Origin of the sequence: Paraburkholderia sp. BL27I4N3, from assembly GCF_003386115.1 — a bacterium.
GTDB lineage: Bacteria > Pseudomonadota > Gammaproteobacteria > Burkholderiales > Burkholderiaceae > Paraburkholderia.
Genome location: NZ_QREJ01000002.1, coordinates 285,371 through 400,713, shown reverse-complemented (window position 1 = coordinate 400,713; position 115,343 = coordinate 285,371). Strand labels below are relative to the sequence as shown.

General features: G+C 59.1%; 96 protein-coding genes and 13 pseudogenes. 36 read left to right on the top strand and 73 right to left on the bottom strand.

The window, feature by feature from the left end; genetic code table 11:
* Positions 1-42: 42 nt before the first annotated feature.
* The 6 genes from B0G71_RS41150 to B0G71_RS39090 all read right to left on the bottom strand — a co-directional run bounded on the left by B0G71_RS41150 (position 43) and on the right by B0G71_RS39090 (position 6,959).
* The gene (locus B0G71_RS41150) at positions 43-936 is read right to left on the bottom strand and encodes a hypothetical protein (RefSeq protein WP_147308757.1); all 894 of its coding nucleotides are present in this window, start codon (positions 934-936) and stop codon (positions 43-45) included.
* Between the two features lie 1,149 nt (positions 937-2,085).
* A complete protein-coding gene (locus B0G71_RS39110) occupies positions 2,086-2,916 on the bottom strand; it encodes an amidohydrolase (RefSeq protein ID WP_181916971.1) in 831 nt (276 codons plus the stop codon).
* Positions 2,917-3,186: 270 nt separating this feature from the next.
* A complete protein-coding gene (locus tag B0G71_RS39105) occupies positions 3,187-3,942 on the bottom strand; it encodes a GntR family transcriptional regulator (protein ID WP_116149769.1) in 756 nt (251 codons plus the stop codon).
* Between the two features lie 136 nt (positions 3,943-4,078).
* Positions 4,079-4,699, bottom strand: coding sequence for a carboxymuconolactone decarboxylase family protein (locus B0G71_RS39100; protein WP_116149768.1), 621 nt, complete (start codon positions 4,697-4,699; stop codon positions 4,079-4,081).
* A gap of 43 nt (positions 4,700-4,742) precedes the next feature.
* A complete protein-coding gene (locus B0G71_RS39095; RefSeq protein WP_116149767.1) occupies positions 4,743-5,924 on the bottom strand; it encodes a CaiB/BaiF CoA-transferase family protein in 1,182 nt (393 codons plus the stop codon).
* Between the two features lie 93 nt (positions 5,925-6,017).
* A complete protein-coding gene (locus B0G71_RS39090) occupies positions 6,018-6,959 on the bottom strand; it encodes a hypothetical protein (protein ID WP_116149752.1) in 942 nt (313 codons plus the stop codon).
* Between the two features lie 404 nt (positions 6,960-7,363).
* On the opposite strand from B0G71_RS39090, the gene B0G71_RS39085 reads away from it, so the two are divergent.
* Positions 7,364-7,993 carry a glutathione S-transferase family protein gene (locus tag B0G71_RS39085; RefSeq protein ID WP_116149765.1) on the top strand — a complete coding sequence of 210 codons (630 nt, stop codon included), beginning with the start codon at positions 7,364-7,366 and terminating at the stop codon, positions 7,991-7,993.
* A 191-nt stretch (positions 7,994-8,184) separates the two neighbouring features.
* Here B0G71_RS39085 and B0G71_RS39080 read toward each other — a convergent pair.
* The 10 genes and pseudogenes from B0G71_RS39080 to B0G71_RS39035 form a co-directional block, all read right to left on the bottom strand.
* A pseudogene (locus tag B0G71_RS39080) lies at positions 8,185-8,345 on the bottom strand (transposase); the annotation flags it as partial.
* A 101-nt stretch (positions 8,346-8,446) separates the two neighbouring features.
* Positions 8,447-8,581, bottom strand: coding sequence for a hypothetical protein (locus B0G71_RS42360; RefSeq protein WP_258875841.1), 135 nt, complete (start codon positions 8,579-8,581; stop codon positions 8,447-8,449).
* An 87-nt stretch (positions 8,582-8,668) separates the two neighbouring features.
* A pseudogene (locus tag B0G71_RS39070) lies at positions 8,669-8,971 on the bottom strand (ATP-binding protein); the annotation flags it as partial.
* Between the two features lie 111 nt (positions 8,972-9,082).
* Positions 9,083-10,111, bottom strand: a complete 1,029-nt coding sequence (locus tag B0G71_RS39065; protein ID WP_116149763.1) for a tyrosine-type recombinase/integrase — start codon at positions 10,109-10,111, stop codon at positions 9,083-9,085.
* Positions 10,108-11,085, bottom strand: coding sequence for a tyrosine-type recombinase/integrase (locus B0G71_RS39060; RefSeq protein WP_116149761.1), 978 nt, complete (start codon positions 11,083-11,085; stop codon positions 10,108-10,110). Before B0G71_RS39060 ends, B0G71_RS39065 begins: the two co-directional genes overlap by 4 nt.
* Complete coding sequence (locus tag B0G71_RS39055) at positions 11,082-12,308, bottom strand: tyrosine-type recombinase/integrase (RefSeq protein ID WP_116149760.1); 1,227 nt, start codon at positions 12,306-12,308, stop codon at positions 11,082-11,084. The genes B0G71_RS39060 and B0G71_RS39055 overlap by 4 nt, the downstream gene beginning before the upstream one ends.
* A 131-nt stretch (positions 12,309-12,439) precedes the next feature.
* A pseudogene (locus B0G71_RS39050) lies at positions 12,440-12,649 on the bottom strand (ATP-binding protein); the annotation flags it as partial.
* An 85-nt stretch (positions 12,650-12,734) separates the two neighbouring features.
* Positions 12,735-13,523, bottom strand: coding sequence for an IS21-like element helper ATPase IstB (gene istB, locus B0G71_RS39045; protein WP_116149758.1), 789 nt, complete (start codon positions 13,521-13,523; stop codon positions 12,735-12,737).
* 5 nt (positions 13,524-13,528) lie between these two features.
* Entirely contained in the window at positions 13,529-15,055 is a 1,527-nt protein-coding gene (gene istA / locus B0G71_RS39040) for an IS21 family transposase (RefSeq protein ID WP_220377370.1), read from the bottom strand.
* 174 nt (positions 15,056-15,229) lie between these two features.
* Complete coding sequence (locus B0G71_RS39035; protein ID WP_258875840.1) at positions 15,230-15,583, bottom strand: ATP-binding protein; 354 nt, start codon at positions 15,581-15,583, stop codon at positions 15,230-15,232.
* A 60-nt stretch (positions 15,584-15,643) separates the two neighbouring features.
* Between B0G71_RS39035 and B0G71_RS42355 the strand changes: the two genes are divergently transcribed.
* Positions 15,644-15,772 (top strand): hypothetical protein, encoded by a 129-nt coding sequence (locus B0G71_RS42355; RefSeq protein WP_258875839.1) that lies wholly within the window; start codon positions 15,644-15,646, stop codon positions 15,770-15,772.
* Between the two features lie 370 nt (positions 15,773-16,142).
* On the opposite strand, the gene B0G71_RS39030 is transcribed toward B0G71_RS42355, so the two are convergent.
* The 8 genes and pseudogenes from B0G71_RS39030 to B0G71_RS38985 all read right to left on the bottom strand — a co-directional run bounded on the left by B0G71_RS39030 (position 16,143) and on the right by B0G71_RS38985 (position 24,850).
* The gene (locus tag B0G71_RS39030; protein ID WP_116149757.1) at positions 16,143-16,919 is read right to left on the bottom strand and encodes an enoyl-CoA hydratase/isomerase family protein; all 777 of its coding nucleotides are present in this window, start codon (positions 16,917-16,919) and stop codon (positions 16,143-16,145) included.
* 114 nt (positions 16,920-17,033) lie between these two features.
* Positions 17,034-18,458 (bottom strand): MFS transporter, encoded by a 1,425-nt coding sequence (locus B0G71_RS39025; protein ID WP_116149755.1) that lies wholly within the window; start codon positions 18,456-18,458, stop codon positions 17,034-17,036.
* Between the two features lie 269 nt (positions 18,459-18,727).
* Positions 18,728-19,681, bottom strand: a complete 954-nt coding sequence (locus B0G71_RS39020; RefSeq protein ID WP_116149754.1) for an alpha/beta fold hydrolase — start codon at positions 19,679-19,681, stop codon at positions 18,728-18,730.
* Positions 19,682-19,753: 72 nt separating this feature from the next.
* On the bottom strand, positions 19,754-20,695 hold the full coding sequence (locus B0G71_RS39015; RefSeq protein WP_116149752.1) for a hypothetical protein: 942 nt from the start codon (positions 20,693-20,695) through the stop codon (positions 19,754-19,756).
* 142 nt (positions 20,696-20,837) lie between these two features.
* Positions 20,838-22,037 (bottom strand): annotated as a pseudogene (locus B0G71_RS39010) (MFS transporter); the annotation flags it as partial.
* A 134-nt stretch (positions 22,038-22,171) separates the two neighbouring features.
* The gene (locus B0G71_RS39005) at positions 22,172-22,750 is read right to left on the bottom strand and encodes a hypothetical protein (RefSeq protein WP_116149751.1); all 579 of its coding nucleotides are present in this window, start codon (positions 22,748-22,750) and stop codon (positions 22,172-22,174) included.
* A gap of 378 nt (positions 22,751-23,128) precedes the next feature.
* Positions 23,129-23,281 (bottom strand): annotated as a pseudogene (locus tag B0G71_RS38995) (transposase domain-containing protein); the annotation flags it as partial.
* Positions 23,282-23,500: 219 nt separating this feature from the next.
* A complete protein-coding gene (locus B0G71_RS38985) occupies positions 23,501-24,850 on the bottom strand; it encodes an MFS transporter (protein ID WP_116149747.1) in 1,350 nt (449 codons plus the stop codon).
* A 488-nt stretch (positions 24,851-25,338) separates the two neighbouring features.
* On the opposite strand from B0G71_RS38985, the gene B0G71_RS38980 reads away from it, so the two are divergent.
* On the top strand, positions 25,339-26,409 hold the full coding sequence (locus tag B0G71_RS38980; RefSeq protein WP_258875480.1) for a transposase: 1,071 nt from the start codon (positions 25,339-25,341) through the stop codon (positions 26,407-26,409).
* A 230-nt stretch (positions 26,410-26,639) separates the two neighbouring features.
* Complete coding sequence (locus B0G71_RS38975) at positions 26,640-26,954, top strand: helix-turn-helix domain-containing protein (protein ID WP_220377358.1); 315 nt, start codon at positions 26,640-26,642, stop codon at positions 26,952-26,954.
* Between the two features lie 368 nt (positions 26,955-27,322).
* Here B0G71_RS38975 and B0G71_RS38970 read toward each other — a convergent pair whose 3' ends face one another.
* The 7 genes from B0G71_RS38970 to hpaH form a co-directional block, all read right to left on the bottom strand.
* Positions 27,323-28,138, bottom strand: coding sequence for an enoyl-CoA hydratase-related protein (locus B0G71_RS38970; RefSeq protein ID WP_258875838.1), 816 nt, complete (start codon positions 28,136-28,138; stop codon positions 27,323-27,325).
* Between the two features lie 265 nt (positions 28,139-28,403).
* A complete protein-coding gene (gene hpaR, locus B0G71_RS38965) occupies positions 28,404-28,841 on the bottom strand; it encodes a homoprotocatechuate degradation operon regulator HpaR (RefSeq protein WP_181916970.1) in 438 nt (145 codons plus the stop codon).
* Positions 28,842-29,428: 587 nt separating this feature from the next.
* The gene (gene dapA, locus B0G71_RS38960) at positions 29,429-30,283 is read right to left on the bottom strand and encodes a 4-hydroxy-tetrahydrodipicolinate synthase (RefSeq protein WP_116149741.1); all 855 of its coding nucleotides are present in this window, start codon (positions 30,281-30,283) and stop codon (positions 29,429-29,431) included.
* A gap of 75 nt (positions 30,284-30,358) precedes the next feature.
* Positions 30,359-31,795 (bottom strand): aldehyde dehydrogenase family protein, encoded by a 1,437-nt coding sequence (locus tag B0G71_RS38955; RefSeq protein ID WP_220377368.1) that lies wholly within the window; start codon positions 31,793-31,795, stop codon positions 30,359-30,361.
* 29 nt (positions 31,796-31,824) lie between these two features.
* A complete protein-coding gene (locus B0G71_RS38950) occupies positions 31,825-33,003 on the bottom strand; it encodes a CaiB/BaiF CoA-transferase family protein (RefSeq protein ID WP_116149737.1) in 1,179 nt (392 codons plus the stop codon).
* Positions 33,004-33,351: 348 nt separating this feature from the next.
* Complete coding sequence (locus B0G71_RS38945) at positions 33,352-34,131, bottom strand: HpcH/HpaI aldolase/citrate lyase family protein (RefSeq protein WP_116149735.1); 780 nt, start codon at positions 34,129-34,131, stop codon at positions 33,352-33,354.
* 8 nt (positions 34,132-34,139) lie between these two features.
* A complete protein-coding gene (hpaH, locus tag B0G71_RS38940) occupies positions 34,140-34,955 on the bottom strand; it encodes a 2-oxo-hept-4-ene-1,7-dioate hydratase (RefSeq protein ID WP_116150009.1) in 816 nt (271 codons plus the stop codon).
* A gap of 1,054 nt (positions 34,956-36,009) precedes the next feature.
* Between hpaH and B0G71_RS38935 the strand changes: the two genes are divergently transcribed.
* The 4 genes from B0G71_RS38935 (at position 36,010) to B0G71_RS38910 (ending at position 40,939) form a co-directional block, all read left to right on the top strand.
* A complete protein-coding gene (locus B0G71_RS38935; RefSeq protein WP_181916969.1) occupies positions 36,010-37,170 on the top strand; it encodes a PQQ-dependent sugar dehydrogenase in 1,161 nt (386 codons plus the stop codon).
* A gap of 1,035 nt (positions 37,171-38,205) precedes the next feature.
* Positions 38,206-38,625, top strand: coding sequence for an IS66-like element accessory protein TnpA (gene tnpA / locus B0G71_RS38920; protein ID WP_116149729.1), 420 nt, complete (start codon positions 38,206-38,208; stop codon positions 38,623-38,625).
* A 224-nt stretch (positions 38,626-38,849) separates the two neighbouring features.
* Positions 38,850-39,728, top strand: a complete 879-nt coding sequence (locus tag B0G71_RS38915) for a site-specific integrase (protein WP_116149727.1) — start codon at positions 38,850-38,852, stop codon at positions 39,726-39,728.
* Between the two features lie 8 nt (positions 39,729-39,736).
* Positions 39,737-40,939: an IS91 family transposase gene (locus tag B0G71_RS38910; RefSeq protein WP_116149725.1), complete on the top strand. Its 1,203-nt coding sequence runs from the start codon at positions 39,737-39,739 to the stop codon at positions 40,937-40,939.
* Positions 40,940-41,356: 417 nt separating this feature from the next.
* Here the strand turns inward: B0G71_RS38910 and B0G71_RS38905 are convergent.
* A pseudogene (locus B0G71_RS38905) lies at positions 41,357-41,536 on the bottom strand (IS701 family transposase); the annotation flags it as partial.
* Between the two features lie 77 nt (positions 41,537-41,613).
* Here B0G71_RS38905 and B0G71_RS38900 point away from each other — a divergent pair.
* A pseudogene (locus tag B0G71_RS38900) lies at positions 41,614-41,997 on the top strand (DDE-type integrase/transposase/recombinase); the annotation flags it as partial.
* A 172-nt stretch (positions 41,998-42,169) separates the two neighbouring features.
* Here B0G71_RS38900 and B0G71_RS38895 read toward each other — a convergent pair.
* Positions 42,170-43,317 (bottom strand): annotated as a pseudogene (locus tag B0G71_RS38895) (IS3 family transposase); the annotation flags it as partial.
* A gap of 45 nt (positions 43,318-43,362) precedes the next feature.
* On the opposite strand from B0G71_RS38895, the pseudogene B0G71_RS38890 reads away from it, so the two are divergent.
* Positions 43,363-43,734: pseudogene (locus tag B0G71_RS38890) on the top strand (integrase core domain-containing protein); the annotation flags it as partial.
* A gap of 70 nt (positions 43,735-43,804) precedes the next feature.
* Here the strand turns inward: B0G71_RS38890 and B0G71_RS38885 are convergent.
* The 10 genes from B0G71_RS38885 to B0G71_RS38840 all read right to left on the bottom strand — a co-directional run bounded on the left by B0G71_RS38885 (position 43,805) and on the right by B0G71_RS38840 (position 55,279).
* On the bottom strand, positions 43,805-45,028 hold the full coding sequence (locus B0G71_RS38885; RefSeq protein ID WP_116149723.1) for a CoA transferase: 1,224 nt from the start codon (positions 45,026-45,028) through the stop codon (positions 43,805-43,807).
* Between the two features lie 2 nt (positions 45,029-45,030).
* Positions 45,031-46,227 carry an acetyl-CoA C-acetyltransferase gene (locus B0G71_RS38880; protein WP_116150008.1) on the bottom strand — a complete coding sequence of 399 codons (1,197 nt, stop codon included), beginning with the start codon at positions 46,225-46,227 and terminating at the stop codon, positions 45,031-45,033.
* Between the two features lie 37 nt (positions 46,228-46,264).
* Positions 46,265-47,047 (bottom strand): enoyl-CoA hydratase/isomerase family protein, encoded by a 783-nt coding sequence (locus B0G71_RS38875; RefSeq protein ID WP_116150006.1) that lies wholly within the window; start codon positions 47,045-47,047, stop codon positions 46,265-46,267.
* Positions 47,048-47,115: 68 nt separating this feature from the next.
* Entirely contained in the window at positions 47,116-47,976 is an 861-nt protein-coding gene (locus B0G71_RS38870) for a CoA ester lyase (protein ID WP_116149721.1), read from the bottom strand.
* Complete coding sequence (locus tag B0G71_RS38865; RefSeq protein WP_116149719.1) at positions 47,973-48,833, bottom strand: MaoC family dehydratase N-terminal domain-containing protein; 861 nt, start codon at positions 48,831-48,833, stop codon at positions 47,973-47,975. Before B0G71_RS38865 ends, B0G71_RS38870 begins: the two co-directional genes overlap by 4 nt.
* A 30-nt stretch (positions 48,834-48,863) precedes the next feature.
* Complete coding sequence (locus B0G71_RS38860; RefSeq protein ID WP_116149717.1) at positions 48,864-50,027, bottom strand: acyl-CoA dehydrogenase family protein; 1,164 nt, start codon at positions 50,025-50,027, stop codon at positions 48,864-48,866.
* Complete coding sequence (locus B0G71_RS38855; RefSeq protein WP_116149716.1) at positions 50,024-51,442, bottom strand: MFS transporter; 1,419 nt, start codon at positions 51,440-51,442, stop codon at positions 50,024-50,026. The genes B0G71_RS38860 and B0G71_RS38855 overlap by 4 nt, the downstream gene beginning before the upstream one ends.
* Before the next feature lie 81 nt (positions 51,443-51,523).
* Positions 51,524-52,273: an SDR family NAD(P)-dependent oxidoreductase gene (locus B0G71_RS38850; protein WP_116149714.1), complete on the bottom strand. Its 750-nt coding sequence runs from the start codon at positions 52,271-52,273 to the stop codon at positions 51,524-51,526.
* A gap of 19 nt (positions 52,274-52,292) precedes the next feature.
* Positions 52,293-53,159, bottom strand: a complete 867-nt coding sequence (locus tag B0G71_RS38845; RefSeq protein WP_116149712.1) for a MaoC/PaaZ C-terminal domain-containing protein — start codon at positions 53,157-53,159, stop codon at positions 52,293-52,295.
* Positions 53,159-55,279, bottom strand: coding sequence for an acetate--CoA ligase family protein (locus B0G71_RS38840; protein ID WP_116149710.1), 2,121 nt, complete (start codon positions 55,277-55,279; stop codon positions 53,159-53,161). Before B0G71_RS38840 ends, B0G71_RS38845 begins: the two co-directional genes overlap by 1 nt.
* A 150-nt stretch (positions 55,280-55,429) precedes the next feature.
* On the opposite strand from B0G71_RS38840, the gene B0G71_RS38835 reads away from it, so the two are divergent.
* From B0G71_RS38835 to B0G71_RS38820, 4 genes are all read left to right on the top strand, one after another.
* Positions 55,430-56,332, top strand: a complete 903-nt coding sequence (locus B0G71_RS38835; protein WP_116149708.1) for a LysR family transcriptional regulator — start codon at positions 55,430-55,432, stop codon at positions 56,330-56,332.
* A gap of 168 nt (positions 56,333-56,500) precedes the next feature.
* Positions 56,501-57,826 (top strand): MFS transporter, encoded by a 1,326-nt coding sequence (locus B0G71_RS38830; protein WP_116149706.1) that lies wholly within the window; start codon positions 56,501-56,503, stop codon positions 57,824-57,826.
* Between the two features lie 18 nt (positions 57,827-57,844).
* On the top strand, positions 57,845-58,939 hold the full coding sequence (locus tag B0G71_RS38825; RefSeq protein ID WP_116149705.1) for a mandelate racemase/muconate lactonizing enzyme family protein: 1,095 nt from the start codon (positions 57,845-57,847) through the stop codon (positions 58,937-58,939).
* 320 nt (positions 58,940-59,259) lie between these two features.
* Positions 59,260-60,429, top strand: coding sequence for a porin (locus B0G71_RS38820; protein WP_116149703.1), 1,170 nt, complete (start codon positions 59,260-59,262; stop codon positions 60,427-60,429).
* A 338-nt stretch (positions 60,430-60,767) separates the two neighbouring features.
* On the opposite strand, the pseudogene B0G71_RS38815 reads toward B0G71_RS38820, so the two are convergent.
* A pseudogene (locus B0G71_RS38815) lies at positions 60,768-61,271 on the bottom strand (transketolase-like TK C-terminal-containing protein); the annotation flags it as partial.
* Between the two features lie 123 nt (positions 61,272-61,394).
* On the opposite strand from B0G71_RS38815, the gene B0G71_RS38810 reads away from it, so the two are divergent.
* On the top strand, positions 61,395-61,511 hold the full coding sequence (locus tag B0G71_RS38810) for a transposase DNA-binding-containing protein (protein WP_116149701.1): 117 nt from the start codon (positions 61,395-61,397) through the stop codon (positions 61,509-61,511).
* A 181-nt stretch (positions 61,512-61,692) separates the two neighbouring features.
* Here B0G71_RS38810 and B0G71_RS38800 read toward each other — a convergent pair whose 3' ends face one another.
* The 4 genes from B0G71_RS38800 to B0G71_RS38785 form a co-directional block, all read right to left on the bottom strand.
* Entirely contained in the window at positions 61,693-63,579 is a 1,887-nt protein-coding gene (locus B0G71_RS38800; RefSeq protein ID WP_116149700.1) for a feruloyl-CoA synthase, read from the bottom strand.
* 96 nt (positions 63,580-63,675) lie between these two features.
* On the bottom strand, positions 63,676-65,127 hold the full coding sequence (locus B0G71_RS38795) for an aldehyde dehydrogenase (RefSeq protein WP_116149698.1): 1,452 nt from the start codon (positions 65,125-65,127) through the stop codon (positions 63,676-63,678).
* 44 nt (positions 65,128-65,171) lie between these two features.
* Complete coding sequence (locus tag B0G71_RS38790; protein WP_116149697.1) at positions 65,172-65,999, bottom strand: p-hydroxycinnamoyl CoA hydratase/lyase; 828 nt, start codon at positions 65,997-65,999, stop codon at positions 65,172-65,174.
* 92 nt (positions 66,000-66,091) lie between these two features.
* Positions 66,092-67,549: an NAD-dependent succinate-semialdehyde dehydrogenase gene (locus B0G71_RS38785; RefSeq protein ID WP_116149695.1), complete on the bottom strand. Its 1,458-nt coding sequence runs from the start codon at positions 67,547-67,549 to the stop codon at positions 66,092-66,094.
* Positions 67,550-67,906: 357 nt separating this feature from the next.
* On the opposite strand from B0G71_RS38785, the gene B0G71_RS38780 reads away from it, so the two are divergent.
* The 3 genes from B0G71_RS38780 (at position 67,907) to B0G71_RS38770 (ending at position 71,110) form a co-directional block, all read left to right on the top strand.
* Positions 67,907-68,284, top strand: coding sequence for a MarR family winged helix-turn-helix transcriptional regulator (locus B0G71_RS38780; RefSeq protein ID WP_181916968.1), 378 nt, complete (start codon positions 67,907-67,909; stop codon positions 68,282-68,284).
* 324 nt (positions 68,285-68,608) lie between these two features.
* Positions 68,609-70,072: a carotenoid oxygenase family protein gene (locus B0G71_RS38775; protein WP_116149690.1), complete on the top strand. Its 1,464-nt coding sequence runs from the start codon at positions 68,609-68,611 to the stop codon at positions 70,070-70,072.
* Between the two features lie 69 nt (positions 70,073-70,141).
* Entirely contained in the window at positions 70,142-71,110 is a 969-nt protein-coding gene (locus tag B0G71_RS38770) for an amidohydrolase family protein (protein WP_116149689.1), read from the top strand.
* A gap of 158 nt (positions 71,111-71,268) precedes the next feature.
* Here B0G71_RS38770 and B0G71_RS38765 read toward each other — a convergent pair.
* A pseudogene (locus B0G71_RS38765) lies at positions 71,269-71,992 on the bottom strand (IS6 family transposase).
* A gap of 822 nt (positions 71,993-72,814) precedes the next feature.
* On the opposite strand from B0G71_RS38765, the gene B0G71_RS38760 reads away from it, so the two are divergent.
* Positions 72,815-74,824, top strand: coding sequence for an alpha/beta hydrolase-fold protein (locus B0G71_RS38760; protein WP_116149687.1), 2,010 nt, complete (start codon positions 72,815-72,817; stop codon positions 74,822-74,824).
* Positions 74,825-75,158: 334 nt separating this feature from the next.
* On the top strand, positions 75,159-76,466 hold the full coding sequence (shiA, locus tag B0G71_RS38755; RefSeq protein WP_116149686.1) for a shikimate transporter: 1,308 nt from the start codon (positions 75,159-75,161) through the stop codon (positions 76,464-76,466).
* Positions 76,467-76,637: 171 nt separating this feature from the next.
* Here the strand turns inward: shiA and B0G71_RS38750 are convergent, their stop codons facing one another.
* Both B0G71_RS38750 and B0G71_RS38745 read right to left on the bottom strand, forming a co-directional pair.
* The gene (locus B0G71_RS38750; protein ID WP_116149684.1) at positions 76,638-77,117 is read right to left on the bottom strand and encodes a MarR family winged helix-turn-helix transcriptional regulator; all 480 of its coding nucleotides are present in this window, start codon (positions 77,115-77,117) and stop codon (positions 76,638-76,640) included.
* A 193-nt stretch (positions 77,118-77,310) separates the two neighbouring features.
* Complete coding sequence (locus B0G71_RS38745) at positions 77,311-78,660, bottom strand: MFS transporter (protein WP_116149682.1); 1,350 nt, start codon at positions 78,658-78,660, stop codon at positions 77,311-77,313.
* A 644-nt stretch (positions 78,661-79,304) separates the two neighbouring features.
* Here B0G71_RS38745 and B0G71_RS38740 point away from each other — a divergent pair.
* The 6 genes from B0G71_RS38740 to B0G71_RS38715 all read left to right on the top strand — a co-directional run bounded on the left by B0G71_RS38740 (position 79,305) and on the right by B0G71_RS38715 (position 85,374).
* Positions 79,305-79,820 (top strand): DUF3237 domain-containing protein, encoded by a 516-nt coding sequence (locus tag B0G71_RS38740; protein ID WP_181916967.1) that lies wholly within the window; start codon positions 79,305-79,307, stop codon positions 79,818-79,820.
* A 152-nt stretch (positions 79,821-79,972) separates the two neighbouring features.
* On the top strand, positions 79,973-81,403 hold the full coding sequence (locus B0G71_RS38735) for a CoA transferase (RefSeq protein WP_116149679.1): 1,431 nt from the start codon (positions 79,973-79,975) through the stop codon (positions 81,401-81,403).
* Positions 81,404-81,815: 412 nt separating this feature from the next.
* A complete protein-coding gene (locus B0G71_RS38730) occupies positions 81,816-82,925 on the top strand; it encodes a porin (protein WP_116149677.1) in 1,110 nt (369 codons plus the stop codon).
* Between the two features lie 83 nt (positions 82,926-83,008).
* Entirely contained in the window at positions 83,009-84,088 is a 1,080-nt protein-coding gene (locus B0G71_RS38725; protein WP_116149676.1) for a porin, read from the top strand.
* Between the two features lie 45 nt (positions 84,089-84,133).
* Positions 84,134-84,736, top strand: coding sequence for a DUF3237 domain-containing protein (locus B0G71_RS38720; RefSeq protein WP_116149674.1), 603 nt, complete (start codon positions 84,134-84,136; stop codon positions 84,734-84,736).
* A 377-nt stretch (positions 84,737-85,113) separates the two neighbouring features.
* On the top strand, positions 85,114-85,374 hold the full coding sequence (locus B0G71_RS38715; RefSeq protein WP_116141974.1) for a hypothetical protein: 261 nt from the start codon (positions 85,114-85,116) through the stop codon (positions 85,372-85,374).
* A gap of 9 nt (positions 85,375-85,383) precedes the next feature.
* Here the strand turns inward: B0G71_RS38715 and tnpC are convergent, their stop codons facing one another.
* The 4 genes and pseudogenes from tnpC to B0G71_RS38695 all read right to left on the bottom strand — a co-directional run.
* Positions 85,384-86,985, bottom strand: a complete 1,602-nt coding sequence (tnpC, locus tag B0G71_RS38710; RefSeq protein ID WP_116141972.1) for an IS66 family transposase — start codon at positions 86,983-86,985, stop codon at positions 85,384-85,386.
* Positions 86,986-87,112: 127 nt separating this feature from the next.
* On the bottom strand, positions 87,113-87,466 hold the full coding sequence (gene tnpB, locus B0G71_RS38705; protein ID WP_181916966.1) for an IS66 family insertion sequence element accessory protein TnpB: 354 nt from the start codon (positions 87,464-87,466) through the stop codon (positions 87,113-87,115).
* A complete protein-coding gene (gene tnpA / locus B0G71_RS38700) occupies positions 87,466-87,942 on the bottom strand; it encodes an IS66-like element accessory protein TnpA (RefSeq protein ID WP_116150004.1) in 477 nt (158 codons plus the stop codon). Before tnpA (B0G71_RS38700) ends, tnpB begins: the two co-directional genes overlap by 1 nt.
* A 726-nt stretch (positions 87,943-88,668) precedes the next feature.
* A pseudogene (locus tag B0G71_RS38695) lies at positions 88,669-88,926 on the bottom strand (IS6 family transposase); the annotation flags it as partial.
* Positions 88,927-89,152: 226 nt separating this feature from the next.
* Here B0G71_RS38695 and B0G71_RS38690 point away from each other — a divergent pair.
* The gene (locus B0G71_RS38690) at positions 89,153-89,431 is read left to right on the top strand and encodes a DUF4148 domain-containing protein (protein WP_116149671.1); all 279 of its coding nucleotides are present in this window, start codon (positions 89,153-89,155) and stop codon (positions 89,429-89,431) included.
* Between the two features lie 69 nt (positions 89,432-89,500).
* Here B0G71_RS38690 and B0G71_RS38685 read toward each other — a convergent pair whose 3' ends face one another.
* Positions 89,501-90,940, bottom strand: a complete 1,440-nt coding sequence (locus tag B0G71_RS38685; protein WP_116149670.1) for an amidohydrolase — start codon at positions 90,938-90,940, stop codon at positions 89,501-89,503.
* A 179-nt stretch (positions 90,941-91,119) separates the two neighbouring features.
* Between B0G71_RS38685 and B0G71_RS38680 the strand changes: the two genes are divergently transcribed.
* From B0G71_RS38680 to B0G71_RS38650, 7 genes are all read left to right on the top strand, one after another.
* Positions 91,120-92,079, top strand: coding sequence for a LysR family transcriptional regulator (locus B0G71_RS38680; RefSeq protein ID WP_116149668.1), 960 nt, complete (start codon positions 91,120-91,122; stop codon positions 92,077-92,079).
* Positions 92,080-92,239: 160 nt separating this feature from the next.
* Entirely contained in the window at positions 92,240-93,601 is a 1,362-nt protein-coding gene (locus B0G71_RS38675; protein WP_116149667.1) for an MFS transporter, read from the top strand.
* A gap of 175 nt (positions 93,602-93,776) precedes the next feature.
* Positions 93,777-95,192, top strand: coding sequence for an amidohydrolase (locus tag B0G71_RS38670; protein WP_116150003.1), 1,416 nt, complete (start codon positions 93,777-93,779; stop codon positions 95,190-95,192).
* 20 nt (positions 95,193-95,212) lie between these two features.
* Positions 95,213-96,628, top strand: coding sequence for an amidohydrolase (locus tag B0G71_RS38665; RefSeq protein ID WP_220377367.1), 1,416 nt, complete (start codon positions 95,213-95,215; stop codon positions 96,626-96,628).
* Positions 96,625-97,362, top strand: a complete 738-nt coding sequence (locus tag B0G71_RS38660) for an ethyl tert-butyl ether degradation protein EthD (RefSeq protein ID WP_147308755.1) — start codon at positions 96,625-96,627, stop codon at positions 97,360-97,362. Before B0G71_RS38665 ends, B0G71_RS38660 begins: the two co-directional genes overlap by 4 nt.
* A gap of 72 nt (positions 97,363-97,434) precedes the next feature.
* Entirely contained in the window at positions 97,435-98,544 is a 1,110-nt protein-coding gene (locus B0G71_RS38655; protein ID WP_116149662.1) for a porin, read from the top strand.
* A 210-nt stretch (positions 98,545-98,754) separates the two neighbouring features.
* Positions 98,755-99,321, top strand: coding sequence for a TetR/AcrR family transcriptional regulator (locus B0G71_RS38650; RefSeq protein WP_309546293.1), 567 nt, complete (start codon positions 98,755-98,757; stop codon positions 99,319-99,321).
* A gap of 23 nt (positions 99,322-99,344) precedes the next feature.
* On the opposite strand, the gene B0G71_RS38645 is transcribed toward B0G71_RS38650, so the two are convergent.
* The 11 genes from B0G71_RS38645 to B0G71_RS38595 all read right to left on the bottom strand — a co-directional run bounded on the left by B0G71_RS38645 (position 99,345) and on the right by B0G71_RS38595 (position 108,014).
* Positions 99,345-100,067, bottom strand: a complete 723-nt coding sequence (locus tag B0G71_RS38645) for a hypothetical protein (protein ID WP_116149659.1) — start codon at positions 100,065-100,067, stop codon at positions 99,345-99,347.
* 57 nt (positions 100,068-100,124) lie between these two features.
* A complete protein-coding gene (locus tag B0G71_RS38640) occupies positions 100,125-101,171 on the bottom strand; it encodes an asparaginase domain-containing protein (RefSeq protein WP_404935504.1) in 1,047 nt (348 codons plus the stop codon).
* A gap of 128 nt (positions 101,172-101,299) precedes the next feature.
* Positions 101,300-101,671 (bottom strand): non-heme iron oxygenase ferredoxin subunit, encoded by a 372-nt coding sequence (locus tag B0G71_RS38635; RefSeq protein WP_116149656.1) that lies wholly within the window; start codon positions 101,669-101,671, stop codon positions 101,300-101,302.
* On the bottom strand, positions 101,668-102,606 hold the full coding sequence (locus B0G71_RS38630) for a dihydroorotate dehydrogenase (protein WP_116149655.1): 939 nt from the start codon (positions 102,604-102,606) through the stop codon (positions 101,668-101,670). The genes B0G71_RS38635 and B0G71_RS38630 overlap by 4 nt, the downstream gene beginning before the upstream one ends.
* Entirely contained in the window at positions 102,600-103,532 is a 933-nt protein-coding gene (locus B0G71_RS38625; protein WP_116149653.1) for a dihydroorotate dehydrogenase electron transfer subunit, read from the bottom strand. Before B0G71_RS38625 ends, B0G71_RS38630 begins: the two co-directional genes overlap by 7 nt.
* A 69-nt stretch (positions 103,533-103,601) precedes the next feature.
* Positions 103,602-104,150 carry a nuclear transport factor 2 family protein gene (locus tag B0G71_RS38620; RefSeq protein ID WP_116150001.1) on the bottom strand — a complete coding sequence of 183 codons (549 nt, stop codon included), beginning with the start codon at positions 104,148-104,150 and terminating at the stop codon, positions 103,602-103,604.
* Positions 104,151-104,192: 42 nt separating this feature from the next.
* A complete protein-coding gene (locus B0G71_RS38615; RefSeq protein ID WP_116149652.1) occupies positions 104,193-105,455 on the bottom strand; it encodes an NAD(P)/FAD-dependent oxidoreductase in 1,263 nt (420 codons plus the stop codon).
* The gene (locus B0G71_RS38610; protein ID WP_116150000.1) at positions 105,452-105,850 is read right to left on the bottom strand and encodes a cupin domain-containing protein; all 399 of its coding nucleotides are present in this window, start codon (positions 105,848-105,850) and stop codon (positions 105,452-105,454) included. The genes B0G71_RS38615 and B0G71_RS38610 overlap by 4 nt, the downstream gene beginning before the upstream one ends.
* A gap of 8 nt (positions 105,851-105,858) precedes the next feature.
* Positions 105,859-106,275 (bottom strand): cupin, encoded by a 417-nt coding sequence (locus B0G71_RS38605; protein WP_116149651.1) that lies wholly within the window; start codon positions 106,273-106,275, stop codon positions 105,859-105,861.
* 36 nt (positions 106,276-106,311) lie between these two features.
* Positions 106,312-106,719 carry a hypothetical protein gene (locus tag B0G71_RS38600; RefSeq protein WP_116149649.1) on the bottom strand — a complete coding sequence of 136 codons (408 nt, stop codon included), beginning with the start codon at positions 106,717-106,719 and terminating at the stop codon, positions 106,312-106,314.
* A gap of 5 nt (positions 106,720-106,724) precedes the next feature.
* Positions 106,725-108,014 carry an aromatic ring-hydroxylating dioxygenase subunit alpha gene (locus B0G71_RS38595; protein ID WP_116149648.1) on the bottom strand — a complete coding sequence of 430 codons (1,290 nt, stop codon included), beginning with the start codon at positions 108,012-108,014 and terminating at the stop codon, positions 106,725-106,727.
* Positions 108,015-108,437: 423 nt separating this feature from the next.
* On the opposite strand from B0G71_RS38595, the gene B0G71_RS38590 reads away from it, so the two are divergent.
* Both B0G71_RS38590 and B0G71_RS38585 read left to right on the top strand, forming a co-directional pair.
* Positions 108,438-109,787 (top strand): MFS transporter, encoded by a 1,350-nt coding sequence (locus B0G71_RS38590; protein WP_116149646.1) that lies wholly within the window; start codon positions 108,438-108,440, stop codon positions 109,785-109,787.
* Positions 109,788-109,789: 2 nt separating this feature from the next.
* Positions 109,790-110,539 carry an aspartate/glutamate racemase family protein gene (locus tag B0G71_RS38585; protein ID WP_116149645.1) on the top strand — a complete coding sequence of 250 codons (750 nt, stop codon included), beginning with the start codon at positions 109,790-109,792 and terminating at the stop codon, positions 110,537-110,539.
* Here B0G71_RS38585 and B0G71_RS38580 read toward each other — a convergent pair.
* The 6 genes and pseudogenes from B0G71_RS38580 to B0G71_RS38560 all read right to left on the bottom strand — a co-directional run bounded on the left by B0G71_RS38580 (position 110,536) and on the right by B0G71_RS38560 (position 115,327).
* On the bottom strand, positions 110,536-111,657 hold the full coding sequence (locus B0G71_RS38580) for a porin (protein WP_258875835.1): 1,122 nt from the start codon (positions 111,655-111,657) through the stop codon (positions 110,536-110,538). The two genes, B0G71_RS38585 and B0G71_RS38580, sit on opposite strands and share 4 nt — an antisense overlap.
* Positions 111,658-111,794: 137 nt before the next feature.
* Complete coding sequence (locus B0G71_RS38575; RefSeq protein ID WP_116149997.1) at positions 111,795-113,033, bottom strand: dienelactone hydrolase family protein; 1,239 nt, start codon at positions 113,031-113,033, stop codon at positions 111,795-111,797.
* Between the two features lie 50 nt (positions 113,034-113,083).
* A complete protein-coding gene (locus B0G71_RS38570) occupies positions 113,084-113,800 on the bottom strand; it encodes an SDR family NAD(P)-dependent oxidoreductase (RefSeq protein WP_116149643.1) in 717 nt (238 codons plus the stop codon).
* On the bottom strand, positions 113,790-114,062 hold the full coding sequence (locus tag B0G71_RS38565) for a hypothetical protein (protein WP_258875866.1): 273 nt from the start codon (positions 114,060-114,062) through the stop codon (positions 113,790-113,792). The genes B0G71_RS38570 and B0G71_RS38565 overlap by 11 nt, the downstream gene beginning before the upstream one ends.
* A 21-nt stretch (positions 114,063-114,083) precedes the next feature.
* A pseudogene (locus B0G71_RS42340) lies at positions 114,084-114,164 on the bottom strand (zinc ribbon domain-containing protein); the annotation flags it as partial.
* A complete protein-coding gene (locus B0G71_RS38560; protein WP_116149640.1) occupies positions 114,161-115,327 on the bottom strand; it encodes a thiolase family protein in 1,167 nt (388 codons plus the stop codon). The pseudogene B0G71_RS42340 and the gene B0G71_RS38560, both read right to left, overlap by 4 nt.
* Between the last annotated feature and the right edge of the window lie 16 nt (positions 115,328-115,343).

Sequence of the window (115,343 nt, the reverse complement as noted above, 5' to 3'; positions counted from 1 at the left end):
GGTTGCTGGTTGTCAAGGTCTAGCACGAAAATTGCGCTGACGCTAGCGCTGGAAATCTTCCTTGGTAATATATGGACTTATCGGCTCCCACCACGATGCTTGGTAGCCACCCGCCTTGTCACGAGGATTCGGCACACTGCCCGCATTTTCGGCCTTATTCAATTCGTCCTCCGCAGCCTGCGCACTCTCAGCTTGAATCTCCCAAATTGTCAGATACGTTTCCGACGGAATGCTGTACTGGCGTCTGGGAGCTGCCTGGGCCTCGACAGTGAGTCGCTGCGCTGCCAGCCAGCCGGGCAACTGGAGAACCGATTGAATTCGTTTGTCGATCGATGCCTGAAACTGAGCGTCCTGATCCGGACTGTGTGGTGCGGAGAATTCCATCAGAATGTAGCGGTTTGGCCGATGCGTATGGTCGTCGCTCGCTGACGGGTTAAACGGCCCTACTCCGTCGGGTCGTGTGATTCGTGGCCCGGCAACCTTATAGGTTACGTATGGTGAAGCACCCGGCGCATAGTCAAACGCCGCTCCGCGCCGAATTTTGCCACCAGAAATTGCCGCCCTGACGGGGCTCGTCAGACTTGCGGATGTACCTCCCTCCAAATCCCAGAGTACGACATGGTTGTATTTTGCGAACCCCACCCTCGCCGATTCCGGCAAGACATCCGGAACCTGCCGAAATCGCTGGGCCCCTTTCCAGCCCTGCAATTGAACCAGATCACCCAAATGTCGGTTAAGGTACCAGTCATTGAATTCTTCTTCCCGGCCAGGAAGCGGATTAGCAAACACCATAAATGAATAGCGTTGTTCGCCTCGGGCAGGCAGGCGATCGCCTGGTGCGCCGGTTGACCATTGCGCGTGCGCTGCCGTACAGATGAACGCGAAAAAAATGGTCCCCACAATTCCTTTGCCCGCCTGTTTTACTCTCAACCGCATACCTATCACCCATAGTGTTGAAACTGCAAAGCGCCTCAGCCGAATGGCTGATGCCGGCTACTGGCCTGTCTGTCACAAAAAGTTCGTAGAGAACGAGGTTTTGTCTCCCTACGCAAGAACGAATAGCAGAGCACCACGAGCTCACCCAAATGCGGCTACTCCGAAACCGGCACCCGACTATTGGAATGTGAGCATCCTAAGTATTAATCGGTAAGGCGGCGAAGGCCCACGCAATAATCGATTCAAAGACTTCGGGCACATCCGTCGTGGCGTAAACGTCTCCCTCCATCGGCCAGACCCCCTACCATGTCGCCCGTCTCCGCGAGGGATCTGGCCGAAGTACACCAACGCGAGGACCCATCTGGAGTGCGCGCATGCGAAGGAATAGTGATCGCGACTGCTGCATCCCGCTCATTGACGCACTCACGATGCCATGACATGGCCGAAGCGGAACGAGTATTAGCGACCGCCTTAGCGCGCCCATTAAGTATGGATACCTTACGACTTAGACGAATGTTTGATCACGATCATACGGCGCGGCAGCGGGGCGATGTCGCCGCCAATCTTTCGTGACTGGCGTCGAGGACCTATCATCGCAATACTCGGAGAGGAGCAATTCGAACTGTTCAGCCTGCGTAACTCAAATTCGCCGCATCGCCTATTAAATCCATTGTCTGTCCGCAAAGACGTTGCCGCAATCGGCTAAAACCCTATAGGCCATATTATTGACTATTGCGATCCGACATTGAACACGACGTGCAACGGGCGTGGTTCGAAACAGGCTGTTTTTGCGTTACAGGGACGAGCGGAGTCTCGCCGCGTTTCTGGCAGCGCAAACGGATTTCGAGAGGAATGGCGTCGCGCGGTGGATGCCGCGAACGCTCAGGCCTGCAGAGGCTGAAGTGGCCCGAGTCCGAGCAGCGTCAGCCAGTGTTCGTGAGACTGGCGGCTCATCAGTTCCCTGGGACTCCTGCCCGTACGTTCGGCGCATCGGCTACGCACGAAACGCCGATGGTTGAAGACAAACTGCAGCATGCCGAGTCAGGCGCGTCCGAGTCATGAAAAGGCTGCAGTGAAAAATGGGGCTCCATTGTCGCCTGTCGCACCCCGCGTCACCCAATGTGTAACGCAGCTCCGAACCACGCCCGCTCATGCTTTCCAGTTCAGGACGGTAGCCGCGGTTTTTCCAAGAATCCAAATCTTGTCGTCGGCCGAAAGGAAACCAAGTCCATCTGTGACATGCCGGAGACAATCTGTGTAATTCGTCAGATTGGTACGATCCGATCCCCACATGATGCGCCTAGGGCCAACTGCGTCATACATGCGCCGAAGAAAAGGATTGATATCCGTATAAGGGAACGGACCGCGTGAAAGGTTCGGCGCCATCGAAAGCTTGAGCGATACATTGGAATTCTTTGCAAGCTCAAGAACCACGTCCATTTTCGCAAAAGCATCTCTACCTTTTGCGCCTAGGTCACAGCCCATGTGGTCGATCACGAGATTCAGCCCCGGATATCGAAGTGTGACAGGTCTAAGTTTCTCGATTGTGCGACCGGCAAAAATCATGACGGGTATGCCGAAGCGCTCGCAGGCTGCCCAAAATTCGTCCAACATGTCGTCGTCGAGCAATTTTGAATGCGGCGGCCGACTCAACGACATCCTGATCCCTAGCATATGCGGCTGCTCAAGCCATGTTCTGAGACGGCGGGTGACGTCAGGCAGCGTCGGATCGAAACGCCCCATCACCGCGAATCGACCCGGATAAGTATTAGCCGCTTCGAGCCCTGTCTCATTGCTGTTACCCACCCACACAGGAGGGACGATTACTGTTCGATCGACACCAACGGCATCCATCTCTTCGAGCATACTTTCGGCACTGTAACCATCGGGCCAGTCGACTCTCGGGGTCGTAGGTTCCGGCCAGGGACGACCTGCCCGGTGGTTTTCCCAGATGTGTACCTGTGAGTCTATAACAAGCACATACACCTCCTTCCAATTCTCGGCTCAGGGCTCCATGGAAAGAAGGGCTACCCTCGAACTGAATACGTTGAAAATGCCGTCAAAGCAGATTATTCGGAACGTTGATGAGATCAACATTCATTTTCATACGCCAAAGCCGTTAGCGCTGTCGCCATAAAATGAAAAGAACATCAACCAGGGCCGCACGATGAAGCCCTTCCGTGAGCAACCTCCATATCCCAAGAATCGATCGAAAAACTAACCGTTGTCCGCTACACTGCAGAGACTGCCTTAAAGTGCGACCTTGATGTCAAGCCGGACGACATCGCCTCGGTAGACGCCGTTTCCAACGAAAACAATCGTGCCACGATCGTCCGTCGCTGTTCGGTAGACATGCGCAACCGGCGCGTTGAGCGAAATCTGGAGCATGCGCGACAACTCTACATCGGCCGTTCCAATTGTTATTGTCTGGAGTACATCTTGTAGCTTCAGATCCGGCAGGTCCATTAATATCCGCATCGTGGTGTGCTTCTTGAATGCTGCGCCGGGAATACGCCGACTCAACCGCTCGTCAATGTAGGCATCGCCCAGATAGTATGGCTGACCGGAGCGGGAATGGCGCCGACGCCAATGCTGATAGGAAGGCGCGAGAATGCCGACATTGTGCTGAACATTCGTCGGCAATACTCCTTTTTCCGTCTTGAGCAATTCGATGCTGGCTCCATCCTGGGCAAGTAGCAGGCCAGACAGGTTCGTGGGAACTTCGCACCAGAGTTGGCTTTGAGGTCGCTGGATGACGAAAGTGCCTTTCGCGCGGAAGCGCTCGATCAATTTGTCCTCTTCGAGGATCCCCAATGCCTGACGAACCGTAGCGCGAGCAACGGCACATTCCTCCGCCAGCTCGTCCACAGTCGGTATCTGCTCGCCGACAATCCATTGTCCCGATTCAATGCGTCTTCTGAAGAGCGTCGCCAACTGGATATAACGGGCAACGCTGCTGAGACTGAAATCGACGCCTTGTGGTTTGACGCCTGCATAACCGCCCATTACAGCTCCGAATCTAGATAGTCAATGAGATCACGAGCTGTTCGGCCAGCTCATGCGAGGATACACAAGTCTAGCAAAAACACAGATAACTAGCCTACTAGCTTTTTACCCTGCAAAACTGTTCGCGGCGCAAGTCTCACTGATCCATGACCGCTATCGCACAGGGAAGCGTGGGCAACGAAGCCCCGGCGGCCGTTGAATCTCTGAGGGAACGTAGCGGCTCCTCAACACCGTCCGGTAGAGGAATGTCATGCACATTCAGCGTCATGGATACCAGCGTGTAGTATCCCACCACAGCGCCAAGCTCCACCGCCCCCACCGAGCCCCAGCGAGCCATAATCCGCTGATATACATTCTCTTCGACGTTTCCTTCCTGCTGTAACTGGCGCGCAAACTCATAGACATCCGCCTCTTCCGGATCACAAAAAGAAGGTGAGATACCTGCTTGTATTGCCCGCACGACATTGCTGTCAAGTCCTGCACGCAGAGCGGCTTCAGCATGGATGTGCCACTCAAGCTGACTGTTCCAGCGTCGCGCCGTCACCATAATCGCCAGTTCTGTCATGCGGGCGGGCAACGTGGTTCCATAACGCAAAATTTCCCCAAACCGTTGCCAGCGGTCGGCGAGTTCCGGGCGATGTAAAGCCGCACGCAGCGGACCCACCAGCGCTCCACGCGGCCCCCCCACTACTGCCCGATAGACAAGTTCCTGCTCCGGCGTCATTGAGTCGGGAGAGAAAAGAGGAATGCGAGCCAAGTTTGATTCCTTGATAAGTTGTGTAAATTGACTATGCCTCGTCTCATTCCAAGTCGAACTCACGCAATACTTCTTCGGTATGCTGTCCAAGCATCGGCGGTGGTCGATCAAAATTTAGCGGCGCGTTACGTAGTCGGATTGGGCTTACTACTTGCGGCACTGTGCCGGAAACCGGGTGCGCAAGGCGTCGCACTAATTGCCGATGTTGAACCTGGGGGTCCTCGAAAACCATCGGAATGGTATTAATCGGACCGCTGGGAACGCCGGCCGCAGCCAGCAAGGCGAGCCAGTTGGCCATGTCGTCGTCGAGCAACGCTTCGTGGATGACTTCATTCAAGACAGCCAGATTATGAACGCGCTGGGCGTTGGTCGAAAAGCGCTCGTCCGTCGCCAGATACGGCCGGTCTATGACGTCGCAAAATTTACGAAACTGTCCGTCGTTGCCGACAGCGAGAACTATATAACCGTCGCGACATTTGAACACGTCTTGAGGTTGGATATTAGGATGCTTATTGCCGCCGCGCACTGGCGCATTACCTGATATCAAACAGTTCATTGCCTGATTGGCGAGAAATGCAACCTGAACATCCAGCATTGCGATATCGATGTACTCGCCTTTCCCGGTTTCCTTGCGGTGCGCCAATGCGGCCAGTATGGCGACTGTCGCATACATTCCGGTCATTATGTCGACGATCGGCACGCCGACCTTCTGCGGTCCGCCACCAGGTTCTCCGTCACACTCCCCAGTAACGCTCATCAGGCCTCCCATCGCCTGAATCATGAAGTCATAAGCTGAATTGTCCGCCTTGGGTCCATCCTGACCAAACCCCGTGATCGAGCAATATACCAAGTCCGGCTTCACGACTTTCATGTCCTCATACGAAAGACCATACCGAGCCAATGTACCAACCTTGAAGTTCTCGAGCACCACGTCGCATTGCAATACAAGGGCGAGTATCGTTTCCTGCCCTTCAGAAGTTGAAAGGTCGACCGCAACGGAGCGTTTGCCGCGATTGACCGACAAAAAATACGCCGACTCCTTCGACTCTGAGCCATTCCGATCTTTCAAGAACGGGGGGCCCCAACTGCGAGTGTCGTCGCCGACGTCGGGACGTTCGATCTTGATCACATCGGCGCCTAGATCTGCCAATATCTGACTGCTCCAAGGCCCGGCCATGATTCTGCTCAGGTCGAGAATACGGATATGGGAAAGCGGTCCGTTCATGCTGGTATCCGGTAGTTCAATAGTGCCCGCAGGCCCAAGTGGAGAATTCTTCACGCTATGCAGACCGTCGCAAGTACTCTTATCTGCGCGCGCTTATCGCTCTGTCTGGGGCCAGTATGCGAAGGCGACACCGGTCTGTCCCGAGTGGATTGGCATGTAGTCGATAACCTCGGCCTTGCGGTTCATCGCAGCCGCCGCAGTCAGCCATGCGCGGATCTCGCCGGTGCCGGCGCGCTGCGTGTCAGAATCGAAGGCAAACAGGTGCTCCAGCGCGGCGACGTCATTGCGCTGTAATCGCTCCAGAATCCACGTATCCAGCGGAATGTCGACATAACCACGCAGCAACGTATTCGGGTAGTGCGATAACCCGCCCGAGGCGTAAATCGCCGCCCTCTCGGGCCGCTCTGAGAGAATGCCGGCGATCGCCCTGCCAAGTGCAATACAGCGACGCGCCGATGGCATAGGCGCGTAGTATTCGTTGATGAATACGCAGACGATGGGAATCGTGCCCGAAGGATCGACTTCAGGCACCGTGCGCGCAACCATGTGCGAGATACCCACGCCCGGCTTGCCCGCCGGGCGGAACCTGGCCATGCTTGCGATATCGAAATCGCGCTTGATCAACTCCTTGCACAGGTGTCGCGACAGCTCCACATGATTCTGGAAAACCACCTTCTCCCGCTCCGGCGCTGGAATGTCCGGATCGAACGCCGCACGCCCCCACATCTCCTCCGAGCCCGTATAGATCGCCAGCGCCGGGTTATTGGAACTGTTGAACATATCACCCTGGTCGTCACCGACCATGATGATCACGTCCGGCCTGTAATCCGCCAGTTGCTGCCTGAGCGTCGAGAAGCCTGTCCGAATCCGACTCACCAGTGACTGCGCGTATTCCAGTGAACTGGCCTCCCTGCCCGCCGTCTCCGGGAACTGCTCAACCAGATGCGCCGGATAGCCTTTCAAGGTGTCGGCGAAGCGCTCGGCCGGGCGCCACAGCGAGCGCCCGTGAGAGGAAGCCATACCAAAATCAAGCATTGTTCATTAACTCCGTGGGTCGGGTGCGGCATACCTCCAGCACGTGCCGTGTCGCCCAAGGGACCCGTTAGCACCACTGCAGCCGGTTACCGTATTTGAATACTCCATCAACTAAAAGTCAATACTCTGGCCTATAGGGTTTTCACCGCTGGCCAGCATCTCCTCCCCAAATCACAATGCGCTCACCTATACCCAATGTGGCGGCGATATTGTTGCAGAGACGCAACCGCTCATCAAAGACTGTCGCTTCGCTCAAGCAGATCGCATTAGTTGGATAAAAACCCCTTGTGACCAAGCTGGCGCCGCGACCTTTCAGCGAGCCTGACGACTTGATCAATCGAAAGCGATTGTGGAAAAATTACCTTAATCGAAGCGAACTGGAGTAAAAGTTGCCGAATATCCTAATGAAGTTGTTCTGGTCAAGCCGATCGCCCTTTGTGTTCAAAATTATGGTCGTCGCCTCTGAACTCGGAATTGAGTCGCTGATCGAGAAAATTCCCACGGTTGTAAGTGAGAAACCCCCTCTACTACTGGAAGCCAATCCGCTCGGACAAATTCCAACACTGGTTCGCAACGATGGTCGACCACTCGCGGATTCCCCTGTGATCTGTGAATACCTCGAGGTGCATTTTGGAGAAGGTCGGTTGTTCCCGAACGATCCCGAGGCCCGATGGCAGGCACTTGCCTGGCAGTCTCTTGCCGACGGGATGATCCAGGCCAGCCTGTTGCGCAATAAAGAAATCAGTCGTGCTGCTGACGCGTCTCTGCGGGATCAGTTACGCGCGACGCTTCCGGATAAGGTAGAACGCGGTATGGATCGCATTGAGCGCGACATCGAGGGTCTATCTGGAGAACCGTTTGGCATCGCACAGATTGCAATTGGGTCAGCGCTTGCTTACGTTGATTTCCGAAGTGCTCATATCGATTGGCGAAGCCGTCTTCCAAAGACTGCATCGTGGATGGCTCAATTCTACGGTAGGCCCTCCGTTGCGCAGAACGCACTGTACGACGAGCGAAGTGCCGGCCCATGCTGACGACGCGGCAGGTGCACCAGGTCAAGTCTTCCGGCTCGCTCTACCTGGCGTAACGCGCGAATTCGACTGGCGTTGCTGCATGAATCGAATATGAAGACAAAGGGGCTCCTGTGATCGGTCAATAAGGCGATGCGAACGGACTGCGGGCGTGCGAGTGCCGCCATGCGGTTCAGCACACCCGCACGGATCGACACCTCGGTGGCGTCGACGTCCTGATGCGTCTTCAGCGCCGCGCAGCCTGCCCGGTCTTCGCGTCCATCGCCAGATGCACCTTGCGCCACGTACGCCGCTTCGAATAGCCGTGCTTGCGCACCTTCCATTCGCCTTCGCCGCAAAGCTTCAGACCGGTGTTGACGGCGCTGTAAAACCGCGCTTTTTGGGCGGCGCAAGTCAGGTGACTCGGTCAAGCGCAGTGAGGCCTCATGGGGCCTCTTCGTTTTGATGCAGCGGTGTTCACATTAAAACGGCGGGTCGTGTTCGTGAGTACGCGCGCGGGGCAGAAGAGCGCTGCTCACGCAGCAGTTCGTTGAGCTGAGCGCCGTAGAAGTCGGTCACGACGGCGAGCAGATCCTCGAGCAGTTCGAACACAGCGAGTGCCTGCTCAGGCGTCCAGTCGTCGGGAACGGTGAACGGCAAATCCGCGACGGCGCCCCGACGGCAACAAGGGGCGGTTCATCACGCGGTTTCCTTCTTCGCGGGGGGCTTGCGGGATTTGCGCTGCCTAGCCCGGGCTTCGTTGCGCTCACGCGCTTCCTTGAGCCGATACGATTCGCCCTCGATTGCGATCACTTCTGCGCGATGCACGAGGCGGTCGTCCAGCGACACCACACAGGCTCCGTTCGGGAACACGTCCGACCATTCCTTAAACGGTTTGTTGGTCGTTATGATTGTCGAACGTGCCTCATACCGGCGGCTGACGAGTTCGAACAGCAAGTCGGCATGGCGGTTCGAGTACGAGAGGTAGCCGACCTCGTCAATTCATGTTACACATAACATGAATTGATCTATGTGCAGCGCGCCGTTATGTAGAGTCCGGTCGATCGAGGCATGGTGACAGCCGGTAGCCCGGACGCGGACTCCACATAAGTTTCAGAGCCGCCTCAACCACTCGATAATCGGCAAGCGTTCAAATGTTCGGCGGTCAGTCGGTGCCGTCGTTAAGATGTCGGGGAACACTTGCAGGAGCGCCTGTCGCTTCATGTCGATGTCTGCTTTCGAATAGCGCATCGTTGTATCGAGACTCGCGTGACCAAGCCATTGGCTAATCGTTGGGAAGTCCACGCCCGACTTCAACATGCTGACCGCAGTCGTATGCCTTAGAGAGTGCGGGTGGATGCGTTTCTCCCGGAGCGTAGGTACAACCGCTTGGGCCGCGACCAGATGCTTGCGAAGCAGGTAACGGACCCCAAAGCGGGTAAGCTTGTCGCCGCGATTATTGACAAACAGTGCCGCGTTCACGTCAGGGGGATGCCGGCGCTCTTCGACGAGCCGCTGCAGCAACCTGGCAGTCTGCGGCCAGATCGGGCAGACGCGCACCCTGTTTCCCTTGCCTTGTAGTCTGACCTGGCACGGCCGCTGCACGCGCAGGTCGCACAAACGAAGATCAAGTGCCTCCTGCACCCTTGCACCGGTATTGAACATGAGCGAGAGCAATGCGTAGTCTCGCCGTCCGGCGGCGGTCGTTCGATCGACCGCATTCAGCAGCGCTTCGACCTCGTTCGACTCGAGATATTCGATCGGCGCTGATTGGGCGCCGCGTTTGAATGGAATGCCGAGGATTGCCTGCGACGCCGCCAGGTGTTCAGGACGCTCACTTGCCAGGAACCGCGCGAACGTATGTATCGCGGCGAGCCGGATATTGCGCGTCGCAATGCCGTTGTGCCGGTCTCGCTCGAGAGAGGCCAGGAACTGTGCGACGGATTCCGCGGTGATCGCGGCAAGATCCAGGCATTCAATCCCGCAGTGTCGCTTTGCACTGAGAAATCTCAGCAGGAGGAGCAGCGTGTCGCGATAGCTATGGATCGTGTGCGGGCTCATCCCTCGCAACGTGGGTAAATAATCGTGGAAAAACCGGACAAGGACCCGACCGAGTTCATCGGAATATAAGCGCCGTTTCATCGCTGCTCTCCTCGGACAAGATAACCAAATCGCTTGGCAAACCGATTACTGGCCTGTTCCTGGAGTTCAGGCGTCCAGCGCAAATAGTAGGCCGTCGACACGATCGAGACGTGACCCATGTAAAGTGCGAGCTTTGGCAGATTGGACTGCACGTCCGCGCCCTGTCGGTACCATCGCGTCAGCGCTTCGATTGCAAAGGAGTGCCTAAAATCCTGAATACGGGGAACTCTTCCATCCGCGTCCCGTATGTCAGCGCCTTTCAGTAATCCCCTGATACCTTCACGCAATCCTTCTCCGGTGTAGCCTCGCAGACCATGGTGCATGTTGCACAGTAACGGGGACGACGGCGTCGTGTCGAGCGGAGTAGCCAAGCGGTGCACGAGGTAGCGGCGTAGTTCCCGCCGTGCACCGCACGAAAGCGGAACCCACCTCGACTTGTGAAACTTCGATTCCCGTACGCGCAGTACCCCGGCGTGGGCGTCCACATCGGCCAGCGTCAACCGTACCAATTCCCTTCGCCTGAGCCCGGCGGTGTACAGCAGTACAAGCGCCAGGCGCAGGACATATGGTCGTAGTGGCGATATCGCCGTGGCTTCCCGCGTGCCCGCAAGTTCGAGTAACTGACCAACCTGCGCAGGAGTCAAGATAACGGGTGCGGCGTGCGGTTGCGGGCGTGCAAACCGGTTGATGTCCGGTACGAAACACCGGGGCTCGGTACGTTGCCGGTAGAGGCAGAAGTTGCGCACTGCAACCTGGCGGGCGCGGCGCACATTCGCGGTGAGCGACTCGAACATCCTGCACCACGATTCAAATAGCCCGCTACTCAGATCCGATTTGCCGGCCTGGACCAGGAAGTCCGTCAGCGAGCGCAAGGTACGCTCCTGCATATCGTATTGACGTCCCAGTGCTCGGCGGTGCGCAAGATACCGATGGATGACGGGATCGAGCGCGGTTGACGTAGTATGGTCATTCATGATGCCCCCTTCCTCGAGGCGTGGCCACAACAAGGGACGGGTAAGGCGACGTGTCGCAGCGCCTCCACATGCAGGCGAAGATAGACGCACGTGCTCTCAAGGCAGTCGTGACCAAGCAGATCACCGATCGTCTTCACGCCGACGCCTCGCTCAAGCAGGCGCATGGCAAAGCTATGCCTCAGGCAGTAGGGGCTGGTCTGCTGGATGGGCAGACCACTGAGCCGTGCGCGCTTGGCGTAGATGTCGTCGACCGTTGCAGCCTTGATCGGACCAGCCGGGCAACGCACTCTCAGGAATAACTGACGCGTGTTCGTCAACGGCGGGCGACGGCGTAGATAGCGCTCGAGCACGCGCCGCGTCCGACCGTTCAGTGGCAGGATTAATACCGACCGGGTCTTGCACTGGTCTACGCGCACGGTGTCCTTCTCCCAGTCAATCGAGTCGAGCTTCATGCCAGCAACTTCTGTTGGGCGCAAGCCGTAATAGGCCATCAGGTAGAGGATCGCGTGATCACGGCAACCCTCAACACTCGAACGGTCGATCGAATGAAGGAGCTTGCATACCGTCCTCCAATTGAGCGCCCGTGGTGGGAGTTCCCCGCGATAGGTACGCGGCGTGTCGATGACGTCGAGCCGATTCCTCGTGTAGCCTCGATCGACGCAGAAGCTCAGAAAGGCGCGAAGGTGTGCAACCGTATGCTGAAGACTTTGACGGCAATAACGCTTGCCGGTTTGATCGATAAAGCGCTCGACGTCGTCGGATCTAACGCTCGCAAGGCGCCTACGCCCCGAACATGCACTCGCCAGGAAGCCGGTAATCGTGCTCAGGTGCTGCTCAACCGTGGAAGAAGACAGCCCACGCAGATCAATGAGGTGCGAACGGTATTGTGAAACGAGCGGGTCGAATCGGCCGGGCTTTGCGACCGGAGCAAAGAGGCCTCGATCGGTTAGAAAGCGTGCCGCCGCTCGCTGCGTGGCGCGGTATAACGTCTCGTGCGACCACGGTGCGAACCAGCGCGACAGCGCAGTCGAGGTAATCGGGCAGATGGTGCCGGCCGCGACGCGGTTATAGTCGAGTACCTCACGGAACCGGTGTACGTGGCGCTTTGCGCAGATGCGCGTATAGCCGCGCTCGACGACCCACGCCGCAAAATTGCGGACTAGTGGTCCTTGCGGGCCGGCAGCATAGCGCGGCCAATCGCGGGGAAAGAGAAATTCCAGCATGTGATTCTCCCATTCAAGTGAACGGAAAAATCACAGTAACTCGTTCCAGTTATGTGTAGTACTGGGGCCTTAAAGCCCCAGCGGAGTATGGTCGCGGCGAGCGACTGCACATAACGGCGCGCTGCACATAGATCAAGCACCAGAATCTCCGGCGTCGCGTAGTGGTGCAGACGCCGACGCAGCGCTGAGTCGCTGTCTAGCGCTGCGAGCTCGCCGAGCATCTCGCTGGCTGACTTGAAGAGCACCGTGTGGCCTTGGATGAGTGCGTGGTGCGCCATATTCTGCGCAAGCGTCGACTTCCCCACGCCGTTCGGGCCGACGAACACAACGTTGGTTGCGTCTGTCACGGATCGGCGTAAAGGCGCCGGGGATGATCGCCGTAATGGCGCCAGTTGGAAGTGGTGTCAAACGCGGATTCAAACGGCCTCAAGAATGCGGTTTTTTACTGGATTTTGCAACGGCGGTTTCGCCGTTTTCAGGCATCGGCTTAGGCTTGCGGAAGCTCTCGCCCTCGATGACGATGCGGTAGGCACCGTGACGTAGCCGGTCGAGTGTCGCGGCGCCGAGAACCCGGTTGTCGGGGAAGGCGTCACCCCATTCGCTGAGATCGAGATTGGATGTCAGGATGGTAGCCGCCCGCTCATACCTGGCCGCCACCAGGTCGTGGAAGTCTTCGTCGTGTGGCGCGCGCAGGGGTTTGAGCGCGAAGTCGTCAACGATCAGCAGTGGCACACGCACGAACTGCTGGAACTTGCGTTCGTAAAGGCCCGTGGCGCGGGCCGCATGCAGCTTCTTGATCAGATCGGTTTGCGTGACGAACAGGACGTCCCGCCCCTGACGCGCAGCGCAGTGGCCCAGCGCCTGGGCGATGTGGGACTTGCCGACGCCTGTTTGACCGACCATCAGGATTGCCACGTTCTCGTCGATGTAACGACCGGTGGCGAGATCGTGGATGTGCGCGCGGTTGAGCTTCGGCAGCCGGTCGAAGTTGAAGGTTTCCAGTGTCTTGCCTAGCCCGAAGCCGGCGCGCACGAGACGCGCGCCGAGTTTCTTCTGGTCTCGCCGCGCGACTTCATCATGCAGGAGCATCGCGAGGAATTCGGTGTAGGCGAGCTGTCCATCGATTGCCTGCCGGTTGCGCTGCTCGAGCGAGTCGAGTACGCCGGACAGGCGCAGTTGCTTGAGGATCGTATTCAGTTCAGGACTGGGGTTCATGATGTTCAATGCAAGAGAAGGGAGTGGAGGTCACGACCGAAGCGGCCGCCGTTCAGATAGGTGTCGGCAGGCGCCGTTGACGTTTGCGTCGCTGCGGCGGCGGGCTGGCTGTCCAGTCCCTTGTCGAGGATGGTCTTGACGGTGCGGTACTTCGGGCTCGCAAATGCAAGCGCACGCTCGCACGCGGCGTCCAGTCGCTGATCGCCGAACTTCTCGCGCATACGGACGATGCCCTGCGCGCCACGCAGGTTCACCAGCACCGTGTCGTTGAACATCGCGAGAACCAGCGCGTGACAGGATGGCCCGATCTCCTTGGCACGAGCCAGGCACCACTGCGGATCGTGTTCGAGCCACGCCTGCGCCGCCGGCGGCTGGTGGTCACGCACCGTGTGGCGATCACCTGCCTTGCGCAGTCGTGGATGGGTTGCAATGAGTTCGTGCTGATGGAACAGCTGTACGACCGTATCGGTCGATTTGAGCCAGAGGCTCTTGCCAACCAGCTTGAACGGCACGGAGTACAGCGCCTTCTTGTAGACGACGTGTCCGTCCGTATGCACCTTGACTTCGCTCCATACAGCCAGCACCGGCGCAACGTCAGGCAGCGTCGTGAGCAGCGGCTTCTCGATGGCAAAGCGTGCCAGCGGCTGCTCGCGTGTCGTGCCATGTTCGCGCGTGCTGGCCTGCTGCATGATCCATTCGCGCAACTGCCGGTTGGCATCGGTCAGGTCGCGGAACGTGCGCAGCGGCACAAAGGATTTCTTGACATACTTGACGCCCGACTCAACGATTCCCTTCTTCTGCGGGTCGTGCGGTGGACATGCGTCGATCCGGAAGCCGTATCCCTCAGCGAGCGCGGCGTACGAACGCTGGACCTCCGGGCTGTACATGCAGGCTCTGGTGATCGCACACTTCGCGTTGTCGATGATGATGCGGCCCGGGCAGCCACCAAACCACTCAAAGGCGCGACGGTGGCAGGCCAGCCATGTCTCGACGGTCTGGTCGAGCACGAGCTCGACATACTGGTGCCGCGACCAGCAGAGGGTCATGACGAAGAACCACGTCTTGATCTGCGCGCCCGATTCATGTGCCAGTACCGGCCCGGCGCCGAAGTCAACCTGTGCGGCCTCCGCTGGAGCAAACTCAAGGATCGTTGTGGCCGGCACGCCGCGTTCGGCCCTCAGGCCCAGCAGGATACGGCGCACCGCCGAGTAGCTGCCGGTGTAGCCATGGTTGCGTTTCAGCGCGTGGTGAATCGTTGTGCCCTGAACGCCGGCGTCATGCCAGTCACGGATCTGCTCGCGAAACGGCTCGAGCGTGGACACGCATGTGCTCGGCAAATGTGGAGTGCGGCCAAACACGCCGGCAATCACGGTATCGTCAGGCAACGGCTGCCCGGGATTCAGCCAGCCGCGCTCGTCAGCCATACGACGAACAGCGGTCAACTTCTTGCGACCCATCAGGCCGCTACGCCCGATGTCGCGATCAGAATCGCCTTGCCGCATGCGGACAAGGACTTGACGGTACTCAAACAATTCAAACCTCCGGTTGGTCATGGACACTCCGTTCAGAAAGAACGGAGCGTACCCATCTGGAAAGTTCGAATCGCGTTCAACACCCGGCGCCGGTGGCGTCTATATGCCGATCATCGACTGGCTCCTTTACGCCGGTCACGGACTGGCGCCATAACGCCGATCCTGCGCTGGCGCCTATGCGCCGATCATCGGGTGGCGCCAATACGCCGATCCCGGAATGGCTCCATAACGCCGGTCAGTGACAGCGTCGGCGAGGAAGGTTAGCGACATCAGGTCTTCCACTGCCGCGTGGTCGATTCTCGCGGGCCAGCTCCAGTCGAAGTCCGCCATCGCCTTGAACTTGTCCAGTTTCGCCGCCCGGATGCGTCGCTGCAACGAGCGGTGCGCGCGCTCGTCTTCTTCCCACTGCAGCAGCGGCGCGAGCCACGTGGCGCCGTCGATTTCGCCCCAGTGCTCGACGAGGCCGTTCAAGCGCAGCGCCTTTGCGCGCAGACGCAGGATTTCACTGTTGATCGTGATCGACGTCATCGCCTCCCTCCCTTGCCAGTTGCGGGCGCATCCTTGCGTCGCACGTGCTCCGGCAGATTGATGACGACGGGCGGTGATGCCCCTCGCGCCGCGCGACGACGCTTCGCCCAACGCAACGGCCTGAAAGCGACGATTCACATCGTTTACAACTTCTTCAAGGAGCGCAAGCAAGTGCTGCATGATGGCTAACAGGTTGGACCGGGGCGAGGAAAACCCGGTAGGGAAGATGAACCATTGCGTTCGATTTGCAGATGAGGACCTCGCCAGCGAATTCCATTAGGGCGAGCAGGCAAATATCCGCCTGCAAACGGGCCGGACATAAGCGTGCTGCCTAAACCTGCCAGTCAACGACGCAAAACTGTTTGCAATCCGGGAGGCGTCCACATAAGGCCTTCCTTAACAGCTCAATCATCCCGACCGTAGCGCGTAAACGTCAACTCGACCCGAAGAGGCCGAATTTATCCGACAACGCCCATTCGACTTACTACCGGTAGCGCGCCTGACAACCGCCAGAGCTACCAGGTTCCAATCGCCACTTGAACAAATTCACCCGCTCCAGCTAGCATCCCCTGAATTTTGGCTCCCGCTTTTCGCGGAATGCAAGCTGTGCCTCCTTTGCGTCTTCCGTGCGGCTAATAGTGACCGTCATATCCTGCTCGTAACGATATCCGTCGCGCAGGCTCATATCTTCGATTACGTTCAATGTGTGCTTACCCATTCGGGTTGCAAGCGGACTTTTGCGAGCTATCGAAGCCGCGATCTCAAGTGCGAAGGGCATCAAATTCTCGACCTCCGTACAGGCCTCCACCACACCAAGCCGATAAAGTTCGACACCATCTACCCGCATGCCGGTCAACGCCATCCGGCGCAGTCTCGAATGTTCGAAGAGGCGCATGGCGTGTCGTGCGCCACCCATCAGGCCGACGTCGACTTCAGGTAGGCCCAGCATGGTCTTGTTACAAGCGACAAGTATGTCACTTGACGCGACCATCGCAACCCCGGATCCAAGCGCCGCGCCGTTGATCGCACAGATTACCGGCTTGCTGCACTCCCTGATCGCATGGAAACACTCGCGGGTTCGTCTGGAATGAGCCATCAGGTCGCCGGGTCCCTTGATGGTTTCAGCCCGCCCCTTGAGATCAGCACCCGCACAAAAGACCTTACCAGCTCCGGTGAGAACCACCGCTCGCACTTCGTCCATTTCAGAAATGCGATCCAACGCGAGCGTCAATTCGTCGTTCAAAGTCCTTGTAAGCGCATTGACCGGCGGGGCGTCCATCGTCAGTGTCGCCACGTAATCCACGATATGCACGCGTAGCTGAGTCAAATCGTCCATGATTAATTCCAGTAAGTTATCCAAAACGCCTGCGACGCAATAACCTCACCCGTCGCCTCTTGACCATACATACACGCAGACCATCTTTGAGAATCTAGAGATCGACCACGAAGTTCAGTTTCGCTCACCTGAAGCCCTGTGTCGAACGTGTCCAGTGACGTCTTGCCCGGTGTCACGTGGAAGCGGCAGGAAAAATGCCAATGACATCAACGACCCAATGCCAAGAATCACAAATGCTGGCGTGATCGAAGCCGGCGGGACGTGATGTTGGCCCGTGCCGCCTAGAATCTGGATGATCGTCGCGGCGATCGCAACACCGAGGGTTTGCCCAAGCGGCTGCGAGATCGCGACGAGCGTGCTCCCGCTGCTCATCAGGGATTTTTTCACGTCGACGTAAGCAATCGAGTTGAGCGCAGTGAACTGAAGCGATCGGAAGAATCCTCCAACAAAAAGCAAGCTGATGATTACGACATGGGGAGTAGTCGGCTTGAACAAGGCGTAAGAAGAGAATGTGCAGGCTACCGCCATAGCGTTGACCGTTAGAACCGTGCGGAATCCTAGCCAACGCAAAATCGGCCCTGTTGCCGTCTTCATCAACAAGGCTGCGAGCGCGGTCGAACAGGTCATCATGCCGCTGCTCAAAGCCGATAGACCGAAGCCGACCTGAAACAGCATCGATAGCAGAAAGGGGGCGGAGCCATTGAGCATCCTCAGGAACTGGCCGCCGACAACGCCCGCGCGAAATGATCTGAGCCGCAATAGCGAAAGGTCTAGAACCGGGTGCTCGGTACGTCTCGCGCGCAAGCCATAGAGCCAAAGGAATACTGCTCCTCCCAGAGATAGGCTAATCGCCACGGTCACCGGGAACGGCCCTCGGGCGATGTTCTGAAGGCCAAGGATTATTGCGGCCAAGCCGAGACCGCACAGCAAGGTGCCAATAATATCCAGTCGTCTTACTGTTGATTCGCGCAACTGGGGAATGTGTATCCCCGTCATAAAAATGGCAAATAGTCCGATGGGCAAATTCATGAAGAAAATCCATCGCCAGGAAAAGTACGTGACGATAAATCCGCCGATAAGTGGCCCTAGAACTGGACCGAGCAACGATGGCATCGTCAGATATGACGTCGCGCGGACAAGGTCTTTTCGAGGCACCGAATGCAATAGCACCGTCCGCCCGACCGGGGTCATCATCGCGCCTGAAGCCCCTTCGCATATTCGCGCCACAAGTAGTTGACCAAACGAAGCCGACAGCCCGCAGGCAACGCTCGAAGCGACATAGCAGAAGATCGCCGCCCGGAAAACGGTACGACTGCCGAAGCGATCTGCCATCCACGCGCTCAGCGGCAAAAACACCGCTGTCGCCAAAAGATACGCCGTAACCGCGAAGTTCAGGTCGACGGGACTGTGGTTCATCGAACGTGCCATGGTTGGCAAGGCGTTGATGATTACCGTACTATTGAGCGTTTGTACTAGCATCGCACCGCCAATGATCAGCGGCACAATCGGACTGAAGCGTGCTGTAGAGTCACCACTCATCGCTGCGGCACCTGAAGGTTTTCAACCATCTTCCCCACGCTGGCTGCTGATTTGATGCCGGCAGCATGGTATCCATGCTGCCGGTTCGCTATTCCGAAAATCGAACAGCGGGTCCGCTTCTGCGCAACGCATCTCTGATTCTTTTTAGGCTCGACGTTAGCAGCGATGCGTCACTACCAAGGTCGTGTGAGCTGCCATGAACGTTGACGTCTTCCTCTTGAAGACCTTCCCATTTGCGTTGAGCTGGCTACAGCCAGCGCTTTTGCTAACTAGCGTGCCGCCGCCATTTCAGCCCTTATTTCTGTGGCGCGCAAATCTTGGGACCGAACCGGCGGCTTGACAATCCGATTCGAGTATCCGGCAAGGAAACGAAGCATCAGATAATTGAAATCGTCTACCCGCTCGACCATAGTCCAATGGCCGGAGTGGCCGAACACCATCAGATCGGCATTCGGAAACGCTTCGGCCAGCGCGAGAGCGTTCTCGGGCGGTCCTAGTGAGTCCTCCCGGCCATAGATCACGAGGGTCGGGACGGTGCAAGTCCTCGCCACATCGACGTCGAGGCGCGTCTGCTTGATGGAGGCTGACTGCAAGCGCGTCGTTTGCGCATGGCGTTCTGCGGCACCGGGCATGGAGATCAAGCGGGTGCGATATTCGACCAGCATCTCGGGAACCATTGCCGGATCGCAAACGAGCTTGCGAAGCGCCTCACGAATCATGTCAGCGCTGTAGAACGTAATTTCCTCCCGGGAACTACGCTGGCCCTTGAAACGCGGCTCCGGCCAGAATGCACCACCATTGCCGATCACGATATTGCCGAGGATTCGATCCGGATTCTGGAGCGTGACCCGCGTCGAGATTCGTCCACCCAGTGAATTACCAACCACATAGGCATGCTCAATGCCAAGGGCATCCATGAATGAAATAATCTGGTCTGTCCAAGCTTGAACGCCCGGCTCCTTGTCGGCGGGTGTCTCGGTCCAACCGAATCCGTACAGATCTGGCGCGAGTGCACGGTATCCATTAGCGACCAACGCCGGGATATTCAGATAAAAATTGGCTGCCGCCGTAATTCCGGGTGCAGATCCATGGACAAATATGACCGGGATACCCTCACCCTCGTCGAGGTAGTGAATTTTCCCCGTATCCCCCTCGGACAGCCAATGCGAAGAAAAACCGAAATACTCTTGAATGCTGTCTGCAGTGAATGCCTGGTCTGGCATAACCCCTCCGAAATCACATGAAGTAGCGTCATTGCCTCTTGTCGAAGCAGAACGGTGTCGACGCACGCGCGCTTATCGCTCTGTCTGGGGCCAGTATGCGAAGGCGACACCGGTCTGTCCCGAGTGGATTGGCATGTAGTCGATAACCTCGGCCTTGCGGTTCATCGCAGCCGCCGCAGTCAGCCATGCGCGGATCTCGCCGGTGCCGGCGCGCTGCGTGTCAGAATCGAAGGCAAACAGGTGCTCCAGCGCGGCGACGTCATTGCGCTGTAATCGCTCCAGAATCCACGTATCCAGCGGAATGTCGACATAACCACGCAGCAACGTATTCGGGTAGTGCGATAACCCGCCCGAGGCGTAAATCGCCGCCCTCTCGGGCCGCTCTGAGAGAATGCCGGCGATCGCCCTGCCAAGTGCAATACAGCGACGCGCCGATGGCATAGGCGCGTAGTATTCGTTGATGAATACGCAGACGATGGGAATCGTGCCCGAAGGATCGACTTCAGGCACCGTGCGCGCAACCATGTGCGAGATACCCACGCCCGGCTTGCCCGCCGGGCGGAACCTGGCCATGCTTGCGATATCGAAATCGCGCTTGATCAACTCCTTGCACAGGTGTCGCGACAGCTCCACATGATTCTGGAAAACCACCTTCTCCCGCTCCGGCGCTGGAATGTCCGGATCGAACGCCGCACGCCCCCACATCTCCTCCGAGCCCGTATAGATCGCCAGCGCCGGGTTATTGGAACTGTTGAACATATCACCCTGGTCGTCACCGACCATGATGATCACGTCCGGCCTGTAATCCGCCAGTTGCTGCCTGAGCGTCGAGAAGCCTGTCCGAATCCGACTCACCAGTGACTGCGCGTATTCCAGTGAACTGGCCTCCCTGCCCGCCGTCTCCGGGAACTGCTCAACCAGATGCGCCGGATAGCCTTTCAAGGTGTCGGCGAAGCGCTCGGCCGGGCGCCACAGCGAGCGCCCGTGAGAGGAAGCCATACCAAAATCAAGCATTGTTCATTAACTCCGTGGGTCGGGTGCGGCATACCTCCAGCACGTGCCGTGTCGCCCAAGGGACCCGTTAGCACCACTGCAGCCGGTTACCGTATTTGAATACTCCATCAACTAAAAGTCAATACTCTGGCCTATAGGGTTTTCACCGCTGGCCAGCATCTCCTCCCCAAATCACAATGCTCATGTGTTGCTGCTTATCGGCAGCGACACATCGTGGTCCACCGGGTATCACCGCAAGGACGGATGACCCGCCCATTGGGGCTCGCTCCCTCAGAGCCTCAGGCATGGTTAGCAGGAAGACCACAAATCCCACCAGCGCGACCGACGCGAGAGTCACAAACGCGAAACTGTAACCGGCCTTCACGACGATCAGACCGGCAACCGTGTTGCTCAGCGATGCGCCGATGTCCTGGGTTGTCGCGACGTCACCCTGGCTGATGTTGTAGCGTCCGGTGCCGCGCATCAGGTCGGCGAGCACGACCGGCATCAGGGCACCGAAAATGCCGGCACCGACGCCGTCAAGCAACTGCACGCCGACCAGCCAGAACGCGTTGTCGGAGAGCGGGTACAGAAAGCCGCGGATGGGCAGGATTGCGAAAGCAGCCAGAAAGATTGGTTTGCGGCGCCATCGATCCGCTTTCGCGCCCACGAGCAGCGCCAACGGCAGCATGACCGTCTGAGCGGCGATGATGCACGCCGACATTGGCGCGGTTTCCTCGCCAGCGTGCGCGAGTGCCAGTTTCTGTCCGACGAGCGGCAGCATAGGTGCGTTAGCAAAGTGAAAAAGCGCGACACAGGTGGCGAAGACGACCAGTGGTCGGCATCCAATCAGCACGGCCCAGCTGGAGGGCTGCTTGCGCCTGTCGGGCCGCGCTGACTCGCAGCCGCGCGTGCGGGCATTGTCGATCGCCCGGACCGGAATCGACAGCACGGGAATCACCGCCAGCACGGCGAGGATCGGCACCAGATAGAACACCGCGCTTTGCGAAAACCACCAGCCGACGACACCAGCCACCACCGCGATGAACACGTTGCCGGCATTATCGAACGCGGCGTTACGGCCCAGACCAGCGGCGAGGCCGTCTCTGCCGAGCACACCCACGGTGATCGCCGCAACCGCCGGCCCGAAGATCGCGCCTGCCACGGCCATCACTGCATTCGCGGTCGCGACCACCGGAAAGACTGGGAACAGCGTGATCGCGAGCCCGCTGATGGCCAGCGTCATCACGCCCGCGACGATCGTGCCCCGCTTGAAGTGGGTCCCGTCAATGAAGGCGCCAACCGGCGTGTGGATCGCAAGGCCGATCAGTCCGCTCGCCGTCATCACCGCGCCAATCGTCGCCTGGTCCCAGTCGGTGCTGCCGGGTCAGCAGGAATATTTGAGATAGGGACCGAGTCCACCCCGGACATCAGCGAGGCTGAAATTCAGCCAGTCCACCGGCGCGCGATATCGCATCTGTGCCGCCGGGCTAAGGGTCACGCGCGACGTCGCCCGGCGTCACGCCATACGTTCCCGACCAGGATCACGGCGAGCCCAAACCAGAGGAGCGCGTCGGGCCAACGTGCGACGAAGTCGACATGGCGAAACGCCAACGCGCAGACGGTGACCCAGCCCAGCGCCACGAGCGCGAGGCTGGCATCGCCGACAAACAGCCCGAGCAGTTTGTGAATCAGGGATTTGATGGTATGCATGGCGTCGCGCTCACCGGGAGGCAGTGGATTGAGCCTGCCGGCCGCTGACTCCGGCAGCCGCCAGCGGTCATGACGACAACCGCCAGGAAAGCGGCGATCAGCGCAGGTCGACCCGTCAGCACCGGGCCAGGTCACACCGATCCCTTCGCCGCTCCAGAACGTGTTGAATGCGCAGAGCAGCACCCCGACCACGAACTTGAGGGTGTTTTCCGGGACGCGGGCAATCGGCCGGTGAACGATCAGGCCCAGCCCAACTACAACGACGAACGCCATGGCCGCACCGAGACTCGCAAAACCGGGCTGGCCCCCGGCCGCACCCACCGCCATCACGATGAACACGACCTCGATTCCTTCGAGAATCACGCTCTTCCAGCCGCTTCCAAGCGGCCGCCACCGCCATCATGTCCAGTGCCATGTGCGCGGCGGCACCTGCCCGTAGCGTTTCAGTCTCGCTGGCGTATACCGCCGCTTCATCGTGGAGGACTATGACACCTGCGGCTCGCAGGATAGCCTTCCTGAGCCAGCGCAACCCGCACAGGAGCAGCAGGATGCCGACGGCGAGCTGGAGACTGTGGAGCGGGATACGCGCGAGCCCCTGTCCCGTAAACGGCTTGGCCGGGCCGGTGCCCGATTCGCGCGCGCGTGGGGCATGATGTGAGGGCGAGGATATGTCCGGATAGGTCACGTGAGAACGTGCCCATGATCGGCGATCGTGGACACGATCTATCTGGATCTACCTGGTCAAACGGTGCGCGTGGGCGAAGCGTCCGGCTTCAGTTTGTCGGCCACGTTCCAGAGACGCAGTTCGTCGATGCGATTGATCTTGTGATCTGCGATATGGGTCAGGACGTATTCTAGATAGGCACGCGGATTGATGCCGTTGAGCTTGCACGTGCATGCCGAATCCCGCGCTATGCCGAAGTAGTTCGTTGCTTTACATGAAGCACAGACTCAAGGACGGCCCGGTGGGTGCGGCCGCGCGCTCCTTGTTCAGCGTCGCCACGGCCTACCGCATTGAAGAGCATCCACGACTGCTATCGCAGAAGAAGGCGCCGCGCGAGCGCCGACGCGAGGATCCACTGGCCGGGATATTTGATGTCAGTTGCGATCGTTCTACGGGACGCGCGCAACGGCATTCTTCGTATCGTCACTTTGTTTCCGACCTGGATTCCGCAACACAGCAAAATGCATCGCGAGGCCGCCAATAAGACAAATACCCGCCAGAAATGAGAAGTAAGCCGGGCGTCCCCACCCCGCTCCGATCATAAACCCACCCATCAATGGACCAAGCGCGGATCCGGTTCTTCCGATTGCAATCGCAGCACCGAGTCCGGATGTGCGAATATCTGCTGGAAAGAAACGCGTCGTATTGACATATACCCCCGTATACGTCGCATGGGAGAAAAAACTTGCCAGACCTACCAGCAGAAGCAGAAAGAGCGGTCGGTCCGATGGCACCGCGAAGCCCAGGAGAGATCCAGCGGTAAGTACGTAGCAAATGACGGTTAGTCGGCGGGCACCAATCCATTTCGAAAAATAGCCTGCAAAGAGATTTCCTAGCCCCGCGCCAATGCCCAATGCAATTCCACTGGCAATCGCAAGACGATGTGAGAGACCTGCATCCGTTAGCACCTTAGGGGTCCAGCTGTTAGAAAAATTACTTACGAATAGCTGGCAGAAAGCCGCAAGACCGAGCAGTAGTAAAGGAAAAAAATAGGCCCCCGTGAGCAATTTGCTGAACGCCGCGCCGCTTTGCTGCCTTTCTGGAACAGCCGGTAGCCTGCCTATACTTTCGTGCCCAAATTTGCTTAACACCTCGTTGAGGCGAGCGAGCGCATTTCTTGGCTGCTTAACGAAAAGGTAGTCCACCGACTCCGGTAACAGAAAGAAGTTGGCGGACAGGACAAAACAATTCAAAGTGGCGCCCACAAAGAAGAACGAGCGCCAACCGTATCGGTTGACAAGGAGTACTGCAATCGAAGAGCAAAGAATTGCACCAATTGCAAGTCCGATATGGAGCAGCGATAAAAATAGGTTCCCAGAGCGCCGGTTCGAGTATTCAACGACCATGACGTTGAGGCACGGCACCATGACTCCTATGCCTAATCCGGTGAAGAAACGGAGAACAGCAAGCGTGGAGACGGAGCCGGCAAATGAAGCAGCAAACATTGCTACAGAAACAAGGCATCCAGCCACGAGAATGGTCGGCCGTCTGCCAATATGGTCGGCGCAAAAGGACATCAGAGCGCCACAAATCATCCCTACCGATGCAGCACTGAAAATAATACCCAATTGCTCCGGAGTGGAGCCCCACTGTTTGATCAGCAAAGGGGCCGCAAACGACATCACACTCGTATCAAATCCATCGATAACAGTAGATGCGATACAGACCAGCACAGCGATTATTTGCATAGTGCTCATTGGCGAATCTTCGATAATCTGCCGGGTCTTCGTTTGAGTCATGATATTCGCATTAATTTAATCCAGCAAGGGTCAACCATGCGCGTTGAAGTGGCATCGGGGAAACGCGGACGGCAAGCTACCGGCAAATTCAATTCAACACTGCTGCAATCATTCCGGCGGCCAAATCGATCGACGTTCAGCAACCACGTTCGCGATACCCCTCATAAGATAAATAATCATACTTTCCTATAAAAGTCGTCATATATTTTTATATAAAATTTAAGTGCATTTGCGTATTTTCATCGCAAAAACCAACGATGAACCATATAATAATATATTAACTAACTAAAGCAATTTAGGACTTTCCCTACCGTGGGGCCCAATGCTCTCAACTTAAGCCTCGAAGGGCTTGTATACAGGGCGTTAGCCCTGTAAACTTCATCGCATAACTCACTGATAAATCAACGATATGAACTCAAATACCAGCGTCCTCAAGGCTTCTGGCTGAGTTCTCCGAATTCCTGTTCGATCCGGCGCTCGCCGATCGCGTGCGTCGTTCTCCCACCGCCTTTACCCGCAATCGCACACTGACCTTGCCGCGCATGGCCGCGCTGATGATGTCGGGCATGTGCGCCAGTGTGCAGGCCGAACTTGACGCGCTATTCGGCGCACTGGGAAGCCGCGGCGGGCGCACCCGCGCTGTCAGCGCACAGGCCTTCAGCAAGGCGCGACGGGGCGTGTCTGCCGAACTGTTCGAGCTGGCCCGCGCCCGCCTGATCTCGCTGGCCCAACCCCATATCGATTCGATGCGCTGGCACGGCCTGAGGCTGGTCGCCGCTGATGGCAGCCGCCTGCGTGTGGGCACGCGTCGCGGCCATGAACTGCGCGCCGATCACTACGCGTTTGCGCTATTCCTGCCGGGTTCCGAACTGACCCTGCACGCTGCACTTCATCCCGCCGACGGCGGCGAGCGGCAGATGCTGTTCGAAGCCCTCGATGTGCTGCAACCGCATACCGACCTGCTGCTGCTCGATCGCGGCTATATCGGCAACGCGATGGTGGCCGCACTCGCACAGCGCGAAATCCCGTTCTGCATGCGCGTCGATGCGCGTAACTGGAAATGCGTCAGCGCCTTTGCCCGCAGCGGTAAAGCCGAGCGTGTGGTGACACTGGACGCGCCCGGCGAACTGGATGCCCGCGACTATGAACTGGCGCGTACGCCCACCACTGTTCGCCTGATCCGCGACGTCACGCCGGGCGGTCGCGTGCGGGTGCTGATGACCTCGCTGCTCGATGGCGGGCGTTATCCGGCGGCATCGTTCGGCGCGCTCTATCACCAGCGCTGGCGGGTCGAGGAAGCGTTCAAACGACTCAAGCACCGGCTGCGGCTGGAAGCCGTCACAGGCCTCGATTACCTGGCGTTACAGCAGGACTTCGGCGCAAAATCCTCGCCGACAACCTGTTCACCCTGCTCAGCGATCTCGATGCGCCGCACGACGACAGACATGCCAGCCGTCCTAACCGGGTGTATGCACTGGGCGCACTCAAGCCCATCCTCGGCGCGTGTCTTCTGCGCATCCAGCGCTGCCTGGACGGCCTCGCCGGTGTGCTGGAAATGATCCAACAGACCCGATGCCGGATACAGCCCTCACGCTCCTATACAAGACCACCCAGAAAAGCCAAGCCCCACTTCCACCTCGCGTACAAACTTGCTTGATGCAGCGGAGCTTAAGTTGAGAGCATTGCCGTGGGGCCCGGCGCGAACACAGTAACCCAAGGAAGGTAAGTGTTCCTGGTAAAACTGTTTGGATTTCGGTAACCTGGATTTTTCCCTAGTACCGAGGTGTCGATGAAATCGCGTGTGAAGCTTGTGAAGGCTGAGGAGATCACATTGCAGGAGATGGCGATCAATCACCGGCTCAAGAACACGCGCAGACGCGCCACTGGTCTTTTGATGCTCGCTCGCGGGGATAAGCCAAAGGTCGTTTGTGAAGCCTTCGGTGTGAGCGACCAGGCTGTCTACAATTGGGCTCACGCGTGGCGTATTGGAGGCGTTTGCGCGCTCATGGGCGGTCACAACGGTGGTCGGCCGCGTGCACTTGCCGATGACGTGGTCGCTGTCGCGCTGGAGATTGCGCGGGCCGAGCCGCTTACCCTGGCCTAGATAGTTCGGCGCTTTGAGCAGGCACAAGCCCAGGCGCTGCCCTGCAAGATAGAAACGCTGGGTGAAGCCCTCAAGCGTGCGGGCTTCACTTTCAAGCGCAACCGCTTCTCGCTGGAAAAAAGCGCGATGAACAGGAGTTCGAGATGAAACAGGCCACACTTGAGAAGCTTCAGGTCGCCGTGCGCGACGGCCAGTATCGCCTGTTCTATTTCGACGAGGCCGGCTTTTGCGGATCACCGCCTGTGCAGCGTAGCTGGTCACCACGTGGACTGTCCCATGCCATTGAACCTAACCGCCTCATATCTAAACGTCGACAGTTCACACCAATCGTCGGCCGTCGTCCCGCTGAGTCAAATCAGTCGGAGTTTCTAATAGCCCCTAAACTCGGGCTGTCGCTTCTCAATGGTCGCCGTTAGCGCTTCGATATGATCTTCTGTATGGTGACATGTAGCTTGGAAAAGCGCGCATTGATCGAGAAAATCCGGCAATTCCATGCGTTGTGCAGACTTCATCAGTCGTTTGGTCATGCGAAGCGCACGCGGCGACTTGCGCGCGAATTCCTCGGCCATCGCGATGCACACACTCATCAATTCTTCCGGCGCGACGACATCCAGAAGAATGCCCATAGACTTACCTTCATTGCCACGGAAGGTTCGACCACTGAAAGTCAACTCCGCGGCCCGTTGATAGCCGACAAGTCGCTGAAGCAGCCAACCCCCGCCATCGCCTGGAATGATGCCCACGTTGATAAACGTCTCGCCCATCAAGGCGTCAGGAGTGGCAAATCGAATGTCGCACATGCACGCAAGGTCGAAACCCGCGCCGATCGCTGATCCGTTGATTGCTGCAATCGAAGGCACCTCGAGGCGGTTCATGGCAAGCGGGAACCTTTGGATACCCTCGCGATATTTTTTTTGAATATCGTACACGCTCCCGCCAAATCCTCCTTCTCGCTTAAGCATGTCCTTGATATTCCCACCAGCGGAAAAGGCCTTGCCCGCTCCCGTCAGAATAAGCGCCGACACCGATTCTTCACGGTTTATCCAGTCGACCGTTGCTTCTATGTCAGCAACCAGCGTCGTGCCGGTCAGTTCATTGCGAACATCGTCACGGTTGAGCGTGAGAGTTGCTACGCCATTGGAAATCTCCAGCAAAGCGTCTTCAAGTTGTGGCTTTTCGATCACCTTTCCCCCTCTTTGAGTTAACCAGCCTCTCGTGCAGCCTATGGAGGAGGCACGCATCCACGTTTTGGAATCCTAAACGGTCGACCCGGAATTCATCTGTATTCTCAGGATTTCAGCCACACTGCGTGCCGCGTGCACCGCCTGAACTCAAACCGCCTGATCTATCAGTGAGCCTGGCTCCGGTATCAACAATCAGTTTATTCAGGACCATACTCCGCACCTGTAGTCGGCCATGGGGTGCGAACTATCTTGGCCAGTAGCAAACCTACTGGTCAGATAATTCATTCTCCGATACGGAAGCCAAATGGGCGCTGGTGTACTCAAGAACGCGATATAACTCATCCAGCCGCTCGGGCCCGAGCACCGCATCAAGCTTCCGGTAAATTGATTCGAAGATCGGTTGGATTTCATTGACTAGGGCCCTGCCGCGGGGGGTAAGCGAAACCGCAACCCGCCGACGAAACTCATCCTTCGTCATTTCACGGCGCGTGACGAGGTCGCTCTCTTCCATTCGGGCGACAATACCAAGGATACTGGGTCGCATCACGAGGCAGGCGTCCGCAATCTGGCTCATGCCCAGCTCGTTCTGCTCATCCAGTAGACGTAAAATGCGCCATTGCTGCTCAGTAATTCCGAACTGTCGAAAGGTCGGTTGAAAGTGCGAACGGACTTGCTCTCTTACTGTGAGCAGCAGGAATGCCAAGTTTCTTCTTTGTGCGATCATTGTGATCTATTCATAATCCTACGAAACGAAATCGACCCTCGCACGACGGCCATGAGAATCCGTCGGGAGGTTTATACCGGCATCGCCACTCGCCTCGCATCCACCCACCCACCCTTACAATTCTGCGGAAACGAGACATAAACAATCGTTAGCTTGGGTGAAGAACAACCCTGTCAAGGGACACTTTTAAGCCAGCTCGCTACCGGCGGCAGCGACATGCCGTAGCCCAATTTAACATGTTAACCATGGTGCAAGAAAGCAATTCAGGAGACGCGCGGCCATCTTCGCTTACCGACTCAGAAAGAATGAGCTCATTTCTACATGCGCCCTTGCTACGTGTGCCCTTGTCCTGGCCGCTGGAATGTATTCACTGCCGCCCAGCTAGGCTCGCAGCAGCTATCCTGAAAAAAATACTTCGAATGATGTCCGTCAGACACCTGTTATTTGTGTTCGCATCGCGTCCGAATCAGCTAGGCGACCGCGCCTACGCAACCTTGCCATTCCATCGCCGCATGTCGCAGAATGTGAACACCCAATGGATGCCGCAATGGGCCACGCTGAGGCGCCTAATGAAGGAGACCCGTTAGACGGACCTGAAGCTCACGTGAAGCGGATGTCATCGGTGGGCGCATCACATTCCCAATGAGACCGAGTTGGGCTAGGGCTGCCTTCACCGGAGCCGGGTTGGGCTCAACTCCCAACGCTCGGATGAGCGGCACTATCTGATGGAATAATGAGCGCGCCTGCTTGATGTCTCCCCTCTCCATCGCGTTGTGTACGGCGACGAAAGTTTCTGGACGGACATGCGCCGAAGCAGCGATTGCGCCCACACCACCCATACAAAGGGTGCTTAAGATATTTATATCGTCTCCTGCCAGAACCTGCAGTCGCCCGTCAAGTATCAAAGCCAATGTTTTCTCGATCGTGCGCGCACAGTCTTTTACCGCCTTGATACGAGGATGTTCTGCCAGACGCAACAGCGTATCGATGCAAATACCAACACCTGTCCGATACGGAATGTCATAAATGATCAGCGGCTTGTCGCTGACGTCCGCGAGCGACAAGAAGTGGTCGACGAGCCCAGACTGCGAAGGCCGGACGTAATAAGGTGCCGAAACCAGAATTCCGGCAACGGGCAACTGATTATAGTGTGCGATCGAGCCCTTCAGATAATCGATATTGTTACCGCTCAATCCGACCACGACCGGCGTGGATGTTGCAGCTTCCAGGATCGCGGACAATACCGCCTCCTGCTCGGCAGTGCTCAAGGAGGAAGGCTCGCCAGTCGTGCCCAGCGCCACGAAACCAGAAACACCGGCTTTTTTATAATGTGCTACGAGGTGACGAAGCGCGGCGTCATCGACTTTGCCATTCGCAAACGGTGTAACCAGTGGAATCCAGATGCCCGAGAATGTAGACATTTCTTACCAACCTTCTGAAATTTGATACCGGCATACGTCGCCGTCGCGCATTTCTGCTAAATCGCCGCCCGGAGCCTAGCCACAATTGACATACGCCGTTTTTACCGTTGTGTAAAACTCACGCGCGTAGCTGCCCTGTTCGCGGGGCCCAAAACTTGAAGCCTTTCGTCCTCCAAACGGAACATGGTAGTCCACCCCAGCTGTAGCGGTGTTAACCATCACCATTCCGGCTTTAACGTGGCGCTTGAAATGCGCGGCATATTTCAATGAAGCCGTACAGATCCCGGCAGACAAGCCAAATTCAGTGTCGTTCGCTACCGCCAATGCTTCGTCATAATTTTTGACCTTGATCACAGAGGCTATCGGCCCGAATACTTCTTTGCGATTGATACGCATGCGGCTGGTTGTATTCGTGACAAGCGCAGGAGCAAGAAAGAATCCATCTGTTTCGCAGTGCACCCGCTCTCCACCGTAAACTACGGCGCCCTCATCCTTCGCTATCGCGAGATAACGCTCGTCCTGTTCAAGCTGCCGGGCGTCCACAACAGGCCCGACCTGTGTAAGTTCGTTTAGAGCACTGCCTACTCTCAGGGACTTCATACGTCGCACTAACTGCTCGACAAAAAGGTCGTGAATATTCTCTACCACGATGATGCGACTGGAAGCGGTACATCTCTGCCCCGTTGAAAAGAAGGCACCATTGATACAGGCGTCGGCGGCGACATCCAGATCCGCGTCATCCAGTACGACCATCGGATTCTTACCCCCCATCTCCAACTGGACGCGCTTTCCTCGTGAAACACATCGCGTGCCGATTCGCGCACCGGTGGATACCGAACCGGTGAAGCTGATGCCATCGATACCCGGGGTCTCGACCATCGCTTCGCCCACGATATTTCCTTGACCCATTAGCAGATTGACAACGCCGTCAGGGACTCCAGCCTCTGCCAATATACTAACAAGCTCCCAGGCACTTGCGGGTACCTGCTCTGCTGGCTTGAATATTACGCAGTTTCCAAATGCCAACGCCGGCGCCATCTTCCACGCAGGAATGGCTACGGGAAAATTCCATGGAGTAATAATTCCGAACACCCCGACTGGCTCGCGGGTAACCTCAACGCTAATTCCTTCCCGAATCGACGGTGCAATTTCTCCGTTGCTGCGAAGTGCCTCTCCCGCGAAAAACTTGAAGATCTGACCGGCTCGACGAACCTCCGCCAGCGCTTCATTCAAGGTTTTCCCCTCTTCGCGCGCGAGCAATCTGCCGAGCTCGACACCCCGTCCTATCAGATCGCTACCCACGCGATCAAGCAGGTCGAAGCGCTGCTGTGGAGTTGTCATTGACCAACTGGGGAATGCGGCTCGCGCAGCATCGACTGCTCGGTCGACATCTCGTTCGCTCGCTTGCGCATAATCCCCAATGACGTCCGCAAGGTCAGAAGGATTGACATTTCGCGACACTTCTTCGCTCGGCACCCAAGCACCGCCGATATAGTTCTCGTAGGAATTCACCATGGATTACTCCGCAACTTCTGTGTAAATTAATTCGACCCCGCGCGCGATTTCGTCGCACGACGGAGATTGATCTCTGAGATGACCTCAGCTGTATGTTCGCCAAGCAGAGGCGCAAGGCTTCGAATCGCGCCGGGTGTTCTCGAGAATGCCGTGGGAATTCCTACCGTCCGCAACTTGCCTTCGGTAGGATGCTCGTCGGTTCGAAAGTATGACGTTGCGTTGAGGTGCTCGTCCTCAAGTAATTGAGCTGGCGAAAGCACGGGCGCCATTGGAATATCTGCGCCGCTCATGCGAGCCGACCATTCTTCCGTGGTCTGTCTGGAGACGAGTCCAGCGAGCAGGTCGTAGAGCGAATCGATGTTTTTACTCCGCCCAGCAAGCGTTGAGAAGCGCGGGTCGTCCGCATGATCCGGACAACCCGCCAGGATGAAAAACCGCTTCCACTGCGAGTCTGTATATGGCATCAAACTAATGTAGCCGTCCAGCGTTCTGTATGGCCGACGATGCTTGGACAACACTCGGGAATATCCCATAGGTCCAATCGCTGGTTTAAACGTTTCACCGCCAAGATGCTCGACTAGCGCGAACGAAACGAGCGTTTCGAACATTGGTACTTCTATCGCCTGACCCACGCCTGAGCGCTCGCGTTCGTAGAGCGCCATCGCAATTGAATAGGCAACGGTCAGCCCTGCTGTTTTGTCGGCGACGATGGTATTGACGTACCGAGGCTCTTCTACGCCATTGCCGCCTTGCAAGAATGCCAGACCACTCATGGACTGCACAATATCGTCAAACGCCGGTCTTCCCGCATATGGGCCAGATTCCGAAAATCCGTATGCGCCGCAATAAATCAGCCTCGAATTACTTTTCTGCAAGGTGTCATAGTCAAGCTCCAGCTTTCGTAGTGAGCCTGGTCTAACGTTCGACACAAACACGTCCGCAGTCTCGATCAGATCAAGCAATATTCCGTGGTCTTCAGCATTTTTCAGATCCAGAACGACACTGCGTTTATTGCGGTTGAGATTGAGAAACGCCGCGCCCATTCCTAGGTTCTTGTGCGGTGCCGCGTGACGAAATGCATCTCCTTCACGAGACTCGATCTTTACGACGTCGGCCCCCATGTCACCCAGGATCTGAGTGGCGTAAGGGCCCATGGCGACCGAGGTAAGATCAACGACCCTGATGCCGGAAAGTGGCCCGCTCATGCGCTTGTCCCTTCTTGACTAGTAGAAACAGTTGAGGCAACGCGGCGCCCCAGAATCCGCGCGCGAACAGTCGACCTCGTGCGTTGGCCTATCGAACGCCTCAAGGGCAGCTGTCGCATAGAGCTTTGAATTTGCATGTAATCATGTTCTCGCAAACGAATCTCCTAGGTCAGCGGCACAGTAGAGAGTCATGGCACGATTACCGAGGCGTCAATTGCGTCGCTTGATCCGGCGGGTGAAGGGCGCCCGGAGTTGATAGAGGTTGCACCAGTGCGGCAAGAAGCCTTGGTCCGTGAAAATGAGTTGGACTTCAGACCTCTTGTCTCTTAAGCAGCTACCTGTCGTGTCCTAGCCGGCTGCATTTCGACTTGGGAACCTTGCTCGCAACGCATCCACCGCCTTTGCAAGGATGATCGTATCGACGCCAACCGCAACGAAGGAGCAACCCAGATCGAGGTATCGTTGTGCGAGCGTCTCATCAACCGTGAGAATGCCCGCCGGCTTGCCCGCCGCCACAATCCGCGCGATTGCGCGCTCGACCTCGGCAAGTACGTCCGGGTGCCCCGCACCGCCGATATAGCCCATGGAAGCAGACAGATCTGCGGGGCCAATAAACAAGGCGTCGACGCCTGGCACCGCCGCAATCTCCTCAAGATTTTCGAGACCCCGCACCGATTCGATTTGTGGTATCACACACAATTGCTCGTGCGCACGCTTCAGATAATCGGGAATGCGTGTCCAACGGGCCGCCCTGGTCATTGTGGCAATGCCTCGGACTCCGTCCGGTGCATATCGCGTCGCAGCAACAATAGAGCGAGCCTGCTCCGCTGTTTCAACCATTGGAATGAGCAACGTTTGCGCGCCAAGATCGAGATAGCGCTTGATCGTCACATCGTCGCCACTGGGCGGCCGCGCAACTGAGTGAGAACAATATGGCGCCGCAGCTTGCAACTGCGCTCCGATTAGCAGAGTGTCATTCGGGCCATGTTCGCCATCAAGAAGTAACCAGTCAAACCCCGACGCCGCAACCAACTCGGTCGAGTACGGATTGCCAAGGGCGACCCATATTCCGATCTGGGACTCGCGCGCGAGGATGGCGCGCTTGAAATGATTTACTGGCAGGTCCACGGCGCCTCCTAGTTAAACCGGCACGAGATCGAGCCAAGCGTGCCGTAGTCGACGTGAAACACATCTCCTGCCTTGGCGAAAATTGGCCGTGTAAAGGATCCTGCCAACACGACCTGCCCCGCACGCAACTTTTCGCCGTTTGCAGCGATCTTGTTCGCGAGCCACGCCACTCCGTTTGCCGGATGGTTAAGCACAGCTGCGGCGACGCCCGACTCTTCGATGACCACATTGCGGTAACACAGCGCGCTCACCCAGCGCAGATCGACTTCGGTGGGCTTGACCGGCCGACCACCCATCACAAGCGCCGCATTGCACGCATTGTCCGAGATCGTATCGACAACTTTTCGCCCTAGCTTCGTCTCAGGGTCCTGCAAATAGAACCGGCTGTCGATAATCTCCAGGGCGGGGACTACATAGTCGGTCGCATCGAGAACGTCGAAGATGGTGCAATCTGGGCCCTCAAGGTCCCTTTTGAGAATAAAGGCCAGCTCCACTTCGACCTTTGGAACGATGAGCGTATCCATCGAGATTTCCGCACCATCGTACAGCAGCATGTTGTCGAGCAATACACCCGAGTCAGGCTCGTTGATACCCGCGCTGACCTGCATCGCACGCGAGGTCAACCCGATCTTGTGACCCTTGACCGTGCGCTTACCGTCCGCAAGCTTCAACTTCATCCACTCTGCCTGCACCGCGTATGCATCAGCAATCGTGTACCTTGGAAAATCGATCGAGTATGGACGAATCTGCTCACGCGTTCGCTCCGAGTCCTCAAGTTGTTGCGCAAGCTGCGCGATCATGTTTGGATCCAAAGTCGTTTCCATGTTGCAACACTCCTGTTTGTCGTCAGTTGATTGCCGCATGCCTGCGATAGAACGAGAGTCGCCCACCGAGGAATCGCCATGCGATGACACCAAGGTTAATATATTAACTTACTAGCCGCAAGAGCTATTTCATATTTTTGACGAACAGAATTCTTACAATAATTCAAACATAAACAAAGAACTATCCCTATTAATATATTATTCATGAAAGGTATACTGGGGATTTCCCCAGCCGTCCTGACCCCACTCCTCCAAGATGGATGATAGCCAAAGTGACGTTCACGGAGATTCGGAGATCGCGTCTTTACGTGCTCGCAGGTTTGCCAGTCGAGTCCGAAAAACGGCACCCGTGGTGCGGCATCCCGACCGCCCTGTGCTTCAGATTCTAAACCGATACGTACTTCGAACCGAAGTGCGAGTGGACCAATTCTGGTGTACATTTCCGGAGCCCAAGCCGCCGACAGGTTTGTCGAAAACAGGATTGATCGCCCCGGGAAAACTCGGGTGTCGGCTTCGCCATTCCGGGCGCCAATCGCCCGCCAACTTTCTGTCTCGCGTTACACGCACGGCAGGCACTTTCTGAAACCGTCAGCCACATCTGGGTCGTACCAGACACTGAGGGGAAGTACTGATACACCCCCATACAGTTAACATATTAATCTTTAGTCAGTAGACGCAATATCGCAGAAGGACGTTAACTTCACATGAAGTTTCGGGTGACAGCATTCCCGGCATCTAAGCTGCGACTCTCCATTTAACACCGATGACTTTCTGCCGCACTTGCGCCGGATGGGCGCTTGGCGCGTTTTACCGAAACGATTGAGCAAAGTGGCATGGCCTCGTACTTTGAAAAAAGTATTTTTCTCTTTTAGAGAACTTCAACTCCTGTTTCTTGGAATCAACGTAAGGAAAACACCAGATGTCAGCCGTTCGTTTTTTTGCCGGGTGCATGGTGATCGTGTTTGTTCTGACTTCCGTAGCGTGGGGAGAACCCCAGGCTCTTGACTCCGCGTATGAAACGCCAGCACCTCGCGCGCCTGGGGCGCCCCGTAACATGGGCACATCCACCGGTAATCCGCCGATCTATCAACCCGCCTTTGGTGGCCAGACAAAAGTGCCTCGACCGCTCGTTCGTACACCTTTCAAAATTGAGCAAATAGCGCGTGGATTGGAATTTCCGTGGTCGGTAAAATTTCTGCCCGATGGCGACATGCTTGTGACTGAAAAGGTTGGGCGACTAAGGGTCGTCACGCATGATGGCAAAGTCCTACCGCCCATTATCGGGTTGCCTCCGGTGGACCAAGATGCGGCGAAGGTCAAGGGCGGCTTGCTCGACGTCCTGTTGGCGAGGGACTTCTCCACGACCCGAAGAATTTATTGGAGTTATTCAGAAAAGCGGCCTGGGGGCAGTTCGACGGCTGTCGCTACTGGCGTATTGTCATCGGACTACTCCGCATTGGACAATGTCAAGGTGATCTGGCAGCTGGATCCCGTTATGAAGTCCTACGAGCACTACGGCTCGCGCTTGGTGTGGGACAAAGCCGGCCGATTGTTCATCACCACCGGTGAACGCGCGCCGGACAGCGGAGAATTCGGGCGCGATGCTGTCCTTAAGAACCGGATGGAGGCTCAGAATCCAGAAAACGATCTGGGCAAAATTGTGCGAATCAATCCGGATGGTTCGATCCCATCGGACAACCCATTCGCTCACAGCAAAAAGACGAAGGCTACGATTTGGTCCCTTGGACATCGCAACGTTTTAGGTGCCGCAGTTGATCCTGAGAGCGGTCGACTCTGGACCGTAGAACATGGTCCCAAGGGAGGCGACGAGCTAAACCAGCCAGAAGCTGGCAAAAACTATGGCTGGCCCATCATTTCATACGGGATTGAATATCATGACGGCGCCATTGGAGCGGGTTTGACCCGGAGCCCTGGTTTGGAGCAGCCGATCTACTATTGGGATCCGAATATCGCGCCGAGCGCTCTGATCTTCTACACAGGTACTCTTTTCCCCAACTGGAAGGGTGATCTGATCGCTTCGGGTTTGGCATCGGCCAGACTGTCTCGGCTTATCATGGATGGACGTCGCGTAGTCGGCGAAGAGTGGTTAATCTTAGGCAAGCGCGTGCGTGACGTCGTCCAGGCTCCAGACGGTTCACTATATGTAGCTACCGATGAAAAAGACGGAGAAATACTCCGAATCTCACCAAAGTAGCCTATACGAGCGCCAGTTGCGCCGGCATATCACCTAGTATCCTCCTCCTGTGAAACAGAAACTCACGCGACTTTCAGGTCGCACAAAGACATTCTTGGCGAGGTCAATTCCGACGGTGACCGTGGACATTGACTTCCCCGCCTGTGGTATTGATGATGGTCGAGACTTCATCGTGGCACTTTGATGCCGATTTGCGGCCTCCGCCGCAGGCTCGGGACGGGGAAGCCCCTTCATTCGAAAAGACCGCGCCAACTCAATACCGGCATCGAGCAGTACAATCGGCAAGGGCGGCCGGTCTTATGGACGGCGACCGCCGATTCAATTCTCCAGAAAGTGCCTCGGCTATGCAAAGTTATTTCTGGAACAGAGCTCTGGGGACAACGTAGCCGCCGGGTATCCGGTACGCCGAGCCGTGAGGCAAGGCGGAATCTGCTAGCACGAAGGCGGAGAGGAGCAAGGGATGAGTGGGTACGACCAACATATGTGAACTTCAGTTTAACGTCGTGATTTTGAGCAAGCCAAATGTGCTGACAGGCTTGAACCAAAACGGTATGCGATGAGGAATGGTCTTCGAAGACTGGACCATCATGGACAGAACCACCGCCGGCGAAGCAGAAGGGTCCGCCCCGCTCGGAGACTCATGCGGAACAGGGTAAGCCCACAGCGCTGCCGGAAACGGCAGGCGAACCGCAAGGAAAGCTGTCGGCGCTGCGGGTAAAGGAATGCGGAGAAAGCGAACGCCCGGCTGTAATGGACGGGATACGGGCTGAAACATTGCCCGACGCGAAAGCGGGCAGACTTCCGCTCGGTCATTCATGGCGAGAGAACTTTGACCAATCGTTATACGAGGGAATGCAGATGACGGCGATCGGCGCGAAAGCGACCGGGGCTGGTGCGTCCTCGCGCGCTGCTCAGATGTGGGATCAGGCAAACTGGTCGCACATGGAGGGTAAGCGACTCGGCACGACCGTTTCACAGTGCTGAATATTTCGACGCATGATGGGCGGGTGTTCAGCTTGACGGAGAAAGTCAGCCATGTCGAACGCAGCGGGCCGTACGCATCCCCATCGCACGTATGCGCAAGCATTCAAGCAGCAGGTGATCAGGGAGACATTGGAACCCGGCATGTCGGTGTCGATTGTTGCGCGACGGCACGACATCAACGCCAATGTGGTGTTCGCATGGCGCAAGCAATACCGTGAAGGCAAGCTGGTCATACCTGCACTCGAAGCTGCGCCGAGCGTGCCCAGCACGAAGCTACTGAGCGTCGACGTGATCGACCCGGCATTGGTACTGCGTCCGCCTGAGCCGGCAGAGGCGTCGCAGGCGCCGAGCGGCGTACCGATGCCGGCGCCCGTGTGCGAAATCGAGGTGGAGATCGGCAAACGACGTGTGAGGATTCGCGGCCTGTCTGCCGAGCGCGCTGAAGCGTTCCTGCAGCAATGCCTGAAGTGATCGCGCTGCCGGCAGGTACGCGCGTTTGGCTCGTGGCCGGCGTGACAGATATGCGCTGTTGTACTAAACCGCTGACGCGGTAGGGGGAGGAGCGCGAGAGCTGATGGCTGACGTTCATTGTGGCGGTGAGCTGACGCAGGATCCCAACGAGGGGGCGCAGATACCTCCAGGAGCAGTATGTGGATGCCCAACCGGGCTCCACCACTGCTTCCAGGAGGTTGGTCATGACGCCGCTGCGCCAACGCATGTTGCACGACATGGAGATCCGTAATCTCGCCGATAACACACAGAAGTCCTATCTGATTCAGGTACGCAGTTTCGCCCGCCACTTTCGCCGTTCGCCCGAACTGCTGGGCCCCGACGAGATCCGGGCCTGGCTCGTCTACCTCCTCGAAGAGCGCAAGCTGGCACCCGCCAGTCTCGGCGCAACGATCGGTGCACTGCGCTTTCTTTACCGCGTGACGCTTAAGCGCGACTGGAGCGACGAGGATTTTCCCTTGCCGAGGAAGCCGTTCCGACTGCCAGTCGTCCTCAGCCTGGAGGAGATCACCACCTTCTTCGATTCGGTCGCCAGTCTCAAGCACCGCACCATCCTGATGACCGCGTACGCCGCCGGACTGCGGGTGTCGGAAGTCGTGCATCTGAAGGTCATCGATATCGACAGCAAGCGCATGGTTATTCGTGTGAACCAGGGGAAGAACCGTAAGGATCGCTATGTAATGCTCTCGCCGAGGCTACTCGAGATCCTGAGGCTGTACTGGCAGGACGCCCATCCGAAGGAATGGCTCTTTCCAGGCAGCATTCCGGGGCGGCCCATCACCCGCCATGCCGTGGGCGACGCATGCGAGCTTGCACGCAAGCGCAGCGGCATCACCAAACCCGTGACACCCTATTCTTTGCGACACGCGTTCGCCACGCATCTGCTGGAAGCCGGTACTGACGTGCGCCGGATCCAGCTGCTGATGGGCCATAGGTCCCTTTCGACAACGTCCCGGTACCTGAAGGTGGCCACCAGCACTGTGTGCGCCACCACCAGTCCCTTCGATCTGCTGCCGCACCCTGCACCCATTCCATCCCCGCCACCTGCGCCCGAGTACTTCTGAGCGCAGTCATGCGGCCGGCGCTCGAAGTGGCGGACATTTTCCGCCAGTGTGGGCCCAGTTTCCGGCTATCCCATGCCGAGGGGCTCAGTCGTGTACAGCGACGCGTGATGAGTGCCATCGAGCTGTGTCGTACCGCAGCGCTTGGCGCCCATCTCGAGCAGTGCGATGCATGCGGCCATCAGCGCATCAGTTACGACTCGTGTCGTAACCGGCACTGCCCGAAGTGCCAGTCACTCGCCCGCGCGCAATGGCTCGAACGCCGGCATGCGGAGCTCCTCCCCTCGACCGAGTATTTCCATGTCGTCTTCACGCTTCCCGAATCCATCGCCGCTCTCGCGTTCCAGAACAAGAGGACGCTCTACGATCTGCTGTTTCGCGCCAGCGCCGAAACGTTGCGCACGATCGCCGCCGATCCGAAGCACCTGGGCGCCGAGATCGGCTTCCTCACGATCCTGCATACGTGGGGACAGAATCTGCAGCATCACCCTCATGTGCATTGTGTTGTGCCGGGCGGCGGCATCTCCCCGGACGGCGGGCGCTGGATCGCCTGCAGTCCCGGCTTCTTCCTGTCCGTGCGGGTCCTGTCACGGCTCTTTCGGCGCCTGTTTCTCGACCAGCTGCGCCGCGCTTATGACGCCGGCGGGCTGCGCCTGCACGGTCAGTTCGAATCCCTGAGCGATCCCGTCGAATTCGCAGCCTGGCTTGCACCGGCGGCACGGGCGGAGTGGGTGGTCTACGCCAAGCCACCCTTTGGCGGTGCCGAACACGTGCTCGATTACCTGGGCCGCTACACCCACCGCGTCGCCATCTCCAACAACCGGCTGCTCGCCTTCGACGGGCACACCGTGCAGTTCCGCTGGAAGGACTACCGGCACGAGTCCAGACAAAGGACCATGACGCTCACGGCCGACGAGTTCATCCGTCGCTTCCTGCTGCATGTGCTGCCTGACGGCTTCAAGCGCATTCGCAGCTACGGGTGGCTCGCCAACTGCCACCGTGCCGACAGGCTCGCCACCTGCAGGCAGCTGCTCGGTGTCGAGGCTCCTGCCGCCGCCGCCGAGCCCGGGGAAGACTACCGTGACCGCTACCAGCGACTCACCGGCAAGTCACTGCGCGACTGTCCCGTATGTGGCAAGGGACACATGCTCCGCATCGAAGACATGCCCGGCAGCCTTCCACGAGCCCCGCCAGGTCCCACCCATGCGCGCTAGCTGCCACCGCACCTGTTCGCCTTTCCTGACGAGGCCAACGCGGCTGCACTCGTGCCTTCGATCTGCTGGCGCACCAGCGTACTCCAAAAGGGCGGGTGATTGGCCGCTTCACGCGCACATTCCCGCTTCCTTTACACGTGATGCTTCCCACCCTCGCCGGAAGTCCGTGTGTGATCGCCCCTGCAAGACATCACAAATTACCGCGGCGGTCATTCAATGCCCATAGCGGCCACCGCCTGTGGAGCGGTTTAGCACAAACATTTTTTTGATTACCGGTCGCGGATCAGGTCCGACGACATGGCGATGCGCTGGTTGCCGCGACCGCCAACCAAAAAAATCTCTGCCGAGTGGAGTGCTTGCCATATCAGTCGACACAGTAGCCAGAGGATCTCCTGAACGCTGAACGGCAGTGAACCTTCAGCAGTTTTTTTTGGCCCGTGCCCTCAGCGCCGCAAGCACCGCGTGCGCCAGCAATGCCAGTGTGATGTGACGGTACCAGCCCTGCCAGCGACGAACCTCGTATTGATCGAGGCCGCATTCGCCCTTGGCCGCCTCGAATCCGACTTCGATTTCCCATCTCCTGCCGAGCAGGTTTACTCACTGGCAGCATAAGCAGTCCTACTCATACCACCGTTCGTCCGCGTCTTGCCCTTCCCGCGACAAAACCAAGAGAACTGTCCCTCGCGACCATTCACAAGGTTCTGAACGAAGCGTCCGTGAAACCGTTAGTGCGCCCCAGGCGGCCAGCACATTCCAAACGCTATAGCCGCCCGGTCCCGGGGGATCGGGTCCAGATGGACACGATGAAGATCGCGCGAGGCGTCTACCAATACACCGCCATCGACGATTGCTCGCGCTTTCGCGTACTGGCTGTCTACCCGCGCAGAAACGCCCGTAATACGCTGCTTTTTCTTGATCGTCTCATCGAGGAGATGCCATTCCCGATCCAGCGTATCCAGACTGATCGGGGCGGCGAGTTCTTCGCCGAATCGGTGCAACGGCGTCTGATGAGCGAATGCATCAAATTTCGACCAATTCCGCCTCGCTCGCCACACCTCTGAGGTTGACCCGGTTCGACGGATAGATTTGCAATTGAGTTTAATGCGGTGTGGCACCTCCCGATAAGGTTGAATCGCGGGTTGTCCACGGCCGGGCGGCGGGTCGCCTGTCACGACCATGACGCTGCCCGGCGGTGGGCAACCCGCGCGGCGATAAGCTTTGACCTTGCGCATGCAGGTTTTCGAACTCGAGCGGCGAACAGTAGCCGATGCTGCTGTGCAGGCGGCGTATGTTGTACCAGCTCTCCAGAAACGAGAACAGATGCCGCCGTGCCTGTTCGTGGGTCGCGAAGTGCTCGCGACAGAGCAGTTCGGCTTCGAGTGTGCCGAAGAACGACTCGCACATCGCGTTGTCATAGGCATCGCCGGCCGTGCCCATCGACGGCTGTACGCCTGCTTCGCGGCAGCGCCGTCCGAAGGCAATGGACGTGTATTGACAGCCTTGATCGGAATGTAGAATCACACCGTCATGCCGTCGTTGCTGCAACGCCATGTCCAGCGCGCGTACCATCAGTTCGGTGTACAGATGGTTGGACATCGCCCAGCCGATGATGCGACGGCTGAACACCTCCAGCACGACCGCCAGATAGAGGAATCCTTCACCCGTGGGTACATAGGTCGCATCTGCGACCCACAGCACGTTTGTCGCGTCGGCGCTGAAGTGCCGGCGCACCAGATCAGGCGCACGCCGGGCGCCTGCGCGTGGCCGTGTGGTGCGCGGCCAGCGCCGCCGGCTTGCCCCGCACAGACCCGCCATACGCATGAGGCGCGCCACCCGCTTGCGCCCCACGTGTACGCCTTCGCGCGCAAGCTGCGCATGGATACGCGGTGCCCCATACGTGCCGCGCGAGCTCGCATGTAGCGTGCGGATGCGCGCGAGCAGTTGCGCATCGCTACGTGTGTGCATCGCGGGCTCTCGCACCAGCCACGTGTAATAGCCGCTCGTCGAGACGCCGAGCAGCCGCGCCATCATCGCAATGGGCCAGCGGGCCCGGTTCGCTTTCATGAATCCGTACCGCCCTTCGGTGGAATGGATCCCGTCTCCCTCGCGAACCAGGCTGCCGCGTGAGAGAGTATGTCGCGCTCCATCTTCAGTTGCCGGACTTCACGACGCAACCGTGTGAGCTCCTGCCGTTCGGCTGTGGTCAGACCGTCATGCCGCACACCTGTGTCGCGATCAGCCTGCGCCACCCAGTTGTAGATGGTCTGTGCAGTCGGCTCGAACTCCTTTTCCAGTTCCTCCGGCCTGCGTCCGGCCTTCACCAACTCGACCATTTGCGCCCGAAATTCCGCCGGGTACGGGGTACGATGCTTGCCCATAATCGGCACCTCCTTCTCCAAAGGATAGATGTCCGTTTTTCTGGGTCAACTTCACTCAACGGCAAGGTCGAGCGTTCACAGCTGACTGACCTGAACGAGTTCTGGTCCCACCATACCTTGACCGAGGGCGAGATTGATCAGCGACTTGAAGACTGGCAGTTCGACTACATCTGGCGCCGTCCACACGGCTCACTCGGTGGCAAGACGCCCGTTGACCGCATCGCAGAAGTCGGCGAAATTACGCCTCTCTCGGAGCAGGTGCAAAACGCATACGACGAGCGGAAGGAACGAATCCGGCATCGCGAATGGCGTGTGGACAAGACACTCGCGGAGCATCACCGGCGCGTGCTGGAACTCGCGTCTCCTAATGGAGCCACAGGTTCCAGCACGATAAGAAAACGGTCACCACGAAAGTGAAATGATCTCTGTGAATCGCACATCTTAGGGGAGGACGCGCCGTTACCGGCGCGTCCTTACCCGATTCGCTCTACGCCTGCCCCACAATCCCCCGCTCGCGTAGCTCATCTACCTTTGCCGGCGTCAGTCCGAGCAGCCCCTCAAGCACGCCACGAGTGTCTTCGCCTAGCGTCGGTGCAATGGCTGCACGAGGCGCCTGCGTACCAGCAAATGACAAAGGCGTACGCGGCGTCAATACCCGTCCGATACCCGGATGGTCGACCTGCTCGAACATCGGGTTCTCGACGGAGCAACGCGGGTCTTCCTCGACCAATTGCCGGAAGTCGCGATACACGCCCCACAGCACGCCACTCCCGTCGAAACGTTCACTGACCTCGTTCACGGTTCGCGCGGCAAACCACGGCTCCAGCACTGCGGCAATGGCACGGCGCGCATGAAAGCGTCCACCTTCCGTGCTCAGGTCGACGTCCATCAGCGGACCGATCATCTCGAAGCGTTCCGCGAGAGCGGTGGCGCAACCTAGCGCCTTCCACTGCCGGTTCGAGATCGCGGCCACCATCACTTCGCGGCCGTCCGAGGTAGCGAAGTTCCGCCCGAACGCGCCATACAGGTGATTGCCGATCGGCTCGCGCGACACGCCGTTGACTTGCACATCGCCGATGTAGCCCAGATTACCGACCGTCGCGAGCATCACATCGGACAGAGCCAGCGTCACTTCTTGCCCACAGCCTTCGCGGCTGCGCACGCGCTCCGCGCTCAGCACCCCAGTGGATAGATAAAGCCCCGCCGCGATGTCCCACGCAGGCAGCACGTGATTGACCGGCGCGCGATCGCTGCCGGTCGCAATCGGGAAGCCGCTCGCGCAATTGACCGTGTAGTCGACCGCCGCGCTACCGTCGAAATTGCCGGTCAGACGCATCATGATGAGATCGGTGCGCCGCTTCGAAAGCGCCTCGTAGCTCATCCAGCCTTTCGCCGGCAAGTTGGTCAGCACGATGCCGGCGCCCTCGCCGGGCGCACACATGATGGCGCTCGCCAGCTCCTGCCCTTCCGGCGTATCGAGCGCGAGCGTGACCGACTGCTTCGACTTGTTCAGGCTTGCCCAATAAATGCTGTTGCCGTTCGCGGCGAGCGGCCAGCGGCGGTAGTCGATATTTCCGCCGATCGGATCGATGCGGATCACCTCGGCGCCCAGCTGGGCGAGCGTCATCGCTCCGAGCGGGGCGGCGATGAAGGCCGACACCTCGACAATTCTCAAGCCTGCGAGCGGCGCATGGCGGGTCGTATTCTGCATGCTCAGGCCCGCTCGAAAATCGCGGCAATCCCCTGACCGCCGCCGATGCACATGGTCTCGAGACCGTATCGACCGTTACGCCGCTTGAGCTCATGCAGTAAGGTCGTCATGATGCGCACGCCGGTGGCGCCCACCGGGTGGCCAAGCGAAATGCCCGAGCCGTTCACGTTCAGCCGATCGTGGTCATGCCAGCCCCACCCCTTCAGCACGGCAAGCACCTGGCACGCGAAGGCTTCGTTGAGTTCGACGAGATCGATGTCGTTGAAGGAAAGGCCGGTTTTCTTTAGCAGCTTGCGTACCGCCGGCACCGGGCCGATGCCCATTTCAGCTGGTTCGCAACCTGCTGCCGCCCATCCGTGGAGAAATGCGATCGGTTCGAGTCCGAGCGAGGCCAGTTTGTCTTCCGCCACCACCAGACAGGCTGCCGCCGCGTCGTTCTGCTGGCACGCGTTGCCGGCCGTCACGGTGCCGCCCTTCGTCACCGGCTTGAGCCGCGCGAGGCTGTCCGGCGTAACGTCGGCACGAATGCCTTCATCCATGGCAAACACCACCGCCTCGCCTTTGCGCTGCGGCACCTCGACCGGTACCACTTCGCCGGCGAATTTCCCCGACGCCCACGCCGCTGCCGCACGCCGCTGGCTGCGCACCGCGAACGCGTCGGCTTCTTCGCGCGAGATTTCATACTTGCGCGCCAAATTCTCAGCGGTCTCGATCATGCCCGAGATGTAGCCGAAGCGATCCTCGGGCTGAGCGCGTTCACGGCCCCGGTCGAGACGATCATGAAACTTCACGGAACCCGCGCGCTTACCCCAACGCATGTCGGTGGTGTAGTACTCGACATTGCTCATACTTTCGACGCCGCCCGCCAACACGACATCGGCGGCCCCGCTTTGCACCATCATCGCGGCCGTGGCGACGGACTGCAGGCCGCCGCCGCAACGCCGATCCAGTTGCATGCCGGCGACGTCCACCGGAAAACCGGCCTGCAAGGCAATCCAGCGACCGACACAGGGCGTCTCGCTGTTCGCGTACGACTGCGCGAACACGACGTCCTCGATCAACGCCGGGTCGAGTCCCGTACGGGCTATCACCGCCTTCGCCACGGCAGCGCCCAGATCTTCGACCGCGACAGTGCGCAGACTGCCGCCGAATGCGCCGATCGCCGTACGCACCGGCGCTACGATCGCTGCTCGTCTCATCATGTTCTCTCCTGAAATGAATAGGGTGCGGCGCGTCTTAGCGCCTGAAATTCGGGGCTTCCCTGGCGCGGAACGCACGCACGCCTTCCGCGCATTCCGCCGAACTGAATGCCTTGTCGCTAGCTTGCAGCGAGTGCTGAATGACTTCGTGCAACGGCAGATCGAATGAGCGATCGATCACCGACTTGCAAAGCGAGAGTGCCAAAGGCGGCCGTTCGCACAGCGTCGCGGCCATCTGCCGTGCTACCCGCAGTGCTTCGCCGCGCGGCACGACGCGGTTCACAAGTCCCCATGCGAGGGCGGTCGCGGCGTCGATCGGTTCGCCGAAGTACATCATGTCCTTCGCGCGACCCTCGCCGATGCGGCGCGTCACCCGCACCGTTCCGCCGCTGCTCGGAAACACGCCGAGCTTGATCTCCGGCAGACACAGGTTCACCTGCTCCTCGGCGATTAGCAGGTCGCAGCACACCGCGATCTCGAGACCGCCGCCATAGGCGAGTCCGTTTAACGCGGCGATGGTCGGTTTCGGGAAGTCGTCGAGTTGGCTGAAGACTTCGTTCTGTCTACCGAGCTTTTTCGGCACAACCTGGCCTGGCGCCATCAGCTCGTGAAACTCGTTGATATCGGACCCCGCACAGAAGGCACGCTCGCCGGTGCCAGTCACAATCACCGCGCGCACCGCGTCATTGGCAGCGAGGCTGTCGAGCGCCGCACCGAGCGCACGCGTCAAACCGAGCGTCACCACATTCAGCGGCGGGTTGTTCAGCAATAGCGTGGCGACGCCGTCGTGGACCTCGCATAACACCTGTTCATTGTTCATGTCTGCCCTCCAGATGACCGTCGTTGCCTGGCGCACGCGCTGCGGCGCTCGCGTGACGCAGCGGCCCATTAAAGATTAGCGGCCAGCATCGCTTGCGCGCGCTCGACCACGGGTTTATCGATCATTTTTCCGTCGAGCGAGACGACACCGCTTGCGCCGGCTTCATGCCAGGCAGCGAGCACGGCTCGCGCCCATTGCAGCTCCTGCTCCGAAGGTGAAAACGCATCGTTGGCGAGCGCGACCTGCGCCGGATGAATGCATAGCGCGCCGCCCATTCCGAATGCGCGTGCGCTGTGTGCCGCGGCCCGCAACAGGCCGAGATCGCCGTAATTGCCGAGCGATGCGGGCAGACCGAATGCACGTATGCCGTACGCCGCGGCCGCAAGCGCAATGAGCTGACACGGCAGCGTGAGGCTTGCGAGCGTGGGTGGCACACCGAGCGCCAGAGCAAAGTCCTCGCTGCCGAATGCAAGGCCGCAAAGGCGTGGGCCCGCCGCGATCTGTGCGAGGCAGAACAGTGCAGCCGGCGATTCGATCAGCGCGACCACCTGCACGCTGCCGGCTGCAAGGCCGCGCTGTGCTTCACGTGTAGAGATCAAGGCATCGATCTGATGGAGGACGCCGACGTCTTCGACTTTCGGCAATACAATCGCCGCGGTGCCAGACCTCACGGCCGCGTCAAGGTCGTCGTCAAGCGCGGCGCTGTCCGCATTGACGCGCACCAGCGTCGTGACATGTTGCTGCGCCCACGTGGAAATCACTGCCGGCAAGCTCGCGCGAGCGGCGGCTTTCCGATCGACGGCAACCGCGTCTTCGAGATCGAGGATCAGTGCATCGGCGCGGCGCTGAGGCGCGCCGTCGATCAGGCGGCGATTGTCGGCCGGCACGAACAGCAGTGAACGCCAGTTTCGGGAGCGAGCATCGTTCATCGCGCCTCCAATGACGCGCTCATCGCAATCTGGCCGTCAGCGTCGAGTATCCACAGGTCGGCACCGTTGCCGGTCTCCTTGCCGCAAAGCTGGAACGGCCGCGTATCGAACAGCGGCCGCAGACCGCGAAACGAAAAGGCACGGACATCCGCGCCGGGATGCCGGCGCAAGAACAGATCGACGAGCAGCGTCGCGCTTAGCGGACCGTGTACGACAAGCCCCGGATAACCTTCGACATCGCTCGCATACGCACGGTCATAGTGAATGCGGTGGCCATTGAAAGTCAGCGCCGAGAAGCGGAACAGCAGGACCGGATCGGCGCGGAATTCGCGAGACCAGTCACACTCCAGGATCACGCCTACAGATGGCGCGACGGCTACCTGGCCGCCAACTGCGGCTTCCCGGTACACGATGTCCTGGTGCTCGATCAGTGCCGGGGCATCGCTGCCCGCTATGATCAATTCGTGCTTGACCGTCACGAACACGAGGTTGCCGTGGCGGCCGCTTTTCGGGTCGACGGCGGTAATCGTCGAGCGCCGCTGCACGGTCGAGCCGACGCGCAAAGGCGTATCAAAATACACCGTGCCGCCTGCCCACATTCGCCGCGGCAGTTCGACCGGCGGCAGAAAGCCACCGCGCTGCGGGTGACCGTCTTCGCCGATTTCGCTCTGCTTTGCGTGCAGCAGAAAATGGAGCCAGTGGCCGAGCGGCGGCAACGCGCCATCACGCCACGGCGCGACGCCGGCGATTGCGTCATAGTTCAGCAGTGCGGCAAGACCCGCCAGCGGCGCCTCGGCCAACACGTCGACGGCCGTCTGCTGCTTGCCGATCCAGTCCCTCAGGTATTCGAAATTCATCGTGTGATGGGTCCGTTACTTAAGCGCGTATCAGCCGTTAGCACGTTCGAATTCGCGCAGCATGTTGCGCGCGATCACGAGCTGCTGGATCTGGCTGGTCCCTTCGTAGATACGCAACAAGCGCACATCGCGATAAAAACGTTCGACGCCGCACTCCGTCATGTAGCCGGCGCCGCCAAAAATCTGCACCGTCCGATTCGCCACGCGGCCGCACATCTCCGAGGCAAACAGCTTCACGCAGGCCGCCTCAGTACTGTGCGCTTCACCTCGATCGCGCTTCTGCGCCGCGTCGATCACCATGCAACGGGCCGCATAGAGTTCGGTACGGCTATCCGCGAGCATCGCCTGCACCAGCTGGAACTCGCCGATCGGCTGCCCGAACTGCTTGCGTTCGGCCGCATAACGCAGTGCGTCGTCGAGCATTCTTTGCGCAGCGCCGACCGCGACCGCGGCGATGTGAATGCGCCCCTTGTCGAGTGTTTTCATCGCCGTCGCAAAGCCCTTTCCTTCGACTCCGCCGATCAGGTTCTCGGCAGGCACGCGGCAGTTTTCGAAGATCACGTCGCAGGTGTGTGAGCCTTTGAGCCCCATCTTGCGGTCGATGCGCCCCAACGTGATGCCTGGTGTATCAGCATCGACAATGAAGGCACTCACGCCCGCCGCCCGTTGATCGGCCGTCCCCGTGCGCGCCATCACAGTGAATACGCCGGCCTGGGGCGCGTTGGTGATATAGCGTTTGGTGCCGTTAAGCACATAAACATCGCCTTCGCGGCGGGCAGTTGTTCTGAGCGACGCGGCATCCGAGCCCGCTTCCGGCTCGGTCAACGCGAACGAAGCGATCGTTTCGCCAGACGCAAGCTTGGGCAAATAACGGTCCTTCTGTGTCGGCGTGCCATCGATCAGAATCCCCTGCGAGCCGATGCCGAGGTTGGTCCCCACAATCGAGCGAAACGCGGGCGATGTCCTGCACAGCTCGAACACCAGGCGGACTTCCTCCTCGACGGTCAAGCCAAGGCCGCCGTACTTCTCCGGAATCGTCAACCCGAACAATCCGATCGATTTCATCTGCTCGATCAATCCAGCGGGGATCGCATCCGCCTCCGCAACGAGCGCCTCTGCGGGCACCAGTTGCTCATGCACGAAGCGCGTGACGGTGGCGAGCAAGGCCTCAAGTGTCTGTGTATCGCGGATCATTGCGCACCTCCAGCAGATGCAGGATGACGCAGCGACCTCGTCAACTGAACGCGCTCGATCTTGCCGACGATGAACAGAAAGCTGAACACAGCGAGCGCCGCATTCGCCGCCACGTAGATCAAAGCGCCATCAAACGAACCGGTCAGCTGGACGATATAGCCGATCACGATCGGCGTGGTGATGCCGGCCACGTTCGCGAAAGTGTTGAAGAGCGCTCCGGACAGACCTGCCGCTTCCTTGGGCGACGTATCGGACACCACCGTCCAGCCGAGACTGCCCACGCCCTTGCCGAAGAACGCGAGCCCCATGATCACCACCACCATCGTTTGCGTGGACGCCCAGTTGCACGCGACGATACTAGTCGACAACAGCAGGCCGACCACGATCGGGACCTTGCGTGCGACCGTCGTCGAGTAGCCGCGCCGCAGCAGCGCATCGGACAGGATGCCGCCTAGGATCCCGCCAAGAAATCCTCCGATCGCGGGCGTGGAGGCGATCAAGCCGGCCTTCAGAATCGGCATGTGCAGTGCCTTAACAAGGTAGATCGGAAACCAGGTCAAGAAGAAGTAGACGATCGTCGTAATGAAGTACTGGCCGGCGTAAATGCCGAGCATCATGCGGCTGCTGAGCAACTCCTTGATGCAGGCCCACGCGTCGACCGACTGCGCTCGCGTACGGTTCCCCTTGTTCTCGATGTCGACGAGCGCACCACCGCGGGTGATGTAGTCGAGTTCCGCGCGATTCGCCCACGGATGATCGGCCGGCTGGTGATAGCAGAGCAGCCAGCCGCCACTCAGCACAATACCGAGTAGCCCCATGACGATATAGACATGCGGCCAGCCAAACGAATGCGTAATCCACGCCATCAACGGCGTGAAGATCACCGCCGCCGCATACTGCGAGGAATTGAAAATCGCCGCCGCCGTGCCGCGCTCCGCAGCGGGGAACCATGTCGCCACGACGCGACTGTTGTTTGGATAGGCCGGGCCTTCGGCTATGCCGACGCAGATCCGCAAAAAGAACAGCGCGACGATCGCACTCGCCACCCCGAACGCCGGCACGAAACCCTGCAAAAAGGTGGTAAACGACCATACGAAGAGGCTGACGGCATAAACCTTCTTCGAGCCGAACCGGTCGATCAGCCAGCCGCCCGGAATCTGCGCCAGCATATAGGCCCATGCAAAGGACGCGAAAAGATAGCCGAGCGTGATCGCGTCAATACCGAAGTCGTTCTGAATCGCGGTACCGGTAATCGAAAGGATCGCGCGATCCGCGTTGTTCAGCGTCGAGGCGATGAAAAGCAGCGCGACGATCAGATAGCGGGTATGGGTAACACGTGCCGTAGCGGTAGCGGGCGCCGCATAGTTTTCTGCGCTCGACAGCCCGGGGTTGGAAGGTTTGTCGACTGAGTTCATGGTGTTGTGTCTCCTGAATTGCTGTTGGCCGTTCTTGTATTGACGACTCTTCGCTAGTGGACCTCCAAGGCACCTGTCACGCTAGCCGTAGCGCCCCCCCGTTACGTGCAAGGTCTCGCCCGTGATGAAGCTCGCGCGTGCCGAGGCGAGGAACACCACGGCATCGGCGATATCCTCCGGACGGCCGACACGGCGCAACGGCTGTGCGGCAATCGCGCGTTCCTTGATCTGCTCATAGTGCCCCAACGCCATCACCGCCTCGGTCTCGATGAAACCCGGCGCGATCGCATTGACGGTGATATCGTAGCGGCCTTCCTCGATGGCGAGCGCCCGGGTCAGACCGAGAATTCCCGCCTTCGCCGCCGCGTAGTTGGCCTGACCAGGATTGCCGAGATAGGCACGCGAAGAAATGTTGACGATGCGCCCGAAGCGCTGCTCGATCATGTACGGCATCACGGCCTTGCACGTCAGGAACGAGCCCTTCAGGATGACTTCCACGACCTTGTCCCAATCGTCTTCCGTGAGCTTCGTCAACAGCTTGTCGCGCGGAAAGCCGGCGTTGTTGACCAGCACATGGATGCCGCCAAAAGCCGCCACCGTGTCCGCCACCAAACGCTCCACGTCGGCACTCTTCGTGATATCCGAGACGATGCCGATCGCCTGATAGCCGTCGGCCCTGAGCGATTCGGTGCTCGCGGCTGTGCCGTCGCGATCGATGTCGGCGACGATAACCTTCGCGCCTTCTTCTGCGAGCCGCCGGGCCGTTGCCGCACCCAGCCCACGTGCCGAGCCGGTGACGATGGCCACTTTGCCGTTCAATCCGAGATCCATAGGTTGTCTCCGTTAATGTTTAATGAAGCTGCGTATCGATGCGTCCGGCGCTCAGCACCGTCACCCGGCGTTCGAGCGCGATGGTCCGGAACGACACGATGTCGCCGTCTTGCCACAGCTCCGTACGCAATGTGTCGCCGGGCAGCACAGGTGCGGTGAAACGCACGCGCATCGAGCGAATGCACGACGCGTTGTAATCGAATAACGCGCGCATTGCCGCGTGGCATGCGACACCCATCGTGCACAGGCCGTGCAGGATCGGGCGCGTAAAGCCCGCCCCTTGCGCGACGGTGGGATCGACGTGCAGCGGATTCGTGTCGCCGCTCAAGCGGTAAATCAATGCGGCTTGCGGCAGCGTCGGCAGATCGCATGACGCATCCGGCTGACGCTCGGGAACGACGTGAGGCGCAGGCGGTGCGCCATTCCTGGGACCGCCGAAGCCACCGTCGCCGCGCAACAGGCTCACTTGCGAAACCGTTGCAAGCAGAGCGCCGCTCGCCGTGTCGACGATCTCTCTTTGCTGGGTCAGTAAGGCACCCTTTTCGGCCCCTTTGTCGAAGATCGACGTAATCCGGTTGTGGCCGATCACGCGCCCCTCCGGCGCGAGTGGCGCATGCAGTTCGAACGATTGCTCGGCATGCACAAGACGCCGCCAGTCGATGCCGGTGTCCGGCTCCTTGGCCCAGAAGCCCGGATACGCGAGGATCACGGGCAGCGTGGGCAGCGCTCGCAGACCCTCCTCATAGACGTAGGCGAGTTGCCTCGGATCGAGCGGATCCGCGCCGAGACCGATTCCGAGTGCGTACAGAATCGAGTCGCGCCGGCTGTAAGCGTGCTCGATGGGCTCGAAGCGGCGTTCAAGCAGACGCTGATAGTCGATGGCCATTACTGCCCCCGCGTCACCAGGACGGCGTCGAGCGCCAGCACACCCTGCCCCTGTGGCAGCGCGATGACAGGATTCAGGTCGATGGTCTCGAGTTGCGCTGCGTTCGCCGCGGCGAACGCGGACAGGCGCTGCAACAGATCGGCTAGCGCGCCGATATCGGCGGCAGGTGCCCCGCGGAAACCTTTAAGCAACGGATAGCCTTGCGTTTCGCCGATCATCCGCAGCGCTTCGTCCCGATCAAACGGCGCGGCACGAAACGACACATCGCGGAACAGCTCCGCAAAAATGCCGCCGAGCCCGAACATCACGACCGGTCCGAAGACCGGATCGCGCGTCACGCCAATGATCGTTTCGATTCCCTTGTTCGCCATTGGCGTGACGAGTACGCCTTCAATGTACGCATCCGGCGCCTTGTCGGCTGCACGGGTGATAAGGGTCTGGTACGCATCGGCAGCGCCCTGATCGTCGGCGATATTGAGCATCACGCCGCCGATCTCGGTCTTGTGCAGAATGTCCGGCGACACGATTTTCATGACAACCGGGTAGCCGAGGTTCGACGCAGCATCGACGGCCGCTGTCGCGCTTTTTACGACACGGGACGGCAGGAACGGGATGCCCGCGTCCGCGAGGAGCGTCTGCGCCGACGCCTCCGACAACGGCCCGCTGCCGAGATCACGGCGCAACGTCGGATCTGCCGGCGGCTGAACCGACTTGCGTTCAAAACCTTCTCGCAACGTCGCGAGCGTAGACAGCGAACGCGTGGCGCGGTCGGAATCCGTGTAGATCAGGAAACCGGCGTCCTCGTATGAACGAACCGTCTCTGCGCCGGCTTCCATGCACAACACGGTTGGCCGATCCATGTAGGCCTGCGTGCCCGCACGAATCGCATCCTTGATCCGTTCGCCATAAGTGGGCGATGCCGGCAACATCGTGAACGCACCGACCATGCTGTCGTAGCCACCGTCCGAATACATAATGTCGAACGTCTTGGTGATGAGGCTCATGTCGTTGAGCCAACCAGCGGTCGTGTCACACGGATTGTTGTCGCTGCCAAGCGGATTAAGTTCTTTCAGCTTGCTGCGCGCCGCATCGGGCAGCGGCGCCACGTCGAGTGCGTGGCGCTCAGCGGCATCGCACAACTGAATGCCGAATCCGCCGGACACCGTGATGATCCCTAGTCGGCGGCTGGCCGGATAGATACCGCGGCTGCATGCATACGCGATGTCGACCTGCTCCTCGGTTGTACGCGCGCGGTGCACGCCATACTGACGGAACACGCCGTCGAACACCGCGTCGGCTCCAGCGAGGCTCGCCGTGTGCGATTGTGCTGCGACCGCGCCCGACTCTGATTCACCGACCTTCATGAATACCACTGCCTTGCGATTCTCATGGGCGGTGCGCAGAGCATCGATGAATCTCTCGCCGTCGCGCACGCCTTCCGCGTACGCCATGATGACTCGCACATCGTCCTGCTGCGCGAGCCACTTAATGCAATCCGATACGTCTGTGTCAGCCTCGTTGCCGGTAGAAATCCAGTAACCAACGCCGATATTGCGTGCGCGGCACAAGTAAGCGAGATGTCCACCGTACGCGCCGCTCTGGCTGACGATGGCAACCGGGCCAGGCGTGGGAAACGCGTCGTCGAAAGCGCTGCTAAACGTCCCGATAAAACGGCTCCTGGCATGAAGCAGCCCGAGGCAGTTCGGGCCAAACAGGCGAAGACCGCCGGCCCGCGCAATCGCTCCGAGTTCGTCCTGCAGCGCGCGACCGTCATCACCGGTCTCAGCAAAGCCCGACGCGTAGACGATTGCCGCCCCAACACCGCGCTCGACGCAGTCCGTCAGCGCCTGCTTGACCATATTCACGGGCAGACAGATCAGCGCGATATCCGGCGTGACCGGTACATCGGCGATTGAAGGGTACGCCTTCAGCCCCTGAACGTACGCACGTCGCGGATTAATCGGGTAGATCGAGCCTTCGTAGCCAGCATGCTTCAGGTAGTGCAGCGAACGCCCAGAGATGCGCTGTGGATCGTCGGATGCGCCGACAATCGCGACTGATGTCGGTCGAAAAGCCTTGTCGAATGTGTCTCTTGTTTGCTGCTGCAATGCCGTTGCCATGCGACGTCTCCTTGCTTGTGCAATCGTGCGAACCGGGTATAAACCCTTGTGCAGTTTGACGCGATTGCTTTTAGAGACCCAACTCTGGCATGTCGGTGACAAGCTGTGTAGTATTAAATTACCACCACTTGATACGATTTGGATATCACCATGGAGCTGCGCCAACTTCAACAATTCATAGTCCTCGCCGAGACCTTGAACTTTCGCGCGACCGCCGAAAGACTCTTCATGACGCAGCCCCCGTTATCGGTCTCGATCCGCAAACTGGAGGACGAAATCGGAGTCAAGCTGTTCACCCGCACGACGCATGACGTGCAACTCACACTGGCCGGTGAGGCAATTCTGGACGAAGCCAGGCAGGCTCTGTTTCACGCTACGGAAGTCGGGCGTATCGCCCGACTCACCGCGCAAGGCTTGAGCGGACAGTTGCGCATTGGCTTCGTTGGATCGGCGAAATATTCGCTGCTTCCACAGCTTTTGCCACCTTTTCGCAAGCAATACCCTGAAGTCGCCCTGAAATTCTTTGAAGAAAGCAATTCGTGGATCCTCGAAGCGCTGGAGTCGCACCGGATTGATATCGGCATCGTCCGCGTGCCGCTGACAACGGGCCGAAAAATTGAATATCGGGTGGTCGAACACGACGAGTTCGTCATTGCCCTGCCCGCCGCACATCCGCTCGCCAAGAAGCCTCGACTGGCACTGCCGGATATCGCCGGTGAACCGTTTATCCAATACACCGCGAGCGATGTCCCCGGCCTTCATGCTCTCACCATGCTGCTGTTCCAGGATGCAGGTTTCATGCCGCACGTGGCGCAGGAGGCGGTGCAAGTATCAACCGTCTTATTCTTGGTCGAAAGCGGTATGGGCGTTGCCTTGGTGCCCTCCGCAGCGTCGCGCAATGCGTCGAGGAAAGTCGCTTTCCGACGTCTGAAGAAGATGCCTTCACATGTATCGATCGGCCTTGCGATCGCATACAACCCGAAGTACGAAACCGCCACGGCGCGACGTTTCAGCGAAATGGCGCAAGTTTTCGACGTTCCTGAGGCGGAATAGAAATTACCATCGGTGATATTTTAATCGTATCAGGCATGGCGAACTTCGTATTGGACAGGCTCTCTGAACTGAACGACGCTTGTCGCCTGTGATCACGGAATACACCGTGACACGAGGCCCGCCATAACGGCTTATCCGTTCCCGGCGCGCCAGATAAACGGAGGAGACATGTCAGAGCTCGACAAGGCTGCCATCAAGGGCGGTCCGGAAGGTCCACGCGCACAGGCCACGCTAATCGGGACGGCAGACGAACGGATGAGCCCGATGGCTCGGCGCGTCCTGATCTTCGTGTTCCTAGCGTGGGTAATCGACGCGGCGGATAGCACAATCTATTCGCTTACGCTGCCGCAGATTCGCGACGAGTTCGGGCTATCGTTCACGCAGATGGGGCTGATAGCGTCGGTCTTTATCGCCGGCAGTGTGCTCGGCGCGTTCATTCTTCCGGCGTTCGCGGAAAAAAAGGGCCGGCGCGCCGGCATGGCCGCATGCATCGGCATCTTTTCGCTTTTCACAGGCATCGTCGGAGTGGCACATCATGCGGCCGTCGTTGCGGTCGGGCGCTTCTGTACGGGCCTCGGCACCGGTGCCGAATGGCCCATCGGCGCGGCCTATCTTTCCGAAATGGTACCGGCGAAGAAACGTGGCCTCGCGATGGGCATCATGCAGGCAGGCTACCCGGTCGGCTTCTTTCTTGCTGGCGGCATCTTCGCGTTATTTACGTCTTTAGGGCTCGGCTGGCGCGCGTGTTACGTCGTGCTCGTCATTCCCGCGCTGATGTGCATTCCCGTGCTGAAATGGCTGAAGGAAAGCCCAGCGTGGCTGGCCAATCGCGCGGCGCGGCTCGACAGCGCACATGCCGATCGAAGCGCGAAGAAATCTCGGTTTCGCGAGCTGTTCGCGCCGGAATACCGCCGTTTCACTCTGATCGCGACCGCGCTGCACATTTTCGGCGCAATCTTCTCCTACGGCCTCGTCGTGTGGGTGCCCAGCGCGATCATGCTCGACTTTCACATCGATAAAATGCAGACCGCGCAGTTCGTCATGCTCGCGTGGGGTGTCGGCACTTTCGGCTATCTAGCCGCCGGCCCTCTAGCCGATCGCTTCGGTCGCAAGATCATCCTCACTCTTTATACGATCCTCGGGATGATCGCGATCCTGTACCTGAATTACCTGCATCGCCTCGGCGGCGCCTCGCTTACTTCGCTCTATGTACCGGGCATTTTGATCGGCATCAGCCTCGGCGTTGCCGCGGTCTATATCACCTACACCAGCGAGATCTTCCCGTCGCACCTGCGCACGATCGGCCTCGGATTTTCGGTCGGCGTGGGCAAAGTGACGGCCCTCGCAGTGCCGACGGCGCTCGGCGCCATCGCCCAACATTCGTCGGTCACCACAGCCTTGTTACTTTCGACAGCAATCGGTTTCCTGATGATCCCGGTGGTGTATTGCGGTCCCGAGACTGCGCGCCGTAAGCTCGAAGATATCGTTCGTTGATTTACCAGGAGCGAAGACATGATCATCCGCAGCGTCGAAGTAACTCCTTTCGTAATCCCACTCAACAAGCCGACCAAATGGGCAGCCGGCTACATGACTACCGTCGACTGGTTGCTCGTCAAGATCATCGGCGATGATGGCAGCTATGGTGTCGCGGAAGCGATTCCGCGGCCAATGATCTACGGCGAGACGCAGCATTCCATCTACTACGCGATAACCCAATATTTGGCGCCATTGCTGGTTGGAGAGGACTCGTTCGCGCTTGAAAATATCTGGTCCAGGATGGGCGCGCTTGCCTGCAATCCGGCGGCGAAGAGCGCCATCGACATCGCGTTGCACGATCTCAACGGCAAGCTATTGAAGATGCCGGTTCATCGACTGCTCGGCGGCCCAGCGCGCACGGAAGTGGATCTCGTCTGGATGGTAGGCCTCATGTCCAATGACCAGATGCTGGCCGAACTCGACCAGAAGGTCACTGCAGGGTTCCGCACGTTCAAGATCAAGGCCGGACTCGATCCGGACAACGACATCCGCTTGCTCAAACAGATGCGCGAGCGTGTGCCCGACGACGTACGGCTCTACATTGACGCCAACATGCGCTATGACAAGGAGACCGCTTATCGCGTGCTGAAGGCGCTCGAAGACGTACTCGATTGCGTGGAAGAACCGATGCTCGCATCTGACGACCTCGGCCGCCGCGAACTCGCGCAGAAAGTCGCGGTGCCAATGCTCGGCGACGAGAGCGTCTTCACCGTCGCCGATGTCTGTCGACAGATCCAGTTGGGAGCGCTCAAACGGATCAGCATCAAGATGCCGCGTACCGGCTTCTGGCTGTCGCGCAAGATCGTCCATCTTGCCGAAGCCGGCAATCTGAAACTGCAAATCAACACCCAGTCGGAGACGACGCTAGGAACTGCGGCCTGCCTTCAACTCGCCGCCGCGTATGGGCAGATTAGCCTCCCCAGCGAACTGACCTTCTATCTCGATGTGTGCGATAGCCTCATCACGAGCGAGCTAACTATCGACAACGGAAAGTTAAAGGTACCGGACGGTCCGGGGATGGGCGTCGATGTCGACTGGGACAAATTGAAGAAGTACGCAGTCAAGTTGTAGAGAATGGAATACCCCGGCCCGGCTGGAATGAAAGCGCCTCAAGGGCTGCCTGCTCTGCCATGTAGCCGCCCAATGTCGCCAGAAACGCGCGACCAACAGGACCAGTTGGCCTCCGCCCGCGCGACTTCAATCCAGGCTATCGCCGCTTGCGCGCCTTCTTCGCGCGCGCAGGATGGCGCTCGTCGCGCCTAGCGCTAGCCCCGGCCCTCGTACTTCGTTTTTTGTTTCATTCACGTGACTTTCGCGCCAACTGGCGCGGGGGACACGTTCGTCTGTCGCACCGCCATAGCAGCTACCTAAAATTTCTGGAGACTTTTCTAATGAAGAAAAAACTATCGGCGCTGGCCGCCTCGTGTGTATTTGCAGGCGCTGTTCATGCACAGAGCGCTGTGACCCTTTACGGAGTCATCGACGACGGTGTGAATTACACCACCAATGCCGGCGGCAAGCCTCTGTTCAATCTGTCGAGCGGCGTTCTTCAGGGTAGTCGCTGGGGTCTGCGTGGCACAGAGGACCTCGGTGGCGGTTTGAAGGCGATCTTCACACTCGAAAACGGCTTCGACGTCAATACAGGGGGCTTGAAACAGGGTGGTGCAGAGTTCGGACGCCAAGCTTACGTCGGTCTGTCGAGCAACTACGGCACGCTGACTCTCGGCCGTCAGTATGACTCAGTGACCGACTATGTGGGTGCGTTTGAAGCAGGAAGCCAGTGGGGCGGCTATATCGCCGCTCATCCTGGCGATCTCGACAATATGAACAACTCCAATCGCGTCAATAACACGATGAAATACACCAGCGCGAATTACGCGGGCATTACATTTGGCGGGGTTTACAGCTTCGGAGGCATAGCTGGCGACTTCAGTCGCAATCAGTTGTATTCGTTCGGTCTCGGCTACACAAATGGCCCACTCTCACTCGGCGCGGGCTACCTGTATGCGCGCGATCCTAACCAGTCCTACTTCGGCACAAACCCCAATTCTTCCGCGATCAATAACAATCTGACTGCGTCTCCGGTTTATAGTGGCTATGCGTCTGCCAACGCCGAACGAATCGCTGCGATGGGCGGCGCTTACTCGTTTGGTGCCGCAACTGTCGGTGCTACCTATTCGTTCATTCAGTTCAAGGGGTTGGGCGGGAACCCAGTGGGTGGCGCGGGGCCCACCAACACCTATCGCGGCAGCGCAAATTTCAATAACGCGGAAGTCAATTTCAAATATCAGGTAACGCCCGCGCTTTTGCTGGGAGTCGCTTACGACTATATGAAGGGCAGCGGGGTAAACGGCAACAGCGGCGCTACATATCATCAGGGCTCGGCCGGCGTCGATTACTTCCTGTCCAAGCGCACCGACGTGTATGTGATCGGCGTCCTTCAGCACGCGTCTGGGACTGACTCAACCGGCAAGGAAGCCGTCGCGGCGATCAACGCGCTGACGCCTTCGACGAGCAATCAGCAAACTTCGGTGCGCCTCGGGATCCGGCACAAGTTCTAGTCGTTCACATTCACTGAATGAGGCCGGCGATCGCCTCCGCCATTTCCGAGCGTCGACAGTCGGGTCGTGCCTATCTGCAATCAAGAAAAAGCATGTCTTGACGTTGCTCAGAACGATCCGACCGATCGAGGCGACGCCGTATCTTTCGCGCCGCTCTGTACGGTCGTCGAGTTATCGAATTGCCGCTCCCGTGGCAACTCTCTGAGCAGCGGGACGTTCGAAGCCGGTGCGACCACCCCGGGATCGGACTAGTTAAATCTGAACGATCATTCGCCTAGCACGGCCAAGCCGGTGCCTACGGAACTGCTGTCTCGGTCTAGCCTTTCCGCACGGGTGCTCTACCTTTCCCAAGGTGCTAGTTTTTCGCTTCCCGGTCGACCAGCGCATTTTTCACGAGCGAGGCGTAGCACCGTCTGATCGATCGTACCGTCGTCAACAAGCGCACGCAGCGCCGCAATCACAATTGACGTACGGTCGACCTCGAAAAATTCACGCAGAGCCTGGCGAGTATCGCTTCGCCCGAAGCCGTCCGTGCCGATCGTGACGTAGCGTCGTGGCACATAAGCGCGAATCAATTCGGGCACAGCGCGCACGTAATCGGTCGCTGCGACCACAGGACCAAGCGTTTCCTCGAACGCATGAGCCACATAGGCCATCTCGGTAGCATTGCCAAGGCGGACATTGCGCTCCGCAGCCATTCCGTCGCGCTGCAATTCGGTGAAACTAGTCACGCTCCAGACCGCTGCATGAATCTGCCAATCCGCCAGCAACATCGTCTGCGCCGCCAGCACCTCGCCTCGGATCGCGCCTGCGCCCAGCAGTTGCGCCTGCGCTCGAAGCGAACTGCAGTTTCACGCAGCACCTGAGCCTGCTAAGCGTAAGCGACTCGTGGCGCTTGCAAATACCCACAACTCTGTCGCGGAACCTGGTAACCTGGCCTTCGTCATATTTCGTGTGCGAGCGAGATGGCCGGCAACCGACAGGCAGACGAACGAGCATGGTTCGACAAGGAAGTCGAGGCGAGCGAATTTCAGGATGCGAGACTACGCAAGAGGTTTGGCATGATACTCGAGCGGTTGTGATCAGAGAACACTTCGCGCCCAAGCGGCATTTGCTGCGCGCCTCAATCTACCGCAAACAGCTTGCGGCGAGGTTTGTTGCATGGCGCGAATTCGCCGGCCTCGCCCAAAATCCGTATACCAGTTACTGAGGGGTGAGCATTTATGCTACCGAGTTGCCCGATTTCGGTAACTTGACAACGCCTTACCCGTGGTTGGACGACCGGATGACAAGGGTGTCCTGTTGCAAACCGCTATACATCGACGTGACAACTTCGGCTCGCCGGAGCAGCACGACATTCAGGTTCAAGGAACCCTTGTCGGTAGCTTCACCCAGTTCCAGTGACGGCGGCGTATCAAGCAGCCGCACAACCTCAATAAAGGTGGCGCTGCCGGTTGATTCGCCGTTAAGTCGCTTGAGCAGTCCCGCAAAGTAATCGAGGACCGCGGTGGAACCCAGTATCTCGCGCGGCGAAGCCGATAGTGGGAGCAAGGCAAGCTGCCGGCACTCTGCAATACGTGGAAAGATCATCACGCCAACTGCATTCCGGTCCGCACCCGTTACCACGACATCCTGCACATAAGGTGCGCCGGCGGCGATAACCCGCGCCCGCATGGGCCCCACACTAACGAAAGTACCCGTACTGAGCTTGAAGTCCTCGGCGATACGGCCGTCGAACATCAATCCCGCTTCAGGGTGCGCTTCATCGACAAACCTGAGCGCATCGCCACTGCAATAGTAACCTTCGTCGTCAAACACACCCACGGCTTCGGAAGCGCCCATGCGCCAGTACCCCTGCATCACATGTGGCCCACGAAAACGTGCCTCGAGCTTGCCGTCGACCGGCACGAGCTTCGTATCGCAACCCGGCGCCGGCAGTCCTACATATCCCGCCCGCATCAACGGACCCGTGGTGAAGAGGCAGCACGGCGACGTTTCGGTCATACCGAGACCAGCCATAATCCGGATACGCTCGCCGCAATATTGTTCGGTTACGCGTTCGAGCCGATCCCATGCCGCCTGCGATAGGCCCGCTCCGGCAAAAAAGTAAACCTTGACCCGAGAAAAGAAGCTTTCGCGTAACTTCGCGTCCTGCTCCAGAGCGACGGTCAGTTCCTCCCACCCCTTCGGCACATTGAAATAGATAGTCGGTGCAATCTCACGCAGGTTGCGAAGAGTCTCGTTGAATTGTCCTGGGACGGGCTTGCCGTCATCGATATACAGCGTGCCGCCGTTGTAGAGCGCAATTCCGACGTTATGACTGCCGCCGAAAGTGTGATTCCACGGCAGCCAGTCAACCAGTACCGGGGGCTCCGTCGCAAATTCGGGAAACGTCTGCAACAGCATCTGCTGATTGCTGCACAGCATCCGATGGGTTGTTGGAACCGCTTTCGGCAGTTTCGTCGATCCGGATGTAAAGAGAATCTTGGCGATCGTATCTGCGTCAACACACTCGTGCACCGCGTCCACGGTACCCGGCTCTGCGTTCACGAGGGCACCCAGCGGGGTCGTTTTGCGCCGCTGGATAGCGCCGCTAACGGTGACGACCTCCACGTCGTCCGGCACGACGTTTTCGATCGCCGTGGCAAACGCATCTGCGTCCGCAGCGAACACCAACCCCGGCGTTAACACCTGGAATATGTGACGCAGCTTGCCAAAGTCTTTTGATACCAGCGAGTATGCCGGTGAGACGGGTGCATACGGAACACCGGCCCACATTGCGCCGAGCGCAATCTGCAGATGATTCAGGTCATTGCCCGAAAGAACGACGACGGGCCGTTCGGCCGACAGTTTCCGGTCAACCAGCGCCTGGCCGATTGCGCGTGCACGTTCGAACATCTCCTTGTATGTGACGCCGACCCAGCGGCCACTGACGCCTCGCTGTGCAGCCAGCCATCGATCAGGATGTTTCTGCGCCCCGCGTTCGAGGCAATCGGTAAGGCGCTCCGGATAAGCGCCAAGGACTTCGCTTGACTGCAGCCGCCATGTTTCGCCATCATGGCTTACCCGGGGCGGCGCCGAGCCTATCGACACGTGGCGATATCCGTCACCCTCCGCCTGTCGTTCTGGATGCGTTGTAGCGATGCCCATATAAGGTTCCTTTGCGACGTCCAGGGTCATTCCGAAAGTCGTGAAATGCTGTTTTGGTGTAACGACCGTCGCGGTGTCTGCGACGCCTGCGACATCCTAGATGGGGTAATGTCGTGGCTCGGTCTGCAGTGTGATCCAGCGCAGATCGGTAAATTCAGCAATTGACGCTTTGCTACCGAACCGGCCATATCCGCTGTCCTTGACGCCTCCAAACGGCATCTGCGCCTCGTCATGCACTGTCGGTCCGTTGATATGGCAGATGCCTGACTCGACCCGCTTTGCCAGTTTCAGCGCTCGGGAAACGTCGCGACTGAAGATCGCCGCCGACAGGCCGTAGTCGCTGTCGTTCGCGACGCGAATGGCCTCGTCCTCGTCATCGATGCGCTGAATAGTGACGACAGGCCCGAACGACTCCTCTGCGTAAAGCTTCATCTGGGGCGTAATGCCGTCCACGATGGTCGGCTGCAAAATCGCGCCGCTCGCGTCACATCCGACTGGCAAGCGTGCACCCTGCTCATTGGCGTCGCGCACCAATGCCTGAATACGCACGACCGACTGCGCACTGACCATCGAACCAAGGACTGAATCGGCTCGCGCAGGATCTCCAGCCTTGAGCGTCCGGGCTTTTTCCGTAAGCTTTTGCACCAGTGCGTCTGCAATCCGGCGATCGACAATGACCCTCTCTGTCGACATGCAGATCTGACCTTGATTGAAGAACGCTCCGAAAGCAATCGCGCTCACCGCCTCATCGAGGTCGGCGTCGTGGAGAACGATCAGAGGCGCCTTTCCCCCGAGTTCCAGCAGCGCCGGCTTCAGATGACGGGCAGCCAGTTCGGCGATAATGCGTCCCACATGCGTTGAGCCCGTGAAATTCACCCGCCGCACCGCACGGTTTGCAATCAGGCGCTCCACAATGGCCGGAGCATCTTCCGGCGCATGGGTCAAGACATTGACCACACCGTCGCCCAGCCCTGCGTCGTGTAATACGCTACCGATAAGGCGGTGGACAGCCGGGCAAATCTCCGAAGCCTTCAAAACAACCGTGTTTCCACAGGCCAACGGCATGGCCAACGCCCGGGTCGCGAGAATCACCGGTGCGTTCCACGGCGCGATGCCAAGTACCACGCCGCAGGGTTGGCGAATCGCCATGGCCAGGCTGCCGGGCACGTCAGAGGGAATGATGCTCCCGTCAATCTGCGTCGTCATCGCGGCGGCTTCACGAAGCATGTTGGCGGACAGTGTCACATTGAAGCCGTACCAGTTAGCCATCGCACCAGTCTCGGCCGCGCCGCTCGAGATGAACTCGCCAATCCGCTCGTCCATCAGATCCGCGGCCCGAAGGAGGCGTTTGCGGCGCTCTCCGGGCGGCAGCGCAGACCAGACGGGAAACGCTGCCGCGGCAGCCGCGACCGCCGCGTCAGCATCGGCAACGGTTGCCGCCGGTGCGCGGGAAGCAATCTCCCCACTAACCGGATTGATTCGATCAAAAGTGGCGCCATCAGCGGCTGCAATGCCCTTGCCACCCACCAGCATTGTCAGTTCTTGCATCGTGTCTCGCTCCCAGGTCCCATTTCTAAAGATGGCAAACGTGTTTAGCGCTTGTAGGTCTGCAGGCCGGGCTTGATCGCCTTGTCGTCCAGGAACTGTTTCAGCCCCTGCTCCCGCCCGCGCTCCGGGTCGCGCTGCTGGGCCTGGTCGAGCTTGGCGTAGAGATAATCTTCGTTCTGATCCCACGTCAGTTCACGGCAACGCTTGAAGCCGTGCTTGGCGGCACGCAGGACCACCGGATTTTTTTCCAGCAGTTTCGCGGCGAGTTCCTGCGTGGTCGCCCGAAGTTCCGCACGCGGCACGCTACGATTAACCAGTCCCATCGCGGCGGCCTGCGCACCATTGAACGTCTCACCGGTCATGATGTAGTAGAGCGCCTGACGGTGACCGACCGTATCGGCCATCGCCTTGCTGACCAGGTTACCCGGCGGGATACCCCAGTTGATTTCCGACAAACCAAACACAGCCTCATCCGCTGCAATCGCCAGATCGCACGCAACCAGCGGAGAGAACCCTCCGCCAAAACACCAACCGTTGACCATCGCGATGGTGGGTTTCGCATACATGCGCAGCAACTGCCATTGCCAGCGACATGCGTCCCGGCGAATCTTTTCTTGCAGGATCTCGGGGCCGGCGTCGATTTCGCGAAAGTACTCTTTCAGATCCATGCCCGCGGTCCACGCATCGCCTTCACCAGTCAACACGAGGACCCTTGCATCCGCATCGAGTTCAAGTGTCTCAAGTACGTCGATCATTTCTGTGTTGAGCGTCGGGCTCATCGCATTGCGCTTCTCAGGCCGGTTGAGCGCGACCCACGCGATTCCCTCTTCGACATCCACCTTGACGGTTTTCCAGCGATCTTCATAACTCATTGCAATCTCCGTGGTCCATCGGCCGCTCTCGCAGCCGGATGAGCCTGGTAAGTGATTCAACGACGGCCGCGAAATGAGGCGGCCGCCCCGTATCAGAACTGGCTGATCAACTTGACGGTCAGGTACGCGTCGATACCTTCTGTACCGCCTTCGGATCCGTACCCACTCTCCTTGACACCACCGAACGGCGTCTCGGGCGCGCCAATGGCATCAGGAGCACCAAGCGCAAACGTATTGATACCGATCATCCCGGCTTCCAGTTGCATGCCAAGCCGATGGGCAAGCGCGCCGTCACGCGTGAATGCGTACGCCGCAAGGCCATAGGGCAGTCCATTCGCTTCCCGGAGCACGGCGTCAAGATCAGTGAAGCGGTTGAGCACGACGATTGGGCCGAACGGCTCTTCTTTCATGATGTGTGCAGAGAAGGGAACGTCCGCGAGCACGGTAGGCTGGAAGAAGAAGCCCCGTCCTTCAATCGGCTCGCCCCCGCACAGAACCTTGCCTCCATGACGGCGCGCATCATCCACACACTCCTTCATCGCATCGACCCGACGTGCGTGAGCCAACGGCCCCATTTGTGTGTCGCTATCGAGGCCGTTACCCGGCTTGATCGACCTGACGATCTCGACAAACCGTGCGGCGAAGCGCTCGTAAACTGCATCGTGCACGTAAAAGCGTGTGGGATTCACACAGCCTTGCCCACTGTTGCGATATTTGCGTCGCGCGGCCTGCTCAGCGAGGCCTTCTACATCGACATCGGGCATGACAATGACAGGTGCGTGGCCACCGAGCTCCATCACGGTCCGCTTTACGCCACGTGCCGCCATCTCGCTCAGATGCTTGCCCACTGCAGTCGACCCGGTGAATGAAATTGCCCGGATGTGTGGCGACGAAATCAGAGCGTCCGAAACCTCGGCTGGCGTCCGGCCAAAGACTACGTTCAACACACCTGCCGGCACACCCGCGTCGACGAATGCGCGTGCGATCGCGAGCGCAGTGGCCGGTGTTTCTTCGGCGGGCTTGATGATGCAAGTGCATCCGGCAGCAAGAACCGCTGCGATCTTGCGAGCTGGAATCAAGGCCGGAAAATTCCAGGGGGTAAATGTCGCCACCGGGCCGACAGGCTCCTTGATGACTATCTGTCGCTGCTCCGGCACGCGCGACGGAATCACACGACCGTAAGTACGCCGGCCTTCCTCCGCATCCCATTCGAGAATGTCCGGCAGATTACGCACTTCCATCTGCGCCTCGGCAAGCGGCTTGCCCTGTTCGACGGTCATCAGATGCGCAATGTCCGGGGCCCGCTCGCGCAGGATCGCCGCGGCACGCACCAGCACTTTCGCCCGGGCGTACGCGGACAGGGCTTTCCATTCACCAAATGCTCTTGCAGACGCCGCCGCAGCACGGTCAAGGTCCGCCCGCGTAGCCACGGGCAGCCTGCCAATTTCCTCGCCCGTCGCCGGGTTCAGCACCGCAAGTGTCTCCCGGTCTTTCGCGCTGATCCACTCTCCGTCGATCAACATGTTCAAGTCGTAATAGGTCACAGCCATCTCCTCTCTATTGGCGCTGCTGCGCCGGCTTCGGCAACGATGGAGCGGCCAGCACAGCCACTCGTCCCCAATCAGTTATTTGATTATAACCAATTGTGAACGCAATTTCAATCCTCTCCTGTCGGCACTGCTGGTTTTGCGGGTAGAGGTATAATCATCTGCAGAAAATCGATCGGGATATCCGCTTATCCGGTCTTCCGGAATCGACCACAACGCGGCACGGCCCGACCCTACAGGCCACTACTCTCTATCGCTCCTATGCCACGAACCACTACCCGATCGACCACGCGACGCGAACCCCTCGACACGTCTCTTGTAAAGTCGCGCCTCGGCTACCACCTCACGAGCGCGCATCTGATGGCTCGAAAACGGTTTCTCGAAGCCACGAACGAGTGGGACATCACGCCTGCCCAGTACGCCATCCTCTGCCTGATCGAAGCCAACACCTTCGTGACCCAGGCCGACCTCTGCTCCACGATGAATATCCTGCGGCCGAATATGGTTACCCTGATGTCACCTCTCGAGACCAAGGAGTTGATCAAGCGCTCTGAATTCGCCCACGACCGTCGCAACATGCTGCTTTCCCTCACGGTCAAGGGGAAGAAACTGCGAAAGAAGATCGAAGGGCTACTGGAGGCGCTCGAAGCGGAGTTGATGGAAGGCTTTTCGGAAGAAGAGAAGAAGATTTTCTTCGTATTGCTTGAACGCTTCCACGCCGGCAATCACGCGGTTTGAACTGAGGGGCCGCAGTCAGGCGGCCTCTTTCCCGGCTTTATCCCAACGCGGCATTTCCCCTCCGGTTTTACCCCCCCATTTAATCGACACGCCTCCGCAGATATGTCGACTGCCCCGTGCGCCTCTCGCCACGCGCAATTCACACCCAGGGATTTCCCTGACTCATCAACGCACCGCTCTTCAAGAACCGCTTCGTTCGGCGCCGCGCTCCTGCTTCTTGCAGACGCCCAAAACAACAGTTATAGTTAAATAACTATATCGCCGCGGGCGCAGTCTGCTAACGCATGACTGTCGCGGTTTTACGGACATGAACGGAGCGCAGCAATGAGCAACAACAGGTTCCCCGATATCCCCACGTTTCGAGGTTTCAGCGCCCCCAGTCGCGTCGAAAGCGACATCTTCGACCTCGAAGTGGAAGGCGAACTCCCCGTCAATCTGAATGGAACGTTCTATCGTTGCGGACCCGACCCGCAATTTCCCCCGTTGCTGGGCACGGATCTGCGATTTAATGGGGACGGCATGGTCTCAATGTTCCGCTTTCGGGACGGTCACGTAGATTTCCGATCACGCTATGTCAGAACTGACAAGTTCCTGCTGGAACGTGCGGCCCGGCGTGCGCTATTCGGTGCCTATCGCAATCCGTACACGGACGACCTTAGCGTTGCGGGCAAGATTCGCGGAACCGCGAACACGCATGTGATGTTTCATGACGGAAAGCTGCTTGCACTGAAGGAAGACAGTCCTCCCGTCGCGATGCATCCGCACACTTTGGAGACGTTTGGTTACTACGACTACGGCGGTAAGCTCACCAGCGAAACGTTCACCGCACATCCGAAGATTGATCCTCATTCCGGCGAAATGCTGACGTTTGGCTACGCAGCCAAGGGAGTCGCAACGCCGGATCTTGCTTACTACGTCATCGGTTCAGACGGGCAGATCAAACACGAAGCCTGGTTGACCATGCCCTACCCGGCGATGCTGCATGATTGGGTCGTTACCGAAGACTATGTCGTCTTTCCAGTGGTCCCAATCACAAGCGACCTCGAACGATTGAAGCGCAAGGAAGTTGCGTTCATGTGGGATGACACGAAAGACGTGTTCATTGGCGTGTTGCCCCGATACGGAAAACCAGAGGAGGTACGATGGTTCCGCACTCCACTGCGTTTCGCCGCCCACTTTCTCAATGGCTTCAATGAAGGCACGAAGATTCATATCGACGGCATCGTCGCGGAAGGCAACCTGTTCCCCTTCTTCCCGGATGTTCACGGCAAGCCGTTTGATCCGAAAAAGGCGCTTGCCCGTCTGACGCGATGGACCATTGATCTCAGCGCTCCCGACGGCGCATTCTCTGAACGGATTCTGTCCGATGTCGTCGGAGAGATGCCGAAGATCGACGAGCGATATGCAACGCGCAAACATCTTCACGGCTTCATGCTGTGCCAGGATCCCGAGCGCCCCTATATCGAAGGCAAATTCGGCTTTAACGCCGTCGCCCACATCAACCTTGAAACAGACTCCACCAGCGTTTATTACGCTGGCGAAGACTGCCTGTTTCAGGAGCCGGTCTTCGTGCCTCGAAGTACAGACGCCGGTGAAGCAGATGGCTATCTCCTCGTTATGCGCAACCGGGTCAATGAAATGGCTTCCGAACTGCTCGTCTTCGACGTCGCCACACTGACGGCTGGTCCCATTGCAAGCGTTCGCCTACCGATTCGCCTGCGCGACGCGATCCACGGCAGCTGGGTTAGCGGCGACGTATTGCCCGCACTCGAACTCCCAGACAACTGAAAGCGCACCTACCACAAAGCCGGACAAAACCCATACAGGGACTAACGGCGCAATAGATCCGGAGACTGCATGAAAATCGATATCCACGGCCATTTCGTGACCCGTGCGTACTATGACGAGCTGGAAACACTTCCAGGTGTTCGATACGAGCGCCGCTCGAGCGGATTGGGCTACCTCATCAAGGAGGGGCGTAACTGGCTACCTGTGCGCGAATCCATGTTTGATCCAGACGATCAGTTGCGTGACATGGATCGCAAGGGTATCGACATGCGCATACTTTCTCTCAGTACGCCCAGCGTGTACCTCTTCGACGATGCGAAGCAACGGGAAGCTGCGTGCCGCGACAACAATGATGCAATCATCGCACGCGTGGCAGCCGACCCCTCCCGCTTTCGAGCTTTCGTCACCCTACCGCTACCCGATGTCGACGCGTCGTTGCGCGAACTCGATCGTGTGATTGATGCCCCCGGTGTAGTCGGAATTACGATCGGCTCCAACCTGGGCGGCATGAAACTCAACGATCTGTCGCTTGAACCTCTGTGGGCGCGCCTTGACCGGGACCGCATTCCTGTTTTTGAGCATCCGATGGATCCCGTGTTCGGCAACGTGATGGATGAATTCGCCATGCACATCCGCGTCGGGTTCCTGTTCGATACCAGCCTGGCTGTGACCCGTATGATCTACGGTGGCGTATTCGAGCGCTATCCGAACTTTCCGTTCATCGTCGCCCACACCGGCGCTGCATTCCTGGACCTGCTGGAGCGCCTGGACAACGGCTATCGTCATTACGTCGATTGCCAGCAGCATATCTCCAGGCTGCCCAGCGAATTCGCCAAACAGTTCTACTACGACAGCTGCGCCTTCTTCACGCCAACCATCATGATGGCACGCGCCGCAGTGGGGGTGGAGCGACTACTGTTTGGCACGGACTATCCGTTCATCGATCAGGGCCCGGATCATGTCGAGCGACTACCGATTGATGACGTAGAGAAAAAGTTGATCTTTAGCGGGAATGCGACCCGGCTGCTCAAGCTTTGATTGGTTCCGGTGCAATTAGCACCAGTCAATCAGTTAAGGTGTCAGTCTGAACGAATTGAGACACGACGGTGACCAAGCAGGAGAGCCTGGGCGAGTTGTGGATTTCTTAAAGGTGACTGCGGTAGGTCAAACTCTTGGCATGCGCGCAGTTATCCTTATCAGATAACTGTCTCAATCGGGTCTGAGCCGGTCCAGCCATGCCATGTGGCGAGACGTTTATTCAGCATAGCGCGATGGCGAGCAGCGTTCATCTGATGTCTTGGGAGCGCCAAGTACTGACGGATCCGGCCGAAGCACGAAAAAAAAGCCGGCGTGCGATGCGCCTCGCGAAACCCGCACATCTCGCGCTCCCATCTACGGATCCGACTGGTGCCTGTTCTCAGCGCGGTTGCTCAAGCGTGCGGCCGCTTTGAAGAAAACGTGCTTTACCTGAGCAAGCTCAGCGATATCCGCGTGCGCCGCCGGATAACTACGCAGTTGGTCAGTGACGATTCTGCGCGGCACCGGGTTTGAAGCTGGCATCAGCCGGAAGAAGCGCTTTGCCGCAGCCTTGTCGCGACGCTCTTGCACCGGCATGTCGAGTTCAGCGCCATGCTCGTCCACCGCGCGCCACAGGAGATACGGCTCTCCGCGCAGCATCACGAACATCTCGTTTTAATGCCAGCTGCTGCCCGGCTTGCGCCGCACCGCTTTGGCACGCTGAGCGAATCCAGCGCCGAACTTGTCGCACCAGCAACGGATCGTTTCATAGGTCACCACAACGCCACGCTCAAGCAGCAACGCCCCGATGTCGCGCAGGCTCAGGCTGAACCAGAAGTACGAGCGAACTCAGCAACTGATGACGATAGCAGGGAAACGGTGGCCGTGATAAAGCGATTTCATCTAATTCGTCACTTCGTTTTACCGCCGCATCTCCAGCGACCTGACAGCGCCATTTTTTATCTATCGAAAACACGTATACACAGATAATCATATAGAAGGTAGGATTTATTTTGGCTCGGCGTTCGTACGTGTGTGTCGTCGGCGGCCTCGTGCACGCAGGAGAATTGATTCTTACCGCGATCAACATTCCGGGGGAGGCGTCTCCGCGCCAGGGAGCGGCCGAAACCGAAGCGTCGATCGAGTCGGCGTTACAACACTTTCTTGATCCGAGCGAGTCGATGCATTTATTGAAAATCGTTGACGCAGGATGTCGCGGTAGCCCTGGATCGCCGTGGCAACTGTGCCAGGCTGGATCAGAAATAGGCAGGAGCTGGGCGAAATCTGTCGCGGGTAAATTGGTGGATTGGGCTGCTCCCGTCTTGACGAATGTCTGGATGCCGTTGTCAGGTTCGCTCCCTGATCTCGTCGGGCACTATCAACAGCAAGGTCTCCAAGCGTTCCCGGGTTGTGTGACGCCGTTTTCGTCAGGAAATGCGGGCGACGAGGAGCTCGAAGTGCTAGCGCCATCGGCGTAGATGGATTCACAGCAAGGTCATCCGATGAGCACTGAGCCAAAGACTAAGCCATCCGCGAGCCGATCGTCAGCCCACGTGGGCGCAATGATGATCAATGACGCATCGGCGTTCGCGATTTGCGACACAACTTTTCGAGCCCGTCCCGTGAACTTCTTTCGACAACGCCGCGAGCTATGCCGTTGATGACCGTCGAGTCGAATAAATCAGCGTTTTGCCATAGATTTTTAATAACGGAGGAGTTGAACAAATGAAGGAAGATTCAAAAATGAACGTTGTTGATATATCTCCGGGCTCACGTTCCAGTCTAACTTCGTCGGACAGCAACTACAGCGGCGAACTGCTGTCCCGCGGCATATCACGCAGAGACTTTGGTAAGTTGCTGGGAGCGCAAGCGTTGGTTCTCTCTTGTTTCTCCCTCTCTGGTTGCGGTGGTGGCGCGACCACTGAACAGCCAGGTCTGCAGGCGGCCGTGAAATATGGCGACCCCATTGTATTTGATCCTGCAACCGGAGGAATATCTCTCCCTTACACGGGGTATTACTATGGAGAAATAGTTGCAGGCGGTAAGACCCGTTTCTACAAGGAATACTTTCCGGAAAACAGCATATACAATGGCAATCAGGTGATGATCACCATTCCGGATGGGTATAACACGGAAGATTACCTGCTGCGAAGTGGCTGGAAGACGTTAGCCGACAAGTACAATTTCACGCTGTTCATCATGGAGCCGCTCAACGAACAATGGGGAACCGTTGCCAGCGAAATGGCCTACGTTTCGGCGGCATATACTTTGAGAGGAACAACCACAGACGCTGGCGGCGTCAACCGCGTGGGTATACTCGGCTTTGGCAGCGGCGGCCAGGCCTTGCAGCAACTCGTCATGACAAACGAACTGTCTGCCGCTTCGGCCGTGTTCGTCAATGCGAGCCATATCGACAGCTCGTATCTTGCGAGCCTGAGTACACAAGTATTTACAGGCTCCAGCTTCGGTGCCGTCTTTAACGCAGCTGATAATACAGTCTATTTAAATCAGGTTCCCGTGCCCGTATGGATTTTCGAGACCACTGTTGACGCTACGGTCCAGGGAGTGGTTAACTACTGGAAGGGTGTTAATCGAACGGTTTCTGTGGATGCTGATTTTAATGGCGGCAAAATCTTCTATCAAGATCCAACCAATGCCGCTGAGAACCACTTCACTCCCCGCGGCGCCATTGCAAACGTTGCCTGGTCTACCCAGACCGTTAATCCGGTTGACACGGGCTTCAACCAGATGCTCTATGCGAATTTCCTCGGTGTGACCAATCGTTATGGCGCCAATGTGTGGAACAACGCGATTCATCCGCACCTCGATTTCACGGCATTAGGCGTCAAAAATTACAAGTTTCTTGATCAAGGAGTCTTGCGTGAATATCTAGTTTATGTTCCGCCTAACCTACGGAATGGGACAGCGCCGCTTCCTGTGGTTTATACGTTGCCCGGCGGTGACACCAATCATTTCACAAATTTTGAAAACACACGCTGGAATGAGCAGGCTGACAAATATGGCTACATCATTGTTTCTGTCGCCGGCGCGGGCACCAATAAGGCATCGTATCTTGGCAGTCCAGCAAACAAATGGGTAACAGGTAGCGTATATACAAAGTTTCTGGCGTTTAATGATACCGGCACCACGACACCCGGCTATGTGGACGATATTTCGTTCTTCAAGACATTGATAGCGCGAGTCGAAACAGATTACAAGATCGACCCAACGAGACGGTTCATCGCAGCACACTCAAACGGCGCCGCCTTTTCGCTTGAGATGGTCCGCGTAATACCTCAATATTTTGCTGCGTTTTCCAGACTATCCGGCCATCTTACTCGAAATCCTGGCCTTCCTGATGACCTGGCTATAAACGATTTGCCGATTTACGCGATTATTGGTGAAAATAATAGCCCTTCCGTGCTTATGAACGGCACCTTGGCTCCCGGCTTCAATACATCATTCACCAACTACCTGGTCAACAATTTGGGATACACCGCAGTTGCAGCTGCAGCGCTGATTGCCAACCCTGGTATCAACGGTCTAGTGGAAGACTTGCACAACGGTATGGTCCACAAAACCTGGGAATGGCGGGACGCAAACAGCGTTCCGATATGTCGTGCTACGACGACCTCGCTCAGAGGCCATTCTTTCATCATGGGGGATATTCCCAATATGGCTGAATGGTTTACCCACTGGTCCCGCGTCAACGGGAAGTTGGTCTATAAGCCTTGACCTGACCAGGGCTCTGTCAGGTTGATGGTGAGGCAGTCGATAATTGGCGGTCAGCGCGGATTTCCGAGCACCTCGCTTCCGAGGTATCAATTTACAACTGCGCGCGACAAGATGCGACAACGTCCAGATCTTCCGTGTTCGCGCTGAACCTGCAGTCCCCTGATTTCAGGATACCCCGACACAAACGCTTTTCATTGGACATCCGATTTCGTCCATAGGTCGGCATACCGCCTTTCTATCAATCTCACTAACCTTTAACTGCATGCCGCCAGTACGCGCGGCCCGCTTGCGAGGCGCAAGCGCCGGGTCAAGCGACTTACATTCGAGACACGTCATGACATTCACTTTGCGTTCCTCTGAGGCTACCACGCCTATCCGCCTGGAAAAAAGCCGGGCGCGTCGGGCCGCGTTAGGCAGTTTTGTCGGTGCGGTCGTCGACTGGTACGACTTCCTGCTATATGGCATCGTCGCGGCGATCATATTCAATCGCGAATTCTTTCCTCAGGTTAGTCCGGCTATGGGCACGCTCGCCGCATTCGGCACCTTCGGCGTAGGCTTCCTGTTCCGCCCGCTCGGCGGCTTCGTATTCGGTCACTACGGAGACCGGTTGGGTCGGAAGCGCATGCTTGTGCTGACCGTCATGATGATGGGACTCTCCACCGCTTTGATCGGCTTTTTGCCGACATTCGCGTCCATCGGCTGGTGGGCCCCGGCACTGCTCGTTCTGCTGCGGGCCATTCAGGGCTTCGCAGTCGGCGGCGAGTGGGGCGGGGCGGCGCTAATGGCTGTGGAAAGTGCCCCGGAGAAAAAGAAGGCGTTTTATAGCAGCGGCGTCCAGGTAGGTTACGGCGTCGGACTGATCCTCGCCACCGGCATCGTGTCCATTCTCAGCCAGACGATGGACAACGAAAGCTTCCGGGTTTGGGGTTGGCGCATTCCTTTTGTGTTCAGCGTGGTGCTCGTGCTCATCGGGCTGTGGGTACGTTCGAGCATGGTAGAGTCGAAGGAATTTGTCGAGCAAGTGGCAAAGCCGCAGGGTCGCGCCCGTTTGCCGATCATGGAAGCCTTGCGGCAACATCCTAAATCTTTTCTGCTGATCATCGCGCTGCGCCTCGCCGAACTCTTCACGATGTATATCGTCACCGCCTTCGCACTAAGCTATTCCACGACGAATCTCGGCATGCCGCGCCAGTTCTTTCTGAACATTGGCTTGGTGGTGGGCGTCGTGAGCGTCGTGACGATTCCCTGCTTCGCCCTGCTCGCCGATCGATTTGGCCGCCGCCGCATCTACATGACCGGTGCGCTCGTCGGCGTGCTAAGCGCCGTACCATTCTTTCTCGCTCTCGACGCGCGCTCGACACTCTGGATCGTCGTATTTGCCGTCATGCTCGCCAATATCGCGCACGACATGGTGGTCAGCGTTCAGCAGCCGATGTTCACCGAATTGTTTGGCACAGAATACCGCTACAGCGGTGCGGGTGTCGGATATCAGGTTGCAAGTGTGGTGGGCGGTGGCTTCACACCGTTCATCGCCGTGGGACTGGTCAGCCTCGCCGGCGGCTCGTGGCATCCGGTGGCAGGCTATCTGGTACTCGGCTGTCTGCTGTCACTGATTGTCGCCGCTCGCATGAAAACGCGTTGAGCTGAACTGGCAACGATTTCCAGTGTCGACGCATCACCGCCAGCTTTGATTGACCCAAACTGCTAGCAGGCAGAACGACGAAGTCCGACCATGGATCTTCGTCTTCTGCGATCAGCATAAGTCGAGGCAGCACATCTGACGCGGTCTTTTCAGACACACTTCCTTCCCCGATCAATTCCTCTTCAAGTTGTGAACGCAAACTTGCAGCAGGTCCTCCAGTGTCCGCCCGCCCTCGTGGGTCAGATCGCCGAGCATCCGTTGCTCGATCCGAACGACCGCTTCCTGGCTGCTCTCGTACACGGCGCGTCCCATCTCGCTTAGATGAAGAAGAACCGCGCGCCGGTTCGTCATATCCCTCTCACGCACAATCCATTTCTTGGCGTCCAGTGCTTTGACTATCTCGCAGGCGACCTGTGGCGCAACGGTCAAATCCCTGGCAAGCTGCGCATTGGTCAGTCGCTCGCTTGCATGAAGTCGATTTAAGGCAGCGAATTGCGGCGGCGGCAACCCATACGCCGCGAGCGCTTCCGTCAAACGGCGGGAGAGGATTCGGTCGAGCTGACCTATGAGGTACGCAAGGCGATTCGGCGCGAAATGTGAATCGACTTGCGCATTACGGTCGTGCGAAGGACGATTAGGCTTTGTAAGCATTGCTGTGGAATTCGGCTCGGTCCTGTAAGGCAGGGCGCCGTACAGCAGCCGTGGGGAGCAGAGAAGGCTGACGGACGGCGCAACGGCGCTGATGCGTGGCCGCCCTGCCACGCATCAGCGCCGCAGCCTGCCGCCTGCTGGTGCGGCGCTAGCACTTTCGTGAGCGCTCGCTCACGAAAGACCGCGGCTACCACTAAACGGGTCGCGCCACCCGACTGCTCACTGCAGTGCGGCTACGCCCCGCAACCACCAGAAGCATCATTGCAGCACCTAAAGCCGGTATTGCAGCAGCGCCAAGCACCTGAGAGTGTGTCCAGCTGGCGCCCAACAGGAATCCGGCAATCAATGGTCCAAGAAGGGAGCCAAATCGCCCAATGCCTGCGACCAGGCCTGTCCCGGCCGCACGCGCCTCCTCCGGATACAGCAAAGCAGGCAGCGCGTTCAGCGCCCCTTGACCGCCGAGGACGCAAAACCCTGTTACCAGGGCAAGCGCTGTCAAACCACTGCCACCAAGAAATCCCATGGCAAGTGCCCCAATACTGATCGCGCCTCCGACATAAGTAGCCGCGAGCGCTCTACCAAATCCGAAACGATCCATCAGGCGCCCCAGCACAGGGCCTCCCAACAGACCACCGAGGTTAAAGCAGGTCGTCGCGATAACGGACTCACGAGGTGTGCTGTGCGCCGCCTGCAGGAGTCCAGGCAACCAGTTACTCAGCAGATAGACGTTCAGAAGACTTAAAAAGAAAATACCCGCCAGCAACGACGTAAGCCCTCTTTGCGCCTTGCTGAACAGAATCCGCAGCGGTGCGCCGACCTGCAGATTTTTCGTCTTCCAGACAAAATCCTGATTGAGAACCGTCCCGGGAAAAAGCCGCGCCATCGTCTTGCGAAGCAGCAGTTGGCCATTCGCCTTTCGCAAGAGCACCGGAATAGATTCCGGACATGCGACGAGAAGGAGCGGGGTCATGACCAGTGGAAGCGCGCCCGCAACGAAATAGGCCGTGCGCCAGCCATGACCCGGGACGACCCATGCCGATAGCGCACCGCCCAATGCGGCACCCAAGGGAAAACCGCAACCTGTCAGTGTCACGATCGTTGCACGACGTCGTCCGGGTGCAAACTGGGCCGCCAGCGCAATGAGATTAGGCAATGCCCCGCCAACCCCAAAACCCGTAACGAAGCGCAAGGCGTAGAGCTGCCCAATTCCCTGCGAAAATCCCGTCATCAGCGTAGCCAGGCCGACCAACGCGGTCACGCCTACCAGCGTCCGCTTTACACCGACAGAATCTCCCAGTACCCCCAATAGCAGTGCCCCGCACATACTTCCCAACAGTCCGATGCTGAATATTGAGCCGAGGTTGGCCATCGAGATGTGCCACTCTCTCGCGATGTTCGGCGCCACATAGCTGAGGAGCTGGGTGTCCAGGCCGTCCAGCGCAAGAACCGCGAATAGCAGCACAAACATCCAGACCTGCGCGGCGCCCAGTGGCTGACCGTCTATCAGCTCACGCACGTCAAGCTTACCGGAACCTGATTCCATTCATTTGTCTCCTGAGGCGAAGGATCGGGTGACGGGCACTACGCCACGGCACACAACCTCAATTACAGTTATGTTTAAATACGCATTATTCAAAATGCTATGCCTATGACCCTTAACTGTCAACGCCGGATCCACAGTGGCCGGTCTGGTGTTTACCCGCCCCCTCACCTGTCATGCCTCGGCCCACTGACAATGGCTTCATAAGCCAGCGAGGCAATTTCGAAAGGACTTCCTTTGCCACGACACAAGGCGTTGCACATAACCTCACATCAGCCAATCTATTGCGTATACATCAATACTCATAATAAGATGATCGTGTCGGTCGGGCAACTGATGCCCGACCACCGGTCCCGCGCCCGCAGACCATCAGTTGCGACAGGAGTTACGGAGAGAACACATGTCGCGCGAACGTTGGTCTGCGAGGCGCGTTTGGTCGCTGCTACACGCGGTTGGCCTGCTCGAGTGCGCCACCGATGTATTTCCGCTTCAAGTCTGATAAATCGCAAAGCCTTTCAATCTCCCCGACACGGCAGCAGAGTTGTCGAGGTTACACACTTCTTCTGCAGCGAGAGCTGCCACGTTTGCGGACGCGCTGCCTACCTGTCCGGCGACGCCCGAGACCTCTATACCGGAGACAAAGACAAATGACTGAACCACTGCAACTCGATGACTCCATGCAGCCTACCAAGCTAGCGTCGATGCTACCCAGATTCGAATACCTGATGCAGGCTCGCGTGCTGGCGGCGCCCGCATTGAGAATGGGCAACTCGAACGGCATGGGCGAGCGCATCATGATGCCGATTCTCGGGGGCGACTTCGAAGGTCCCCGACTCCGCGGCAGGATTGTCCCGGGCGGCGGCGATTGGCCCCTGATACGACCCGACGGCGTTGGCCAGACCGATGCACGCTACACGTTGGAAACCGACGACGGCGTTTTCATTAATATCCGCAATACAGGCTATCGCCACGGTCCGGCCGAAGCGATGAAGACGCTTAATTCCTATCAGGGGGTTGCCGATCCCGAGTCCTACTACCTGCGCGTGTGGACCGCGTTCGAGGCCCCTGTCGGCAAATATGACTGGCTTGCAAGACACGTGTTCTTCGGCATTGCCGAACGGCATCCCAAGGTGCTCTTCCTTCGCTACTACATGCTCCTCTGAAAACTTCCCAAGGAAGCCGTTGCCCACCCGGCACCAACGTATCAAGTTCGCGCCTCCGGGGTCTATCTCGACGGCCTGCGCTGCTGGCCGTCCATCGGATGATTCCCGAATCTGTATCCGAATCCGGAACCTGAGCATTAAGATCTATTTCCATGGACGACCTGACAGCGAGCACGGTTCGCACACTACTATCCCAGATTGGAATCGAGCTCGGGGATATGGGAGGCAGAGTCCGGGTGATCGGCAGTGATCCGATCGTCCGCAGCCCACACCGCCTCGGGACAGCGGCAGCCTCCGCGCTTGCGGCACAGGGCGCCGCAATTGCGACTATCTGGCGGATGAAAACGGGACGCGGACAGGACGTCACCGTCGACATGCGCCAGGCAACGAAAGTGGGCCTGCGGACGAATTTGTGCCTGCGGCAGAATGGGTATTATCTCGACCACCTTGCACCCGGAGACGGCGGTCCAGCGAACTTTTTCAGAACCAGAGATAACCGATGGATCTTCATTCATCGCAGCACTGTGTTTCCGGAAACCCTGTATCGATTACTCGACTTTCTCGGCTGCCCTCTTTCGGCCGCAGGCGTCGCAAAAGCCGTATCGCATTGGGACGCCCTCGAGCTTGAGAACGCGCTCGCGGAGCGCAAGCTCATCGCTGCCGTCGCGCGCACCACCAACGAGTGGCAATCTCATGAGCAGGGCCGGTGGCTCGGAGCACAACCCGAGATACGCATTGAAAAGATCGGCGAAAGCAGTCCGGAGCCTTTCAAACAGCCATCGGGACAGCGCGCACGCCCGCTGTCTAACCTTCGCGTCCTTGACATGACCCATGTGCTCGCTGGACCGATTTGCGGGCGGGTACTCGCTGAGCAAGGTGCGGACGTTCTGCGGATATCGGCTCCGCATCGACAGGATCCGCTGCCCATGGTGATGGACACGAATTTTGGAAAGCGGGCCGCCTACGTGGACCTTGATCGTGCAGACGACTGCTCCCTGCTATCCGCAATGCTCCGTGATGCCGACGTGTTCGTTCAGTCCTTTCGACCGGGCGTGTGCGAAAGACGCGGCTTGGGCCCGGATGATCTTGCCCGCATTCGTCCGGGCATCATTTACGTTTCCGTCAGTTGCTATGGTGACGGTGGACCATGGGCAACCCGAGGTGGCTACGAGCCGCTCAGTCAAACGGCAAATGGACTGGCAATAGACGAGGGCTCGTATGAACAGCCCCGTTTCGCACCTACTCGCACGCTCAACGATCTGCTCGCCGCCTATCTGGCAGCGACTGGTGCCCTGGGTGCTCTCATTCGGCGTGCCAGGGAAGGTGGGAGTTACCACGTCAAGGTGTCGTTGACCGGTGCTTCCATGTGGGTGCAGAAGCTTGGACGTCTTCAAGACGACGAGTGGCGAAACGTCAGTAACGATTTGACGCCGCATCCAGCCGATCTGATGAGAACGCAAAGCTGCTTCGGGGAACTCGAACACGCTGCGCCAATCGCGCGGTTCTCGGAGACACCAGCCTTCTGGGACAAACCGCCCACATGTCTGGGAGCGGATTCATTGCGCTGGCTCGACAGAAGGTAATCCAAAATCGGCCCAGGCTCGGCTATCCGTGCCAACTTCGGTCCGGCCTTAAGCAACCCGGGACGAGTCATATCGTGTTCAGACAAAGCGTGTAGTTGATCGCACAAACCGGGGCGATCGTGCCCAACCGGCGGTCTGGCATCGTCTCAACTTCTGCGTTTTCGTAGCGCATCCACCGCTAACAGAAGCCGCCTGAACGCGCAGCCGTTTCGGGCGTCATTGCATTGGTGTCACTTCAAATACTGTCGCTGCCAACAACGAGTTTCGGCTACCCCGAATCCGACGCGGCCGGAGGGTAAACACCGTCAACTCTTCCGCCCACCAGCACTTGACTCACATCCATCTCACTCGTACGATGCGTTAAATACGTATGCATACATAATCATTCTTAAAAGAAACGGAGAAGGCGAAAATGAACAACAGGACTCTGGCGCTATTCTGCCTGGCTTGCGCCGTACCCGGGGTGGCGTTCAGCGAGGAGCCGTTAGCTTATGTGCCGGGTAACAGCGTCACGTTGTACGGCTCAATCGACGCCGGCATCACGTACATGAGCAACTCACAAGGCAGCCCGCGAACATTCATGGATTCCGGCGTATTCCGGGCGAGCCGCTTCGGCTTCAAGGGTCGTGAAGATCTGGGAGGCGGACTGAGTGCGATCTTCACGTTGGAGAACGGTTTCTTCCCGCAAAACGGCAACGCAGCCGCTGGTGGGGGCATCTTTGGCCGCCAGTCCTACGTCGGCCTTGCGGGCGCGACCTTGGGTACGGTGACCATGGGCCGACAATATGACTTTATGGGAAGCGGTCTGTACCAGTACGCGAGTGCGGACACCGGCGGAGTCTACGCATTCCACCATGGCGACTACGATCATGTCGGCGGTAATGAACGTACGAACAACTCCGTGAAATATGTAAGCCCTATCTGGGGCGGGTTTCACTTTGGCGCCATGTACGGCTTTACAGATCTCACCGCCGCCCCGAGCGATCCAGCACAAAGAGTTGTTAGTGCAGGCGCGTACTATGATCGCGGCTTCTTCTCCGCGATGGCGACTTTCGCAAACCTGTATGACGTGGTCATCAACCCAGGTACTGATCTGGGCGTTTCCAGCATCTTTGGTTTGCCAGCCACCGGAAAAATTACGGCACAAAAGATAACGCTCGCCGCACTGGGCGCATCGTACATCGTCGGCCCGGTCAAGATCCGCGGGGAAATAACCGATGTGAAGATGTACTACAACGGACGCGCCGCTTCGATGCCGACCTACGACAGTAGCCTGACTTACTACTTCAATGCCGGCGCTTCATTGTCGGGCGGCGTTCAGCGTACGACTCTTGGCGGCGCAGCCTGGACACAGTACTCCGCAACGTACACGTACGCGCTCTCAAAGCGAACCACGGTTTACGCGATGGCGAATTTCCAGAGGGCAAGCGGGACCGCCAGGAACGCCATTATGCCCACGCTTACGCCGTCATCGACGAAGACGGAGTTTGTGCCACGCATCGGTATGACGCACTTTTTCTAGCGCGGGCTGTTGCGACGACGCAAGTCACAGCTTTACCAATAAATAAGATCATCCTGGTTCACTTTCCAAAGTGAGGAGACACAATGCGTTCAAAACATGTCATATTCGCCGCGCTCGCGATTCAGTCGATACTTGCTGATACCGCTCATGCTCAGAGTGCAGTGCAGCTCTACGGGGTACTCGATGCCGGCATAACTTACGTCAACAACCAGGGCGGCAAGAGCAACGTATTCGAGGATACTGGTGTCATGCAGGCCAACCGGTGGGGACTCCGTGGGTCAGAGGACCTCGGCAATGGAATGAGAACGGTATTCACGCTGGAGAGCGGCTTCAGCGTCAACAACGGACAGCTAGGCCAAGGCGGCGCCATATTCGGTCGCCAGGCCTATGTGGGCCTGGTGGGTCCGTGGGGGAAAGTGACGCTCGGCAGGCAGCGCGACTTCATGTACGATTTTCTGGTTCAGGATACATCTGCCCAGCAGGTCGCCACCGGATATGCGTGGCATTTCCTCGATGCCGATCGCGTAGCCGGCGAGCCAGCGAACAATACCGTCAAGTTCTCCAGTGCCAGCGTCGGTGGCCTCCAGCTCGGAGCGATGTTTGGCATGAGCAATGCCGCGGGCGCATTCGGTGGAACGGCGGGTGCTCCGCGAGTGAGAAGTATCGGGCTCAACTATGAGACGGACGGTCCGTTTGCCGCGGGCCTCGCCTATACCGACGTCAATGGTTCTGGAGGCAGCATCGCGCAAAATGCTTTCAAGGGTACCTATTTACGGACCTTTGGTGCCGGGGCACGACTCAACCTGAATCCCCTACTGGTCTTTGCAAACGCGACGCACACGCAGATTTCCGCGGCGCCAGGACTCACAATTGGAAGCTACGAAATCGGGATGACCTATTATTTTAAGCCGGATGTCATGGCCGGCGGTGGGTACACCTATACGACGCGCACAGGGGGAATTCGCTACGGCCAATATAATTTTGGAGCCCACTACATCCTGTCGAAGCGCACTGATCTGTACGTCAACGTGAACTACATGCACTCGAACAATGAAAGCGCCCCACCCGGCATGTTCGGCATCGTCAATCTCGGCACGTTCTCTGGCTTCTCTACGACACAAAACCAGATAGCAACCCGGATCGGCCTGCGAACCCTGTTCTAGTTTTTCACATCAATCTGCCTCGATCTAAAAAAAGGAAAATCTCCAATGAAAAGTCGCCAGAAATTGAAGTCCTTGTTGGCCGCGTGCGTTGCGATCGCCATGCTCGGTTGTTGTGAGAATTTTGCTTTGGCTGCCGCAACTGACGATGCGACAGCGGGTATCTCGGGCGCAGCGGTCGCGCCCGCTCCGCCTCGCCTCGATTTCGTTTTCGAATCGCACGTCAATCTCGGCGAATTCAAACTGTACGGCACCTACAACGCGCATAAACGTGGCGTCATGCACCTCCTGGGAGGAACCTTCGAAGGCCCGGGGATTCGAGGCAAAATACTTCCGTCCGACCGGGACTGGCCTACCTACTACGGCAACGGCGTCCGGTCCACGGACGTGCAATATGTCTATGTGACAGATGACGGTGTCCCCCTTTTTGTCACGGTGGATGGTTACCGGTACGACAAAAAGGAGATGACTGGTCCGATGCTCGAGGCAGAGAACGTCAAGCCAGCACCAAATATGTTGCGCATCTTCGTTCGAATTCATGCGCCCGACGACAGTCGTTATTCGTGGATGAATTACAACCTCTTCGTGGGCGTTGCAGGAAAGTCCGGCGCGGAGCGGGAAGCCACGTTACGTGTCTATCGATTGCTATGACTGCAGTCACCATCGCGGTATCTTGAGGACATTGAACGCGATAAGCTGGATAGGGTTCACGTCGAGCCGTTGTGCCGCGGTTCCAGTTTTTCTGGACACAGATTTGGGGTAAAACGTGGGTCCAAACTGGAGTTGTCGATGTTGAAGAAAGCAGATGCAAACGGGGTTGCGCCAGAGACGCTGGAAGGAGCGCGTAGCGCGACTGGATACGCCTCTGGCGCCGCCGAAGTCAAGCGTTGGTCGACCAGTCGCAAATGCGGCGTGGTGCGTCGGTTGCTGGTAAGCGCCAAATCTGCCACACATCGTTAGGTCTCGCGTTACCGGGTAACATGTTTCACATCGATAGTTACCGGGTAACGACAGTGAGGAGGTGGGAGATGACGCAAACGACGGCGCAGCGGCAAGCGGCTTATCGGGCAAGGCGCGAGACGGCAGGCAAGGACGGCAACGGTGATCGACGTCTGGATATGTGGGTGAGTACAGAAGCCTATCTTGCTTTGACACGGTTGGCTTGCCGTTACTCGGTAACGAAGCGTCAGATGCTGGAACGACTGATCACGCGGGCAGACGACGCGATCGTGCGCCGACTCGATCCCGACTCGGAACAGTGGGACCAATACTTCGGCCAAGCGCGGTAGCGACGTGCGTTACCCGGTAACGGGCTGCTGCTTGGCGAAGTTGAACGGTAGTAGGTCGCTAATATTGGCGTCCGGAGCACGCTGCGGCAGTTCGGTCAGCACGTGCAGCAGATAGGCATGCGGCTCGACGCCACAGGCTCGACACGTGAGCATCAAGCTGTAGATCATCGCGCTCGCTTTCGCGCCGTCGACCGTATCGCTGAAGAGCCACGATTTTCTCGCGGTGGCAAACGGCCTGATGTCCCGCTCGATGACGTTGTTGTCGATTGGGGACCGGCCATCGTCCACATAGCGGCTCAGATACGGCCATTGCCTGCGACAGTAGCCAATCGCCTCGCCGAGCAGACTCTTGGGCAGAACCTTTGGCGCGAGCTCGTCGAGCCAACTCTTGAAGGCGCTTAGCAACGGCACACTGTGCTGCTGCCGCAGGCGGTGCCGGTAATCGGCTAGCGTCTCGCCTTCGGGCAACGTCTGTTTGGCGAGCGCCTCGACCTGGTATAGCGCTTGGAAGAATTCGAGCGCCTTCGTGATACGGGGGCTTGGTTTGTTCTTCTGCCCCTTGAGCGCGTCCGTAAACAGGCGGCGACCATGGGCAAGGCATCCGAGGTGCGTGGCCGATTTGAGCGTCCGCCACGCGGGCCAGCCGTCCGTCATCAGCGTGCCCGCGTAGTCTCCGAGGAAGTCTTTCGGGTACTGCTGGCCACGCCCCGGCTGGTACTCGAACAGCACCACCGGTTGCTCACTATCCTCGGCGCTTCGGTAGACCCACATATATGACGTGTCCTGTGCGTTTCGGCCTTTTTCCTTCAGGACCTGGACGGTGGTCTCGTCGCCGTGAATGAGCCACTGGCGCAGCAGAATCTTCTTGAGCGCGTCAAACAGGCGCTTGTAGTGACGCTCGGCGGGACGGATGATCCAGTTCGCCAGCGTACCGCGACTGACCCGGATGTTCGAGCGGGCGAGCACGTCCTCCATTCGGTACAGCGGCGTGCCGTCGACATATTTGCCGGCCGTGACGGCGGCGATCATCGACGCACTTGCATGGCTGCCCGGCAAGGGTTGCGCCGGCATCGGCGCGACCACGATCGGCGTGCGCATGCCGTGATGCTCGCAGTGGCGACACGCGTACTTGAAGCGCGCGTGCTGCAGCACCGTCACCTTGACCTCCATGTGCAACTGCTCGCTGACTTCCTCGCCCATCCGATGCATTGCCTTGCTGCAGCACGGGCAAATCTTCTGGTCCTCGGGCAGGTCGTACTCGATACGCTCGCGCGGCAGATTCGCTGGCAGCGGCTTGCGGCCACGCTTGCGCAGTTCGGGCTTGTCGACCTCAGGCAACCCGGTGTCTGGCATCGTGGGCAAGTCGCCGTCGTCCTCCCCGGCCGGCTCCGCTTGGGCCGCCTCTTCCGCCTCGTTGAACACGCGGTCACGACGCTTCTCGCTCTTGGGAGCGTACTGTCGGGCCAACGCGAGACGATATTGCTCTTCAAGCGCATCCAGACGCCTGGTCAGGTCATCGATCCTGGCGTCGCGCTCGGCCAGACCGGTTTCGAGTTCGTTGATGTAGGCCTTGGCGGCCCGAGGCAATCGCGAGAGATCGGCGGCTTTCATGTGCTCCACGGTAGCGAAGCTCAGCGCCGGATGGGTTTACCGAAATGTGTAACAGCCGAGCCGGCCGTTGTTTACTCGCGACACCCCGAAGGACGGCCCTTGGCGGGGGCATCGGCGATACTGCAATTCAGCTCGCGTGGCAGTACTGTCGCGCAGGATGACGGCGCAGCGCGTCGACATCGACGCCGTCGAGCAGCAGGTGAAGCTGTTCGGCCGTGAGCTCGATCACGGCCTGCTGACGACGGGGCCAAACGAAACGGTCCGCCTCGAGGCGTTTCAACAGGAGCCAGAATCCGGCCCGGTCATAAAGCAGAAGCTTCACGCGATCGCGTTTGCGGTTGTGGAACGCGAAGACGGCTCGTGCGAGTGGGTCAAGCTGCATCGACTGCTCGACCAGCGTGACCAGGCTGTTGATTCCGGCCCGGAAGTCGATCGGCTCGCGATGCAGGTAGATCCGAAGATCGGCGTCGAAGCGGAACATCAGTGCGCCCCCAGCGCAGCAATCATCGCCGTCACGAGCGAACCGTCTTGCCCCGAGCATTCGAGTTCAACCATGACGCCGTTGGGCAGTGTCGCCGACAAACGCGCCGACGGCGCCGAGCACAGTGACACACGAGATGCCTCGCCACGATCCGGAGCTAACGACGCAGCAGGCGCACGGGAGAACACTGACGCCGTGTCGCCAACCGCAACGACCGGCACGAACGTTGACGGTGACGTCTGCGCGCTATCAGGCCCGGCGAGCGCAGCTTCGTTCGCCCGTGTGCGTGCGCAAATCCATTTGCGCAACTGGTTCGCGTTTACACCGGCCTTGAGCGCCATGCCCGATACCGATACTCCAGGCCGCCGGCATGCATCGATCAGTCGCCGCTTATCCTGAGGGTCAAACACCCGCCTGCCGCCCCGATCTATATGCGTTACCTTCAGCGGCAAAAAAGCCAAGTCATCTTCAGTCATGTTGCGTCCGCAAGTCGTGGTTGCGGACCCAAGCCTGCGCTCGTTCAGATGCGAATTCTAGGTGCGCTTAAATTCGCGCTTACAGTTAATCAACCAGGCAAACCACTTCAACTGCCTCCCTTCGCCTTGTGACCGGCTTTCCCGGCCTCGGACTACTACGGAGGCTCCGCCAGCCTGCATATCATCGGGGGCACACTCCCTTGACATTTATGCAAGCCTTCCCCAGTTCACATGCTGGACTCAACGCACGGGCGAGGTTGCCTATCGCAGTCTTTATCCTTGCTTGCCGCAAGTCGTCGCAGACACCACGGTCTAGCTGCGCGCTCTCCGTGATTCCAACTGGCCGGCATACATCTCCAGCCAGCATTCGCGGCACCAGTCCATACCTGTGACCGACGCCGATCCGCGTCCTGCCTCTTAAGCGGTGTAGGCAGGGGTGACGATTCAACCCTCAGATGCGTTTCAATAGGTTCGTGTCCCTCAACCGTCCCATGCTCAGCCTGGAAGCTCATCTTGGCGTAACCGCTTCGCCGCAAGCTCCGTTTCCCACGGACTTCGTCACCTTGCCAGTGTCCAGCAAGTCACCGCCGCTTCGGCTCACTTTCTCTCGCAGCAGAGAAAGGGCATGCCCCGGTACCGCAACTTCAAATCCACCGGGTCCTGCATTCCAAACATGCTCAAGCAACTTCACCCCCATGTGGGCGGGCTACGTTGGCTGGGCGTACGATAGGTCTCATCAACGCGCCATGACCGCCCTGCCGGTATGGCAAAGCGATTCCAGCGCTTCACGAACTCTGGTGTAAACCGCTTCACCCACCGCATGATCGTGGTGCGCGCCAGCGACAAACCCCTTTCGGCCATCATCTCGACCAGATCGCGCAGGCTGAGCTTGTAGCGAAGGTACCAGCGAACGCACAGAACAATGATCTCCCGATTAAAATGCCGACCATCGAACAACCCCTCCAGACCCTTCCCCTTGCTCATCGCCGCCCACCAGATTGATTGGATCGCTACTTTAACCGGTCCAACGAGCCTATTTGCACCAGAACCTTCGCTGCTGGGATCCGGATTCCGGCACCGGTGGCCGGATTACGGCCCGCTCGCGCGGCACCGGAAGACCTGTCCTTCTGATCGTTTTAGCGACTAAAGTAGATAGACGGTGTCGGGTACAGAATGTCCCAACGGCCGTAACTGTCGGAGGAAAACCACCATGAAATCGATTGCCTGTCTATCTCTCTGCCTTTCGCTGTTGACCGTACCGCTTGCTGCGTCTTCCCAGCCGAGCTCATCGGTGACCCGAGCGGAAGTCCGGGCCGAACTGGCAGCGCTCGCGCGCGTTGGATACAACCCCGGCACGGCCAACGACGAGGACTATCCGTCGAACATCATCGCAGCGCAAGCCCGCGTGCGTGATCTTCAGGCCCGGCAAAATCCGGACCCAGGCGGCTACGGATCGCAAACCGGTGGCTCATCCGAGACTGGCAAGTGACATGTCCAGCCAGCGGCTTCTCCCCTAAAGCGGACTTAGGGTGCTTTCGCAAGCGGGATAGATCGGATCTCATGCCTTGCCTGACGCGTCGCGTCGAGGCGGCGGCATGACATCCGGCGGAATCGGGCATTGATAGCCACGGGAACCTCGCTTCCGATGCAATTCCTGCTTCGCCTCATGAAGCACATCTGGCTTGCCTGCGAGATCGATGGCGGTCGCCGCCAGTGTTTTTGCCGCGAGCAGCATGCCTTTGTGTGCGAGCGACTGCTTGCCTTGCGCCACCATCTGCCAGGAATGAAAGCCTGTTCCCCAGGCATAACAGGCCGTCAGGCACTGGGTCGTCGGCGCGGCCCAACTGACGTCGCCCACGTCCGTCGAGCCGGTAACCGGGCGCGCGACGTCGGGATGGTAGGGAAGAATCTCAGTGATAATCGGCTTGGGATCGCGCAGCGCCGCAGCAAAGTGACGCGAGCAGTTGGCAAGATCGTCCGCACTGATCGTGTTCTGCAGTTGCTTCGCAAACTCGGTCTCGCGCGCGTCGACGTCGAAAGCGCCGATTGCGCGCATATTGGCGTCCAGCACGCGATCCAGAGTATCGTTGTGCAAGACATTGGAGCACGCCTTGTCGAAGATAATATCGAGGCGGGTCCCCGTCATCATCGCTGCACCCTCCGCAATCTGTTTGACCCGCTCGAACAGATCCAGCGCATCTCCACTGTGCGGCGACCGGACCGTGTACAGCACCTCGGCCAACACCGGAATGACGTTGGTCGAAGCACCGCCCGAATTGATGTACGCAAAGTGGACGCGAGCCAGATCAGGCATGTGCTCGCGAAGATAGTTCACGCCGATATTCATCAGTTCGGCCGCGTCAAGCGCGCTGCGTCCCAGGTGAGGGGCCAGCGCGGCGTGCGCGGATTTTCCGTGGAATCTGAAAGAAGCCTGTACGTTGGCCAGCGTGGCGTTCATGAACACTGAACTGGCGACGGACGGGTGCCAGCACAATGCAACATCGAGATCGTCGAACAGGCCCGCTCGAGCCATGAACGTTTTTCCGGCGGCCGCTTCTTCTGCGGGACAGCCATAAAACCGCACCGTCGCCTTGATGTTGTTCGCGGCAAAATAGTCCCTTGCGACAACGGCTGCCAGATGTGAAGCGGCACCAAGAAGATGGTGCCCGCAGCCATGACCGTTTCCCGTGGCCGCGTCCGGATTGGGCACACAGGTGAGCGCACCGCTTTGCTGGCTCAAGCCGGCGAGCGCATCGTATTCGCCAAGAAAGCCGATGACAGGTCCGCCAGCACCGGCTTCAGCCACAAACGCCGTCGGCATTCCGGCCACCCCGCGTGTCACCTTGAATCCTGCCCGCTCGATCGCCGACGCGTGCAACTCGGACGAACGGAACTCCGCATACCGCATCTCCGCGAGCGACCATATTTCATCAGCCAGATCGATAAATTCCTGTCCCTTTGTTTCCACCCGATCCACGACACTTGCTATGTGTTTCACGCAAACTCCCGATTGTTCGGACACGGCGACGCCAGCCCCGCTTTCGACGTCGCGCTATCCGGCTAAGATGTGCAATGCGTCAAGAGTAGTGGCGCAACCGGTCGCGCGCGAGCGTCAGAATTGTGTTGCCGTTTACTTTTAGTTGTTACCTCCCAACCCCAACTCCCTGTCAGAATCCAATGAAACTCCATCAGCTCCGCGCACTCGTCGCCATTGCCGATACGGGCAGCGTCCGCAACGCAGCGCGGGCGATCGAACTTTCTCCAGCCGCCATTACGAAGGCGATGCGTGAACTGGAGGACGAGGTGGGTCTCACGCTGATCGTGCGAGAGACGACCGGCGTCACATTGACCGAAGCTGGGCAAAAATTGCTCGAACACGCGCGCCTCGTGACCGGCCAGCTCTTACGCGCAACACAAGAGCTAGCCGTACTGGCGGGTAAAAAGCAGGGAACCCTGAGTGTGGGCGTCCCTTCGTGGTTCGGGCTCACCCTGCTAGGCGACGTCGTGAATCGCTTCGAACGGGAGATGCCTCAAATCCAGTTGGTGTTCTTTGAGAGTCTGCTCTCTGTGTCGGTTCCCAAGCTGCGCGACGGCACGCTCGATCTATCGATCAATCGGGCTCACACGGGACCGACGCAAGCCGAGTTCGATCACTTGCCACTCTTCATGACGGGGTATGCGGTCGTTGCAAGAGCCGGTCATCCGCTCGCGAACTGCAGGTCGTTAGAGGAGTTGAAGGACGCCAGATGGATACTGAATCGAAATTTCTCGACTGACGAGATCGCCGTTCAAGGAGACAAAAGCTTCGCTGAGTATTTCAGACGCTACACCCCGCTCGTCCATGTCTCACATTCAAGCACGCTTGCGACGAGCCTGATTGCAACGACCGACTTGCTGAGCATCATGCCGTGGCCGCTTGCCGAGTTACTGGTTGCCAGGGAAGGGCTGTGCGTGCTGTCTCTCGCAGAAGTTGCGGCAGACGTCGAGATCAGTTTGATGTACCGGCGCGCGGCACCGCTCAGTGCCTCGGCCAAGTGTTTTGTGGAGTGTTTGACTGAAGTGATTCGCGAAGCGGCCACGTCGACTGATGCTGGTCGGCGCCGGCTATTTCATTCGGTGGAGTGCTTGCTGAAGTAGCCGTGACGCGAACGGCCCGCAGACCAAAGTCACGAATTCAGGCATCCGAACAAAAAAGCGAGAATTTATTTTGGCGCGTTGACACCACCAAAAAAGAATACGATTATTTTTTCCGTGCTGACGGCAAGCGTGCAGTCAGGAGAACAACTCGGAGATCGATGTGTCCCAACAGTCAACAGTCGCCGAACAAGCGTTGAGCCCAGCAAGTTCGAGGCGAACCGCATCGTTCAGTGACGTCATCGCGGTAGTCGCCGGCAATGCGCTCGAGTTCTACGATTTCACGGTCTACGCTTTTTTTGCGGTATTCATCGGCAAGGCCTTTTTCCCGGCGTTTTCCGCAACGAGCCAGGTCATTGCCTCCGTGGCGGTATTCGGTGTGGGATTCGTGGCTCGTCCGATCGGCGGCATCGTGATCGGCGCGTACGCCGACCGGGCCGGACGAAAAGCCGCACTGAGCCTCACCATCGGTTTGATGGCGCTCGGCACTGCAATCATCGCGTTTACGCCTACCTACGGGTCGATCGGAATGGCGGCGCCGCTCCTGGTCGTGGCAGGGCGCTTGCTCCAGGGTTTGTCCGCGGGCGGCGAAATGGGACCGGCCACCACCTATCTTCTCGAGGTCGCGACAGACCAGCGGCGCGGCTTCTATACCAGCTGGCAGATGGCAACCCAGGGTCTTGCCGCGCTGCTCGGCGGCCTGGTCGGCTACGTGGTGTCCTCGACCCTGTCGGCTGACGCATTGTCCTCGTGGGGATGGCGTCTGCCCTTCGTCCTCGGCCTGCTCATCGCACCGGTTGGCCTATACATTCGTCGCCGCCTGCACGAAACGCTCGACGCCGACACTGCGGTGAAAGGCACGGGCGAACTGATGTCGGCGATCTTCCGCGGACATCGGTCCGATCTGCTTCTGTCCTGTTGCGTGCTGATCGGACCGACGGTCACGGTCTACGTAGTCGGTCACTACATGACCACCTACGGCATGCGCGTGCTTCACCTCCCGACCTCGACGTCGATGCTGGTGGGCCTCATGACCGGCAGCGTCGGTCTCGTTGCTCCACTTGCCGCAGGCATGATCTACGATCGTCGTCCGGGCACCCGGATGATGGTTGTGCCCCAGTGTTTGAGCGTGCTCTCCATCGTGCCGCTGTTCGCGTGGGTGATCACCGCCGGCACGGGCACCCTGTTTCTCACCATGGTGGCGGTATTGACACTCTTTCGCGTGTTGATGGCGCCGTTCCATTTGTGCTTCGTTCCGGAAATTTTTCCTAAAGCAATTCGCAGCACATGCATATCCATCTGCTATAGCGTGCCGACCACGCTCTTCGGCGGCAGCGCGCAACTAGTGGTCGCCTGGCTCGGCAGTGTGACGCAAGACCCTATGGCCCCGGCGTGGTATCTGCTCACGACCAACATCGTTTCCTTGGGAGCCGTGCTCTTACTGTTTTTCAGGCACCGTCGCAAGGTGGCGCCGGCACGAATGATCGCAACCGATTCGCGCCTGCAAGATAAGCCCGCCACCTGAACACCCATCATCGACCGGCAGTGAATGCCTGAGACGCGCTGGCGCCGGGCAGTTCGAGCACGGCCATGCGGGTCAACCGCAGCCCAAAGAAGCAGCAGGAGAAACAGTGAATCTGGACCATCTGGACCGGGATATCTCGGCACGTGTAGAGTCTTACCGCGCGTTGTGCTCGCATATGAGCGACCGTCTGTGGGATCTGGCCGAGACCGCCTATACAGAGCACGAATCGTCGAAGCTACAGATACGTGAGCTCGAACGTCATGGTTTTCGCATTACCCGTGGTGCCGCCGGCATTCCGACTGCCTTCATTGCAGAGGCCGGCCAAGGCGGTGCAGTCGTTGGCTTTCTCGGCGAATACGACGCGTTGCCTGATTTGAGCCAGACGGCGAATGTCACGGCGCGAGCGCCGCTGACGCAATCGGGCAACGGTCATGGATGTGGTCACAATCTGCTCGGCGGCGCAACCCTGCTTGCCGCCTTTGCCATCAAGGACTGGCTTGCAAGCACAGGACATAGCGGTCGCGTGCGCTATTACGGATGCCCTGCCGAGGAAGGCGGAGCCGGAAAAACGTTCATGACGAGAGCCGGTGTTTTTGGCGACCTCGACGCGGCGCTCACCTGGCATCCCGCCAGCATTCTTGCCGTCGACGCCATGTCGACCTTGGCCACACTCCATGCGCGCTTCACGTTTTCCGGCATCGCGGCGCACGCCGCCGCGGCACCTCATCTCGGGCGTAGCGCTCTCGATGCGGTGACCCTCATGAATGTCGCCGCCAACTATATGAGGGAGCACATGCCCAGCGACGCGCGAATGCACTATGCCATTCACGACACCGGCGGCAATGCCCCGAACGTAGTGCAGGCGCATGCCGAGGTCGTCTACCAGTTGCGAGCACCCGAACTCCCGGTCGTCGTTTCGCTGTACGAGCGCTTGCGCAAGATTGCCGACGGCGCGGCCATGATGACTGGCACGACGGTCGACTATGCGGTCGAGAAGGCCATGTCGAATATGCGTCCGGATCCGGTGCTATCGGACTTGATGTACGAGCGTATCTGCGCACTAGGTGCGACGCCATTCGACGAAGCGGATCGGGAATTTGCCGCGCACATGCAAACGGCGATCTCCGCCGAAGAGGCCAAGGCAAGCCTCGCTGTCTTCGGCGCCCAGCGACTTTCCGGCGTGTTGCACGAAGGCGTACTGCCGGTGGAACGCATGCCTGAAATCCTGAGTGCGTCAACCGACGTGGGCGACGTGAGCTGGGTCGTGCCGACCGCCCGTTGTCTGGGCGCCTGCTTTGCGCTGGGAACACCCTTTCACTCCTGGCAACTCGTCGCCCAAGGGAAATCATCGATTGCGCACAAGGGCATGGTGCACGCGGGCAAGGTGATGGCCACGACTGCCGCCGCTCTCTTCGCGCAGCCGAGCCTGCTTGAACGGGCCAAGGAAGGGTTCCACCAACGCTCCCTGGAGCAGCCCTACATGTGCCCCATTCCAGACAACGTTGACCCTCCGGTGTTGGAGCCTGTCAAGCGGCCTGTTGGCGCAAACCGCGGAGTTTTCCCATCGCAATACTCAGGAGCAAATCAGTGAGCGCCGGTCAGGAAAGGCACATTGCCGCGATCGAACAACTCGTCGACGCGAAGAAGGAACGCATCATCAAATTGTCGGACCGGATCTGGGACCTCGCGGAAACTCGCTGGCAGGAATTCGGGTCAGTCGAAGCACAGATAGACGTTCTCGAGCGCGAAGGCTTTCGGATCACACGTCATCTCGCCGGCCTTCCCACCGCGTTCGTAGCCGAAGCCGGAGAAAGCGGACCGATAGCCGCCTTCCTGGGCGAATACGACGCGCTATCCGGCATGAGCCAGCAAGGCGGCGCAGTCGAGCCGTGCCAGACCTGCGCGGGCGGTAGCGGCCACGGTTGCGGGCATCACCTGCTCGGCGCCGGCGCAATGCTGGCCGCCATCGCAACGCGAGATTTCAACGTCTCGCGCGGTCTGGCAGGCGTTGTCCGTTACTACGGGTGCCCCGCCGAAGAAGGCGGCGCCGGCAAAACCTATATGGCGCGAGCCGGCGTGTTCGATGACGTCGACTTCGCACTCACATGGCATCCAGGGCCGTTTTCCGGCATTTTCAAATACCGGTCGCTCGCCGTCATTCAGGCGTTCTTCCGCTTTTCCGGCGTCGCCTCGCATGCTGCCGCATCGCCGCACCTCGGACGCAGCGCGCTGGATGCGGTCGAATTGATGAACGTGGGCGTCAACTTTCTTCGCGAACACATGCCGGTGGACGCCCGCGTTCACTATGCGATCACTAACGCGGGCGGCAAGGCGGCGAACGTCGTTCAGGCGAATGCAGAAGTGCTCTATGTCGTGCGCTCTCCTGATATTGCTGCTGCACGTGACCTGTTCGAGCGAGTCGGACAGATTGCGAACGGCGCGGCCTTGATGACCGAGACAAGCGTTTCCATGGAAATCGACCGGGCCTGTTCGGACGTCGTTCGGAACGGTGTGATCGAACAACTCATGATGGACAATCTTGCCGCATTGGGTTGCCCGCCGTTCGACGATATCGATCACGCTTTTGCGGAAGAATTGGCACAGAATATCAGCGCCCAGGATCTGCGCGAATGCATAGACTCCTATGGCGGTCCGCAGAACGCCCACGGACTGTGGACCACGCCCCTACCTTTCGCTGCAGCAGCCGGCTCCCTGACCGGCTCGAGTGACGTCGGAGATGTGAGCTGGATCACGCCAACAAGCCAATACCTTGGTGCCTGCTACGCGGTGGGTACCAATATGCACACCTGGCAGCTGGTTACCCAGGGAAAACTTCCGGCCGCCCACAAAGGCATGGTCCATGCAGCCAAGGTCATGGCCGCGACCGCAGCAGATCTGCTGTCCGATCCGCATCTCATTGCGCAGGCGCAGGCCGATCTGCGTCAACGCACGGAAGATCGACCCTACGTCAGCCCGATTCCGTCGCACGTTCTCGCGCCACCGTTAAGGCATGCGGCCCAAAGTTGACGCAACGCTTCTCTTCCACGCATTCCTTTTTATCTTCCGCCATGACGTTCTCCTATTTCATCACTACGATCAACGATTCGGACAGCAGCGCGCGAGTGGATCCGGTTCAACTCGCCCGCATTGCCCAGGCGATCCGCCTGACGCCCGGCCTGGTCCGTGCCGAGCTATACACACCGGCCGATGTCGAGACCTATCATCGAGACGGACCGGCACCGCTACTCGCGCTCAGGCTCGAATTCGAGAGCATCGAATCCCTGGAAGCACAGATCACGGACGGCGGATATCTGCAAGCGCTCGCGCGGTCCCCTGACTGGGCGGACATTCCGGCAATGCGCATCGAGCATCAGGCCATGTTGACGCGCACATTTCTTCCGCTGTCCATCGTCTCGCAAGAAACGCCGCTATGCAGCTATCTCGTTCACTATCCCGGCGCAGCCTCGTCCATGAACGATTGGCTGCGCTACTACCTGGCGCACCACCCGCAGATCATGCGCGACTATCCGGAGGTGCGCCAGATTCATGTCTTTACCCGAATAGACTGGTGCGACGCCATGCCGTGGGAACGTGTCGATCACATGCAGCGGAACATGCTCTCATTCCCGTCGCCAACGAGCATGCTCGCGGCACTCGAGTCGACGACGCGGGCCCGTATGCGTGAGGATAACGGTAAGTTTCCGCCGTTCTCGGGCGGTGCCATTCATTTTCCGATGACGACGACGCTCCTTCAGCAGTAAAACGCCGTTCGCCCTGCAATCTGCATTCTCGCTTCGATTGCCAAATACACATATATTAGTACCACTATACAAATGAAATTAGCCCCTTCTCTTTTGCTGAGTTCCGTCACGATTTTTTCGAGTCTTCCGGCACATTCTCAATCAGCGTTCCAGATCCTGATGCCAGACGCTTTCGTTGGAACGAGCGGCGTCATTCTCTATGGCGTTGCTGACGCGGGCGTTCAGTACTATCACGCGGGCAGTAACAGCGTGTTCCAGGCCGAGAGTGGCGCGGGCGCGACTTCACGCATTGGCTTTCTGGGCGTGGAGCAGCTAGGGAATGGCTTGTCCGTGCGCTTCAATCTCGAAAGCGCGCTCAAGCTGACGAACGGAACCGCCGGCGCCACCACCATGCAGGGAGATCAGTCATTCTTCAGTCGCGAAGCGAATGTCTCGCTCGTATCGACCCAGTGGGGACGAATCAAACTCGGCCGACAATACCCAACTGAGCTATCAACCGCGATCGACCCGTTTGCAGGCGTCGGTGCTTTTTCTCCGTTGGCGTCGATCGTGAGCCTGAGTTCGGACCTGGGCAAGGCTGCGACCATCGGCGACTCGCGGATCAGTAACGCGATTTCGTACACCACGCCGATCATAGGCGGATTTCAGATCGAGATACTGGACGCGCCGCGCGGCGTGACGACTGAGGGCTACCCGTCAGCGAGCTTTCAGGGCGCGCAGATCGAGTATGCCAACGGCCCGCTCTATCTCGGGGCGTTCTACGACAAGATAACGACCGATCCAACGAGCACCACACCGGCCGTCAAGAATAAATGGCTTGGCGCCGGAGCCATGTATAACCTCAATGGTGCGCTGATCACGTACGAGTACAACATGACCATTCCGGAGTACGCCGGCTACTACATCGCTTCGAGCCACATGATCGGCCTGAATATTCCGCAAGGACTGAACACGGTGAAATTCTCCGCGATCTACCGCAACGTCGCGGGCAAGGACGCAGCGAACTCATTGGCCATCGCGCTCGGCTACGATTACAACCTGTCGAAGACCACCGCGCTGTACGCGCGAGTCGGCTACGTAGTGAATCAGAAGAATGCAATTGGAAGTCTCGCGGGAGCGACCCTCAGTCGTCCCGGTGACGACGTTAGCGTTGTCGCCGTGGGTATTCGAAAGCGATTCTGATAGACACAGCCCAATCGTGCCCATCGTATTGCTATCCATAGCGGCTCGATCGGCGCCTTTCAAAAACGAGTGGCAAGCGTTTTTCACTGAGGGAGCGTGTAGAATATGCGCGCTCGCCAGCGTTTTCCCGTTGTCAAGACGCCAAACGGAGCATTGACCCAGAACCGACAACGGAGGAGGACAACGGTGCCGCAGGTAAAGAAAGCGGGAATGCGGGAAGCTATTCTGGCCGCCGCGTTTGATCTGTTCTGCCGCAAGGGGTACTCCACGACCACCATGTCGGAGATCGCCCGCGCAGCGGGTATGACCGTCGCGAATCTGTACGTCTACTTCGATTCAAAGCTGCTTCTTCTCTACGAGATATACGAGCCCTGGTTGAACAAGCAGCTCGAAGGCGTTCGCGAATCGGTGGCGAAGCTCCGTACGCCACGCACGCGCTTGCGGCGCGTCTTCATTGGCTTGTGGGGCGATATACCCGCCGCGGACCACTGCTTCGCCAATGCGCTGATCGAAGCGTTGTCGAGCGCGCCACCCGGCATGGGCAAGCCAGTCAGTCTTCTCGCATCCGTGGAAGATCTGCTGGATACGATGCTGACGGAAATTCTGCCGCCCGAACGCATGACGTTCGTTCGCGATCAATTGCTGTCGCATGTGGTGTGGATGGCGTTCGACGGATTCGTCATCAATCAGCGGATCGGCGACCTGCGCGACGTGGAAAAGATCGCCGACGTGATGACCGACATGCTGCTGGGCGTCACAGCCGCATCAAAGGACTGACGTCGCCAAACACGCGTGCCGCCTCAATCCGAAGCGGCCTGGCCCGCCTCACCAAAGAACGTTCTCGCCGACATGGGATGATGGATATTGCTCCCTTCGAACGGCGGGAACTGCTCGAAATCCGCACGCATCTGATGCCTCACCGGTGAGTTCATCGCTTCGGTGATCGCTTCCGCGCTGTCGAACATCAGCTTGTTACGTTGCATGTAGTGCACCCGAGTCCAGGGCATCGCATCGATCCAGTCGACACGCGTGAATATTTCGATCTCACGCACGCCATCGAAAAACTTCATGATCTGGGGATGATGTGTCAGGTAGTAGCTCAGCCATTCGTCGAGGTTTTCGGCGCGCCCCGGGTAGTGGACGAGGAACTGACAGGGAAGCTCTCCTTCGGCCACTCGCGGCTGCGGATCGAGCACCGGGTAAGGGCGGCGAGCCATCACCTGTTGCTCGACCACGCACGATTCCAGGCTCGGAAAATCCTCGCGCGCAATGCTTTGCAAATGACCGTCTGCCGCAATCGCCGCTTCGAGGTGGGCTAATTTCTCGAAGTCGAGTTGGAACGCAAAGATCGGCGACGGCCCGTCGTCGGTGTAGTAGTCCTTGGCACTCTGCGGCGTATAGAGCCTCGCACGGCTCATTGCCGGCGTCGCCTGGATGCTTGCGGAGATTCTTTGCAGATCGCTGTCGCTGATGCGCGCACTCGGGTCAGGATGCGTGAAAGTGACGAGATAGGAGAATTGCATGGTGGACAGGAGAATTGTGTTGAAGGCACGAGCGCGTACTTGAGTCACATTGCGACTTTACAGGTCGAGCAGAAACGCTTGCAGTTTATCCCGGTCGATGACCTCGCTCCCCGCATCGCATGCCTGTTCCGCATCGTAGGCGGCCAGCGCCAGCATCAGCGCAATACGTAGCTTTTGGGGTGCAAGATCGCCGCCAGAGAGAATTCCATCTGCCGTCAGGAATCGCTGCACGGGCACGAGACCGCGCGGTGCGCGTGTGGCCTGCACGACGACGACACCCGCCGCCACAGCGTCGCGCAGCGCCCTGAGTTCGCCTGCCGCGGGACGGCCGGGCGGCAGTCCCATGCAAACGATGCCACGCGCGCCGGCGGCCACGAAGGCGTCGATAGCCGCGCCGTCCGCGCCGGCGTATGAGGTCACAATATCGACGCGTGGCAACGCGAATGCGCCCGGCGCGTCGAGTATCGAGGGAAACCGGGCGACGGGTCGAAACACACCCGCATCGCCGTCCGCCACGCGTGCTGTAGGCGACGCGTCGCCCCGAAACAGGCGACGACGCCACGCGACGCCGCCGTCCGCGTCGATCCGCCCGAGCGGCCCATACGTCGGTGCTTCGAAGGCTGCGAGTTCGAAGCTTGCCGCCTTCGTCACATCCCGGGCGGCGAAAAACAGGCCGCCCATCGTCACCAGAACGCCCGCACCGCGTGAATCGGACGCCGCGGCAACGGCGACCGCGCCGCGCAGGTTGGCGGCCGCATCGCTACCGTCGGTATTGGCCGGGCGTTGAGCGCCTGTCAGCACCACGGGTTGATCGAGCGCCAGGACGAGGTCGAGAAACCATGCGGTCTCTTCGAGCGTGGCGGTTCCGTGCGTCACGACGAATCCCGCCAGCGACGAATCGTTGGCTGCGGTATTCCGGATCAACGCGGCAAGTTCGAGCCAGTCCGCCGGACCAATCGACACACTGCCGAGACTCCGAAACGGAATCGGCACGATATCGACCTCCGGCGCCAGCTCCCCCAATTGCGTCAACAGTGCTTCGATGGGGTGAATCACCCCGCTGTCCGCATATTCGATCCAGTCGAACCGATGACGGCCATGCATCGCGAACGTCCCACCTGTGCCGATCACCGCAACGCGCGGACGAACGACCGCACTCGCCGGCCGATCCGCACCCGGGCCCAAGGAAAGACCTGAAGACGAAGCGGCTTGCGCTTCGATGTCGTCATGCTTCATACCCGCAACCGAACGAAAAGTTCGTCTCTCTCGATTTTCGTCTCATGGCGCCGCGTGTCGCGAGTGATCGGCGCGGACCGTGCCTGCCCCGTACGTACATCCACCAGACCCGCATGCAGCGGGCACTCGATTTCGTGGCCCTCGAATTCGCCGTCGCTCAGCAGCGCGGCGCCATGCGTGCAGATGTCATCGAGAGCGTGAACTTCTCCATCGACACGGAACAGTCCGATCCTGACGCCTTCCAGTTCGATTCCGCGGCATGCGCGCGCGCCGAACACCTCGCTCACCTTACCAACCGCATACCATCCGTCCTCGTCGCGCACAAAGCTCGATGCGCTCACGGACCTGATTTCGTGCACCGCGTTCATAGGGCCACCTTTTGCTGAAGTTTGACCGGCTCGTGCATTCGTACCGCGCCGATCAGGTCTGTCAGTTTCGCTACGCCATGCCGTTTGCAGTAAGCGTCGAGATCATCGATCAAGCGCGGCATGGCGGTGGGCGACACGAAGTTCGCCGTACCGACCTGCACCGCGCTGCAACCGGCCAGCAGAAATTCCAGCGCGTCGGCGGCGGTGCCGATCCCGCCGCATCCGATCACTGGAATCTTCACGGCCTGCACGCACTGGTACGCAATGCGCAGCATGATCGGTTTGGTCGCGGCGCCGGTTAATCCGCCCATGACGTTCGCGAGGCGCGGCCGGAACGTTTCGACATCGATCGCCATCGCAAGGATCGCGTTACTGACGACCAACGCATCCGCGCCCGCAGCTTCCGCCGCCAGAGCAACTTCCACCACATTGCCCGCGTTGGGCGTCATCTTTGGCCAGATCGGCAGCCCGGTGGCCGACTTCATCGCCCTGACCACCTGATAAGTCGCCTCCGGGTCCATGCCGAATGCCTGGCCGTTCTTTTTCAGATTCGGGCAGGAGACGTTGGCCTCGATCGCGGCAACACCCGGCACACTGATCCTCGCCGCGAGGCTGCCGAATTCATCGATGGTGTTCGCGGAGATGCTGGCAACCAGCGGCGGCGTGTATCGACGGTAATAGGGCACCGTCTGTTCGACGTAAAAATCACTGCCCTTGCTCGGGATGCCGATCGAAAACAGCGTCGCATCGCGAAACTCGGCGACGCGGGGAGGCGGGACGCCTTCGCGCACGTCGTGCGTAATCGTCTTGGTGACGATCGCGCCCAGACAGTTCAGATCGAACACCTGGGCTGTCCCCTCAGCGAAGGTGCCCGATGCCGGCATAACAGGATTGGCAAGCGTGAGCGAGCCGATTTGGACGCTAAGGTCTACCATGATGTTGTTTCCTGGAGATCGAAAACCGGGCCGTCCCAGCACACGCGCCGATAGCTCAACTCGTCTGAAGCGGCATGCTTGCGGAATGGGCGCACACAGGCGTAGCAGGCGCCGATGGCGCAACCCATGTGCTGCTCGAGCGCGACCTGACCGGGGATCTTCAGTTCGGCCGCCACGCGTTGCAGCATCGTCAGCAGCCGGTTCGATCCGCACGTCGTGGCAAAGGTGATGCTTTGCGCCTGGTGAATACGGCGGACCAGGCTTTCGACCTGCACGACATCGCTGGTTTGCTCGTCGTCGGTGACGACAACGACTTCGGCGCCGGCGTCGCGCAGATAGTCGACTGACATCATCAGCGACGCGCTGCGCGCGCTGAGAATCGCCGTCACGCGGGCATTCGCTGCAATCGCCTCGTGAGCGAGCGGCGCCATGGTGGCCAATCCGACGCCTCGCGCCAGCAGCAGAACGTGTGCGGTCCCGGACGATGCCGGCGGCAATGCGAAGCCCTTGCCGAGCGGCCCCAGCGCGTCGAGCGTGTCGCCCGATTGCAGTTGCGCGAGGCCACGCGTACCCACTCCCTGGACCTTGTAAAGAAACTCGATGCGCTGGTCATCCACCGCCACGCAGTAAATGCTCATCGGACGGCGAAGGTACGGCACTTCGTCATTCGACGGCGGACAGGCGAGGTGAAAAAACTGGCCGGCACGGGCATTCAGGGCCAACTCCGGCGCGGTGAGAATCAGATGCTTGTACTCTGCATTGACCCAGTCGTTCGAGCGCACGAGACACTGATTCTCGGCAATCGACAACGCTGCCGCGCACGCGGCATGTGCCGATGAGACGCCTTCGTCCCGGCTCGCACAGAGTGGAATCACCTTGCTCGCCGTGAAATCGGCCACGCTCGGGTCAGTCTGGAAATTGGTCATAGTGTTTCCGTCAAATCAATTCCTGCCGGCGCTCGTCTTGCCACGTAGCACCGCTATTAAGGGGATCGCTCAAACGGCCGTCGTGTCGCGAACGCGCTTCGCGGTCAACGAGCCGAAATCGTTCGCGAGAGGAAAGACCGCGGAGTCCGGCTCCATCATGTGCAGTTGCGCGAACCGCATTTCGCCGATCAACCAGTCGCCCGACTCGGCCCGCTCGTACTTTTCCTCGGTCACGGCGCCCAGCATGACGGCACGCGCATCGTCGTCCCGCAGCGCTAGTTGCCAAAGCCGCCAGGTGCCGACCGCATGGTCTGCATCGGAAAAGGCGAGCGTTTCGCTCACGTAGTAATGCATGGCGAAGCGCCAGGGTGAACGTTTGAACCACTCGAACAGCATGTCCCGGCCGGCCAGGTCATCGCCGAAACCAGCGCCGCCGATCCACACCGCGCGCTCGGTAAAACACTCGGACTGCTGCCGCGCGATGCCGGCCATGACGTGCTCCGGTTGCCGCCGATAGTCGTTCGTGTACTTTGCATCGGCAAGCGCCGCATAGCGGGCCTTCAACGCGCGAATCGCATCGATTGCCTCGAGCCTCGTAACACGCGCCTCCAGGGACATGAGCGCGGCCTTTTCTGACGGTAGCGTTTCAGTCTTCATGGCTCAGACAAACTCCTTCAGCGAAATCGACTCGTCGCCAAGCCGTTCTGAATCGACACGTTTGCGGCTCCGTACAAGGCTTTCCAGATGACGCCGGTCGCGGCTCTGATTGATCGTCACGCCGGAGCTCACGCAGCCGTCGCGCAGCGCGATAACGGTCGCGCTTCCCGACTCCAGCGCGCCTCGCACGATCACGGCGTCGCCCGCCTCGGGTATTCCGGTCACCTGAATCGCGTGCCCGAGTTGATCTGTCCACATCCACTGCGTCTCGCGATAAGGCTCCGCTCTCCCGAGAATGATCTCCGCGACCGCGCGAGCCTGGTTTTCCGCATTGCGCCAGGTTTCCTGCCGCACGTACCGGCTCGACTGACTGTCGAGCGTGCAAGCCACATCGCCGGCAGCGTAGAGCCACGGCATGGCCGGACTCCGGCAGAACGCATCGACTGCGACGCCACGTTCGTCCGACACGCCCAAGCCGCGCAGAAAGACTGGATTGCAATCGACACCGATGGCGACGAGCACACAGTCCGCGTCGATATATAAGGGCTCGCCGTCGCGCATTGCGCTGATACGCAACGCAAGCGCATCCGCTTTCGTCTGGTCGGCATGCGTGATGTCAGCCACGCTCACCCCAGTCTTCACGTCGACGCCGCGTGCGACGTGTTGTTGCGCGAGCCATGTGGCCACGATTGGAGGGAGGCAGCGGCTCATGATGCCGGTGCCCGTCTCGAGCACGGTCACCAGAACACCGAGCGACACCGCAGTGGACGCGACTTCCATGCCGATCACACCGGCGCCGATGATCGCAAGCTTGCGACAACCCGCCAGCGACGCGCGAAGGGCGAGGCAATCGTCGAGCGTTCTGAGCACATGAACGCCCTCGATCTGTTTCGTCATGAACGATGGACGCTTTGCGGCACCTCCGGTGGCGACCACCAGCAAATCGAAATCGACGCTTCGACCGTCATTCAGACGCAGACTCCGCGTGTCGACATTCAGTGCGTCCGCCGTTGCGCGAATCCGTTCGATACCGGCGGCCGCCAGCGAATCGCTCGACCAGAATCCGGCGGGCGTGAGTTCGAGGTTTTCTTTCGTGCTCGCGCCGAGCAGCAGATCCTTGGAAAGCGCCGGCCGCTCGTAAGGGGCGTGTGCCTCTTCCCCAATGAGGGTGAGGCGCCCGGTGTGGCCCAGCGCCCGCAGATGCTGGACGAGCCGACCGCCCGCATGGCCCGCCCCAACGACAGCGATATGAGAGGAAGCACTCATGACTGCCGCTCCCCGTCCGGGTCCGTGCGCACCGTGACCCGATACAGCACGCAGTGCTGCGAGAGACACTGGTAGCGACGCGCTTCGCCCGGCGGGATCAGAATCGCCTCCCCTGCGGAAAGCACATAATGCTCATCCGCCGCGACGATGTCGACGCATCCATCGAGTACCGCGCCCATTTCTTCACCGAGCACATGGGCCGGGTAGTCGACCATGTCCCCCGCCCGCAGCACCTGCGTCGACGCGGCCAGCGCCGCGCCGTTGGCGGACTGTCTCTCAGGCGCCAGGCCAGCCGCCGGGTCTGCACCGGCGACGGAAGGGAGCAGCGTGCAATGTATCGGGCCTGCAACACCGCTTACGTCATCGATACGCGCGGCCGACGTCACGGAAGTCATCGCTTTGCTCACGATGCTTGCTCCCGGCCTGCCAACGGATAATACGGCGTGTCATCCCCGCCGCCATACTCCGCTCGCGGCGGCGTGACCACGTTGAGCCGCATGCTCATGCCCGCGCCTTCGAAGCGGTTCACTCCGTAGTGGCTCAAGCCGGCCGGGATGATCATGCCTTCTCCGGCGTTCATCTCGCGTTCAACTTCGCGGCCGTCAGCATGAACCTCGAAGATCGAGCATGCGCCTCGCACCTGCAAGGAGGCCTCTTCGCCATGATCGTGCGCCTTCGCGGGCAGATCGCGGCCCGCCGTTTCGACGAACTTGATCACCGCGACGCTCATGGTCTGGCCGATCATCGTTTTCATGTAGAGACCGTCGGCTACGACCTGCTTGAGACCGTCGTCGATTCCAAATATGCGGCACTTGGGCATGATCTGTTTCCTTGTGCTAATAGCGTTCGATGAGTGTCAGATAGGAGGCCGCATCGAGAAAGTCTCATCGGCGATAAAGCGGCGCGGATCGTATCCGTCGATGACGGCCGGTTGCTGATAGAACTCCACCGCTGGGGCAATTTCCGCAAAGGACAGCAGCATGTACATCAACGACCTGGCGTCTCCGGGCAAATGGGCGAGTTCATATTGATTGAGCCACGCAACGATGTCGTCGACCCGTGGCAACATCGCGTCCTTGAACTCGACGATGGCATCCATGCCGACGGTGTGACGCTGAGTCGTGCGCTCAGTCTCGGTGGACAGCGACCACAGCTCGACAAAACGGCTGAGTTCGTCGAACGCCGCGGGCAGCGCCGCTCGGGTGGACGAGCCGGCTGCGGCGGCGCCCTTCCGGCTTGCGATGACGATAACTTTTTCTTCCATGACTTTTACTCCGCGGTCGCTTCTGCTTCGGCCAATAAACGTTCGATGACGTGGTAGCTGTGACGCACCAGCAATTCGTTGTCTTGCAGCACCATGAATTTCTTGACGCCCGTTTCCGCCGCCCGTTGCGTGCGCTCGAGCGTGCTCAGGTCTTCGAGCAGCACGTCCCGCAGCGCCACCTTCATGTATTCGAGGAAGAAGCGTCCGCCGGGCGTGGTCATCTCCGGGTAGTACACACGCGCTTCGAGCAGGGTCTTGTTGTGCGCGATCGGGCGGAAGTTATAGGCCTGACAGTAGTTGGGCCGCAGCGACAGATAGAAGTCGGGGAACACCACGTTGATATCGAATAGCCAGTTCGGGCTTTTGGTCCAGTTCACGCCCGCGGGCAATGCGTCGAGCGGGAAGGCGTGACGCGCACTGCCGATGCCCGCGCGCAGCGCCGCGGCCGCAAGCGGCCGTTTGGCGCCGGCATCGGATAAGGCTTCGGCAGCGGCGGCGCCGCCGGAAGTGACGGCCTTCGGGTTGCCATAGACGGACTTCTGGTTGCCCGCCAGCGAGAGGCGTCGATGAAAATCGCCGCACAGTGCGTCGAGCGGCGGCATGCTGCCGCCGGCACTCCTGTCGATCGCATCCGCGATCGAATTGCCGTGCACGTAGGCAACGTGATAGGCCTCCTGGAACGCGTCCAACGCCAGCTTCCAGTTGCAGTCGACGACCGTTTCCCACGCGAAGCCCACTGTCATTTTGTCGAATGGGTAGCCTTCGACGTCGCCATACATGGGCTTCATGAAGTCGTTCAACGACATCTTCGGCTGCGGGTCCATATTGACGAAGATGAAACCCTGCCAGACGTCGCAGGCGGCGCGAGTCAGCGCGTAGTCGTTGAAATCGAGCCCGAAAAAACACTGTTCGTCCGGCACACCCGTGAGCTTGCCGTCCAGATCGTAGGCCCAGCCATGAAACTTGCAAAAGAATTTTCGCGTGTGGCCCGTTTTGTCGTACGCAATCTGATTCAGGCGATGCGAGCAGACGTTGTGCATCGCGCGAATTTCGCCCTGCTTGTTTCTGACCACGATGATTTCCGTGTCGCAGGCGTCCAGTTTCTTGACGAAGTAGTCGCCGGCCTCCGGGATTTCCTCGACCCGGCCGACCTGTAGCCACGTCTTCTTGAAGATGTGCGCTTTTTCGCGCTCGTAGTATTCGGCTGAGATATAGGGTTCGACCGGAATCAGGCCCGAGCCAAGATGCGCGTAACGCGCGGTCAAAGTGCCTTCAGGAGCGGGGGTCTCGATCATGAGCGGAATCCTCAAAGGGGAAGAATCTTGAATAATGAATGTCATTCTGTTTTCGCAAAAGGCCCATGTCAAGCCTTTATGTCGAATATTTCTGCGGACCGCACGCATGCGCCATCGATCTGCGCAACGGAATGATGCATAGATACCCGACTCCGACACGATGCAGACGGGCGCGAGCAAAGCGGCGTTCGATGCGTTTTTTTGAAATGCTTTGACATTCTCGAATAAAGAATGTCATTCTGTATTTGAGCCGTAGCGCTGGACGCTCTCGCTCAGGCATCAGACTGCGGAGTTGCGTACCGACGGAACCGCACCCGCCGATAGCGTCGTTGTGCCGATTGAGGTGATTCGGCCGTCGTTCGCCACGCATACGCTCTCTGATCATCCAAAATCCGTCGCGTGCTAACCACCCGAGGTGCCCGAATGGCAGCGCTATCCGATAGTTCAGAACCGCATTCGTTCGATCCGCCGGCCAGAACCACTTATCTCGTGCTGTTGCTTTGCTTTCTCTCGATCGTTGCGGAAGGTTATGACATCGGGGTCATGGGAACCATCGTCCCCTCCCTGCTCGCGGATCAGGCGTGGAAACTCACGCCGATCGAAATCGGCGCGATGGGCAGCGCCGCGCTGTTCGGTACCCTGTTCGGCTCCTACTTCATCAGCGTCGTCAGCGACCTCGTCGGACGAAAGCTGCTTCTGATCAGTTGCGTCGCGCTGTTTTCGCTGTCGATGCTGGGCGCGGCCTCGTCTCCAACACCGTTCATCTTTTCGGTTACGCGCTTCGTTGGCGGTCTCGGCCTCGGTGGCGTTATCTCGGCGGCAGCTGCGTTGACGGTCGAGTACTCACCGCCCAACAAGCGGAACCTCAATTTCGCTTTGATGTATTCGGGGTACTCCATCGGCGCATTGCTCTCGGCGGTCATCGGTATGGCGTTTCTGGGTTCGCATGGATGGCGCTTCGTCGTGGCGCTCGGCGCGAGTCCGCTGATCGTGGTTCCTTTCCTGATGTATCTGCTGCCGGAATCGCTCGACTTCCTGATGGCACGCGGCAAAACCACGCGCGCCAAAGTTCTGGCAGGCCGACTTGGTATCAATGCTGCGTTGCTTGACCGGGCGGCACGCCGGGCATTGCCGAAGCCGTCCGTTGCGGCGGTGTTCGGCGAGGTTTTCTCCCGACAGAACGCGTGGGCCACGATCAGTCTCTGGGTCGCTCAGGTTGCCGCGGTCATGGTGATCTATGGGCTCGGCACTTGGCTGCCGCAACTGATGCGCAAACTCGGCTACGACCTGGGCCCCAGCCTCTCCTTCCTCGCCGTGTTCATGCTGTCGTCCGCGATCGGCGGGATTCTGATCGGACGGATCAGCGATCGTCTGGGTGCGCGCAAAACCATCGTCTGCGGATACGTCATTGGTGCACTGGCGATTTCCGGCCTGGCAATCAAAAGCAGTCTGCTGATGAACTATGTCCTCGTCGCGCTCGCGGGCTTCGGCAGCATCGGCGTGGCGATGGTTCAGCTCGGGTTCATCGCCAACTACTACCGTTCCCATGCGCGTGCCAGCGCGACCGGTTGGGCCGTCGGCATCGGCCGCTTCGGCGCGATGAGCGGCCCCATGGTCGGCGCGTATCTGGCGGCGCAAGGTGCCGACGTCAAATGGAACTTCTTCGCCTTCTCGGCCGCCGCGCTGGTTGCCGGCGCGGCGATTGCGCTGACGCGCAGCCCTGAGCAAACCGTCACGCGAGCCAATTCGGTGAACGTGTCTTTGGAAAGCTAACAATGAGCGACGGCTTCGGGGACAAAGCGCGGATTGGACATCTCTATCCATCCGGCGGTCTGTGCGACTATGAAATCCAGAGAATGGCGCCAAACGGTGTGCAATTTCTGACGACGAGGCTTCCGTTTCGAGACACGTCGATTGAATCGGACAAGGCCATTATCGCCAACCTGGAAGTCCATGCTGCCCTGCTCGCCGATGCGAAAGTCGATCTCATTGCGCTGAATTGCACCGCGGCCGGCGTGGTGTGTGGATCGGAGCAGATCAACCGGCGGATAGAAGCGTCCACGGGCATATCGGCGGTCAACACGATTGAAGCGGTGTTGGCCGGGCTTGCCGCTGTCAGTGCAAGGAAGATCGCGCTGCTAACGCCGTATCGTGACGAAGTGGTTGCTGCGGAAATCGACTACTTTGCGAGCAGGGGCATCGAGGTCACGCAGAGCAGGGGCAAGCCCTGCGCGACGCCATTCGATCAGGCCATGATTGCGCCACGGCAATGGCTGAACCTTGCCGTCACATTGCGCGGCAATTTCGATGCGCTCCTGATTAGTTGCGCGGGGATTCGAGTTAGTGGAGTGATCGAGGAGATCGAGCGCAACATCGGCGTTCCTGTGATTGCCAGCAATGCCGCTTTGCTTTGGTACTGTCTCTCGAGGCTTAAATTAGAAGACGGGCCGCAAAGCTACGGGAGCTTGCTGGCGGGAAAATTCCCCAATAGGCCTCCATGCCCCGCCGACCGCCGCGAGAGCTAGAACTTCTTCCGAATCCCGATCCGCAGCTCAATCTGATTCGCTGAACTCGATGCTTGCAAAACAGGCGCAAGATCGGCGACCGCGCCGCCTCCGGCGCGCATATACGTGGCGGACCCGTACACGTCGGTGCTCTTCGACAGGAAATAGTCCGCGCTCGCGTCCACCTCGTGATAGCGCGGCTCCTGCCCGGTTGCGGAAACGTTGCCTTCGGTATAGCTGTACGCCACGCCAAGTTGCAGCGCCGGGGTCACCATGTAACTGGCCACGACTTCGCCGATATTGAAGGTCACGTGTCCGCCAATCTTCGCACCCACGGTGGGGTCGAGGTCGCCGAATTGCGTGTGAGTCCAGTCGGCGCTGATCTTTGCCGCACCGAACGCGTAGGCGGCGCCGAAGCCGAACACCTTGTAGCTACCGGCCGCAAGACCGTAGTTGCCGTCGACCGTGTTGGCGGCCGTCCACACCCCCTCCGATACGGCGGTGGCCGGATGGTCGATCGACGTATAAGCGCCCACCACCTGCAGATTGCCGTTCACGTACTGAAGCGCGAAGGATTTCGCACCGTAGCGCGCAAAATCACCCGCGACGCCGCCGAAGCTATAGGTGGCGACACCCGTGAAGCCGGCAATGGTCGGCGACACGTACTTGACGGCGTTTTGCAGGTGAAAATCGACGCCGTTGTTATCCAGATCTCCAGGATGAGGAAACAGGATCCCGCCTGGCAAAGTGCCATTGGCGGACAACACACCGATATAGTCGCCCACTTCCTCGCCCTGCCGCCCGAGTGTCAGCGTGCCGTAACGGTTGTCGGACAGGCCCACATAGGCCAGCCGGCCGAATAGCCGGCCGCCTTGACTCAACGCGCCAGTGTTGACGTTAAAGCCGCTCTCGAGCCGGAAGATTGCCGTCGTGCCGCCGCCCAGGTCTTCCACGCCTCTGAGCCCCCACCGATTGCCTTGCGAGATGCTGCCCTGCATCTGCCAGGCGCTCTTGCCGCCCTGATTGCTCGACCAGGTCAGTCCGTCGTCTACGATGCCGTAGATCATCACGCTGCTTTGGGCATGAGCTCCAAGACTGATGAATAGCATTGCGGGAAAAGCGGCGAGCAGCTTCTTCACGATTTTTCCTTGGTCAGTTATCTTACGTTTTGATTTGCATACCGAAATAAATAGAAAACATGTGGGAAGATGAATTGCTCGACTTCCCGACTTTTGCTGCCCACTTTTTATTGAAGCAGGCAGCGCTTGATCGTGGGTCAGACCGGCTTGCCCTCGCTGGACGCCCAATTGCGCATCAGCGTGTTGCCTGGCAAGTTTTCATCGACCATCTTCCTGGCGGTTTCAATCCCAGCAATGGGCAGCCCTGTTGGATCGAGCACGCCGATCTGCACGAGCACGGAAGCCTGATCCCAATAGATATGCTCGTTGTAGAGTTTGTCGCCCCGAAAGCACACGACGGCAAGCATCGGAATCTCGATGTATCTGCCGGTAGGTGCCAGCCCCGGCAACAACCAGTCGATCTCGCGATCATGGGTTGCGCAGAACACGAACTCGTCGACGATCCGATCCGAACCAATGGTGCGGGACAACGGAATGAGCCGCGTATCGTCGGGATTCGCGTCGACAAAGTGGTATTTGTAGAAACGCTTGAGCTCGTCGTGGCCGACTCCGCCGGTCATCGTCGGAACGTGGTTGACGTACGGCTCGGCGACCATGGTCGGCATGATCGCGTTGACGTCGCGCGTGGCGAATTCATAGTGGCAGTGCAAATCCCACAACGCGTTCAGGTCGTGGATCGGCCCCAGCACCTTGCGCAGCATCGCAAGCGAGCGCGAATACGCCATCATCGCGGCCGGTTTGTCGAAGTGCTCGCGCTCCGGGGTCGCAAAGGCGTGATCGCAATCGGGGTACACGTACTGCTCAATACGTGGATTCGTGCTGAATGCCGCCTGGATCTTCTCGCGCATCGCGGGTAGGCATAGCGCATCCCGACCCGCAAAATGGAACACCATCGGACAGCGGATCGAGGGCACCTCGTCCAGAAACGCGTCGAGGCCAACACCGTAATAGCTCACCGCGCAATCGATCTCGGTCCGGGCGGCGGCAAGCATCGCCAGCTTCCCGCCGAGGCAGTATCCAAGCGCACCAACCTTGCCTGCCTGTTGCGGCAACGCGCGCAACGCGGTGAGGGTCGAGGCGATGTCCTCGACCGCGAGTCCAAGGTCGAGTCGCGCGTTGTAGTCGAGCGCGGCGGCAAAGTCCTCTTCGCCGTACCCGAGTTCGACGCGCCGCTGCATGCGCCAGAACAGATCCGGCACCAGCACCACGTAGCCTTCCTCCGCAAAGCGGTCCGCCATCGCCTTCATGTATCCGTTGATACCGAAAATCTCCTGCAACAGGATCAGTCCAGGCCCCGAACCTTGCCTGGGTTTCGCCATGTAGGCAGAAAACGCCTGTCCGTTGCCCGCATCGATCTGGATGAACTCACCACTCATGATCCGTTCCTTTCCTTCTTGAAGAGTTGCGGCAATCACCAACCGTTTTCTCACGCGCCGCGTGCGAGACTCAACTGCACGGCCTGCCGGTCAGTCGCCAGGCCGGCTGCGATCTGTTGGGCCATGGCGCCGACATAGACTTCGTCGCCCCCGTCCCTGAGCGCCGCAAAAGCCGCATCAACGACGTCGGCAACAGGAATCTTCGGCGGAGGAAAATCGCGGCTCATGTCGGTGTCGATCGCACCCGGCAGAATCGCCAGCACGCGCATCCCATGCGGCGCAAGCTCCGCGCGTACGGCTTCGGTCATCCGAAGAGCAGCCGCCTTCGACGCGCAGAGCGACGCCATGGCCGGCAACGCGACGCGTGCGAGAATCGACGACACATTCATGATCGCTCCGCCACTCAGTCGCAGCGACGGCGCGAACGCCCGGATCATGTTCAGGGTGCCGAAGTAGTTGACTTCCATCTCGGCCCGGGCCGCATTCAGGTCGGGTGCGGCGAGCACAGGCTCGAGACGGTTGATGCCGGCATTGTTGACGAGAAGGTTCGCATCGCTCGCCAGAGCGGCCGCGCGCGCCACCTGCTCCGCATTCGTAATGTCGAGTGCGACTGGTACGACGCGTGGGTCAAAGTCGCTCAGCACGTTGATATCCCGCGCGCCTGCGTACACCTTGCGCGCGCCCTGCTCCAGGAGCTTCCTGACGAAACACGCGCCGAGCCCGCGATTGGCTCCGCTCACAAACGCTACACAGCCATCAATCCGCATCACGATCTCCGAACGTTGTACCTTGCTTTGTGCCTGCGTCCGCACTCGATGGCGCAGCGCCCCAAACCGCGCGGCCGACGATACGACCGGCATCGTCCACGTCGAGACTCACCGACTCGCCGGACTGCATGGCAGCCTCGAGTCGCGCGATGACGATGGGCCCGGCGCTCGTCACCACGCTGGCGAGATGCACATCGCCACCACCCTGCGCGCCGACGCGATGCCGCACAACGGTCGATTCGGCGACGCTGCCGCGTTCCACTGCACACTCACTCCACTCGCCGCCGCCGCATGCGGGGCAAAAATACCGAGCCGGGAATAGCGTCGTCTCGCACTGCGCGCACCGAAATACCTTAAGTGTCATTGCGCACCTCGCCGATCGCTTTCGAGTACGACGGCATTCGCGCACATCCCGTAGCGATACTCGACCATGCCGTAGCCGCTCACGACCGCCAGGTGCGCGTTGGCCACCTGCCGCTCGCCTGCCGCACCGCGCAATTGCGTGATCGCCTCGACGAGGCCGTGCATGCCGCCCGCGGCGCCGGCCTGTCCCGCGGAGAGTTGCCCACCCGATGTGTTGACGGCGAGCGTGCGCGAGCCGATGCGAGAGATCAAGCCGCGCAGGTCGCCGTCGCGCGCGAAGCCAAGATCGGCGAGCTGCACCAGCGTCATAACGGGGTAGTCGTCGTAGACGGACACCACGTCCATGTCCTCCGGCGTCGCGCTGGCCTGCCGCCACAGATCGCCGGCAAGCGCCGCCAACGAAGTCTGCAGGCCGTCGCCCGCCTGTTGGTCCGGGTTGTAGCGACATTGCAGCGCGCGCACGCGCACGTTCTTCGCGTTACGCACCAGGTCGGCGCGGGCGACGATCACGGCATTAGCGCCGCACACCACCGGCACGCAGTCGAAGCGGCCCAGCGGCTCGGCGACGATCGGCGCGTCGAGATAGGCGTCGATCGTCAACGGCGTGCGGTAGACCGCATGCGGGTTCAACGCCGCCCATGCGCGTTGTGCGACACATAGCGCGCCATAATCGCGGCGCGTCAGACCGTACCGCTTCGCGTGACGCTGCGTGAGCATGGCGAACAGACTGTTCGGGCCGCCGTTCTCCAGTGGACGCAGCCAGGTGCGCGTCGTCAGGTTGTAATGCTCGACCAGTTGTTTAAAATCCGCTGGCTCGAAACGGTCGCCGGATACCAGGGCAATCACATTCGCGTCGCCGTGCTGAATCGCGCGGATCGCATGCTGCAGCAGGTTGATGGCGCTCGCGCCGCCGTGGCAATCGTCCATGCACCAGCGCGGGCTCAGGCCGAGTCGCCACGCAAGGTCGATCGCGTGATCGGGTGCGAGCGTGAACGACGCCACCCCCAGTCCGTCGATGTCCTTCGCCGAAAATCCCGACTGGGCGAAGGCCGCGCCGAACGCCTGCGCGAGCAGATCTCCCGTTGACGCCGCGCGCGCCTGGCGCTGGTATGGCACTTCCACGCCGGCCGTCAGCACGACGTTGTCGAATGAGTTGGGTTGCATATCAGGAATCCTCATG

What these genes read in the sequence shown, in the direction of transcription:
- B0G71_RS38840 (WP_116149710.1), bottom strand. Translation starts at nt 55,279, where the DNA reads ATGGCAACGGCATTGCAGCAGCAAACAAGAGACACATTCGACAAGGCT.
- B0G71_RS38655 (WP_116149662.1), top strand. Translation starts at nt 97,435, where the DNA reads ATGAAATTAGCCCCTTCTCTTTTGCTGAGTTCCGTCACGATTTTTTCG.
- B0G71_RS38860 (WP_116149717.1), bottom strand. Translation starts at nt 50,027, where the DNA reads ATGATCCGCGATACACAGACACTTGAGGCCTTGCTCGCCACCGTCACG.
- B0G71_RS38915 (WP_116149727.1), top strand. Translation starts at nt 38,850, where the DNA reads ATGACGCCGCTGCGCCAACGCATGTTGCACGACATGGAGATCCGTAAT.
- B0G71_RS38650 (WP_309546293.1), top strand. Translation starts at nt 98,755, where the DNA reads ATGCGGGAAGCTATTCTGGCCGCCGCGTTTGATCTGTTCTGCCGCAAG.
- B0G71_RS38630 (WP_116149655.1), bottom strand. Translation starts at nt 102,606, where the DNA reads ATGGTAGACCTTAGCGTCCAAATCGGCTCGCTCACGCTTGCCAATCCT.
- B0G71_RS38720 (WP_116149674.1), top strand. Translation starts at nt 84,134, where the DNA reads ATGAAAAGTCGCCAGAAATTGAAGTCCTTGTTGGCCGCGTGCGTTGCG.
- B0G71_RS38585 (WP_116149645.1), top strand. Translation starts at nt 109,790, where the DNA reads ATGAGCGACGGCTTCGGGGACAAAGCGCGGATTGGACATCTCTATCCA.
- tnpB (WP_181916966.1), bottom strand. Translation starts at nt 87,466, where the DNA reads ATGTTCCGCTTCGACGCCGATCTTCGGATCTACCTGCATCGCGAGCCG.
- B0G71_RS38950 (WP_116149737.1), bottom strand. Translation starts at nt 33,003, where the DNA reads ATGAGCGGGCCACTTTCCGGCATCAGGGTCGTTGATCTTACCTCGGTC.
- dapA (WP_116149741.1), bottom strand. Translation starts at nt 30,283, where the DNA reads ATGTCTACATTCTCGGGCATCTGGATTCCACTGGTTACACCGTTTGCG.
- B0G71_RS38645 (WP_116149659.1), bottom strand. Translation starts at nt 100,067, where the DNA reads ATGCAATTCTCCTATCTCGTCACTTTCACGCATCCTGACCCGAGTGCG.
- B0G71_RS38885 (WP_116149723.1), bottom strand. Translation starts at nt 45,028, where the DNA reads ATGCAGAATACGACCCGCCATGCGCCGCTCGCAGGCTTGAGAATTGTC.
- B0G71_RS39095 (WP_116149767.1), bottom strand. Translation starts at nt 5,924, where the DNA reads ATGAACGGACCGCTTTCCCATATCCGTATTCTCGACCTGAGCAGAATC.
- tnpA (WP_116149729.1), top strand. Translation starts at nt 38,206, where the DNA reads ATGTCGAACGCAGCGGGCCGTACGCATCCCCATCGCACGTATGCGCAA.
- B0G71_RS38865 (WP_116149719.1), bottom strand. Translation starts at nt 48,833, where the DNA reads ATGAATTTCGAATACCTGAGGGACTGGATCGGCAAGCAGCAGACGGCC.
- B0G71_RS41150 (WP_147308757.1), bottom strand. Translation starts at nt 936, where the DNA reads ATGCGGTTGAGAGTAAAACAGGCGGGCAAAGGAATTGTGGGGACCATT.
- B0G71_RS38780 (WP_181916968.1), top strand. Translation starts at nt 67,907, where the DNA reads ATGGCTCGAAAACGGTTTCTCGAAGCCACGAACGAGTGGGACATCACG.
- B0G71_RS42355 (WP_258875839.1), top strand. Translation starts at nt 15,644, where the DNA reads ATGACGACGGGCGGTGATGCCCCTCGCGCCGCGCGACGACGCTTCGCC.
- tnpC (WP_116141972.1), bottom strand. Translation starts at nt 86,985, where the DNA reads ATGAAAGCCGCCGATCTCTCGCGATTGCCTCGGGCCGCCAAGGCCTAC.
- B0G71_RS38870 (WP_116149721.1), bottom strand. Translation starts at nt 47,976, where the DNA reads ATGAACGATGCTCGCTCCCGAAACTGGCGTTCACTGCTGTTCGTGCCG.
- B0G71_RS38745 (WP_116149682.1), bottom strand. Translation starts at nt 78,660, where the DNA reads ATGGAATCAGGTTCCGGTAAGCTTGACGTGCGTGAGCTGATAGACGGT.
- B0G71_RS39065 (WP_116149763.1), bottom strand. Translation starts at nt 10,111, where the DNA reads ATGAAACGGCGCTTATATTCCGATGAACTCGGTCGGGTCCTTGTCCGG.
- B0G71_RS38935 (WP_181916969.1), top strand. Translation starts at nt 36,010, where the DNA reads ATGGGCACATCCACCGGTAATCCGCCGATCTATCAACCCGCCTTTGGT.
- B0G71_RS38760 (WP_116149687.1), top strand. Translation starts at nt 72,815, where the DNA reads ATGAAGGAAGATTCAAAAATGAACGTTGTTGATATATCTCCGGGCTCA.
- B0G71_RS38795 (WP_116149698.1), bottom strand. Translation starts at nt 65,127, where the DNA reads ATGCAAGAACTGACAATGCTGGTGGGTGGCAAGGGCATTGCAGCCGCT.
- B0G71_RS38690 (WP_116149671.1), top strand. Translation starts at nt 89,153, where the DNA reads ATGAAATCGATTGCCTGTCTATCTCTCTGCCTTTCGCTGTTGACCGTA.
- B0G71_RS38775 (WP_116149690.1), top strand. Translation starts at nt 68,609, where the DNA reads ATGAGCAACAACAGGTTCCCCGATATCCCCACGTTTCGAGGTTTCAGC.
- B0G71_RS39035 (WP_258875840.1), bottom strand. Translation starts at nt 15,583, where the DNA reads ATGACGTCGATCACGATCAACAGTGAAATCCTGCGTCTGCGCGCAAAG.
- B0G71_RS39085 (WP_116149765.1), top strand. Translation starts at nt 7,364, where the DNA reads ATGAAGTTGTTCTGGTCAAGCCGATCGCCCTTTGTGTTCAAAATTATG.
- B0G71_RS38670 (WP_116150003.1), top strand. Translation starts at nt 93,777, where the DNA reads ATGAGCGACCGTCTGTGGGATCTGGCCGAGACCGCCTATACAGAGCAC.
- B0G71_RS39025 (WP_116149755.1), bottom strand. Translation starts at nt 18,458, where the DNA reads ATGAGTGGTGACTCTACAGCACGCTTCAGTCCGATTGTGCCGCTGATC.
- istB (WP_116149758.1), bottom strand. Translation starts at nt 13,523, where the DNA reads ATGAACCCCAGTCCTGAACTGAATACGATCCTCAAGCAACTGCGCCTG.
- tnpA (WP_116150004.1), bottom strand. Translation starts at nt 87,942, where the DNA reads ATGACTGAAGATGACTTGGCTTTTTTGCCGCTGAAGGTAACGCATATA.
- B0G71_RS38975 (WP_220377358.1), top strand. Translation starts at nt 26,640, where the DNA reads ATGAAATCGCGTGTGAAGCTTGTGAAGGCTGAGGAGATCACATTGCAG.
- B0G71_RS39020 (WP_116149754.1), bottom strand. Translation starts at nt 19,681, where the DNA reads ATGCCAGACCAGGCATTCACTGCAGACAGCATTCAAGAGTATTTCGGT.
- B0G71_RS38570 (WP_116149643.1), bottom strand. Translation starts at nt 113,800, where the DNA reads ATGCGGATTGATGGCTGTGTAGCGTTTGTGAGCGGAGCCAATCGCGGG.
- B0G71_RS38750 (WP_116149684.1), bottom strand. Translation starts at nt 77,117, where the DNA reads ATGCTTACAAAGCCTAATCGTCCTTCGCACGACCGTAATGCGCAAGTC.
- B0G71_RS38810 (WP_116149701.1), top strand. Translation starts at nt 61,395, where the DNA reads ATGGCCGGCAACCGACAGGCAGACGAACGAGCATGGTTCGACAAGGAA.
- B0G71_RS38845 (WP_116149712.1), bottom strand. Translation starts at nt 53,159, where the DNA reads ATGGCCATCGACTATCAGCGTCTGCTTGAACGCCGCTTCGAGCCCATC.
- B0G71_RS39105 (WP_116149769.1), bottom strand. Translation starts at nt 3,942, where the DNA reads ATGGGCGGTTATGCAGGCGTCAAACCACAAGGCGTCGATTTCAGTCTC.
- B0G71_RS38635 (WP_116149656.1), bottom strand. Translation starts at nt 101,671, where the DNA reads ATGAACGCGGTGCACGAAATCAGGTCCGTGAGCGCATCGAGCTTTGTG.
- B0G71_RS38850 (WP_116149714.1), bottom strand. Translation starts at nt 52,273, where the DNA reads ATGGATCTCGGATTGAACGGCAAAGTGGCCATCGTCACCGGCTCGGCA.
- B0G71_RS38600 (WP_116149649.1), bottom strand. Translation starts at nt 106,719, where the DNA reads ATGGAAGAAAAAGTTATCGTCATCGCAAGCCGGAAGGGCGCCGCCGCA.
- B0G71_RS38835 (WP_116149708.1), top strand. Translation starts at nt 55,430, where the DNA reads ATGGAGCTGCGCCAACTTCAACAATTCATAGTCCTCGCCGAGACCTTG.
- shiA (WP_116149686.1), top strand. Translation starts at nt 75,159, where the DNA reads ATGACATTCACTTTGCGTTCCTCTGAGGCTACCACGCCTATCCGCCTG.
- B0G71_RS38575 (WP_116149997.1), bottom strand. Translation starts at nt 113,033, where the DNA reads ATGAGTGGTGAGTTCATCCAGATCGATGCGGGCAACGGACAGGCGTTT.
- B0G71_RS39030 (WP_116149757.1), bottom strand. Translation starts at nt 16,919, where the DNA reads ATGGACGATTTGACTCAGCTACGCGTGCATATCGTGGATTACGTGGCG.
- B0G71_RS38595 (WP_116149648.1), bottom strand. Translation starts at nt 108,014, where the DNA reads ATGATCGAGACCCCCGCTCCTGAAGGCACTTTGACCGCGCGTTACGCG.
- B0G71_RS38560 (WP_116149640.1), bottom strand. Translation starts at nt 115,327, where the DNA reads ATGCAACCCAACTCATTCGACAACGTCGTGCTGACGGCCGGCGTGGAA.
- B0G71_RS38785 (WP_116149695.1), bottom strand. Translation starts at nt 67,549, where the DNA reads ATGGCTGTGACCTATTACGACTTGAACATGTTGATCGACGGAGAGTGG.
- B0G71_RS38715 (WP_116141974.1), top strand. Translation starts at nt 85,114, where the DNA reads ATGACGCAAACGACGGCGCAGCGGCAAGCGGCTTATCGGGCAAGGCGC.
- B0G71_RS38740 (WP_181916967.1), top strand. Translation starts at nt 79,305, where the DNA reads ATGACTGAACCACTGCAACTCGATGACTCCATGCAGCCTACCAAGCTA.
- B0G71_RS38875 (WP_116150006.1), bottom strand. Translation starts at nt 47,047, where the DNA reads ATGAACAATGAACAGGTGTTATGCGAGGTCCACGACGGCGTCGCCACG.
- B0G71_RS38625 (WP_116149653.1), bottom strand. Translation starts at nt 103,532, where the DNA reads ATGACCAATTTCCAGACTGACCCGAGCGTGGCCGATTTCACGGCGAGC.
- B0G71_RS38725 (WP_116149676.1), top strand. Translation starts at nt 83,009, where the DNA reads ATGCGTTCAAAACATGTCATATTCGCCGCGCTCGCGATTCAGTCGATA.
- B0G71_RS38855 (WP_116149716.1), bottom strand. Translation starts at nt 51,442, where the DNA reads ATGAACTCAGTCGACAAACCTTCCAACCCCGGGCTGTCGAGCGCAGAA.
- B0G71_RS38820 (WP_116149703.1), top strand. Translation starts at nt 59,260, where the DNA reads ATGAAGAAAAAACTATCGGCGCTGGCCGCCTCGTGTGTATTTGCAGGC.
- B0G71_RS38730 (WP_116149677.1), top strand. Translation starts at nt 81,816, where the DNA reads ATGAACAACAGGACTCTGGCGCTATTCTGCCTGGCTTGCGCCGTACCC.
- B0G71_RS38880 (WP_116150008.1), bottom strand. Translation starts at nt 46,227, where the DNA reads ATGAGACGAGCAGCGATCGTAGCGCCGGTGCGTACGGCGATCGGCGCA.
- B0G71_RS38620 (WP_116150001.1), bottom strand. Translation starts at nt 104,150, where the DNA reads ATGTCCCTGGAGGCGCGTGTTACGAGGCTCGAGGCAATCGATGCGATT.
- B0G71_RS38605 (WP_116149651.1), bottom strand. Translation starts at nt 106,275, where the DNA reads ATGCCCAAGTGCCGCATATTTGGAATCGACGACGGTCTCAAGCAGGTC.
- B0G71_RS38590 (WP_116149646.1), top strand. Translation starts at nt 108,438, where the DNA reads ATGGCAGCGCTATCCGATAGTTCAGAACCGCATTCGTTCGATCCGCCG.
- hpaH (WP_116150009.1), bottom strand. Translation starts at nt 34,955, where the DNA reads ATGGAAACGACTTTGGATCCAAACATGATCGCGCAGCTTGCGCAACAA.
- B0G71_RS39055 (WP_116149760.1), bottom strand. Translation starts at nt 12,308, where the DNA reads ATGCTGGAATTTCTCTTTCCCCGCGATTGGCCGCGCTATGCTGCCGGC.
- B0G71_RS38640 (WP_404935504.1), bottom strand. Translation starts at nt 101,171, where the DNA reads ATGCATGGCCGTCATCGGTTCGACTGGATCGAATATGCGGACAGCGGG.
- B0G71_RS38615 (WP_116149652.1), bottom strand. Translation starts at nt 105,455, where the DNA reads ATGAGTGCTTCCTCTCATATCGCTGTCGTTGGGGCGGGCCATGCGGGC.
- B0G71_RS38680 (WP_116149668.1), top strand. Translation starts at nt 91,120, where the DNA reads ATGAAACTCCATCAGCTCCGCGCACTCGTCGCCATTGCCGATACGGGC.
- B0G71_RS39090 (WP_116149752.1), bottom strand. Translation starts at nt 6,959, where the DNA reads ATGCTTGATTTTGGTATGGCTTCCTCTCACGGGCGCTCGCTGTGGCGC.
- B0G71_RS38800 (WP_116149700.1), bottom strand. Translation starts at nt 63,579, where the DNA reads ATGGGCATCGCTACAACGCATCCAGAACGACAGGCGGAGGGTGACGGA.
- B0G71_RS38910 (WP_116149725.1), top strand. Translation starts at nt 39,737, where the DNA reads ATGCGGCCGGCGCTCGAAGTGGCGGACATTTTCCGCCAGTGTGGGCCC.
- B0G71_RS38830 (WP_116149706.1), top strand. Translation starts at nt 56,501, where the DNA reads ATGTCAGAGCTCGACAAGGCTGCCATCAAGGGCGGTCCGGAAGGTCCA.
- B0G71_RS38985 (WP_116149747.1), bottom strand. Translation starts at nt 24,850, where the DNA reads ATGACTCAAACGAAGACCCGGCAGATTATCGAAGATTCGCCAATGAGC.
- B0G71_RS39015 (WP_116149752.1), bottom strand. Translation starts at nt 20,695, where the DNA reads ATGCTTGATTTTGGTATGGCTTCCTCTCACGGGCGCTCGCTGTGGCGC.
- B0G71_RS39060 (WP_116149761.1), bottom strand. Translation starts at nt 11,085, where the DNA reads ATGAATGACCATACTACGTCAACCGCGCTCGATCCCGTCATCCATCGG.
- B0G71_RS38825 (WP_116149705.1), top strand. Translation starts at nt 57,845, where the DNA reads ATGATCATCCGCAGCGTCGAAGTAACTCCTTTCGTAATCCCACTCAAC.
- B0G71_RS38735 (WP_116149679.1), top strand. Translation starts at nt 79,973, where the DNA reads ATGGACGACCTGACAGCGAGCACGGTTCGCACACTACTATCCCAGATT.
- B0G71_RS38770 (WP_116149689.1), top strand. Translation starts at nt 70,142, where the DNA reads ATGAAAATCGATATCCACGGCCATTTCGTGACCCGTGCGTACTATGAC.
- B0G71_RS38790 (WP_116149697.1), bottom strand. Translation starts at nt 65,999, where the DNA reads ATGAGTTATGAAGATCGCTGGAAAACCGTCAAGGTGGATGTCGAAGAG.
- B0G71_RS38610 (WP_116150000.1), bottom strand. Translation starts at nt 105,850, where the DNA reads ATGACTTCCGTGACGTCGGCCGCGCGTATCGATGACGTAAGCGGTGTT.